Origin of the sequence: Bradyrhizobium semiaridum (assembly GCF_020329505.1) — a bacterium.
Lineage (GTDB): Bacteria > Pseudomonadota > Alphaproteobacteria > Rhizobiales > Xanthobacteraceae > Bradyrhizobium > Bradyrhizobium semiaridum.
Genome location: NZ_JAGKJJ010000007.1, coordinates 224,266 through 327,501 on the forward strand (window position 1 = coordinate 224,266; position 103,236 = coordinate 327,501).

At 66.0% G+C, this 103,236-nt stretch carries 95 protein-coding genes and 1 pseudogene (1 of these 96 only partly in view); 42 read left to right on the forward strand and 54 right to left on the reverse strand.

The window, feature by feature from the left end:
- The 10 genes from J6500_RS11715 to J6500_RS11760 form a co-directional block, all read left to right on the forward strand.
- A protein-coding gene (locus J6500_RS11715) for a class II aldolase/adducin family protein (RefSeq protein WP_376707793.1) crosses the window boundary here: on the forward strand, window positions 1-223 show its final stretch. 317 nt of this gene lie to the left of the window's left edge; 223 of the gene's 540 nt are visible here — the last part of the coding sequence; its start codon lies off the left edge, out of view; the stop codon is at window positions 221-223.
- A 107-nt stretch (window positions 224-330) separates the two neighbouring features.
- Entirely contained in the window at window positions 331-996 is a 666-nt protein-coding gene (locus tag J6500_RS11720) for an HAD family hydrolase (protein ID WP_225712846.1), read from the forward strand.
- Between the two features lie 9 nt (window positions 997-1,005).
- On the forward strand, window positions 1,006-1,959 hold the full coding sequence (locus J6500_RS11725; RefSeq protein ID WP_225712847.1) for a sugar-binding transcriptional regulator: 954 nt from the start codon (window positions 1,006-1,008) through the stop codon (window positions 1,957-1,959).
- A gap of 363 nt (window positions 1,960-2,322) precedes the next feature.
- The gene (locus J6500_RS11730) at window positions 2,323-3,636 is read left to right on the forward strand and encodes an ABC transporter substrate-binding protein (protein ID WP_225712848.1); all 1,314 of its coding nucleotides are present in this window, start codon (window positions 2,323-2,325) and stop codon (window positions 3,634-3,636) included.
- A 219-nt stretch (window positions 3,637-3,855) separates the two neighbouring features.
- Window positions 3,856-4,728: a carbohydrate ABC transporter permease gene (locus J6500_RS11735; RefSeq protein WP_211984440.1), complete on the forward strand. Its 873-nt coding sequence runs from the start codon at window positions 3,856-3,858 to the stop codon at window positions 4,726-4,728.
- Window positions 4,729-4,732: 4 nt separating this feature from the next.
- Window positions 4,733-5,563, forward strand: coding sequence for a carbohydrate ABC transporter permease (locus J6500_RS11740; RefSeq protein WP_225712849.1), 831 nt, complete (start codon window positions 4,733-4,735; stop codon window positions 5,561-5,563).
- A gap of 16 nt (window positions 5,564-5,579) precedes the next feature.
- Window positions 5,580-6,587, forward strand: coding sequence for an ABC transporter ATP-binding protein (locus J6500_RS11745; protein ID WP_225712850.1), 1,008 nt, complete (start codon window positions 5,580-5,582; stop codon window positions 6,585-6,587).
- An 82-nt stretch (window positions 6,588-6,669) separates the two neighbouring features.
- Window positions 6,670-7,443, forward strand: a complete 774-nt coding sequence (locus J6500_RS11750) for an SDR family NAD(P)-dependent oxidoreductase (protein ID WP_225712851.1) — start codon at window positions 6,670-6,672, stop codon at window positions 7,441-7,443.
- A gap of 27 nt (window positions 7,444-7,470) precedes the next feature.
- Window positions 7,471-9,126, forward strand: coding sequence for an FGGY-family carbohydrate kinase (locus tag J6500_RS11755; protein ID WP_225712852.1), 1,656 nt, complete (start codon window positions 7,471-7,473; stop codon window positions 9,124-9,126).
- A gap of 13 nt (window positions 9,127-9,139) precedes the next feature.
- Window positions 9,140-10,078: a carbohydrate kinase family protein gene (locus J6500_RS11760; RefSeq protein WP_225712853.1), complete on the forward strand. Its 939-nt coding sequence runs from the start codon at window positions 9,140-9,142 to the stop codon at window positions 10,076-10,078.
- Window positions 10,079-10,182: 104 nt separating this feature from the next.
- Here J6500_RS11760 and bla read toward each other — a convergent pair whose 3' ends face one another.
- Window positions 10,183-11,082 carry a class A beta-lactamase gene (gene bla / locus J6500_RS11765; RefSeq protein WP_225712854.1) on the reverse strand — a complete coding sequence of 300 codons (900 nt, stop codon included), beginning with the start codon at window positions 11,080-11,082 and terminating at the stop codon, window positions 10,183-10,185.
- A 99-nt stretch (window positions 11,083-11,181) separates the two neighbouring features.
- Here bla and J6500_RS11770 point away from each other — a divergent pair, with 99 nt between their 5' ends.
- Window positions 11,182-12,138: a LysR family transcriptional regulator gene (locus J6500_RS11770; protein ID WP_225712855.1), complete on the forward strand. Its 957-nt coding sequence runs from the start codon at window positions 11,182-11,184 to the stop codon at window positions 12,136-12,138.
- Between the two features lie 550 nt (window positions 12,139-12,688).
- Here the strand turns inward: J6500_RS11770 and J6500_RS11775 are convergent.
- The 31 genes from J6500_RS11775 to J6500_RS11925 form a co-directional block, all read right to left on the reverse strand.
- A complete protein-coding gene (locus J6500_RS11775) occupies window positions 12,689-13,657 on the reverse strand; it encodes an ABC transporter ATP-binding protein (RefSeq protein ID WP_225712856.1) in 969 nt (322 codons plus the stop codon).
- On the reverse strand, window positions 13,654-14,634 hold the full coding sequence (locus J6500_RS11780) for an ABC transporter ATP-binding protein (RefSeq protein WP_225712943.1): 981 nt from the start codon (window positions 14,632-14,634) through the stop codon (window positions 13,654-13,656). Before J6500_RS11780 ends, J6500_RS11775 begins: the two co-directional genes overlap by 4 nt.
- Window positions 14,631-15,551, reverse strand: coding sequence for an ABC transporter permease (locus J6500_RS11785; RefSeq protein WP_225712857.1), 921 nt, complete (start codon window positions 15,549-15,551; stop codon window positions 14,631-14,633). Before J6500_RS11785 ends, J6500_RS11780 begins: the two co-directional genes overlap by 4 nt.
- Entirely contained in the window at window positions 15,517-16,476 is a 960-nt protein-coding gene (locus J6500_RS11790) for an ABC transporter permease (protein ID WP_225712858.1), read from the reverse strand. Before J6500_RS11790 ends, J6500_RS11785 begins: the two co-directional genes overlap by 35 nt.
- Before the next feature lie 237 nt (window positions 16,477-16,713).
- Entirely contained in the window at window positions 16,714-18,504 is a 1,791-nt protein-coding gene (locus J6500_RS11795) for a peptide ABC transporter substrate-binding protein (RefSeq protein WP_225712859.1), read from the reverse strand.
- 256 nt (window positions 18,505-18,760) lie between these two features.
- Window positions 18,761-20,179, reverse strand: a complete 1,419-nt coding sequence (locus tag J6500_RS11800; protein WP_225712860.1) for a M20 family metallopeptidase — start codon at window positions 20,177-20,179, stop codon at window positions 18,761-18,763.
- A 140-nt stretch (window positions 20,180-20,319) separates the two neighbouring features.
- Window positions 20,320-21,411: a mandelate racemase/muconate lactonizing enzyme family protein gene (locus J6500_RS11805; protein ID WP_225712861.1), complete on the reverse strand. Its 1,092-nt coding sequence runs from the start codon at window positions 21,409-21,411 to the stop codon at window positions 20,320-20,322.
- 229 nt (window positions 21,412-21,640) lie between these two features.
- Window positions 21,641-21,868 carry a hypothetical protein gene (locus J6500_RS11810; protein ID WP_225712862.1) on the reverse strand — a complete coding sequence of 76 codons (228 nt, stop codon included), beginning with the start codon at window positions 21,866-21,868 and terminating at the stop codon, window positions 21,641-21,643.
- Between the two features lie 341 nt (window positions 21,869-22,209).
- Window positions 22,210-22,836: an FMN-dependent NADH-azoreductase gene (locus tag J6500_RS11815; protein WP_225712863.1), complete on the reverse strand. Its 627-nt coding sequence runs from the start codon at window positions 22,834-22,836 to the stop codon at window positions 22,210-22,212.
- A 12-nt stretch (window positions 22,837-22,848) separates the two neighbouring features.
- Window positions 22,849-24,423 carry an isochorismatase family protein gene (locus J6500_RS11820; protein ID WP_225712864.1) on the reverse strand — a complete coding sequence of 525 codons (1,575 nt, stop codon included), beginning with the start codon at window positions 24,421-24,423 and terminating at the stop codon, window positions 22,849-22,851.
- A gap of 18 nt (window positions 24,424-24,441) precedes the next feature.
- Entirely contained in the window at window positions 24,442-25,290 is an 849-nt protein-coding gene (locus J6500_RS11825) for an MBL fold metallo-hydrolase (RefSeq protein ID WP_225712865.1), read from the reverse strand.
- Between the two features lie 51 nt (window positions 25,291-25,341).
- Complete coding sequence (locus tag J6500_RS11830) at window positions 25,342-26,232, reverse strand: amidohydrolase family protein (protein ID WP_225712866.1); 891 nt, start codon at window positions 26,230-26,232, stop codon at window positions 25,342-25,344.
- Window positions 26,229-27,347: a VWA domain-containing protein gene (locus tag J6500_RS11835; protein ID WP_225712867.1), complete on the reverse strand. Its 1,119-nt coding sequence runs from the start codon at window positions 27,345-27,347 to the stop codon at window positions 26,229-26,231. Before J6500_RS11835 ends, J6500_RS11830 begins: the two co-directional genes overlap by 4 nt.
- Window positions 27,344-28,225 carry an AAA family ATPase gene (locus J6500_RS11840; protein WP_225712868.1) on the reverse strand — a complete coding sequence of 294 codons (882 nt, stop codon included), beginning with the start codon at window positions 28,223-28,225 and terminating at the stop codon, window positions 27,344-27,346. The genes J6500_RS11835 and J6500_RS11840 overlap by 4 nt, the downstream gene beginning before the upstream one ends.
- 9 nt (window positions 28,226-28,234) lie before the next feature.
- Entirely contained in the window at window positions 28,235-29,257 is a 1,023-nt protein-coding gene (locus tag J6500_RS11845; RefSeq protein ID WP_225712869.1) for a xanthine dehydrogenase family protein molybdopterin-binding subunit, read from the reverse strand.
- 2 nt (window positions 29,258-29,259) lie between these two features.
- Window positions 29,260-30,846, reverse strand: a complete 1,587-nt coding sequence (locus J6500_RS11850) for a xanthine dehydrogenase family protein molybdopterin-binding subunit (protein WP_225712870.1) — start codon at window positions 30,844-30,846, stop codon at window positions 29,260-29,262.
- 12 nt (window positions 30,847-30,858) lie between these two features.
- Window positions 30,859-31,338 (reverse strand): (2Fe-2S)-binding protein, encoded by a 480-nt coding sequence (locus J6500_RS11855; RefSeq protein ID WP_225712871.1) that lies wholly within the window; start codon window positions 31,336-31,338, stop codon window positions 30,859-30,861.
- 6 nt (window positions 31,339-31,344) lie between these two features.
- Entirely contained in the window at window positions 31,345-32,163 is an 819-nt protein-coding gene (locus tag J6500_RS11860; protein ID WP_225712872.1) for an FAD binding domain-containing protein, read from the reverse strand.
- Between the two features lie 14 nt (window positions 32,164-32,177).
- A complete protein-coding gene (locus J6500_RS11865) occupies window positions 32,178-32,621 on the reverse strand; it encodes an SRPBCC family protein (protein ID WP_225712873.1) in 444 nt (147 codons plus the stop codon).
- Between the two features lie 256 nt (window positions 32,622-32,877).
- Window positions 32,878-33,315: an SRPBCC family protein gene (locus tag J6500_RS11870; RefSeq protein WP_028338488.1), complete on the reverse strand. Its 438-nt coding sequence runs from the start codon at window positions 33,313-33,315 to the stop codon at window positions 32,878-32,880.
- A gap of 9 nt (window positions 33,316-33,324) precedes the next feature.
- Window positions 33,325-36,213, reverse strand: a complete 2,889-nt coding sequence (locus J6500_RS11875; RefSeq protein WP_225712874.1) for a flotillin family protein — start codon at window positions 36,211-36,213, stop codon at window positions 33,325-33,327.
- 25 nt (window positions 36,214-36,238) lie between these two features.
- Complete coding sequence (locus J6500_RS11880) at window positions 36,239-37,072, reverse strand: phosphoenolpyruvate hydrolase family protein (protein WP_225712875.1); 834 nt, start codon at window positions 37,070-37,072, stop codon at window positions 36,239-36,241.
- 3 nt (window positions 37,073-37,075) lie between these two features.
- Entirely contained in the window at window positions 37,076-39,286 is a 2,211-nt protein-coding gene (locus J6500_RS11885) for an ABC transporter permease (RefSeq protein WP_225712876.1), read from the reverse strand.
- Window positions 39,279-40,061 (reverse strand): ABC transporter ATP-binding protein, encoded by a 783-nt coding sequence (locus tag J6500_RS11890; RefSeq protein ID WP_225712877.1) that lies wholly within the window; start codon window positions 40,059-40,061, stop codon window positions 39,279-39,281. Before J6500_RS11890 ends, J6500_RS11885 begins: the two co-directional genes overlap by 8 nt.
- Window positions 40,054-41,139 carry a branched-chain amino acid ABC transporter permease gene (locus tag J6500_RS11895; protein ID WP_225712878.1) on the reverse strand — a complete coding sequence of 362 codons (1,086 nt, stop codon included), beginning with the start codon at window positions 41,137-41,139 and terminating at the stop codon, window positions 40,054-40,056. Before J6500_RS11895 ends, J6500_RS11890 begins: the two co-directional genes overlap by 8 nt.
- 3 nt (window positions 41,140-41,142) lie before the next feature.
- Complete coding sequence (locus J6500_RS11900; protein WP_225712879.1) at window positions 41,143-42,153, reverse strand: branched-chain amino acid ABC transporter permease; 1,011 nt, start codon at window positions 42,151-42,153, stop codon at window positions 41,143-41,145.
- A 115-nt stretch (window positions 42,154-42,268) separates the two neighbouring features.
- Window positions 42,269-43,087, reverse strand: coding sequence for an AraC family transcriptional regulator (locus J6500_RS11905; protein ID WP_225712880.1), 819 nt, complete (start codon window positions 43,085-43,087; stop codon window positions 42,269-42,271).
- 138 nt (window positions 43,088-43,225) lie between these two features.
- Window positions 43,226-44,476 carry an ABC transporter substrate-binding protein gene (locus J6500_RS11910; protein ID WP_225712881.1) on the reverse strand — a complete coding sequence of 417 codons (1,251 nt, stop codon included), beginning with the start codon at window positions 44,474-44,476 and terminating at the stop codon, window positions 43,226-43,228.
- A gap of 905 nt (window positions 44,477-45,381) precedes the next feature.
- Complete coding sequence (locus J6500_RS11915; protein ID WP_225712882.1) at window positions 45,382-47,538, reverse strand: TonB-dependent receptor; 2,157 nt, start codon at window positions 47,536-47,538, stop codon at window positions 45,382-45,384.
- 59 nt (window positions 47,539-47,597) lie between these two features.
- Window positions 47,598-47,993: a hypothetical protein gene (locus J6500_RS11920; RefSeq protein ID WP_225712883.1), complete on the reverse strand. Its 396-nt coding sequence runs from the start codon at window positions 47,991-47,993 to the stop codon at window positions 47,598-47,600.
- A 154-nt stretch (window positions 47,994-48,147) separates the two neighbouring features.
- Entirely contained in the window at window positions 48,148-50,652 is a 2,505-nt protein-coding gene (locus J6500_RS11925) for a TonB-dependent receptor (RefSeq protein ID WP_312018212.1), read from the reverse strand.
- A gap of 362 nt (window positions 50,653-51,014) precedes the next feature.
- On the opposite strand from J6500_RS11925, the gene J6500_RS11930 reads away from it, so the two are divergent.
- Window positions 51,015-51,629, forward strand: a complete 615-nt coding sequence (locus J6500_RS11930; RefSeq protein ID WP_225712884.1) for a hypothetical protein — start codon at window positions 51,015-51,017, stop codon at window positions 51,627-51,629.
- Between the two features lie 299 nt (window positions 51,630-51,928).
- Window positions 51,929-52,702 carry an SDR family NAD(P)-dependent oxidoreductase gene (locus J6500_RS11935; protein ID WP_225712885.1) on the forward strand — a complete coding sequence of 258 codons (774 nt, stop codon included), beginning with the start codon at window positions 51,929-51,931 and terminating at the stop codon, window positions 52,700-52,702.
- Window positions 52,703-53,059: 357 nt separating this feature from the next.
- On the opposite strand, the gene J6500_RS11940 is transcribed toward J6500_RS11935, so the two are convergent.
- Window positions 53,060-54,151 carry a TRAP transporter substrate-binding protein gene (locus J6500_RS11940; RefSeq protein ID WP_225712886.1) on the reverse strand — a complete coding sequence of 364 codons (1,092 nt, stop codon included), beginning with the start codon at window positions 54,149-54,151 and terminating at the stop codon, window positions 53,060-53,062.
- Between the two features lie 293 nt (window positions 54,152-54,444).
- Here J6500_RS11940 and J6500_RS11945 point away from each other — a divergent pair, with 293 nt between their 5' ends.
- Window positions 54,445-54,738, forward strand: coding sequence for a hypothetical protein (locus tag J6500_RS11945; RefSeq protein ID WP_225712887.1), 294 nt, complete (start codon window positions 54,445-54,447; stop codon window positions 54,736-54,738).
- A gap of 55 nt (window positions 54,739-54,793) precedes the next feature.
- On the opposite strand, the gene J6500_RS11950 is transcribed toward J6500_RS11945, so the two are convergent.
- The 3 genes from J6500_RS11950 to J6500_RS11960 are packed head-to-tail and all read right to left on the reverse strand — an operon-like array spanning window position 54,794 to window position 57,868.
- The gene (locus J6500_RS11950; RefSeq protein WP_225712888.1) at window positions 54,794-55,468 is read right to left on the reverse strand and encodes an RraA family protein; all 675 of its coding nucleotides are present in this window, start codon (window positions 55,466-55,468) and stop codon (window positions 54,794-54,796) included.
- Between the two features lie 29 nt (window positions 55,469-55,497).
- A complete protein-coding gene (locus J6500_RS11955) occupies window positions 55,498-56,523 on the reverse strand; it encodes an amidohydrolase family protein (RefSeq protein ID WP_225712889.1) in 1,026 nt (341 codons plus the stop codon).
- Window positions 56,524-56,539: 16 nt separating this feature from the next.
- Entirely contained in the window at window positions 56,540-57,868 is a 1,329-nt protein-coding gene (locus J6500_RS11960) for an MFS transporter (protein WP_225712890.1), read from the reverse strand.
- A 249-nt stretch (window positions 57,869-58,117) separates the two neighbouring features.
- Here J6500_RS11960 and J6500_RS11965 point away from each other — a divergent pair, with 249 nt between their 5' ends.
- Window positions 58,118-59,053, forward strand: a complete 936-nt coding sequence (locus J6500_RS11965) for a LysR substrate-binding domain-containing protein (protein WP_225712891.1) — start codon at window positions 58,118-58,120, stop codon at window positions 59,051-59,053.
- Here J6500_RS11965 and J6500_RS11970 read toward each other — a convergent pair whose 3' ends face one another.
- From J6500_RS11970 to J6500_RS11980, 3 genes are all read right to left on the reverse strand, one after another.
- The gene (locus J6500_RS11970; RefSeq protein ID WP_225712892.1) at window positions 59,054-59,764 is read right to left on the reverse strand and encodes a type 1 glutamine amidotransferase; all 711 of its coding nucleotides are present in this window, start codon (window positions 59,762-59,764) and stop codon (window positions 59,054-59,056) included.
- Between the two features lie 68 nt (window positions 59,765-59,832).
- Window positions 59,833-60,777: a hypothetical protein gene (locus J6500_RS11975; RefSeq protein ID WP_225712945.1), complete on the reverse strand. Its 945-nt coding sequence runs from the start codon at window positions 60,775-60,777 to the stop codon at window positions 59,833-59,835.
- 309 nt (window positions 60,778-61,086) lie between these two features.
- Window positions 61,087-61,575, reverse strand: coding sequence for an Lrp/AsnC family transcriptional regulator (locus J6500_RS11980; RefSeq protein ID WP_225712893.1), 489 nt, complete (start codon window positions 61,573-61,575; stop codon window positions 61,087-61,089).
- Between the two features lie 125 nt (window positions 61,576-61,700).
- On the opposite strand from J6500_RS11980, the gene ald reads away from it, so the two are divergent.
- On the forward strand, window positions 61,701-62,816 hold the full coding sequence (gene ald / locus J6500_RS11985; RefSeq protein WP_225712894.1) for an alanine dehydrogenase: 1,116 nt from the start codon (window positions 61,701-61,703) through the stop codon (window positions 62,814-62,816).
- A gap of 306 nt (window positions 62,817-63,122) precedes the next feature.
- Here the strand turns inward: ald and J6500_RS11990 are convergent, their stop codons facing one another.
- The gene (locus J6500_RS11990) at window positions 63,123-63,911 is read right to left on the reverse strand and encodes an IclR family transcriptional regulator (protein WP_225712895.1); all 789 of its coding nucleotides are present in this window, start codon (window positions 63,909-63,911) and stop codon (window positions 63,123-63,125) included.
- A gap of 141 nt (window positions 63,912-64,052) precedes the next feature.
- Between J6500_RS11990 and leuC the strand changes: the two genes are divergently transcribed.
- Genes leuC through J6500_RS12020 form a run of 6 tightly spaced genes read left to right on the forward strand, consistent with a single transcriptional unit; the run spans window position 64,053 to window position 69,969 of the window.
- On the forward strand, window positions 64,053-65,456 hold the full coding sequence (gene leuC / locus J6500_RS11995; RefSeq protein ID WP_225712896.1) for a 3-isopropylmalate dehydratase large subunit: 1,404 nt from the start codon (window positions 64,053-64,055) through the stop codon (window positions 65,454-65,456).
- Between the two features lie 2 nt (window positions 65,457-65,458).
- Window positions 65,459-66,094: a 3-isopropylmalate dehydratase small subunit gene (gene leuD / locus J6500_RS12000; RefSeq protein WP_225712897.1), complete on the forward strand. Its 636-nt coding sequence runs from the start codon at window positions 65,459-65,461 to the stop codon at window positions 66,092-66,094.
- Window positions 66,091-67,224 carry a 3-isopropylmalate dehydrogenase gene (gene leuB / locus J6500_RS12005; protein WP_225712898.1) on the forward strand — a complete coding sequence of 378 codons (1,134 nt, stop codon included), beginning with the start codon at window positions 66,091-66,093 and terminating at the stop codon, window positions 67,222-67,224. The genes leuD and leuB overlap by 4 nt, the downstream gene beginning before the upstream one ends.
- On the forward strand, window positions 67,224-68,270 hold the full coding sequence (locus J6500_RS12010; RefSeq protein WP_225712899.1) for an ABC transporter substrate-binding protein: 1,047 nt from the start codon (window positions 67,224-67,226) through the stop codon (window positions 68,268-68,270). Before leuB ends, J6500_RS12010 begins: the two co-directional genes overlap by 1 nt.
- Complete coding sequence (locus J6500_RS12015) at window positions 68,267-69,100, forward strand: ABC transporter ATP-binding protein (protein WP_225712900.1); 834 nt, start codon at window positions 68,267-68,269, stop codon at window positions 69,098-69,100. The genes J6500_RS12010 and J6500_RS12015 overlap by 4 nt, the downstream gene beginning before the upstream one ends.
- Window positions 69,097-69,969: an ABC transporter permease gene (locus tag J6500_RS12020; protein ID WP_225712901.1), complete on the forward strand. Its 873-nt coding sequence runs from the start codon at window positions 69,097-69,099 to the stop codon at window positions 69,967-69,969. Before J6500_RS12015 ends, J6500_RS12020 begins: the two co-directional genes overlap by 4 nt.
- A gap of 43 nt (window positions 69,970-70,012) precedes the next feature.
- On the opposite strand, the gene J6500_RS12025 is transcribed toward J6500_RS12020, so the two are convergent.
- Window positions 70,013-70,189 carry a hypothetical protein gene (locus J6500_RS12025; protein WP_225712902.1) on the reverse strand — a complete coding sequence of 59 codons (177 nt, stop codon included), beginning with the start codon at window positions 70,187-70,189 and terminating at the stop codon, window positions 70,013-70,015.
- Window positions 70,190-70,457: 268 nt separating this feature from the next.
- Here J6500_RS12025 and J6500_RS12030 point away from each other — a divergent pair, with 268 nt between their 5' ends.
- Window positions 70,458-71,963, forward strand: coding sequence for a CYTH and CHAD domain-containing protein (locus tag J6500_RS12030; RefSeq protein WP_225712903.1), 1,506 nt, complete (start codon window positions 70,458-70,460; stop codon window positions 71,961-71,963).
- 129 nt (window positions 71,964-72,092) lie between these two features.
- Here J6500_RS12030 and garD read toward each other — a convergent pair whose 3' ends face one another.
- The 3 genes and pseudogenes from garD to J6500_RS12045 all read right to left on the reverse strand — a co-directional run.
- Entirely contained in the window at window positions 72,093-73,634 is a 1,542-nt protein-coding gene (gene garD / locus J6500_RS12035; RefSeq protein WP_225712904.1) for a galactarate dehydratase, read from the reverse strand.
- Window positions 73,635-73,858: 224 nt separating this feature from the next.
- The gene (locus J6500_RS12040; protein WP_225712905.1) at window positions 73,859-75,307 is read right to left on the reverse strand and encodes an aldehyde dehydrogenase family protein; all 1,449 of its coding nucleotides are present in this window, start codon (window positions 75,305-75,307) and stop codon (window positions 73,859-73,861) included.
- A 19-nt stretch (window positions 75,308-75,326) separates the two neighbouring features.
- Window positions 75,327-75,761: pseudogene (locus J6500_RS12045) on the reverse strand (enolase C-terminal domain-like protein); the annotation flags it as partial.
- A 144-nt stretch (window positions 75,762-75,905) separates the two neighbouring features.
- Between J6500_RS12045 and J6500_RS12050 the strand changes: the two are divergent.
- From J6500_RS12050 to J6500_RS12085, 8 genes are all read left to right on the forward strand, one after another.
- The gene (locus tag J6500_RS12050; protein WP_225712906.1) at window positions 75,906-76,931 is read left to right on the forward strand and encodes a histone deacetylase family protein; all 1,026 of its coding nucleotides are present in this window, start codon (window positions 75,906-75,908) and stop codon (window positions 76,929-76,931) included.
- A 185-nt stretch (window positions 76,932-77,116) separates the two neighbouring features.
- A complete protein-coding gene (locus J6500_RS12055) occupies window positions 77,117-77,887 on the forward strand; it encodes a FadR/GntR family transcriptional regulator (RefSeq protein WP_225712907.1) in 771 nt (256 codons plus the stop codon).
- A gap of 10 nt (window positions 77,888-77,897) precedes the next feature.
- Complete coding sequence (locus J6500_RS12060) at window positions 77,898-78,827, forward strand: Gfo/Idh/MocA family protein (RefSeq protein WP_225712908.1); 930 nt, start codon at window positions 77,898-77,900, stop codon at window positions 78,825-78,827.
- Window positions 78,828-78,830: 3 nt separating this feature from the next.
- The gene (locus tag J6500_RS12065) at window positions 78,831-79,901 is read left to right on the forward strand and encodes an aldose epimerase family protein (protein ID WP_225712909.1); all 1,071 of its coding nucleotides are present in this window, start codon (window positions 78,831-78,833) and stop codon (window positions 79,899-79,901) included.
- Window positions 79,902-79,936: 35 nt separating this feature from the next.
- Complete coding sequence (locus J6500_RS12070) at window positions 79,937-80,815, forward strand: SMP-30/gluconolactonase/LRE family protein (RefSeq protein ID WP_225712946.1); 879 nt, start codon at window positions 79,937-79,939, stop codon at window positions 80,813-80,815.
- Between the two features lie 75 nt (window positions 80,816-80,890).
- A complete protein-coding gene (locus J6500_RS12075) occupies window positions 80,891-81,628 on the forward strand; it encodes a TetR/AcrR family transcriptional regulator (RefSeq protein ID WP_225712910.1) in 738 nt (245 codons plus the stop codon).
- A gap of 25 nt (window positions 81,629-81,653) precedes the next feature.
- Window positions 81,654-82,523 carry a substrate-binding domain-containing protein gene (locus tag J6500_RS12080; protein ID WP_225712911.1) on the forward strand — a complete coding sequence of 290 codons (870 nt, stop codon included), beginning with the start codon at window positions 81,654-81,656 and terminating at the stop codon, window positions 82,521-82,523.
- A gap of 246 nt (window positions 82,524-82,769) precedes the next feature.
- Window positions 82,770-83,549, forward strand: coding sequence for an SDR family NAD(P)-dependent oxidoreductase (locus J6500_RS12085; protein WP_225712912.1), 780 nt, complete (start codon window positions 82,770-82,772; stop codon window positions 83,547-83,549).
- Between the two features lie 320 nt (window positions 83,550-83,869).
- Here J6500_RS12085 and J6500_RS12090 read toward each other — a convergent pair whose 3' ends face one another.
- Entirely contained in the window at window positions 83,870-84,682 is an 813-nt protein-coding gene (locus J6500_RS12090) for an enoyl-CoA hydratase (protein ID WP_225712913.1), read from the reverse strand.
- A gap of 376 nt (window positions 84,683-85,058) precedes the next feature.
- Between J6500_RS12090 and J6500_RS12095 the strand changes: the two genes are divergently transcribed.
- From J6500_RS12095 to J6500_RS12110, 4 genes are all read left to right on the forward strand, one after another.
- A complete protein-coding gene (locus tag J6500_RS12095) occupies window positions 85,059-85,712 on the forward strand; it encodes a PilZ domain-containing protein (RefSeq protein ID WP_225712914.1) in 654 nt (217 codons plus the stop codon).
- A 348-nt stretch (window positions 85,713-86,060) separates the two neighbouring features.
- Window positions 86,061-86,378, forward strand: a complete 318-nt coding sequence (locus J6500_RS12100; protein WP_225712915.1) for an ArsR/SmtB family transcription factor — start codon at window positions 86,061-86,063, stop codon at window positions 86,376-86,378.
- Window positions 86,375-86,860: an SRPBCC family protein gene (locus J6500_RS12105; RefSeq protein WP_225712916.1), complete on the forward strand. Its 486-nt coding sequence runs from the start codon at window positions 86,375-86,377 to the stop codon at window positions 86,858-86,860. The genes J6500_RS12100 and J6500_RS12105 overlap by 4 nt, the downstream gene beginning before the upstream one ends.
- Before the next feature lie 45 nt (window positions 86,861-86,905).
- On the forward strand, window positions 86,906-87,319 hold the full coding sequence (locus J6500_RS12110; RefSeq protein WP_225712917.1) for an MAPEG family protein: 414 nt from the start codon (window positions 86,906-86,908) through the stop codon (window positions 87,317-87,319).
- Window positions 87,320-87,383: 64 nt separating this feature from the next.
- Here J6500_RS12110 and J6500_RS12115 read toward each other — a convergent pair whose 3' ends face one another.
- Window positions 87,384-88,097, reverse strand: coding sequence for a hypothetical protein (locus J6500_RS12115; protein WP_225712918.1), 714 nt, complete (start codon window positions 88,095-88,097; stop codon window positions 87,384-87,386).
- Between the two features lie 172 nt (window positions 88,098-88,269).
- Here J6500_RS12115 and J6500_RS12120 point away from each other — a divergent pair, with 172 nt between their 5' ends.
- The 4 genes from J6500_RS12120 to J6500_RS12135 all read left to right on the forward strand — a co-directional run bounded on the left by J6500_RS12120 (window position 88,270) and on the right by J6500_RS12135 (window position 93,302).
- A complete protein-coding gene (locus J6500_RS12120) occupies window positions 88,270-88,890 on the forward strand; it encodes a class I SAM-dependent methyltransferase (RefSeq protein WP_225712919.1) in 621 nt (206 codons plus the stop codon).
- 36 nt (window positions 88,891-88,926) lie between these two features.
- Window positions 88,927-89,328 (forward strand): DOPA 4,5-dioxygenase family protein, encoded by a 402-nt coding sequence (locus J6500_RS12125; RefSeq protein ID WP_225712920.1) that lies wholly within the window; start codon window positions 88,927-88,929, stop codon window positions 89,326-89,328.
- A 127-nt stretch (window positions 89,329-89,455) separates the two neighbouring features.
- Complete coding sequence (locus J6500_RS12130) at window positions 89,456-91,837, forward strand: putative bifunctional diguanylate cyclase/phosphodiesterase (RefSeq protein ID WP_225712921.1); 2,382 nt, start codon at window positions 89,456-89,458, stop codon at window positions 91,835-91,837.
- Between the two features lie 469 nt (window positions 91,838-92,306).
- Complete coding sequence (locus J6500_RS12135; RefSeq protein WP_225712922.1) at window positions 92,307-93,302, forward strand: DUF2778 domain-containing protein; 996 nt, start codon at window positions 92,307-92,309, stop codon at window positions 93,300-93,302.
- A gap of 57 nt (window positions 93,303-93,359) precedes the next feature.
- On the opposite strand, the gene J6500_RS12140 is transcribed toward J6500_RS12135, so the two are convergent.
- The 8 genes from J6500_RS12140 to J6500_RS12175 form a co-directional block, all read right to left on the reverse strand.
- Entirely contained in the window at window positions 93,360-94,403 is a 1,044-nt protein-coding gene (locus J6500_RS12140; protein ID WP_225712923.1) for a uroporphyrinogen decarboxylase family protein, read from the reverse strand.
- A gap of 27 nt (window positions 94,404-94,430) precedes the next feature.
- Window positions 94,431-95,300 (reverse strand): fumarylacetoacetate hydrolase family protein, encoded by an 870-nt coding sequence (locus J6500_RS12145; RefSeq protein ID WP_225712924.1) that lies wholly within the window; start codon window positions 95,298-95,300, stop codon window positions 94,431-94,433.
- Window positions 95,297-95,962 (reverse strand): polysaccharide deacetylase family protein, encoded by a 666-nt coding sequence (locus tag J6500_RS12150; RefSeq protein WP_225712925.1) that lies wholly within the window; start codon window positions 95,960-95,962, stop codon window positions 95,297-95,299. The genes J6500_RS12145 and J6500_RS12150 overlap by 4 nt, the downstream gene beginning before the upstream one ends.
- A gap of 13 nt (window positions 95,963-95,975) precedes the next feature.
- The gene (locus J6500_RS12155; protein ID WP_225712926.1) at window positions 95,976-96,776 is read right to left on the reverse strand and encodes an ABC transporter permease; all 801 of its coding nucleotides are present in this window, start codon (window positions 96,774-96,776) and stop codon (window positions 95,976-95,978) included.
- A gap of 7 nt (window positions 96,777-96,783) precedes the next feature.
- A complete protein-coding gene (locus J6500_RS12160) occupies window positions 96,784-97,590 on the reverse strand; it encodes an ABC transporter ATP-binding protein (RefSeq protein WP_225712927.1) in 807 nt (268 codons plus the stop codon).
- Window positions 97,569-98,324 (reverse strand): ABC transporter permease, encoded by a 756-nt coding sequence (locus J6500_RS12165; protein WP_225712928.1) that lies wholly within the window; start codon window positions 98,322-98,324, stop codon window positions 97,569-97,571. Before J6500_RS12165 ends, J6500_RS12160 begins: the two co-directional genes overlap by 22 nt.
- Window position 98,325: 1 nt before the next feature.
- Complete coding sequence (locus J6500_RS12170; RefSeq protein ID WP_225712929.1) at window positions 98,326-99,291, reverse strand: ABC transporter substrate-binding protein; 966 nt, start codon at window positions 99,289-99,291, stop codon at window positions 98,326-98,328.
- A gap of 61 nt (window positions 99,292-99,352) precedes the next feature.
- Window positions 99,353-100,078: a GntR family transcriptional regulator gene (locus J6500_RS12175; protein WP_225712930.1), complete on the reverse strand. Its 726-nt coding sequence runs from the start codon at window positions 100,076-100,078 to the stop codon at window positions 99,353-99,355.
- A 177-nt stretch (window positions 100,079-100,255) separates the two neighbouring features.
- On the opposite strand from J6500_RS12175, the gene J6500_RS12180 reads away from it, so the two are divergent.
- From J6500_RS12180 to J6500_RS12190, 3 genes are read left to right on the forward strand one after another with little or no spacing between them, the layout of a single operon-like run.
- Window positions 100,256-101,305 (forward strand): aromatic ring-hydroxylating dioxygenase subunit alpha, encoded by a 1,050-nt coding sequence (locus tag J6500_RS12180; protein ID WP_225712931.1) that lies wholly within the window; start codon window positions 100,256-100,258, stop codon window positions 101,303-101,305.
- A gap of 3 nt (window positions 101,306-101,308) precedes the next feature.
- Window positions 101,309-102,061 carry a GntR family transcriptional regulator gene (locus J6500_RS12185; protein ID WP_225712932.1) on the forward strand — a complete coding sequence of 251 codons (753 nt, stop codon included), beginning with the start codon at window positions 101,309-101,311 and terminating at the stop codon, window positions 102,059-102,061.
- A gap of 12 nt (window positions 102,062-102,073) precedes the next feature.
- Entirely contained in the window at window positions 102,074-103,054 is a 981-nt protein-coding gene (locus J6500_RS12190; protein WP_225712933.1) for a PDR/VanB family oxidoreductase, read from the forward strand.
- The last annotated feature ends 182 nt before the right edge of the window (window positions 103,055-103,236 follow it).

Genomic DNA, 103,236 nt, shown 5'->3' on the forward strand with positions numbered 1-103,236 from the left:
TAGCGATCTCGACAAGGCGATGTGGCTCGCCGTCGAGCTCGAGACGCTGGCGCGGCAGTACTACCTTTCGCTCGCGCTCGACACCCGCGTCATCCTGACCGATGAGCAGATCGCCGAAACGGCCAAGGGGTTTGCCAGCTACGGCCTGCGGACGGAAAAGCCCGCGGTGCGGATCGCGAAGGCGGCGCCCCGCCGCGCCGCCAGGCGGCGAACCGGCAAATGACGAGCGGTGGGGCGGCTATCCCCGCGCGGTTCCTCGCGGAATCGTCAGGGGGGGCGCAAGAGTCCTGATCTATTGCTCATGCTGTGAGCATATGATCTCATGCCGGGATGGACGTCCGCTTGCCCGAGACCGATCTCGTCATCTTCGACTGCGACGGCGTGCTCGTCGACAGCGAGGAACTGAGCTGCCGCTGCCTGTCCGACGCGCTCGGCCAGGCCGGCGTTGCGATGAGCACGGAGCGGGCGCTTGAACTCTTTCTCGGGCGCAGCTCGGCGGCCGTGATCGAGTATTGCCAACAGGCGGGCCGGCCTCTGCCGGCGACCTTTCTCACCGACCTGGCACTTAAGGTCCGCGAGACCTTCAGTGCGCAGCTCAAGCCGATCGCCGGCGTCGCGGCGGTGCTGGATGAACTGCAACTGCCGCATTGCGTCGCCTCGTCGAGCGACCTCGCGCGCGTCAAATATTCGCTGGAGCTGACCGGCCTTGCGGCGTATTTCGGACCGCGGCTCTACACCTCGCAGATGGTCGCGCGCGGCAAGCCGGCGCCGGATCTGTTCCTGCACGCGGCGGCCCGTATGGCTGTGGCGCCGCGCCGCACGCTGGTGATCGAGGACAGCGTCAGCGGCGTCACGGCGGCGAAGGCGGCAGGCATGAAAGTCTGGGGATTCACCGGCGGCGCCCACTACCGCGCGCAGGATGGCAGTGGTCTGCTTCGGAACGCCGGAGCAGATCGAATCTTTGCTGCGATGACCGATTTCTGGACGGAAGGCTGACGCACGATCATGGCTGCGCCCGACAACGAAAGATCCCGCCTCGACGATGCGGCGCGCGCCGGCTGGCTCTATTTCATCGCGGGCCACACCCAGGACGAGATCGCGAAGATGCTGCAGGTGTCGCGCGCCTCGGCGCAGCGCCTGGTGTCGCTGTGCCTCGCCGAGCGGCTGATCACCTTTCGCCTCGAGCATCCGATCGCAGCCTGCATGGAATTGGCATCCCGCCTGAAGGCGCGGTTCGAACTGGTGCATTGCGAGGTGGTTCCGACCGATCCCGCGGCGCCGCTGTCGACCGCTGGCATAGCCGAGCGCAGCGCCAACTTGCTGGAGACCACGCTGCGCGCGGAAACGCCTGTGATCGTGGCGCTCGGCACCGGCCGCGCGGTGCGCGCCGCGGTCGAGCGCGTCTCGCCGATCGAGCGGCCCGATCATCAGATCGTTTCGCTGGTCGGCAACATCTCCGCCGACGGCTCGGCGAGTTTCTACGACACCGTCGGCCGGCTCGCCGACCGCACCGGCGCGCGGCACTACCCGATGCCGCTGCCGTTCCTGATGTCGAGCGAGGACGAGCGCAACCGCATGGTCCGCATCGACCCGATCGCGCGGGTGCGCGCGGTCGCCGCCAAGGCCGATCTGCGGCTGATCGGCATCGGCCAGATGGACCAGAAGGCCCAGGTCCATGTCGACGGCTTCGTCACTCGCGAGGAGCTGCTGGAGATGATGCGGCTCGGCGCGATCGGCGAAGTGACCGGCTGGGCCTATGACGCCAAGGGACGGTTGATCAAGGGTGGCACCAACAAGCGTCTCACCAGCATCCCGCCGCAGATCCCCGCGGAGTCGACCACGATCGCCGCCGCCGTCGGTGCAGCAAAAGTGCCGGCCATCAGGGCCGCATTGGCGGGACGGGTGGTCAACGGCCTGATCACCGACGAGGCGACCGCGCGCGCCGTGCTCGAACGGTAGGTGTTCAACCTCTCCCCGCTCTTTTGCGGGGAGAGGTCGGATCGCATCGCAGATGCGATCCGGGTGAAGAGCCAGGCACGCTGCGCAACAAATCCCGAAGTGCTCACCGGATAGAGCCCTTCACCCCAACCCTCTCCGCGTAAGAACGGGGCGAGGGAGCGCAATCCCGTTGCGGTAGCGATTCCACCGCAAACCGCTGGACGCGGCGGCGTTTCGCCTCCGCAACTTCCCTCCCTCCCAGCGTGTGCCGGAACCCGCCATCCCGCCGCCGCCGCCGTACCCGCGCTTGACAAAATCCGGCGACGGGATGAACATACGCTCAACACGTGGGCATATGCTCAACGTGGCATATGGGAGGTCACCTTGAAAAACGTCCTTTGCGCCGTTGCGGGCGCGGCTGCGCTTTTGATCTCTGCCCCCTCGATCGCCCAGACCACGCTGACGGTGGCGACCGTCAACAACGGCGACATGATCCGCATGCAGGGGCTCACCAGCGAATTCACCGCGAAGAATCCCGACATCACCGTGAAATGGGTGACGCTCGAGGAGAACGTGCTGCGCCAGCGCGTCACCACCGACATCGCCACCAAGGGCGGTCAGTTCGACGTGCTGACCATCGGCACCTATGAGGTGCCGATCTGGGCCAAGAAGAACTGGCTGGTGCCGCTCGACAAGCTCGGCGCGGACTACGACGTCGGCGACCTCCTGCCGAAGATCAAGGACGCGGTGTCGGTCGACGGCAAGCTCTATGCCGCGCCGTTCTACGGCGAGAGCTCGATGGTGATGTATCGCACCGACCTGTTCGACAAGGCCGGCCTGAAGATGCCTGACAGCCCGACCTGGGATTTCGTCATCGATGCCGCCAAGAAGCTGACCGACAAGTCCGGCGGCGTCTACGGCATCTGCCTGCGCGGCAAGGCTGGCTGGGGCGAGAACATGGCATTCCTGACCGCGATGGCCAATTCGTTCGGCGCGCACTGGTTCGACGAGAAGTGGGAGCCGCAGTTCAACTCGCCGGAATGGAAGAAGACGCTGACGACCTATGTCGACCTGATGAAGCAGGCCGGACCTCCCGGCGCCAGCTCCAACGGCTTCAACGAGAACCTTGCGCTGTTCAACGCCGGGAAATGCGCGATGTGGATCGACGCGACGGTGGCGGCGTCGTTCGTGACCAATCCGAAGGACTCCAAGGTTGCCGACAAAGTCGGCTTCGCGCTGGCGCCGAACACCGGGCTCGGCAAGAACGCCAACTGGCTGTGGGCGTGGAATCTGGCGGTCCCCGCCGGCTCGAAGAAGGTCGATGCTGCCGAGAAGTTCATCGCCTGGGCGACCAGCAAGGAGTACTCGAAGCTGGTGGCGTCGAAGGAGGGCTGGGCCAACGTGCCGCCGGGCACGCGGACCTCGTTGTACCAGAACCCCGAATATCAGAAGGCAGCGCCGTTCGCCAAGATGACGCTGGCCTCGATCGATGCCGCCGATCCGAACAAGCCGACGGTGAAGCCGGTGCCTTATGTCGGCGTGCAGTATGCCGCGATCCCTGAATTCCAGGGCATCGGCACCTCGGTCGGCCAGCAATTCTCGGCAGCGCTCGCCGGCTCCTCCACCGTCGACGCGGCGCTCTCGGCCGCGCAGTCCTCGACCGAACGCGAAATGAAGCGCGCCGGCTACATCAAGTAGCGGCGTTCCGAACGAGGTCACCCTCAAACGAGAAGCCTGGACGCCATCGACGTGCGCCCCGGCCTCAACCGGCCCGCTCATTCCTCCCGAGCCCGGCCACTGGCGACCATCCTGTCCCGCAGCGGGGTGGTCGCTCCTTTCGGTTTTTTGATTGACGCGTTTTCTTCACGCGAACCGGCGTCCACTTCGCTGGAAAACGCTGTTGGAAAGGAGGCGGAGATGGCGACCCAGCAGACCCAACTGCTCGCACGCACGCTGCTCACGCCCGCCGTGGCGCTGCTGTTCATCTGGATGATCGTGCCGCTGGCGCTCACAATCTATTTCGCGACGTTGCACTACAATCTGCTCGATCCCGGCTCCGAATCCTTCGTCGGCCTGGAGAATTTCCGCTACTTCCTGACCGACCCGGCCTTCCTTGCCTCGCTGCAAAATACCCTGGTGCTGGTCGGCTCGGTGCTCGCGATCACGATCCTGCTCGGAGTGCCGCTGGCGCTGCTGCTCGACCAGCAGGTGGTCGGGCTCTCGATCGTCCGCCTGATGGTGATCGCGCCGTTCTTCGTGATGCCGACGGTCAGCGCGCTGGTCTGGAAGAACTTGCTGATGCATCCGGTGTCGGGCCTGTTCGCCTGGATCGCGCATCTGTTCGGACTGCCGGCGATCGACTGGTTCAACGATGCGCCGCTGTTCTCCGTGATCCTGATCATCTCCTGGCAGTGGCTGCCGTTCGCGACGCTGATTCTGCTGACCGCGTTGCAATCGCTCGACGAGGAGCAGAAGGAAGCCGCCGAGATGGACGGTGCGAGCGCGCTCTCGGCCTTCATCTACATCACGCTGCCGCATCTGGCGCGCCCGATCACGGTGGTGATCCTGATCGAGACCATCTTCCTGCTCACGGTGTTCGCGGAGATCTTCGTCACCACCGGCGGCGGCCCGGGCCTGCAGACCACCAACATCGCCTTCCTGATCTATTCGCAGGCGCTGATCCAGTACGATGTCGGTAGCGCCTCGGCGGGCGGGCTGGTCGCGGTGGTGCTCGCCAACATCGTCGCCTTCTTCCTCGTTCGTATCGTCGGTCGGAATCTGGAGGCGTAACGTCATGGCGCGGATGGTCACGACACGGCGCAAGGTGATCTCGACGGTGGCGGCCTGGCTGGTCGGCTTCCTGATCTTCTTCCCGATCCTCTGGATGGTGCTGGCAAGCTTCAAGACCGAGCTCGAGGCGTTCGCGATCCCGCCGTCGTTCCTGTTCTTCCACTGGACGACGGAGAACTACGCCACGGTGCAGGAGCGCAGCGACTACCTGCACCATGCGCTCAACTCGATCGTCATCGCCGGCGGATCGACGCTGATCGCAATGCTGATCGCGGTCCCGGCGGCCTGGTCGATGGCGTTCTCGCCGACCAAGCGCACCAAGGATATCCTGCTCTGGATGCTCTCCACCAAGATGATGCCGCCGGTCGGCGTGCTGGTGCCGATCTATCTGATCTATCGTAATTTCGGCCTGCTCGACACCCGCAGCGGGCTGATCTTCATCCTCTGCCTCGGCAATCTGCCGATCGTGATCTGGATGCTGTTCACCTATTTCAAGGAGATCCCGAAGGACATCCTGGAAGCGGCGCGGATGGACGGCGCCACGATCGGCCGCGAGCTGATCTACGTGCTGACGCCGATGGCGGTACCCGGGCTTGCATCGACTTTGTTGCTCAACCTGATCCTGGCCTGGAACGAGGCGTTCTGGACGCTCAACTTGTCGACGCTCGAGGCCGCGCCGCTCACCGTGTTCATCGCGTCCTATTCCAGCCCGGAAGGTCTGTTCTGGGCGAAATTGTCGGCGGCGTCGACGCTCGCGATCGCGCCCATTCTCGTGCTCGGCTGGTTCAGTCAGCGGCAGCTGGTCCGCGGCCTGACCTTCGGCGCGGTCAAGTAGCAGAAAGGCTTTTGCCATGGGTCAGATTACGCTGCAGGGTGTGCAAAAATCGTTCGGGCCGGTCCACATCATCAAGGGCGCCGACCTCGACATCGCCGACGGCTCTTTCGTCGTGTTCGTCGGCCCCTCCGGCTGCGGCAAGACCACGCTGCTGCGGCTGATCGCGGGGCTGGAAGACGTCACCGGCGGCGCCATCCTGATCGACGGCCGCAATGTGGTCAACGTGCCGCCGGCCAGACGCGGGCTGTCGATGGTGTTCCAGTCCTACGCGCTGTATCCGCATATGAGCGTGCGCGGCAACATCGCGTTCGGCCTCAAGATGGCCGGTGTCGCCAAGGATGAGATCAACCGCAAGGTCGAGGCCGCCGCGGCGACGCTCAACCTGACGCCCTATCTCGACCGCAAGCCGCGCGAGCTGTCCGGCGGTCAGCGCCAGCGCGTCGCGATCGGCCGGGCCATCGTGCGCGAGCCGAAGGCGTTCCTGTTCGACGAGCCGCTGTCGAACCTCGATGCCGCGCTGCGCGTGCAGATGCGGCTCGAGGTGACGCGGCTGCAGAAGCAGCTCGGCACCACCGCGATCTACGTCACCCACGACCAGGTCGAGGCCATGACCATGGCCGACAAGATCGTGGTGCTGAACGGCGGCAAGATCGAGCAATACGGCTCGCCGCTGGAGCTCTACGAAAAGCCCAGCAATTTGTTCGTCGCCGGCTTCATCGGCTCGCCGAAGATGAACTTCATCACCGGCGAGCCCGCAAAACGGCAGGGCGCCGCGACGATCGGCGTGCGGCCCGAGCATCTCAAGGTCGAACGCGACGGGCAGGGCGGCTGGCACGGCACGGTCGCGGTCGCTGAGCATCTTGGCAGCGACACCTTCCTCTATGTCGACGCCGGGCCGCAGGGCATGCTGACCGCGCGCTATGTCGGCGAGCTCGGTCTCAGCCCCGGCGATCGCGTGTCGCTCGTCCCGGAGCAAGCGCGGATCCATCGTTTCGACGACAGCGGAAAGGCGATCCGCGCGTAAGGCGGACGGCCTCGCGGTCGATCCCCCTCCCCGGGCCGGGCGATGCGCCGGCTCACCGGAGCAAAGGCAAAGGAAGAAGAAAATGTATCTCGAGAAATTCAGGTTGGGCGGCAAGACCGCCCTCATCACCGGCGGCGGCCAGGGCATCGGGCTTGCCTGCGCCGAAGCGCTGGCGGAGGCCGGCGCAAAAGTCATTATCGGCGACCGCGATGCCAAGGTCGCGGACGACGCCAAGGCGGCGCTGAAGGCCAAGGGCTTCGACGCCGATGTCGCGCTGATGGATGTGACGGATTCGAAGCGGGTCTCCGACGTCGCCGACGAGCTGGTCGGCAAGTTCGGCAAGGTCGACATCCTCGTCAACAATGCCGGCATCGCGCGCAGCGAGACGCCGGCCGAGACCGTGACCGACGAGCACTGGCTCAACGTCATCGACGTCAATCTGAACGGCACCTTCTGGTGCTGCCGCGCCTTCGGCAATCACATGCTGAAGGCGAAGTCGGGGACCATCGTCAACATCGGCTCGATGTCCGGCTTCATCGTCAACAAGCCGCAGGAGCAATGTTTCTACAACGCCTCCAAGGCCGCGGTGCACCATCTGACCAAGTCGCTTGCCGCCGAATGGGCAACGCGCGGGGTGCGCGTCAATGCGGTGGCGCCGACCTATATCGAGACCCCGCTGAACGCCTTCGTGAAGAACAGCCCGCGGATGTACGACGCCTGGATCGGCGGAACCCCGATGGCGCGGATGGGGCAGGTCGACGAGATCGCCTCCGTCGTGCTGTTCCTCGCTTCCGAGGCGGCGAGCCTGATGACCGGCAGCATCGTTTTGGTCGATGGCGGCTACACTTGCTGGTAGGCTCGGCCCGCAACGAACGGAGTGGGCATGCGGCAAGCGTTCATCGGTGTGGATGTCGGCAGCACGAGCGCTCGTGCGGGGGTGTTCGACGAAGCCGGGAAATTGCTGGGATCGGCGCGGCATCCGATCCGGGTCTGGCATGAGCCCGGCGATATCGTCGAGCAGTCTTCCGACGATATCTGGGCGGCGTGCGTCGCCTCCGTCCGCAACGCGATGCGCGAGGCGGCGATCGCTGCCGAGCATGTCAAGGGCATCGGCTTCGATGCGACATGCTCGCTGGTCGTGCTCGACAGCGCCGGCAGGCCGCTCAGCGTCAGCCCGTCCGGCGATCCCGCCCGCAACGTGGTGGTCTGGATGGATCACCGCGCGATGGACGAAACCGACTTCGTTAATGCGACCGGCGACCGCGTGCTGCGCTATGTCGGCGGCGCCATTTCGCCGGAGATGGAGATCCCGAAGATCCTCTGGCTGAAGCGGCATCTGCCGGCCACCTTCGACGCCGCCGGGCACTTCTTCGATCTCGCCGACTATCTCTCGTTTCGCGCCACCGGATCGCTGGCGCGCTCGACCTGTACCGTGACCTGCAAATGGACTTATGTCGCGGGCGAGGGCGGCTGGAGCGAATCCTTCCTCGAGCGGGTCGCGCTCGAGGCGCTGGCGGCGGATCGCTTCGCGCGGATCGGCAGCGAGATCGTGCCGCCGGGTTCGCCGCTCGGCCGTGGGCTGTCGGACGTAGCCGCGCGCGATCTCGGCCTGATGCCGGGCACCGCGGTCGGCGCCTCACTGATCGATGCGCATGCCGGCGGCGTCGGCGCGATCGGCGGCCGCGACGGCTCCGGCACCGAGGTCGATGTCTGCCAGCGGCTCGCCTACATCATGGGGACGTCGGCCTGCATCATGGCGACCACGGTCGAGCCGTGTTTCGTGCCGGGCGTCTGGGGCCCATACTTCGAGGGCATGGTGCCGGGGTTCTGGCTGAACGAGGGCGGCCAGTCCGCGGCAGGTGCGGCGATCGATCACCTGCTGCGCTCGCATCCGGCGCATGCCGAGATGCAGGCTGCCGCGAAGCGCGACGGTGTCGACGTCATCGAATATCTCGAAAAGCGCATCCTGGCGCGTGCGGGCAACGCCGGTGCTGCGGCGCTGCTCGCGCGCAATGTGCATGTGCTGCCGGAATTCCTCGGCAACCGCTCGCCCTATGCCGATCCGGGATCGCGCGCCGTGATCGCGGGGCTCGATCTCGACACTGACGCATCAGCCATGGAGCGGTTGTTCGTTGCCGGCCTGTGCGGGCTCGCCTACGGCCTCGCCGACGTGATCGACGCGCTGCAAGCGCATGGCGCCAACGGCAGGACCATCGTGATCGGCGGCGGCGCCAGCCACAGCCCGCTGGTGCGCCAGATCATGGCCGACACCACAGGCTACACCGTCGCATTGCCGCAGACCCAGGAGCCGGTGCTGCTGGGCGCCGCGATGCTGGGCGCGGTCGCCAGCGGCGCGCATCGTTCGATCAACGCGGCGATGGCCGGCATGTCGGCGCTCGGGCGGCTGAGCGAGCCGACCCGGCCCGAGCTCGCGGACTTCCATTGCAAGAAGCGCGGCGTGCATAAAATGCTGCGGGAGCTCGATCGCGGCGCGCGCGAGGCGATGAAGCGGGCGCCCGGCGAGGCGCCGTCGAGCTGAGGTGTTTGCAACGATGCTGCTGAGCTGCGGAGATGCGCTGATCGATTTCCTGCCGTCGCGGACGGCTGATGGCCGCGAGGCGCTGACACCCGCGGTCGGCGGCTCCTGCCTCAACATCGCGGTTGGGATGGCGCGGCTCGACGTGCCCACCGGCTTCGTCGGCGGCATCTCGACCGATACGTTCGGCACGATGATCGCCGATCATGCCGCGGCCTCGGCCGTCGATCTCAGCCGCGCCACCCGCAGCGACCGTCAGGCGACGCTCGCCTTCGCCCGCGTCACCGGCACCGAGACGCAATACGCCTTCTACGATTCCGGCACCGCGTCGCGGACCTGGTCCTATCGGCGTGAAACAGTTGCGCTCGACGGCGTCGAATGCATCCACACCGGCTCGACCACGCTGGTCCATGACAAGGGCGCGGCCGAGACGCTGGCCCTCATCGACGATGCGCGTGCGAGCGTGACGATCTCGCTCGACCCGAATTGCCGGCCGAACCTGATCAAGGACAAGGACGCCTATCGCGCGCGCATGCTGACATTCTGCGGCAAGGCCGACATCGTGAAGATGTCCGACGTCGACTTCGCCTATCTGTTCGGCGACGAGCCTTACGCGGCAAGGGCCGAGATGCTGCTGTCGGGCGGTGCATCGCTCGCCGTCATCACCCGCGGCAACAACGGCGCCTGCGCCTGGCATCGCGAGGCTGGGTTGATCGAGGTCGAGGCGCCTGTGGTGCAGGTGGTCGACACCATCGGCGCCGGCGACAGTTTTCAGGCCGCGCTGCTGGCGGCGCTGCACCGGCTGGACCGGATCGCGCGAGCGCGGCTGCGCGACATCACGGCGGCCGAGCTGACACGCGCGTTGACCTTTGCCTGCCGATGCGCCGCCGTTACCTGCACCCGCGCGGGCGCCGATCCGCCGCGCAGCCGCGAACTGCCGCCCGATTCCTGGTAGGCCGTGCGGGATCGGCGAGGCTCGCAAGGGTTCGCACCTCCAGCGACAAAGGTGAAGCCTTTGCGCGGGGATGACGGGGATAAAGAGCGCATGACAAGGCAAACTTAGCCCGTCTTCTCCGCGCTTGCCCCAGCCACGGCACGCGCCACACTCGCGATCGCCGCGTTGCATTCCTGCGCCGGTGCGGTCGCGCCGGTCAGATACACCGTCACCACGAGCGGCTTGCGGCTCGGCGGCCAGAACACGCCGATGTCGTTGTAGGTGCCGCGCTCGCCGGTGCCGGTCTTGTCGCCGACCCGCCAATCCGCAGGCACCCCGGCGCGCAGTCTTGCGTCGCCGGTCTTGTTGGCGATCAGCCAGTCCGCCAGTTGCTGGCGGGACGCTGCCGACAGGGCGTCGCCGAGCACGACGTGCTGCAGGCTCTTCAGCATCGCGGTCGGGCTGGTGGTGTCGCGCGGATCGCCCGGCACGGCCTCGTTCAGGGCCAGTTCCCAGCGATCGAGCCGGCTGACGGTGTCGCCGATCGAGCGGAGGAAGCTGGTCAGGCCCTCGGGCCCGCCGATCTCGCGCAGGATCATGTTGCCGGCGGTGTTGTCGCTGCGCGTGATCGCGGCCTCGCAGATTTCGGCAAGCGTCATGCCGGATGCGACATGCTCCTTGGTGACCGGCGAGTTGGCCAAGATATCCTTGGCCTCGAACCGCACGCGCTGATCGAGGCGGGATTCGCCGCGGTCGACCCGGCGCAGCACCGCCGCCGACGCCAGCGCCTTGAAGGTGCTGCACATCGGAAAGCGCTCGTCGCCGCGCAGGCCAGCGCGCAATCCGGTTTCGGTATCGAGCGTCGCGACACCGAGCCGGCCGCCGGTTCCCTGCTCGATGCGGGAAAACGCCTGCCGTAGCCGCTGCGTCAGCTCGTCGCGCTCTGCGGCGGCGCTGTATCTCGGCAGCGCGAAGGAAACCGCAACGCCCAGCGTGCGTGCGCCAAATGTCCGTCTCGTCAGCATCTTGATTCTCCGTTGACGGCCGCAACCTGCCGGGCGGCGTGACGATCGACAAACAATCATTTATACAGCCAGGCATGAGAAAAACTTGGTCATGACGCCATGCGCCGCCATCTCCCGCTGAACGCGCTGCGCGCCTTCGAGGCCTCGGCGCGGCTGCTGAGCTTCACCCGTGCCGGCATGGAGCTGCGGGTGACGCAGACCGCGATCAGCCATCAGGTCAAGCAGCTCGAGGACACGCTGGGTGCGTCGCTGTTCCGCCGCCTGCCGCGCGGGCTCGTGCTGACCGACGAGGGCCTCGCGCTGCTGCCTGTGCTGACCGACGCGCTGGATCGGATCGGCGCCGCGATCGACCGCATCGAGGCCAAGGGCACGCGCGAGGTCGTCACCGTCGGCTGCGTCGCGACCTTTGCCACCGGCTGGCTGCTGCAGCGGATCGACCGCTTCAAGCGCGCCTATCCCTATATCGACCTGCGCCTGCTCACCAACAACAACCGCGTCGACATCGCCGGCGACGGCCTCGATCTCGCGCTGCGGTTCGGCGACGGCTCCTGGCACGGCACCGAGGCAATCCATCTGTTGTCGACGCCGCTGTCGCCGGTGTGCCGGCCCGACATCGCCGCGCGGCTGCGCCAGCCGTCCGATCTCGCGCGGGAATTCTTGCTGCGCTCCTACCGCGCCGAGGAGTGGCCGCTGTGGTTCGCGGTCGCCGGTGCGCCATGCCCGAAGATCCAGGGGCCGATCTTCGACAGCTCGGTGGCAATGGCCGAGGCCGCTGCGCGGGGCATCGGCGTTGGCCTCGTGCCGGTTGCGATGTTCGGCAACGAGCTGGCGACAGGCCGGCTGACCCGCCCGTTCGCGGCCGAAGTGCCGGCGGGCTCGTACTGGCTGACCTGGCTGAAGTCGAAGGACGTGACATCAGGCATGCGCGCCTTCCGCGACTGGCTGCTGGAGACGCTGCGGGTTGATGCGGGTGAGGCGGAGGCGCCTGCGACGCGGCCGAAGGCGAAAGTCAAAGCGAAGTCCAGGACGAAGGCGGCAAAGCAGCGGCGGCGCTAAACCAACTCGCTCCCCGCCAGCCTGAGACGATGTGAAGCTTTGTCCTTGTCCACCGCTGTCGTCGCCCGCCTGTGCGCAATGCGCACATGACCGGGCGACCCAGTACGCCGCAGCCTATCGGCTCAATAACGACTGTCTCTGGAATACCGGATCGCCCGGTCCCGTCTGCGCCAAGGCTTCGACGAAGCTTGCGATCTCGGGCACGCCGGAGCTTTAGCGGAGGCGGCAAGCCGGACGATGGCACCGAGCCAGTTGAGCGAACCAACCCGTCATCCTGAGGAGCGCGCTCTTGCGCGCGTCTCGAAGGATGAGTCGGCCCCGCTGGTGCGCGTCGACCCTTCGAGGGCCGCTGCAGAAGCGGCCACCTCAGAGTGACGGTGGGGGAGTTGTGTAGCGTCGGCGCGATTTCGGAATATTGGAAGAATACCCCTGAGTTGCCCGACATGTCAACCGGCCTGATCGAGGGCTCCCGCCGCTCGGCTCCTTTGCATGGGGTTGTTTTTCGGTATTTGGCGGCGCCCCCGGCGACGGCTCGCAAGCGAGAGGGGCGCTACGCCAGATGGCACGCCACGAAATGCCCGTTGCTGCCTTCGCGCAGCTCCGGCGCGCTCTGCTTGCAGCGCTCTTCGGCGATCGGGCACCTTGTGTGGAAGTGGCAACCCTTCGGCGGGTTCATCGGGCTCGGCACGTCGCCCTTGAGGCGGATGCGCGGCTTCTTCGCCTTGGGATCTGGTACCGGGACGGCCGAGAGCAGCGCTTTGGTATAGGGATGCTGCGGGTTGCGGTAGAGGTCGCTCGCTTTCGCCAGCTCGACGATACGGCCGAGATACATCACCGCGACGCGGTCGGAGATATGCTCGACCACGGAGAGATCGTGGGCGACGAACAGATAGGTCAGGTTCAACTCGGCCTGCAGATCCTCCAGCAGGTTGATCACCTGCGCCTGGATCGAGACGTCGAGCGCCGACACCGGCTCGTCGCAGACGATCAGCTTCGGCTCCAGCGTCAGCGCGCGTGCGATCGCGATGCGCTGGCGCTGGCCGCCGGAGAATTCGTGCGGGTAGCGGCGCATGTGCTCGGCCTTCAGCCCGACTTTCACCAGAAGGCTCGCGACGCGGTCGTCACGCTCGCTGGCTGAGGCGACGGTGCCGTGGATGATGAAGGGCTCGGCGAGGATCGCGCCGACAGTCATGCGCGGATTGAGCGAGGCGAACGGATCCTGGAACACGAGCTGCATGTTGCGCCGCATGGCGCGCAGATCGCCGCCGCCGAGGCCCATCACGCTCTGGCCGTCGAACACCACGTCGCCGGAGGTCGGCTCGATCAGCCGCAGCACGCAGCGGCCGGTGGTCGACTTGCCGCAGCCGGATTCGCCGACCAGCCCCAGCGTCTCGCCGCGGTTGACGGTGAACGAAACGCCGTCGACGGCGTAGACCTGGCCGATCTCGCGCGACAACAGGCCGCCGAGCACCGGAAAATGCTTCTTCAGATTGCTGACGCGCAGCAGAGGTTCGCTCATTGCGCGTCTCCGAGATGGCAGGCGATGCGATGGCCGGGCGCGATCTCGCGCAGCCGCGGCTCCCGCTCGGCGCAGATGCTCATGGCGTGTTTGCAGCGCGGCGCAAAGCGGCAGCCGGGCGTCGGATTGATCAGGATCGGCACCGAGCCGCCGATCGCTTCAAGTCTCGTCTTGTGCTCGGCGTCGAGATCGATGCGCGGGATCGAGCGGATCAGGCCTTGCGTGTAGGGATGGCGAGGATTGCCGAACAATTCGTCGACCGGCGCCTCCTCGACCACCTTGCCGGCATACATCACGACGACGCGCTGCGCGGTCTCGGCGACCACGCCCATCGCGTGCGTGATCAGCATCACCGCCATGCCGAAGCGTTCCTTCATGTCCTGCAACAGGTCGAGGATCTGCGCCTGGATGGTGACGTCGAGCGCGGTGGTCGGCTCGTCGGCGATCACCAGCTTGGGCCGGCAGGCCAGCGCCATCGCGATCATCACGCGCTGGCGCATGCCGCCGGAAAACTGGTGCGGATAATGATGCACGCGGCCCGCGGCGTTGGGGATCTGCACCAGCTTCAGCATCTCGATGGTGCGTTCCAGCGCCTGCTTCTTGGTCACGGCCTCGTGGCGGCGCAGGCTCTCAGCGATCTGCTCGCCGATCGTCAGCACCGGGTTGAGCGAGGTCATCGGCTCCTGGAAGATGAAGCCGATCTCCTTCGCCCTGATGTCGTCGAGCTCGCTCGAGCTCAGCGGCACGAGGTCGCGGCCCTCGAAGATGATCTCGCCGGCGACGATCTTGCCCGGCGGCATCGCGATCAGCTTCAGGATCGACATCGCGGTGACGGTCTTGCCGCAGCCGGATTCGCCGACCACGCACAGCGTCTCGCCGCGGTTGATCGAGATGTCGACGCCATCGACCGCCTGCAAAATGCCGTCGTCGGTGGTGAAATGGGTTTTCAAGCCCTTGATGTCGAGCAGCGCCATCAGATCACCTTGCGGGCGTCGAGCGCATCGCGCAGCCCGTCGCCGATGAAGTTGATGGCGACGACGGCGATGAAGATCGCGCCGCCGGGAAACAGCGCCCAATGCGGGCCGATGTCGAGAAAATCCTTGGCGTCATAGAGGATGCGTCCCCAGGTCGGGGTATCGGGCGGGAAGCCGAGTCCGAGAAACGACAGCGTGGATTCCGCGATGATCGCCGCCGCGACGTCGATGGTGCCGGCGATGATCACCGGGCCGAGCGCATTGGGCAGGATGTGGCGCACCACCTGCCTGGTCGGACTGGCGCCGAGCGCGCGTGCGGCCTCGACGAACTCCTTTTCGCGCAAGGAGAGGAACTGGGCGCGCACCAGCCGCGCCACCGGCATCCAGCGCAGGCCGCCGATCACGAGCACGATCAGGATGAAGATGCCGCCCTCGGGGCCGAACACCGCCTTCAGCCCGTCGCGAAACAGGTAGATCAGCATCAACAGTAGCGGCAGTTGCGGCAGCGACAGGAACAGGTCGGTCAGCCACATCAGCGCGTAGCCGAGCGGGCCGCGCGACATGCCGGCCAGCGCACCGATCAGCGTTCCCACGAACACCGAGACCAACATCGCGGCAAGCCCGACCGCGAGCGAGATGCGGCCGCCATAGATCATCCGGGCGAGGATGTCCTGGCCGAGATCGTCGGTGCCGAACGGATGCGCCAGCGACGGCCCCTGCAGGCCGGCGACGACGTCCATATCCGAGATCGAGATGCGCCAGACGAACGGCCCGAGCACGACGGCGAGGATCAGGAGCAGCAGCAGCACGGCACTGACCACGGCGGGCTTATGCCGGCGGTAGCGCCGCCAGGTCTCGCGCCAGGGCGAGTAGCCGCGGCGCGGCTCAGCGGAAGGAGATGCGAGGGTCAAGCCAGCCATAGAGGACATCTGCGATCAGGTTGAACAGCACCACGAGACACGCGAAGACGAAGGTCACGGCCATCACGACCGGCGTGTCATTGGCGAGGATTGAAGAGATCAGGAGCGAGCCGATGCCGGGAATCCGGAAGATCTGCTCGGTGACGATGGCGCCGCCGAACACGGCCGGCATTTGCAGCGCGATCAGCGTGACCACCGGGATCATCGCATTGCGCATCACGTGCTTGACGATCACTTTGGCCTGGCCGAGCCCCTTGGCGCGGGCGGTGGTGACGTAGTCGAGCCGGATCACGTCGAGCATCGCTGAGCGCACGAAGCGGGTCATCGACGCCGCCTGGAACAGGCCGAGCACCATCACCGGCATGATCGCCTGCCGGATCATCTCCAGCGCCCAGGCGATGCCGGTCGCCTTGATGTCGGTCGAATAGACGAACGGCAGCCAGTCCAGCTTCACCGAGAAGATCAGGATGAACAGGATGCCGGTGAAGAAGGTCGGCAGCGAGAAGCCGATGAAGGCGAAGGTGTTGGCGATCTGGTCGAAGATCGAATAGGGCCGGGTGGCGGCGTAGACGCCCACGGGAATCGCGATCGCCAGCGCCAGCAGCTGCGCCGAGCCGATCACGTAGAGCGTGGTCGGCAGCCGCTGCAGGATCAGGGTGTCGACATTCATTCGGCTGACAAAGGAGAAGCCCCAGTCGCCCTGCGCCATCGCCGCGAGCCAGTGCAAATAGCGGAGATAGATCGGGTCGTCGAGACCGAACTTGGCGCGCAGCGCGGCCTGCACCTCGGGCGGCACGTTCGGATTGGTGGCGAGCTCGCCGAACGGATCGCCCGGCGCCAGGGCGAGCACGACGAACAGCACGAGCGAGATCCCGAGCAGGCTCGGAATCGCGATCATCAGGCGACGCAGGATGTACTGACTCATGGGATTATCGGACTAACGCTCGTACGCAGCTTCCAAACAGAAGGACTTCACCTTGCCCCGCTCGCGGGGAGAGGTCGGAATTCAAGCATGGCTTGAATTCCGGGTGAGGGGGATTCTCGACGTACTCACCTCGGACCGCATTTGCAGATGGAGCCCCTCGCCCCAACCCTCTCCCCGCAAGAGCGGGGAGAGGGAGAAGTAATTCCCGGGAGAGGCAATTTCCGAGCCGGTCACGGCTCAGCCTTCCCGGTACCAGTCCTGCAGATTGTCGGTCTGGTTGGCCCAGCCGGAGAGTGCGGGCCGCAGCGTGTTGGAGCAGGCTTCCACCGCGGCGCGGTGCATCACGGGGATCACCACCGTGTCCTGCCACATCAAATCGTTGGCCTTGACGTAGAGATCGGCCCGCTTGATCGGATCGGTCTCGGTATCGGCGGCATCGACCGCGGCGTCGAAATCCTTGTTGACCCAGCGCGGGAAGTTGCGGCCCTGCCACTTGTTGTCCTTGGTGGCGACCTCGCGCGAGTGATAGCGGCGCATGTGCAGCGCCGGGTCGGGTTGCGTCATCGGGATCTGGAACATCTCGATGTCGGCGTAGAATTTCGCATAGGTGTCGGGATTGGCGACGTCGGAGGAGAAGAACACCGAGGCCACCACTGATTTCAGCTCGACGTCGATGCCGGCCTTCTGGCAGGCCTGCTTGACGATCGCCTGGGTCTTCTGCCGCGGGCCGTTGATCGAGGTCTGGTAGAGCAGCTTCAGCTTCTTGCCGTCCTTCTCGCGGATGCCGTCGCCGCCGACCTTCCAGCCGGCCTCGTCGAGCAGCGCGCTCGCCTTCTCGATCGAGAACTCCCATTTGGTGTTCTTGGAGACGAACTCCTCGGGGCCGTTCAGATAGTTCGCGGTGGTGCGGCCGGCGCGGCCGTAGATTACTTTCTTGATGGAATCGCGGTCGACCAGCAGCGCCAGCGCCTTGCGCACGCGGGCGTCCGACAGGATCGGGTGCTTGGTCTTCATCGACGAACGCTCGCCGTCGACCTCGGTGTTCGGATCGGTGAAGTTGACCGCGATGAACTCGATGTCGCCGCCGACCGCATAGAGCGTCTTGCCCTTGCCGCCCTTCTCAAGGCGCAGCAGCACCTCGTCCTCGACCTGGATGTTCCAGGCGAAATCATATTCGCCGGTCTGGATCACGGCGCGCGCCGCCGAGACGGCGTCGCCGCCGCCCTTCATCTCGAGCGTGTCGAAATAGGGCCGGTTGGCCATGTGGTAGTCGGGGTTGATCTCGCCGCGCACCAAATCGCCCGGCTTGAACTCGACGAACTTGTAGGGGCCGGTGCCGACCGGCTTCAGATTGTTCGGCGCCTCGCGCGACTTGCTGCCTTTGTATTCCGCGAACAGATGTTTCGGGATGATGCAGCCATAGGCGCCGACAAAGGCATTGGCCCAGAACGGCGTCGGCTGCTTGAATGTGATGCGGATGGTGAGATCATCGACCTTCTCGACGGTCATGTCGGCGTAGGTGCCGCCCGAGACCGCGGCGGTGGCGGGATCGGTGGCGTATTCCCAGTTGAACACGAGGTCATCGGCGGTGACGGGTTTGCCGTCGTGCCATTTCACGCCGGGCTTGAGCTTCCAGACCACCGTCTTGGCGTCCTTGGAAAGCCCGCCGTTCTGGATCGAGGGGATCTCGGCGGCGAGGATCGGGTTGAGATGGCCGTCGGCGTCCCAGCTCGCGAGCGGCTCATAGAACAGGCGGGAGCCGTCCTGGTCCTTGGTGCCGGTGGCGAAATGCGGATTGAGCAAAGTCGGGCCCTGCCACCACAGCAGTTTCAGCGGCCCGCCGCCGCCGCGCTTGGTGGGCTTGTAGGGGTTTGGGCTCTGCGCCATCGCGACGCCGCCGAGACTGAGGATCTGGTTGGCCATCGGCGCGGTGAGGCCGACGGCGATCATCCGTTGCACGAAGGCGCGGCGGTTCATCCGCCCATCCTTCACGTCGTCGATCATGGTTCGCAGATCTTTGTCGAACATAGTCCCCTCGTCCGGCTCACGTGTGGTTGCGGCTGGCCGTGGAACCGGCCACCCGTGCTGGCGGCAGATGGCACACCGAATGATGGCGCAGGTCAACGGCTGGCGGGCCACACCGCCTAGGTCTTTTGGCTATCGCTTGTGCAGAAGCCGCCGCGGCCGCACATGGCTTCGGCATTTGCACGCAAAAGCCTGCCATGTGCAGCTCGCAACTGCGGAAAATTTGTTCGTTAGTCTTTGTTCCTAGAGCAGGATCCAGTCAAACCACCGACATGTCCAACGGCGGTGCAACATGCGCCGGCAGCGGGCTGACATAGGGCGTCCGGGCGGTGCGCCTGGTCAGGTCGGCCTTGGCGGCTTCGATCAGCTCCGGCTCGAGTAGCGCCTTGACGCCGAGGCCGGCCATCGCCTTGGCCGCCTGCACCATCGCCTTGTGGGCGGCCGGGGTCTTGCCCTGCGCCACCACCTGCCAGGTGTGGAACGGGGTGCCGATTGCAACCGTCGGTGCGTGCACCTGCACGGTCGGCACCACCCAGCTGACGTCGCCGACGTCGGTCGAGCCGATCAGCGGATTGCGCTTGGCATCCATCGGCACCAGGAAATCGGCGAGCGGCCGGTCGGTCGGCTCCATGCCGATCGCGTAATAGACCGAGGCGATGTCCTTGTCGGTCAGGGTCGCGCGGATCTTGTTGGCAAAGTCCTTGTCGGCGTCGTCGAAATGCGGCGGGCCGAGCTCTTCCATGATCCGATGCAGCTCCTGCTCCAGCGGCGTGTTGGGCAGGATGTTGGAAACCGCGGAAATGATCTTCATCTCCACCTTGGTCTCGGTCATCAGCGCCGCGCCCTGCGCGATCTTGTGCACGCGCTCGACCAGTTCGTTCATGCCGGGCAGGTCGCGCGCGCGGATCGAGTAGCGCACGCGCGCATGGGCCTGCACCACGTTCGGCGCGATGCCGCCAGTATCGAGCAGCGCGTAGTGCACGCGGGCGTCGCTCGGCATGTGCTCGCGCATGTAGTTGACGCCGACATTCATCAGCTCCACCGCATCGAGCGCGCTGCGGCCGAGATGCGGCGAAGCCGCGGCATGCGACGTGCGCCCGGTGAAAATGAAATCGGCCCGGGTGTTGGCAAGCGACGGCGTCACCGCCACCTCCCAGAAACTGTGCGGGTGCCAGGTAATGGCGATGTCGGCATCCTCGAATGCGCCGCTTCGCACCATGAACGCCTTTGCCGCGCCACCTTCCTCGGCGGGACAGCCGTAATAGCGCACACGGCCGGGCACCTTGTTGGCGGCAAGCCAGTCCTTGACCGCGGTGGCGGCGAGCAGCGCCGAGGAGCCGAGCAGATTGTGGCCGCAGCCATGGCCATGGCCGCCCGCCTCGACCGGGCGATGCTCGGCGACGCCGGCCTCCTGGCTGAGGCCGGGCAGGGCGTCATATTCGCCCATGAAAGCGATCACCGGACCGCCTTCGCCCCATTCGCCGATCACAGCGGTCGGGATGCCGGCGACGTTCTCGGTGATGCGGAAGCCCTGGTGGCGCAGCTCGGCGAGATGTTCAGCGGATGAGCGGGCCTCGGTGTAGCAGACCTCGGGCATCGCCCACACCCGGTCGCTCAATTCGATGAAACGCGGCTTGATCGCGTCGACGCCGCGCCAAACATCACTACGGTTGTCCATTTGCTCCGGTCCCTTGGAAAGGCAATTTGAAGCGCCGGAACCTAGCAGCTCAGCGCGGCCGCGCCTAGCGTTTGCCGGCAGAGCAGCCGCTCCGCCACGTTACGTCTTGGTGTCGCCGCACGCTCGGAAATATTCGTTCGCTATCCCGCGCTGAGCCGCTCCAGTCCCTTCCAGTCGAACGCGATGCCGTGTCCCGGCCGATCCGGCGCGATCGCCATGCCCTGTTCCAGCACCAGTGGATTTGCGATGTAGCGGTCGAGGCCGAAGCCGTGCGCCTCGAGGTAGGAGCGGTTCGGGCACGCCGCCAGCAGATGCACGGTGATATCGTGCGCGCCATGGCTGGTGACGGGGACGTTGAACGCTTCAGCCAGTCGCGCGATCTTCATGAAGCTGGTGACGCCGCCGCAATTGGTGACGTCGGGCTCGGCATAGGACAGCGCGCTGCCCGCGATATAGGGCTTGAACTCCCACAGGCTGCGCAGATTCTCGCCCGCCGCGATCGGCACGCCACCGTCTCTGAGGATGCGGGCGTGGCCATCGACATCGTCGGGAATGGTCGGCTCCTCCAGCCACGTCAGGTCGAACGGCTGCAAGGCGCGTGCGGCGCGGATCGCCTCCTCGACCGTCCATTTCATGTTGGCATCGGCCATCAGCGGAAACTCGTCGCCGAGATGCCCGCGCATCGCCTTCACCCGCGCGACGTCGGAAGCGAGGCTGGGCCGGCCGACCTTCATCTTGATGGCGCGAAAACCCTTGGCGAGATTGTCGTCGGTCTGCTTGAGCAGGCCGTCCAGCGGCAGGTCGAGATCGATGCCGCCGGCGTAGCATGGCACGCGGCGATCGAAACCGCCGAGCAGCCGCCACAGCGGCAGCGCCGCGCGCCGCGCCTTCATATCCCACAGCGCGATGTCGAGCGCCGAGAGCGCCAGCACCGCCGGGCCGCCGCGGCCGCCATAATGCAGCGCCCACCACATTTTGTGCCAGAGCTGCTCGGTGTCGTCGGCCTCCATCTCGAGCGCGATCTCGCCGACCTCGCGCGTCAGGATGTCGGCGATGGCGCCGCCATTGCGGCCGACCGTATAGGTGTAGCCGGTGCCTTCCGCGCCATCGGCATCGCGGGCCCGGACCGTAATCAGCTCGAACGCCTTGATCTCGCCATGCGTGCTGTCGCTCAGCACGACCGGCAGCGGGATCTTGTAGAAGCCGACGGTGAGATCCTTGAGGATGGCCATGTCGGGCCCTCTTGTCGACGGGGATCATGCAACGTGTCGCGCACGATCCCAAAAGTATTCGTCGGCTGCAACCATCAGCGGCCGAATGCCTGCCTTGAGCGGCCGGCTTGCCTCAGCGACGAAGGCTTAGCTGCGCCAGGGCTGGAAGTCCTTTGCCGTATAGAGATTCTGCAGGAAGGTATTGAGGCCGATGCCGCATCGCCCCCTCGGGCAGGCTGCGCGTGCGCGCTCATGATCCCGCGTCTTCCTCAGGCTCTTGCGGTATGGTGCGCTCCGCGCTCTTCAATTCGCGGTCGATGATCGTGCAGACCCTGCGCTGCGCCAGCAGGTCGAGCCGCGCGCGGGTGACGCCATTCCTGATCTTGCCGTTGATTTCGAATGACCAGCTCCAGAGATCCGGTTCGATGTTGGTGAGCGTATATTCGATGTCGCGATGGCGATAAGTCAGCTTCTTCATGTCGTTTCTTTTTGTGAGCCGAGGTTCCATAGCCAGATCGCAACGGCGTCTGTATCCGGTCGACTACTTACGCAATTGGTCTAAGTGCGGTTCGTGTGGCGGAATTCCAAAAAAGCTGTGGTCCAACCACAACTGTCATCACCCGGCTTGATCGGCGATCCAGTATTCCAGAGGGAGTCGTTATTGAGCCGATAGGCCGCGGCGTACTGGATCGCCCGGTCCATGTGCGCAATTGCGCAAAGGCCGGGCGATGACAGCGGTGGGTGAGGACAAAGCTTCGCGCCCTCTCAGGATGACGGAAGTGACAGCGGCTTGCGTTAAGCGAGTGGTGATGCCTGCGATCAAAACCTCGTCGCCATCTCTGCGAGCCGCCGGTGCGCGGCCTCTCGTGCGATGCGGATCGGTTCGGCGGGGCCGGTGGTCGGGCCGATCGGCACGAAGCGCACGTCGGCGATGCCGATGAAGCGGAGCGCCTCACGCAAGTATGGCGTCGCCATGTCGATGCGGCCGCGATTCATGCCGGTGACGAAATCGCTGCCGCTGGCGACGATCACGACCGTCGGCCGGTCCTTGAGCAGCGGCAGGTAGCCCTGCGCCGGGTCGAAGCGGAAGGTCAGCCCGGGCTGGATGATGACGTCCAGCCACTGCTTGAGTTTGTAGGGAATCGAAAAATTCCACATCGGCGTCGAGATCAGCACGCGCTCCCCCAGCGCCAGCCGCAGCGCGAGGCGTTCAGCTACGGCGAACGCATCGCGCTGCGAGTTGCTGAAGGGCTTGCCGCCGATCCGGGAATATTTGGCTTCCAGCAGATAACCTTCGAAATCCGGCAGCGGCTCGCGCCATAGGTTCATCGCATCGATTTCCCAGTCCGGGCGCGCCGTGCGAAAAGCTTCGAGAAAAATCCGCGCCCCTTCGGCCGATTCCGAATCGGCGCGAGGCGAGCAGGCGAGGTGAAGCAGCTTTGGCACCGCCTCCACCCTTCAGCCGAGCGCCTTGATCACGGTGTCGGCGTTGGTCACGACGGAGACGTTCTGCAGCGCGAAATTGATCGCGGCGTTGTGCCAGTCGGCGTTCATGGTCGAGCAGCAATCTTCCGGCACGATCATGAAGTAGCCCTTGTCGGCACCGGTGCGCGCGGTGTGCTCGACCGACATGTTGGTCCAGGCGCCGGTGTTGATGATCATGTCGCGGCCGGTCGCCTTCAAAATGGTTTCGAGCCGCGTACCTTCCCAGGCGCTCATCCGCATCTTCTCGACCACGAAATCGCCTGGCCGCGGTTCGAGCCCGGAGACCGGCGCCGCGCCCCAGCTGCCGCGCACCATCGCCTTGCTGTCGACCAGGCCTTCGAACAACGGAGCATTCAAGGTTACGCCGGGTGCGCCGGGCTCGACGACGAACCAGACATGGATGATGGCGACGCCGCGGGCGCGAGCCGTCTCGGCGAGCCGCCGCACATTCTCGACGACATGCTGCTGGCGGGCGTGCGCGGGCGCGCCGGAATCGGCGAACGCGCCGCCATCCATGATGACGTCGTTCTGCATGTCCTGGATGATCATCGCGCAGCGCTGCGGATCGATCCGCATCTCCCTGCTTGCAAGGTTCGGCGCGGGCGCGGCCGCTGAGCCGGCACCCGTGGCGCCGCGCTTGCCGCTCATATAGGGCTCGTGTCGCGGCCCGACTTTTGTGGGGATCGCATAGACCGAATGGGTCGCGGTGAGGTACAGCGTGCGGAAATCGGCGCCGCCCCAGGCGAGGTTGGCGACGAGCTCTGGCAGGCGAAGCTTCCCGAGCAAATTGCCGTCGGGGGAATAGACCCAGACGCCGCCGGGTGCGGTGACCCAGACATTGCCGCGCTGGTCGCACTTCATGCCGTCGGGCAGGCCGGGCTCGAGTTCGGAGCGGATGCCACTGGCGAAAGTGCGCGGATTGGCGAGCGCGCCGTCGGACTGGACATCGAAGGCGCGGATCAGCGCCTGCACGGTGTCATTGACATAGAGGATGCGCTCGTCCGGCGAGAAGCACAGCCCGTTCGGCTGGTCGAACAGATCGCGATCGACCAGGAGCTGCGGCGCGCCGCCGCCCGGCGGCACGCGGTAGACGCCCTGAAAACCGAGCTGGCGCGGCCGCTCGACGCCGTAGACCGGCATGCGGCCGTACCAGGGATCGGAGAAATAGATCGCGCCGCTCGAATGCACGCAGACGTCGTTCGGGCTGTTGAGCTCCTGGTTGTTGAAATGCGAGGCCAGCACCTCACGCCGCCCGTCCGGCCGCTCGCGGATCAGCGACGACGTCGCGTGCTCGCAGACGATCAAATTGAGATCGGCATCATAGGTCATGCCGTTGCATTTGTTTGACGGACGCCGGACCTCGACCACGCCGCGCCGCGCGTCCCACCGCCGCCGCACGTCGGCCGGCATGTCGGAGAACAGCAGGAAATGTTCGAGCGGATGCCAGATCGGTCCCTCCGTGAAATCGAAACCCGTCCCGACCTGGCCGACCGGCGCGTAGGGATCGATCAGGTCTTCGAATTCACTGCGCAGCGTGACATGGGTCATCGCGTCGATCCTTCGCGGCTACGCCGGGAACCAGTTGCGCTGCGGCAGGCTCTGCACCACAGGTCCGGGCACCTGGTCATGCAGCCGTCCCACCACCATGCCGCCCTCGATCTTTGCCGGGCGATCGTGCACCGGCAGCAGATAGCGCGAACTGGACAGCAGCTTCTTGATCGCGGCCTTCTCCGCCCGCTTGCTGGTGCCGTGGTTGCCGGTGGTGCGCGGTTCGGCGTCGTGGATTTCGTTGAAGGGGTTCACAATCTGGTCGTTGAAATCGTAGATCACGTCACCGCAGATCGTCGCGATGCCGTCGGCGGTGTGGACATGGATGTTCATCGAGCCTTCGGTGTGCGCATTGGCGGCGTCGCAATAGACGCCCGGCATCAGCTCGACCGGGCCGGTGATCTCCAGATCGAGGAAGCGCAGCGCGCTCTTGGTGTGCAGGCGGTCGATCAGATGTTTGATGTCGGGCGCCGGATATTGCGGATGCATCAGGCCGGAGACGGAATATTCCAGCTCCTTGCGGTTGACCACGACGGTCGTGTTCATCGGGAACAGATCGTCCTTGCCGGCATGGTCGATGTGCAGATGGGTGTGGCAGACGAAACGGACGTCGCCCATCCGCACGCCGTGTCGCGCGAGCTGGTTCTCGATCATGTTCTCGTGGAACTGGAGCCCGCGCATTCCGAGCGTCTCCATGATCTGGTTGGAGCGGTAACCGGTGTCGACCAGCACAGGATAGGGCCCGCCGAGAATCAAGAAGCCGAGCGTCAGCACGCGCTTGGTGCGGCCGCAATTGTGTCCCAACACGAGGAAGCTCGATTCCAGCTCGATATCGCCATAGTCCAGGATCTTGATCTCCAACGGCATCGCGTCCCTCCCGATTCATGTTCGTTGTCTGTGTCCGTGTTCGCAGCGCGCCTATGACCCCAGCCGATAGACCCGCGCCGCCGTCGTGCTGAAGATCGCCTCGCGCTGTTCCGGGTTGAACTTGGCGGTTGCCGCCTTGAAGGCGTCGATCAGGTCGCGATAGCTGGTCCACAGCTTTTCGATCGGAAAGTTGGAGCCGAACAGGCAGCGTTCCGCACCGAAGATCGCGACGGTGTCGGTCACGACATCGGCGATATGGGCGGGATCGTTGCGGTGGATGAAGGTGCCGAGCCCGGAGAGTTTCGAGACCACGTTCGGACATTGTGCGAGCCGCGCCATGCCGGCGCGCCATGCCGCGCGGCCCTGTGGCGACAAATCCTCCAGCATACCCGCATGCTGCAGGATGAAGGTGACGCCTGGACAGGCCGCGGCAAGGCCGGCGGCATCAGTCATCTGCGGCGCGAATACCTGAAGATCGAAGCTCCAGCCATAGTCGGCGAGGCGGCCGACATTGCGGCGGATCACCGGATCGGCGCAGAGATCGGCACGTGCGGCGAAGCGATACAGCGGGTTCTCATGCCAATGCAGCTGCATGCGCACGCCGCGCACCAGCGGATAGCGCTTGAGGCGGTCGAGTTGTGGACGGACGTCGTCGACGGAAAAGTCTGCGTAGGCGACGAGCGCATGCGGCCAGCCGTGCTGATCGGCGGTCTGCTGCACCCAGGCCGCCTCGTCCTCGAATTGGCCGTTCGGCCAGTTGGTCTGGACATAGACCGAGCGGGTAACGCCAGTGTCCTTGAGGTCGGCGAGATACTCCTCGATCGGGTAGTCGCGGCGGATCGGTTCATAGGGGCCGAAGATGCGCGGCTGCATCGGGCCGGACAGCCAGGCGAGATCGGCCTGACGCCAGATATGATGATGTCCGTCGACAATGCCGGTCACGCAGCTCTCCTTCGTCCGAGCGACAGCAGATGCGCGACGACAGCCGCGCTCGATCCGCCATCGACGAGATCATCGACGAAGCGCTGGATCGCGATCAGCGCCTCGGTTTGCGGGGTGAAGTTGGGCGAGGTTGCGAGCGGCGTCAGCCAGCTCAGCCGCCACGCCCGCCGCGACAGCTTTGCCACCGCATCGCGCAGCGCCGCCGGATCGCCGCGCTCGAGCCCATCGGAAACGATCACAACCGCCGCGCCGCGGGCATAGCCGCCGAACCGCGGCACGGCGAGAAACGCCTGCAGCGCGTCGCCGATCCGAGTGCCGCCATCCCAGTCGCTGACCAGGAAGGACGCGGCGCTCAGCGCCTGCTCGCGCCGCTTCAGCCGCAGCGCGCCCGTGACGCGGGTCAGGCGCGTGCCGAAGGTAAACACCTCGACATTTCCGGCCGACTGCATCAGCACATGCGCCAGCCTCATGTTCTCTTCGGTCCGCGCCTTCATCGAACCGGAGACGTCGATCAGGAACAGGATTTTGCGCGGGCGCTGACGGCGCCGCAGCCGTCCGAGCCGCAGCACCTCGCCGTCATTGCGCACGCTGTCGCGCAGGATGCGGCGCAGATCGGCGAACGGGCCGGAGCGTGCGCGTCGCCGCCGGTGGCCCCGCCGTTGTGGCAGCCGGCTTGGCGCCTCGCGCGACAATCGGCGCAGCGGATCGCTGATCGCGGTCTGCGCGAAGCGGCGCTCGACCAGCGCCTCCGCGCGCGCGGCGGCAAGGCCGGACTCGTTGGCCTCGTCGGCGAGCGGCGGCTCGTCCTCGCCGCGGCCTTCCTCATGGAGGCGGACGGTCTCCTCGTCCTCGCCATCGGCCTGCTCGATCGCCTCGGCGCCGCGGAAGTGGATGTCGAACAAACGGTCATATGTCGCGCGGCGCTCCGGCGGCGGCGCCAGCGTCGCGAGCCCGGCCCGGCGGATATGCTCGAGGTTGCGCGGCCCGAGCAGTTCGATCGCGGCGAGGAAGCTCGTGGTCTGCTCCGGCGCGACCGAAAAGCCGTTGGCGCGCAGCAGCGCGACGAACGAGACGAAAATTTGCGCGGCGCGCGGCAGCCTGGGATCGTCGCTCACGCGGCGGCCTCCGCGATGATGGCGTCGAGCCGAGGCGAGATGTAATGTAGGTCCTCCTCATCCTTCAGTGCGACGCCGATCGAGCGCTTGAATGCATCGGGCCAGCGCGCGCCGCCCTTGTTGAGCAGCGTTGCGGCCTCGGCCCAGTCGACGGCCTCGGCAATGCCCGGCGCCTTGCTCAGCGGCTCGCGGCGCAGCCGGCCGACGGCGGCGACGACGGCCCGCGCCGTGGCCTCGGCGACGCTGGAGGCGCGCATCATCACAATGCGCGCTTCGCGCTCGGCGCTCGGATAGTCGATCCAGTGATAGACACATCGCCGGCGCAACGCCTCGTGCAGGTCGCGCGTCCGGTTCGACGTCAGCACGACGACCGGATGCTCCGCGGCGCGAATGGTGCCGCGCTCGGGGATCGAGATCTGGAAGTCGGAGAGGAATTCGAGCAGGAACGCCTCGAATTCCTGGTCGGCGCGGTCGATTTCGTCGATCAAGAGCACCGTCGCGTCGGGCGCGCGCAGCGCCGCCAGCATCGGCCGCTCGATCAGGAACGACTCGCCATAGATGTCGATACTCTCCTCGCCGGCCTGGCGGATCGCCAGCATCTGGCGCGGATAGTTCCACTCGTAGAGTGCAGCCGCGGCGTCGATGCCCTCATAGCATTGCAGGCGGATCAGCTTGCGGCCAAGCACCGCGGCGATGGCCTTCGCGGCCTCGGTCTTGCCGACACCCGGCGCGCCCTCGAGCAGCAGCGGCTTGCCGAGCGCGAGCGAGAGATAGGATGCGGTCGCGATACCGTCGTCGGCGAGATAATAGGCCGCGCGCAGCGCCTTCTCCAGCGCCTCCGGGCTATCGATGCCGACGATGTTGCTGCGGACCGGCATGGCAAGACCTCAGCGCCGCGGCTGCGGCCGCGCGCCGCCCTGTGCCTTGATCGCGCGCAACACCTTCTCCGGCGTGATCGGCAAATCGTCGATCCGCACCCCGACCGCGTTGAAGATCGCGTTCGCGACTGCAGGCAGCACCGGGTTGGCGCACATCTCGCCTGGCCCCTTGGCACCGAACGGGCCGTCGGGCGCGGGGCGCTCCAGCACCGCGATGTCGTGCGGGCAGATATCGCCCGGTCCCGGCATCAGGTACTCGACGAAGTCGCGCGGCCCGTGCACCGGCTCCGGATAATAAGGCTCCGGCGTCTCGTACAGCGCGTGGCTGACGCCCATCCAGGCGCCGCCGACCAGTTGCTGCTCCACCAGGCGCGGATTGAGGGCGCGGCCGAGCTCATAGGCCGAATCCATCCTGATCATCGCCACCTCGCCGGTCTCGTCGTCGACTTCGACCTCGGCGACCAGGCAGGCATGCGCGTAACACGTCGCCGGCGACATCTCGCCGGTCTCCGGATCGACGTCGGACAGCGGCACCAGGAAGATGCCGCGGCCGGAAATCGTCTTGCCCTGCTTGAACTGCGCGGCGATCGCGACGTCCTTGGTCGAGATCGAGCGGTGCGGGGCACCCCTGACGTGGATGTTGCCGCGGCCGTCGGTCTCGAGATCGGCGGCATTCACTTCCAGCTCTTCGGCCGCCGCCTCCATCATCACGCCGCGCGCCTCGCGCGCCGCCGCCATCACGGCGTTGCCGACACGGTGGGTGCCGCGCGAGGCGAACGAGCCCATGCAGTGCGGGCCGGTGTCGGAATCGGCCGTGTCGACATAGACGTCCTCGACGGGAACGCCGAGCGTCTCGGCGCAGATCTGCCGCGTGACAGACTTCATGCCCTGGCCGAGATCGATCGAGGACAGCGCCACCGTGAACTTGCCGCTCGGGTTGGAATGCACCAGCGCCTGGCTCGGATCGCCGCCGAGATTCATGCCGATGGGATAGTTGACCGACGCGATGCCGCGTCCGCGATGCCTGGTCATGGTCAGCGCCTCCTGGTGCCGAAGACGGATGAGAAGCGGGTGGCGCCGTGCGACGGCGCCGAGGGCGGCGGTGACGGAGGCTGCGCCGGCGGAGGAGGCGGTGGCGGCGGCTCGCGGGTTGCGGCCGGCGCGCGGTCATACGCCGTGCGCTGCTGGGCCGGTGCGGCCGGCGGCGCATGCGCCTCGCGCGGAGTCGGCGTCACCGCGGCTCTGGCGCCGCCGCCATCCTTGCGCGACGACATGCGCTTGAACTCGTCGCGGATCGGCCACTTGGCCTTCTCGGCGGCGACCTGCACGCATTCGATCAGCGCGGTGTTCTTGGCCTCGCGGCGGTGCGCCTTCATGTCGCCGTCGCGATACGCATTGAGGATGCGGAACTCCATCGGGTCCATGCCGACCAGATGCGCCAGCTTGTCCATCTGGCATTCGATCGCAAAATCCATCGCGGTGACGCCGAAGCCGCGCATCGCGGTTGCCGGGGTGCGGTTGGTGAACACGCAATAGACGTCGCCGTAGACGTTCGGGATGGTGTAGGGGCCGGGCAGATGTGCGGCGCATTTCACGGCCGCGTAGCTCGACAGCCGCGTATAGGCGCCGCTGTCGAAATAGGCACGCACCTTGCGGGCGACGATGCGGCCGTCGCGCATCACGCCGTCCTTGATGTAGATGCGCTCGGCGCCGCGCGGCGGGCCGTATTGCATCTCCTCCTCGCGCCCGAACACGTAACGCACCGGCCGCCCGGTCAGCATCGCGCCGAGGATGCAGAGCGGCTCGGTCAGCGTGTCGACCTTGCCGCCGAAGCCGCCGCCGACGGTGCCGCCGATGAAATGGAAGGTGTTGGAGGGCACGTCGAGGATCTTGGCGCAAGTGTCGACTGAGAAGAACAGTGCCTGCGTCGAGGTGTAGACGATGTAGCGGCCGTTGGTGTCGGGCGCGGCGATCGAGCCGTTGGTCTCAGTCGGCGCGTGCTCGATCGGCGACATCTGGTAGCGCTGCTCCAGCACATGGTCGGCGGTGGCGAGCGCACGGTCGGCATCGCCGAAACGCAGCTGCTGGTGATCGTAGGTCTCGTGGTAGGTGAAGGTGTTCTTCGGATAGACCTCGTTGACCACTGGCGCGCCCGGCTTCAGCGCCTCTTCGACGTCGAACACCGCCGGCAGCGGCTCGTAGTCGATCTTGACCTTCGCGATGGCTTCATAGGCCTCGCGCGGGCTGTCGGCGACGATGGCGACAACGGGCTCGCCCTTGTAGCGCACCTTGTCGACGGCCAGCGACGGCTCGTCGTCCTTGCCGAAATTGATCAGGCTGAGCAGCGTGTTCAGGTTACGCGGCACGTCGGAGGCGCGGATCACGCGCCGCACACCCTGCGATCTCTCGGCCTCGGATGTGTCGATGCGGCGCAGCCGCGCATGCGCATGGGTGCTGCGGACCACCTTCAGATGCAGCATGCCCTGCAGCTTGTGGTCGTCGAAATAGGGCGAGGTGCCGGTGACATGGCCGAGCATGTCCTGGCGCTGCGTGCCCTTGCCGATTTCCTTGAGGTTGTCGTCGCGCTCGTCGGCGAAGAGATCCTTGCGCAGTTCCAGCATGGTACTGTTCCCTTACGCGCGGGCGCGGCCGCCGGATGCGGCAGCCAGCACGGCGTTGATGATCGGCTCGTAGCCGGTGCAGCGGCAGATATTGCCGGAGATCGCCTCGACCACCTCGGCGCGGCTCGGCTGCGGGTTGCGGTCGAGCAATGCCTTCGCGGCCGTCAACATGCCCGGCGTGCAGTAGCCGCATTGCGCGGCGAAATTGTCGGCAAAGGCGCGCTGCAGCGGGTGCAGATTGGGTCCGTCCTTGATGCCGTCGAGCGTCTCGACCGAGCGGCCGGCAACGGTCTCGGCCAGCGTCAAGCAGGACAGATGAATCTCGCCGTCGATCAGCACGCTGCAGGTGCCGCAGCCGCCCTGGCCGCAGCCGAATTTCGGCGTCATGTCGCCGATCAGCTCGCGCAGCGCGACGAGGAGATTGGTGCCGCCGTCGACGAAGATCGCGACGTCGCGGCCGTTATGCTGGAACTGGAGGGCGGTCTTGGCCATGCTGAGCTATTCCTGACCGGACAACAGGCGGCGGAGATGCACGCCGACGATCTCGCGGCGATACCAGGCGCTGGCGAGCGCATTGTCGCTCGGAGCAGTTCCCTCGACGGCAGCCGTCGCTGCGGCGTTGATCGTGGAGGGATCGAGCGATCGCCCTTCCAGCGCGCGCTCGGCGGCGCGGGCGCGGATCGGGGTCGGCGCCATCGAGCCCAGCGCGACGCGCGCGCCGACGATGCGGCCGCCGTTGACCGGCAGATGCGCGGCGAGCGTGATCACCGCGCCGCCCTTGGGCTTGATCCGTGCAATCTTGCGATAGCGGAAGGCATCGGCGCTGCCGGGCTTGGCGAAGGAGATCGCCAGCACCAGCGCGCCGGTCTGCCGGTCGCGCGTCTGCAGGAACTCGTCGAGCGGGATCTCGCGGCCGCCGAGGCCGCCTTGTAGCGACACCACAGCGTCGAGCGCGAGCATCGCCACCGTGAAGTCGCCATAAGGCACCGGCGCGAACAGATTGCCGCCGACCGTGCCCATATTGCGCACCGCCGGGCCGCCGATCGAGCGGGCAGGGGCGTGCAGGAAGCCGAGCTCGCGTTCGGCCAGGATGCGCGCAAAGGTGACGCCAGCGCCGAGCGTGATGCGCGAGCCCGACGCGTCGATCCGCGTCATGGCGTGATCGCTGGCGCGCACGATGGTCGAGATCGAGATATCGCCTTCGTTCAGCGCGCGCATCACCAGCGTGCCGCCGCCGAGATAGCGCGCGCCGCGGTCCGACGACAGCGCCGCCGCCGCGTCATAGGTGCTGGTGAAGGTCTTCACCGTGACTGGCATGATCGGTTCCTCGCTTACGCGGCCTCCTTCAGATGCCGGCGGATCGCTTCGAAGCCGGCCTGGTAGATGTCTTCCGCAACCATGTGCGTGATACGGTCGCTGTCCTCGGGCCGCGTCGTGAAATGCGATTCCCAGTGCCAGAAGGTGCGGTCGCCGTCAGTGATCGGCAGCAGACGGACATGCGCTACGTAATTGAACATCGGCACCGGCGTATCGAGCAGGCAGTAACTGAAGGATTGTTCGAGGTCGGACAGCGCCAGCAGTTGCTCGCGCAGCTCGGAACCGTCTTTCAGCTTGAAGCGCCTGACACAGCCGATCTTGTCGGACGGCTGGGCGCGCTCGATCGCGCTGGTCGCAACCGCCGGATGCCAGCGGTCGTGGCCGTTGAAATCGCGCAGCACGGCCCACGCCGCATCGGTCGGCGCATCCAGGATCGTGCTCTTGACGATATGCGGCACGGTCTACACCCCGAAGAGTCTGGTGCGAACGAGCCGATCGGCACGCTTCACCTCGCCCCGCTTGCGGGGAGAGGTCGGAATTTGCGCGACGCGCAAATTCCGGGTGAGGGGGAGTCTCCGCGAGTCGAACTGCGACCGTCCCCGTGGAAAGCCCCCCTCACCGCGACCCTTTAAGAGCGAGCTTCGCTCGTCTCGACCCCGCAAGCGGGGCGAGGGAGTGCAACGTGCATCGTTCGTGGCAATTGCGGTCACGTATTCATCCTCCAAACGCCCGCTTCAGTGCATCAAAGCCGCCCTGGAACACACCGCCGCCGATGTTGTTGACGAGCTCGGTCTCGCGCTCCGGTGCGCAGTCGAACTCGGCAGTCCACTCCAGAAAGGTCTGGTCGCCGTCGGTGACCGGGGTCAGCCGCAACGTGGCGACGTAGTTCTCGACGCCCATCGGCGATTCCAGGATCGAGTAGGTGCAGAACATGTCGTAGTCGGAGAGGCCGAGCAGCTTCTCGCGGATGCGGTCGCCGTTGCGCAGGCGGAAGTCGCGCACGCATCCAATCTTGTCCGAGGGCTCGCCGCCCTCGATGCGGCTCTCGGCGATCGCGGGGTGCCAGTTCGGCAGGCCGTTGAAGTCGCGCACGCGGGCCCAGACCCGGTCGTTGCGGGCGTTGACGACGGTGGAGACGTAGACTCGTGCCATGGCGTCAGCTCAGTCCTTCTTGCGCGGCGTGCGCTCCGGCCGCGGCTCGCCGCCGCCCTCGGGCGCAGCCGGTTTGGCTTCGCCGCTCTTGCGCGCGGAGTCCTTGATGCCTTGCATGTCGCGGGCCTCGCGGATCAGGCCGGGCATTTTGGCCAGGCTGCCGCCCTCGACGCCGATGTCGGAGAGGATCGAATCGATCAGCGGCGCCTGCACGCGGTAGCGCAGCGCCGAGTCGATCACCTCGTCGGTGGCGCTGCGGCCATTGCCGTTGCCATGGCCGTTGCCGTTGAGACCGTCGACCTGGAGGATGCGGATGCCTTCGATCTTTTCCATCGGCTTGACGCTCTCGCGTACGATGCCCTCGATCCGATCCAGCAGCTTGCGGCGGAACAGCGAGTAGCGCGCCTGGTCGGTCAGCACGTTCTCGGCCTCGTTGAGCAGGCGCTGCGCCTCGGCCTCGACCGCGGAGCGCACCCGCTCGGCCTCGGCGGCGATCCTGGTCTCCTCGGCCTGCTTCTCGGCGAGCAGCACCTCGACCGTCTTGCGGCGCTTGGCGATCTCGCTCTCGCGCGCGGTGACGACGCGCTCGGCGGCTTCGGTGGCGCGCATCCGCGCTTCCTCCGCCGCGGCGCGCGCCGCGGACTCCTCCAGCGACTTCTGATGGATCGCGATCGCCTTCTCCATCAGCGCGGTCTCGACGTCCTTCTCTCTGACAACCTCGAGCTTGCGCAGCTCGCGCTCGCGGCCGATGCGGGCCTCATCCAGCCCGCGATCGGAGGCGATCCGGGCGCGCTCGACCTCCTCGCGGGCGGCGATCTCGGCTTCCTGTAGCGATTGGTTGCGCGCGACCTCGAGCTGCTCGATCGCACGGCGCCGCTCGATCCGCGCCGCCTCCAGCGCCTGCTCGCGGGAGACGTCGGTGGTCTCGACCTCCTTGCGGGCGACGATCTCGGCCTGCCGGACCTGCCGGTCGGCATCGATGCGCTCGGAGCGCTTGGCGGCGAGCGCGATCACGCGCTCCTCGTCAGCGAGCTCGATCGCCTTTTTCTGGTCGATGTTGAGCACCTCGCGGGTGCGCGAGGAGGCGATCCGCTCGCTCTCCAGCGCCAGCTCGACATCGATGCGCTGCCGCTCGATGGCATCGCGGCGCTTCAGCTCGGCGGCCTCGATCGCCTCGGCGCGTGCGATCTCGAGCCCACGGGTCTCGCGCTCGGCCTGGATGCGCCGCGCAGCGACCGACTTCTCCTGCGAAATGCGCGCGGCCTCGATGGCCTCCCGCGAGGCGATGTCGGCTTCCTCGATCGCACGGGTGCGCGCGATCTCGAGCGCGCGAACATGCTCCTCCTGCGCGATCCGCGACGCCTCGGTGGCCTCGCGGGCGCCGATGCCGGCGATCTCGATCGCCTGGTTGCGCTCGATCTCGAGCTTGCGGGTGGTGTGGTCGGCCGCGATGCGCTCGGCGGCCAGCGTCTTCTCGCGCGCGATGCGGGCGGCCTCGACGGCCTTCTGCGCCTCGATCTCGGCCTCCTGGATCGTGCGCACCTGCTGGATCTCCAGCGCGCGGGTGCGCTCGTCGGACGAGATGCGCTCGACATTGACCGTCATGGTCTGGGCAATGCGCGCCTTCTCGGTGGCCTCGCGGGCGGCGATCTCGGCCTCCTCGACCGCGCGGGTGCGCTCGATCTCGCGGCGCCGGATCTCTTCCTCGTTGGCGATGCGGGCGTCCGTGACGGCGCGGTCCTGCTGGATGCGGGCCTTCTCGATCGCCTCGCGAGCGGCGATCTCGGCTTCCTCGACCGTCCGCATCCGTTCGATCTCGCGCTGGCGGACCTCGCGCTCGGAGGCGATGCGCGTGGTGTCGACCGAGCGCTGGTTGGCGATCCGCGCCTTCTCGATCTCCTCGCGGGCCAGCAGCTCGCGTTCTTCCACGGCGCGGGTGCGTTCGATCTCGCGGTGCCGGGTCTCGCGCTCGGAGGCGATCCGCGCCTCGGCGATGGCCTGTTCATTGGCGATGCGGGCTTTTTCGATGGCTTCGCGCGCGGCGATCTGGGCCTGCTCGGCCTCGGTCTCGCGCAGGGCACGTTCACGCGTCACCTCGGTGCGCTGCAGGGCGCGGCGCATCTCGATGTCGCGTTCCTGTTCCAGGCGGGCGGTTTCGCTCTCGCGCTCGATCTCCAGCGCCTGCCGCTCGGCCTCGAGATTGCGGGAGCGGATCTTGATCATCGAGTCCTGTTCGATGTCGTTGCGCAGCTTGCGCTTGGCCTCGATGTCCTCCATCAGACGGGTGAGGCCTTCGGCGTCGAAGCGGTTCGAGGGGTTGAAGAACTCGAGGTCAGTCTGGTCGAGATCGGTGATCGCGACCGATTCCAGCTCGAGGCCGTTCTGCGCCAGCGCCTCCGCGGCATTGGCCTTGACGCGAGCGACATAGTCGCCGCGCTGCTCGTGCATCTGCTCCATCGTCATTTCGGACGCGACCGAGCGGATCGCGGAGATGAACTTGCCGGAGAGCAGGGTGTGGAGCTGTTCGGGCTCCATGGTGCGGCGGCCGAGCGTGGCCGCGGCGATCGAGACGGCTTCGCGGGTCTGCTGGACGCGGACGTAGAAATCGGCCTCGATGTCGACGCGCATCCGATCGCGGGTGATCACGGCGTCCTGCTTGGAGCGCACGATCCCCATCGGCAGCACGTTCATGTTGACAGGCGTGTAATCGTGGATGAACGGCAGCACGAAGGCGCCGCCGTTGATCACCACCCGTTCGCCGAGAAAACCGGTGCGGACGAAGGAGACCTCCTTCGACGAGCGGTGATACAGCCAGTTCACGACGTAAACGATGATGACGATCGCAACGACTGCGACGATGAGCCAGAGGATCAATTCACCGACTAGCATCCCCGACATCTTGTCCTCCCTTGGTCACGGCGCCTCAGCGCGCGCCGATCGCCTTGAATCTACGAACCTGATCCGTCAGAGCCCGCTCGACCGGCAGGCGCTCCATCGAGGAGGCGCCGTAGAAGCCGTGGCAGTTGCGAGTCTTCTTCATGATGAAATCGGCATCGGCCGGATCCGCGATCGGACCGCCATGCGCGAGCACGATGATGTCTGAATTGACGCTGAGTGCGGCCTCGGCCCAGGCCTCGATGCGGGCAGGGCAGTCGGCGAGTTTCAGCGCGGTCTGCGCGCCGATGGTGCCGCCGGTGGTCAGGCCCATGTGGCAGACGACGATGTCGGCGCCGGCGATCGCCATCGCGGCGGCCTCCTGCTCGCTGAACACGTAGGGCGTCGTCAGCATGTCCTTGTCGTGGGCCTTCGCGATCATGTCGATCTCGAGCGCGTAGGACATGCCGGTTTCTTCCAGGTTGGCGCGGAAGATGCCGTCGATCAGGCCGACGGTCGGAAAGTTCTGCACGCCGGCAAAGCCCAGCGCCTTGAGCTGGTCGAGGAACACGTCCATGTCGCGGAACGGATCGGTGCCGTTGACGCCGGCGAGCACCGGCGTCTTGGTCACCACCGGCAGCACCTCGCCGGCCATCTCGACGACGATGGCGTTGGCGTCGCCATAGGGCATCAGGCCGGCCAGCGAGCCGCGCCCGGCCATGCGGTAGCGGCCGGAATTGTAGATCACGATCAGGTCGACGCCGCCGGCCTCCTCGCATTTCGCGGACAGCCCGGTGCCGGCGCCGCCGCCGACGATCGGCTCGCCGCGCGCGACCATGTCGTGAAATCTCTTCAGCAGGGCCGCGCGTTCAAACCTCGCCATGGGTCACCTCGCCACTCTCCGCCGTCCACCGCCGCGCCCGAGCAGGGGACGGAACGCGCTAACCATGGCGGCGGTGAACTCGGGATCGTTGATGTTGCGCTTGACGCGGATGAGCTGGCGGTTGCCGGTCTGGCGCACGGTGCGCTCCAGCGCGCGGAACAGCGCGGCGTCGGCCTCGGGGTCCCAGAACGGCTGGCCGTGGGCGTCGAGCGCGGAGACGCCGCCCTCGGGCAGGAAGAAGCGCACCAGCCCGTCCATCTGGTTCAGCTTCTCGCCGATCCAGCGGCCCATGCGCTCGTTCTCTTCCGGCGTCGTCCGCATCAAGGTGACCTGCGGATTGTGGACGTGGAATTTGCGCTGCCGGTAGCGTTCCGGAATGGTATCGGGCGCACCGAAGTTGACCATGTCGAGCGCGCCGACCGAGCCGACATAGGGCACGCGGCTGCGGATGATGGCGCCGAAGCGATCGTCGCTTGCGGGAAAGACGCCGCCCATGAGGAGGTCGCAGACCTCGGTCGTGGTGAGATCGATGACCCCGGCGAGCTGCCCGGATTCGACCAGCTTCTCCATCGAGCGCCCGCCGACGCCGGTGGCGTGGAACACGAGGCATTCGAAATCCTCGCGCAGGTCGGCGGCGATCCTCTGCACCGCCGGGGTGGTCACGCCGAACATCGTGATGCCGATGGCGGGAAGCGCGGGGCTGCCGTCGCGCTGCTTGCTCGCCTGCTCGTCGAGCCGCGCCTTGACCATGCCGATCAGCGCATTGGCGCCGTTGCCGAGCACCGCGCGCGAGATCGAATTCAGGCCCTGCACGTCGGTCACCGAATACATCATGGTGATGTCGGCGGGGCCGACATAGGGGCCGACGTCGCCGGAAGCGACCGAGGAGATGATCAGCTTCGGCACTCCGACCGGCAGTGCGCGCATGCCGGGCGCGACCAGCGACGCGCCGCCCGATCCGCCGGCCGAGATGATGCCGGCAACATTGCCCTGGCGGCGCAGCCATCGCTCGAAGGCCTCAGCCATCGCCGTCACCGAAGCGCCGCGATCGGCGCCGAACACGCCGGAGCCGCCGCGGCCGTGGTTCAGCGCGATCTCCTGCGCGGTGACGTCGCAGCTCGCCACCTTGCCGCTGGTGGAGACGTCGACCAGCCGCGCGCGCAGGCCGCTGCCGACAATGATGTCGCGGACGTAGCGCAGCTCGGCGCCCTTGGTGTCGAGCGTGCCGACCACCAGCACGACGGGTGGTTCCGATGCCTTCGACGTGACCGGCTCGCGCCGCTGCCGAGTGGCCTCTTCGAGCCGCGTGACGCCGGCGGACTGCGTCCGCGCCGCGGCCTCGATGCGCGCGATCGGCACCGGCTGCGACCAGCGCGTCGGCAGCACGGGGTTGGAAACGTAGATGCGGACCGGTCCCTTGCGTTCCGGCCGCGGCGCCCTTGGCGCTTCGGCCTTCGCGGGAGTCGCCTCGGCGTCGGTTTCGTCGGTGCCGTGGGTGCCGACGCCGAGCAGCCGCTGCTGCAACTCGCGATCGGCGGCGAGGCGGGCCGAATCGATGATGCGGTTGATGCGGCCATTGACCATGATGGCGACGTTGCGCGACACCGCGGTCGCGACGCCGATGTTCTGCTCGATGACAAGGACCGAGATGTCGCCCTCGTCGCCGAGGCGCACCAGCATGTCCTCGACCTGGGCGACGATGACGGGCGCGAGTCCCTCCGTCGGCTCGTCCATGATCAGGAGTTGCGGGTTGGTCAGCAGCGCGCGCGCGATCGCGAGCATCTGCTGCTCGCCGCCGGAGAGCTGGCTACCGCCATTGGCCTTGCGCTCGGCGAGGCGTGGGAAGGTGTCGTAGATCCGTTCGACGGTCCAGGGGCCGCGCCTTAGCCCGGCCGCGAGCTGCAGGTGCTCGTCGACGGTCAGCGAGCGCCACAGGCGCCGGCCCTGCGGCACGTAGCCGACGCCGAGCCGCGCGATCCGTGCCGGGCTCTGCCCTGCGACGTCCTCGCCGCGAATCCGGATCGAGCCGCCGCTGGCGCGAACCAGGCCCATGATCGCCTTGCACAGCGTGGTCTTGCCCATGCCGTTGCGGCCGACCACCGAGAACACGCCGGTATCGAGCCTGAGGTCGACGCCCTGCAGCGCGTGCGAATGGCCATAATAGACGTCGAGGCCCTTGACCTCGAGCGCGGGCGCGGCGCGGCGGTCACTCATGGCCGCCTCCGAGGTAGAGCTCCTGCACTTCGGGATCGGATTCGATCTCGCGCGGCAGACCTTCCTTGAAGACGCGGCCGTTGTGCATCATCGTCACGCTCTCGACGACGCGCAGCGCGACGTCCATGTCGTGCTCGATGATGATGTAGCCGATGTGCGCCGGCAGCGAGGTCAGTATCTCGATCAGCTCGCGCCGCTCGGTTGGCGACAGCCCCGCCGCCGGCTCGTCGAACAGGATGAAGCGCGGCGCGCCGGCCAGCGCCAGGGCGATCTCGAGCTGGCGCTGCTGGCCGTGGGCGAGCTCGGCGACGCGCTGGTCCTTCACGGCGGTGAGATGCACCGCCTGCACCAGGCTTTCGGTGGCGTGCATCAGCGCATCGGTTTGGCCGGGGCGCAGGAACGAGAAGCGGCCGCGCGAGACGCCGCGGCAGGCAAGATAGACGTTGTCGTGCACCGTAAGGCCAGGGAACAGCGCCGAGATCTGATAGGTGCGGCGCAACCCGCGGCGGATCCGTTCATAGGGCGGGAACTGGGTGATGTCCTCGCCGAAGAAGCGGATCGTGCCGGAGGAGGGCGGGAAATCGCCGGTGATGCAGTTGAACAGCGTGGTCTTGCCGGCGCCGTTCGAGCCGAGCACCGCGCGGCGTTCGCCGGGCCGCACGGTGATGGTGACATCGGTCAGCGCCGCAAGCGCGCCGAACAGCCGCGTCACGCCGCGCAGCTCCAGCGCTGCGCCGGCGCCGACCGCGGACAGGCGATGCGCGACGCTATCCATGGTGGCCTCCGCTTCGCCGCGTGGCTGTCGATTTGTTGCGCTGCCGCCAGCGCTCCCACAGCCCGATCACGCCGTCGGACGACCAGAACACGATGGCGAGGAAGCCGAGCCCGATCAGCAGGCGGAAGCGGTTGCCGTCGAGCCCGAACTTGATCAGCACGTCGAGTGCGAAGGTGCGCAACAGCACGAAGATGAAGGCACCGATGAACGGGCCGATCGGCCGGGTGATGCCGCCGACCACAGCGATGATCAGGATGTCGATACAGGCGCCGACGCTGACCGAGCCCGGCGAGATCTGCCGGTAGTTCCAGACCTGCAGCACGCCCCCGAGCCCGGCGATGAAGGCGGCGAAGGCATAGGCCGCGATCCGGTGCGCGTTGGGATTGAAGCCGAGCGCCGCCATGCGGCGGGAATTGTCGCGCACGCCCTGCAGCGCGAGGCCGAACGGCGCGCGCGAGACATACTGGACCGCGAAGTAGCAGATCGCGGCGACGCCGAGCGTCACGTAGTAGAAGGCAATGTCGGCGCGCCAGTCGACGCCCCAGAAGTGCGGCGTCGCGACAGTATTGATGCCGGTGTGGCCGTTGAAGATCGCCCAATTCTGGTTGGTGAAGTAGTAGAACGCGGCGCCGATCGCCAGCGTGATCATGATGGTGTAGATGCCCTCGGTGCGCACCGCGAGCGCGCCGCCGAGCGTGCCGAACAGCGTCGCCAGCGCCAGCGCCATAGGGGTCGCGAGCCACCACGGCCAGCCGAGGCTGATATTGGCGTTGCCGCTGACGCCGAACACCGCGACCATGTAGCCGGCGAAGCCCGCGATGGTCAGCTGCATCAGGCTGACCATGCCGCCATAACCGGCCAGGAACATCAGGCTGAGCGCGATGACGCCGAGGATCAGCGTGGTGGCGAAGATCTCGATCAGGAAGAAGCCGCTGGCGATCAGCGGCATGATCACGAGGATCAGCGCGACGATCCAGGCGGCGGGATTCTGGAAGTCCGGCCAGGCGCGGAGGAAGGCGCGCCGCGTCGCCGAAGCGGCGGGATCGGAGCGGAATTGGGTGCTCTGCAGCAGCGACATCTCTCATCGCCTCGCGAGCAGGCCCTGCGGCCGCAGCGCCAATACCAGCACCATGATCAGGAAGGTGACGACGATGGCGTAGGTCGGGATGTAGACCGAGCCGAGCTGCTCGGCGAGGCCGATGATGACGGCGCCGAGCGCCGCCCCCGGGATCGAGCCCATGCCGCCGACGATCACGACGACCAGCGACGCCAGCAGGAAACGCGTATCCTCGCCCGGCGACAGCGACTGGAAGGTGCCGCCGACCACGCCGGCGATGCCGGCCAATCCAGCGCCGAGCGCGAACACCAGCACGAACACGAGCTGGATCCGCACCCCGGTGGCGGCCAAGATGTCGCGGTCGTCGACGCCGGCACGCACGATCATGCCGATCCGCGTGCGGTTGAGCGCCAGCCACATTGCGATGCCGATTGCGACGGAAGCGGCGAAGATCACCAGCCGCACCAGCGGGTATTGCAGATAGACCGGCTCGCCGGAGGATTTGATCGCCGTCAGCAGCGGCAGCTGGACCGGGCCGATCAGCCAGCTCGGGGTCTGGATCTGGTAGAAATCGCCGCCGAACACCCACAGCATCAGATCCGCGAACACGATCGACAGCCCGATCGTGACCATGGTCTGGCGCAGGTCCTGGCCCTCCATGCGGCGGAATACGGCGAGCTGCAGGATCACGCCGACCAGCGCCACCACCACGAAGGCGACGATGAAGCTCAGGATCCACGATCCCGTCCAGCTGCTGATGGCGTAGCCGATATAGCCGCCGAACAGATAGAGCGAGCCGTGCGCGAGGTTGACGTTGCGCATCAGGCCGAAGATCAGCGTGAAGCCGCTCGCCACCAGGAAATACAGCCCGCCGAGCGTGATGCCGTTCAGCACGGCGTTGAGGAACACCCGCTTGCGGCCGAACGCGGCCTCCAGCCCCGGCGGCCAGATCGCGAACACGAGCCATAGCACGACCGCGATCGCGATGATCGCGATCAGCGCCCAGGCCGGATGGCGTTCGATGAAGGAGGCCATCTCCGTCGCGTTCTCCCAGCCGCGACCGTCTGCCGGGTCGCGTGTCGGGTCATCCTATCGAGGACGCCAGCGGCGGATTTGATCGAGAGTATCTTTTATCGTTCCCGGAACTGCTTTACGGCCGCAGCACCTTGGCGGCGCGGCGATAGTCGGTCGGGGCCATCCCGACATTGGCGGCGAAGAAGCGGGTGAAGCCGCTCTGCGAGGAAAAGCCGAGGTCGAAGCCGATATCGGCGATCGGCGTCTCGGTCGCGACCAGCGCATCCAGCGCCTGCTCCATGATCAGCGTGTTCATGTAGAGGTGCGGGGTGACGCCGGTCTGGGTGCGGAACAGCCGGTAGAAATGCGGTCGCGACAGCCCGGCCTCCCGCGCGATCGCATCGAGCTCAATCTCGGCGCCGGGGCTTTCCGACATCAGCTTGATCGACTTGCGGACCCGGAAGTCGGTCACCGCGGCCGCGGCGCGCGCCTCCTGGGTGGCGCGCCAGCTTTCCGCGTAACAGGAATCGATCAGTTGCCGCAGCTCGCAATCGAGGCTGCGCAGCGACGGCGCGCCGCACACCAGTGCCGCTGTGCGGCGGATCAGCTTGTCGAGCGCCTCGGTGCGCGGAAAGAAGGTGCGGCCGAACCGCACGTTCGGCGCATTGGCCGCCGTCGATGCGAACCAGTCTGCGTTGACATAGAGCACGAAGAAGATCGCGCCGTGGTCGACATCCGACGGCAGGAAATTGTGCGGCTCCCACGGGTTGACCGCGACCACGGTATCGTCCTTGAGCAGCCAGCGCTGCTCGGAGACGTCGATCTGCGCCGGCGTACCGCCGACATGAAATATCAGGTGCCCTTCGCGGTGCGCATGCACGTTGAAGGGACGGTTCAACTGATAGACCGTCGCGCGACCGAATCGGCCGTGGAAGACGGCGAGCGCCCTGCTCATGCCTCCCCTCCCGCGGGATGTTCTTGTCTTTTCGACAAGCGTTCAACATCCGCGTGGGGAAAGCAAGGGCGAGCAGGGCTCCCGCTGCAAGCGCGTCGGTCGGTCACGGCCGGCTCGTTCGCACCTGCAAAAAATACGTCAGTATTTCTTGCACTCCGGAACCGTGCGGCTCGGCAGGCCGATCTTGGCGAACACCGCCGGATCGTAGCCGAGCGTTTGGTTGACGTTCGGGATCACCTTGACGACCTTGGAGAACAGCGCGCCCTTGCCGTCGTCGACCACCTCGGTGACGAAATTGGTGCCGATCGCCTGGCGGTTGGAGTCGAGCTTGATCTTGCCGTTCGGTGCGTCGATCTCGATCTTGGCCAGCGCCTCCTTCAGCTTGGCCTGGTTGTTGGAGAGGTCGCCGTTGACCTGGCGCAGCGCCAGGATCAGCGCCATCGTCGAGTCATAGTAATTGGTCGCGAGCAGCGACGGGCTCGGGAAGCGTTTGTTCTCCGGGAAGGAGTCCTGGTAGGCCTTGACGAATTTCTGCCAGCCGGGGTCCTCCCAGGTGTCGGCCTGGCCGCTCGCCGCGATGGTGCCGATCAGCGCGTTCTTGGCACTGCCCTTCGACGACAGGATGGTCTGGTCGATCATGATCGAGCCGCCCATCAGATGCGCCTTGCCGCCGGCCTGCTGGTACTGGTTGAGGAAGTTGACGGCGTCGGCGCCGCCAAGCCCGAGATAGATCGCATCGACATCGTCGGGCAGCGCGGCGATCACCGAAGCAAAATCCTTGGTGCCGAGCGGTACCCATTGCCGGTTGGTGACCTGGCCGCCGGCACCGCAGAACTCCAGCACGAGGCCAAACACCTGGGTGTAGATGAAGGAGTAGTCCTCGCCGACGGTCGCGATCTTGCGATAGCCCTTGGTCTCATAGGCGTACTTGCCGAGGCCGACCTGCCACTGCGCGCCGTCCATGTTGTAGCGGAAGAAGTTCGGCGCCGGATCGACATAGGTCGTCTCCTGCGCGCCGGAGGCGGCGTTGACGAAGGTCAGCTCGGGCTTGGTCTTGGCAAAGTTCTTCACCGCGATGCCTTCGTCGCCGGACAGCGGCGACAGCAGGATCTGCACCTTGTCCTGCTCGATCAGCTTGCGCACCGCGCGCACCGCGGAATCGGGCGTCGCATCGGTCGAGGCGACGACGAATTCGAGCTCCTTGTCGCCGACCTTCTTGCCGAGCACGTTGAGCGCGGTCTGGAAGCCGCGCATGCCGTCCTCGCCGAGCACCGTGTAGGTGCCCTCGAGCGTCGCGGTGACGCCGACCTTGATCTTCTCCTGGGCGAACGCCGTGCCTGACAGCAACAGGCTGCCGAGCGCAATCAGTCCCATACTGCCTTTCAACATCGCTTCCTCCCTCGCGTTTTTCCCGGTGTTTCCTTGGCCCGCGTGCTTGCGCGTTTTCACCGGCGTCGGCGCAGCGCACGGGCCAGCCAACGTCCGGTTGTTGCGCGCAAGGCTAGCCGAAGCCGGGCAGGGAGCGGATGTCGTCGCTGCCGGACGGCTTGACCGGCAGTCTCATTTTGATTGTTGCGCCGCAATGCGATCAGCGGCCGATTCATCCTTCAAGACTCGCTCCGCTCGCCCCTCAGGATGACGGGGTGGATGTTGGTGTGATTCAACTGTCAAACAGCTTGTTCGGTGGCATCGCCCGGCCTGTGCGCAATAGCTTCGCATTCTCGCGACATGATTTGTCCGAGCTTTGCATTTCGTTTCGCCCTTCTTCGAACAGAGGGCGCAGGGAAAGCCGGGTGCCGATCGCACCCATGGGCCCCGAGCAATGGGCAGAAAAGCTCGGGGGTAGGACCACAGGTGTAACCGGAAGCAACCCGGCTTTCCCTGCGCGATGGGTTACGGCTTATACGTGCTTACCCCGGCGAGACTGGGCTTTGTTGTCACCGCCCTCGCAAGACGCAATTGCATCGAGCGAGAGGACACCTGCCACCAGGGCGTCCGGCCTGCACGATTTCACCGTCCGCCTCGCGTGCTGTCGTCACTGACACGCGCGGCGTCCACCGCATCTCACCGCAACACCGTGACGATGCGCAGCGCCCCTCGATCGGGTGAGACGGCGACATTGAACATCTGAGTTGGGGTGCGCGTCAAGAGAAAATTCGGAAAATAAGAATGACTGCCGGCGCAGAGTTCTCTTGCTCCGGTTTGCCGTGACCACGACCTAAAAGCGCGATGAGATTGGTTGAATCGTCATTGCGCTTTAGCTCTTTGTTTGAGCATGACCGCGGCGGTGCGCGCTAAAACTTCTGCGTGATGCCGGCGTAGAAGCCGTGGCGGGGGCCGTATTGCGGCGCGAACACGCCGATGCCGGAGCCATCGCGGATCTGGTAGACGGAATCGAACAGATTGACGATGTCGAACCGCACCGTGGTGGGCTTGTTCGGCGCGACGATGTTGAAGTCGTGCGAGACGCCGACGTTGACCTGCGTGTAGGGCGGCACGGTGCCGGTATTGGCAAAACCGTCGCGCAGGCCGCTGCCGTAGATCAGCGACGCGCTGAACTTGGTGTTGTGCCATTGATACCAGCCGCCGACCGACGCCGTCAGCGCCTGGGCGTGATCGGTGTAGACGTAGTTGTTCGCGATATAGGCGAGCTCGTCCGGATCGAACAGATACTGGTTCGACACCACATTGGTGGCGACCTGCCGCGCGACGGCGACGTTGCCGTAGAGATGCAAATTGTCGTGGTTGTAGGTCGCGGTCAGCTCGACGCCCTCGTTGATGCCCTTGGCGTAGTTGAAGGCGGTCAGCACATAGGCGGCGCCGAACTGGCCGTCGTCGAGCAGGTCGGTCGCGATCTTGTAATAGGCGTCCATGCCGACCTCGAGACCGGGGATCGCATAGACCTTCTGCGTGACGCCGACGTCGAACACGTGCGAGCGCTCGGGCAGCACGGGGTCGTTGGCGGTGACTGCCGGCTGTGCCGTGGTGTTCTGCACCAGCGCCAGATTGGTCGGCGCGGCCAGCACTTGCTCGGGCGGCGTGAAGTTGCGGGCATAGCCGGCATGGAAGGTGGTGCCGTCGGACGGCTTCCAGGTCAGGCTGATCCGGGGGCTGAGCTGGTTGGCGTCGACATATTGCCACATCTGGTCGAAGCGCAGGCCGGCATTGAGCGTGAGCTGATTCGTGATCTTCCACTCGTCGGCGATGTAGCTGGAGAACATGTACCCGGTGTTGGTGCTGGAATCGAACAAGCTGAGCGGCGCGTCGACCGGGTTGCCGGCGTCGTCGAGCGGCAGCACGGTCGAGCCGTTGTTGACCAGCGAGCGCTCGGCGCTGACCGAGAAGCCGAACTTCAGCGTGTGCGCGAAGCCAAGCTTGTACGACGTGTCCTCCTGGATGCCGTTGATGGTGCTCTGCCGGTAGACGTCGGAGGCGACGCCGTTGAAGACGAGGTCGCCGACCGGATCGGGCGTGAAGTGGAGCTGGCTATAGCGGTTGAAATAGGCGATCTGGTAGTCGAGGCCGTCGGCCGATTTCTGGTAGGCGACGACGTTGAACTGGTTGAATTCCTGCTGTCGTTCGTTGAGCAGCGCGGAATCGAAATTGGAAATGCCGAACGCGGTGAATGCCGGGGGCTGGCCCGGATTGTTCGGGATCTGATAGTTGCCGTTGGAGACGCCGCCGATATAGGTCAGCCGGCTGGTCGGATCGATCGCGGTGGAGACATAGGCAAAGCCCTTCTCCTGATCCGTCCGGTCGTGGATCGCATTGTAGGCCGGCGTCGGATTCTCGATGCCGACATCGCTGCCGAAATACCGCCCCGAGACGTAATACTGGGTCTGTCCGATCGTACCGCCATAGTCGACGCTGGTCGTGAAGGTGCCGTGGCTGCCGCCATAGACGCCGATGCTGCCGGAATTGTTGAAGGCGTCGGCCTTGGTCTGGATGTCGAGCACGCCGGCGGTGCGCAGGCCGTACTGGGCGGGCAGCGCGCCGGTGATCAGCGCCATGCTGCCGACGATCCCGGTGTCGATGATCTGGCCGAAGGCGCCGACGCCGTCCGGCAGCATCACGCCGTTGATGCGGTATTGCAGGTTGGCGTGCTCGTTGCGCACGTGGAGTTCGCCGCTGGCGGCGGAGTCCTGCGAGACGCCGGGTGCTTGCAGCAGCGCCTTGTCCAAGGTGGCGTTGGTGCCCTGCGGAAGCGACTCCAGCAATTGCCGGCTCATCTGGTAGGAATTGGCGCCGTCCGCCGCCAGCAGATTGCCGCGGGCCTGGTCGAGCCGCGCGTTCTGGCCCGCGACGGCCTCGGCCTGGGTTTGTTCGGCAGAACCGGGCGTTGTCGGCGCCGCCGCGGTTCGCCGCGCGCGGCGTGCGCTGCCCCCAGCCGCAACGTGCCGCTGCGGCTTTTGCGGCACGGATGGCGCATTGTGGTGCTGCGGCGCCGCCACGGTAACGTCCGGAAGGATGCTCGTCGGCGCAGGCGCGGTTTGCGCGAGGGCCGCATTGTTCAGTCCGCAGAAGAGAAGCGATGCCGCACCGATGGAGGCGCGCGCGGCTGGAATAGGATTCGGCCGATGTCGACCACCGGCGCAATGCGTTCGGCGTGCCGATAGACGAGATCGACAGCCTCCGGCAGCTGCAATTGCGGCAGTGCCGGCGCAGGCGCCGCGATGTTGACCATGGCGACGACGGCGCAGATCGCGCACAAATCTGCCGCCTGATCGGAATCCTGATCGGGTTGCGGCTGGCCGCGCGATGCGTTCTCGAAATGCGCGGAGGCGATCGTCGCCGCCTGCGCCGGCGCAATGGCATGAAAATGGCCGAACGACAGCACGAACTGGATCGACAGCGCCAGCAGCGCCAGCCGAGCCCCATGCCTGATGTTCGAGCGAAACCACTTCATGACGACGCCATTGCGCGTCGAGGCGTGTGAGGCCGACGGCCCCGACGTGCGACGCGATGCCGCACAGTTTCGAAAACCCGTCAGCGTGTCAATCCGCATTGCCGGGCCATGCGATCAATTTCCGCTCGGCTTGGGCGATCCCGCCACATCGCCCTTAGAACTTCGCCCTGATGCCGGCATAGGCGGACAGCGGCATGCCGGGGACGAAGGTGCGGGGATCGGTCAGCTGCGCCATCAGATTGGGCACGCCGCGCGTGGTGCTGGCGAAGCCGCCGGTCTCCAGGAAGGTGCCGCCGAGATAGTACTTCTGGTTGAAGACGTTGTTGATCAGGCCGAACACCTCGATATCAGGCGTGATCTTGTAGGAGGTGTGCAGGTTGACCACCGCATAGGCCGGCACCTTCGGGCTCTGGTTGGTGGCATCGCCGATCAGCCACTGGCTGCCGACGACATTGAGGTCGGCGCCGACCTTCCACGCATCGGTGGCGAGATACTCGACACCGGCCTTGAAGCGATGCGCCGGAATGCCGGGGATATGGTCGCCCGGCTTGACGTTGATGAACCGGACGTCGTCGTTGGCCGGGTCGGTCAGCGCGTTCGGATTGTCGGGCGACGGCAAGGTCAGCACGCTTTGATAGGTCGCATCGATGAAGGTGTAATTGGCATAGGCGTTCCAGCGATCGACGCGATAGTCGAGCTTGGCCTCGATGCCGCGCCGCAAGGTCTGGCCGGCGTTCTGGAAGTAGCCGAAATTGCCGGTGCCGAGCGGGCTCGTCACCCGGATGATGTCGTCGTCGGACAGCGTGCGGAATACACCGAGGCCCCAGGTCAGCATGCCGGTTTTGGCATCGCGGCCCCAGTTGCCGCGGAAGCCGGCCTCGACGGTGTGCGATACCACCTGCTTGAGCGGCGGATCGGCCACCAGGAAGGCATCGATCACACAGGGGCGCGCGGGATCGGAGCAGCCGAGCTCCAGCGGCGTCGGCGCGCGGTTGGCTTCCGAGTAGCCGGCATAGAAGGTGAGGTTCGGGGTGACCTTGTAGGTGCCGCCGATCACCGGGTTGAAGCGCTGGAAGCGGTTGTTGCTGTTGAGCAGCGGGTTGGTGCCGGTCTGGTCCTGCAAGTCGATCTGCGCAAGGTTGAGGCGACCGCCCGCGGTCATCGCGAGGCGGTTGGTGACGTCGAACGTATCGGTGAGATAGACGCCGGTGTAGGTGTTGGTGGCGTGCAGGTCGACCGGGGCGAGGCCGGCGTCGGGCTGGTTGATGAAGATGCCGGTGCCGGTCACGAACAGATTGTTCTGATCGATGGTGCCGAGTTCGCTGGTGGCGTTGAACTTGGTGTAACCATGGTCGACGCTGACGCCCATCACGACATGGTTGTCGTGGCCGAAGATCTTGTCCGTGTTGGTCACCTGCGCGGTGCCGCCATAGGTGTTGCTCGCGACCCAGTTGCGGTCGACCTCGCCGAGGAACACGGTGCCGAGCGTGTTCGGCACCGGCGTCGTGCCGAAGATCGGCAAATTATCGCCGGCGCCGTCGATGCACAGATTGGCACCGCGGTTGCAGGACTCGGCGTCGGTGCCGTTGCCGTCGGCATGGTACTGCCAGAAGCCGCGGTAATAGACGTTGCCCTGGAACGACCACGTATCGGAAAATTGGTGGTTCAGCGTCGCGTTGAGGAAGGCGAGCTGCAGGCCGGTGGACTGCGGCCAGGTGTAGACGCTGGACCAGCGCTGATTGAGCATCTGGATCGGCGTGGCCGCGACATTGCCGAGCTTATTGTCGGCGCCGGTGAAGTTGACGTGAAGCTCGGTCGTGTCGTTGCGCGCGCCGACGTCGACATACATGCGGTTGATGTGCGAGGAGTTCGCATAGTCGCGCCAGCCGCGATCATAGGCGGATTCGAACGCCGCATAGGCGGCGACGTTGTCCTTCTGGCCGCCGGCCTGCACGCTGCTCTGCACCCGCCCGTAGGAGCCGCCGAACAATTCGCCCTCGACGCCCTGATAGGTGAAGCCGTTCTTCATCTGGATGCTGAGCGCGCCGCCGATCGCGTTGAGGCCGAACACCGGATTGTTGGGGAACAGCGCCACCTGGTCGATGGCCTTTTCCGGCAGGAAGTCCCAGTTGACGACGTCGCCCCAGGATTCGTTGATGCGCACGCCGTTCTGGTAGACCGCGATCCCCTGCGGCGTGCCCTGGACCGGCGAGGCGTTGAAGCCGCGGTAGTTGAGATCGCGCTGGAACGGATTGCCCGTCTGGTCGCCGAGCGTCACGCCCGGCAGCTTGCGGTTCACGGAATCGAGGAAGTTGGTCGAGTAGTTGCGGCTGAAATCCGCCGAGGTCAGCACCTCGGTGTTGGACGGCACCTTGTCGCGATCGATCAGGCTGGAATCGCGATCGGGCTCCCCGGGCGTTCCCGCGCGGCCTGCGGGACCAGCGGCCGGCTGAGCCGGCGCGTTGGCGCTTCGCGTGCTCCGCGCGGTGCGCACCGCCGGCCGTCGCGCCGGTTTCGGGCTGCGCGTACCCGAAAGCGGCGAGGGTGCGATCACGGTGACCGCCGGCAGTTCGGTTGGCTCGGGCGCGGCGGCCTGGGCCGATACGCGCGACGGCAGCACCGACAGCGCCGTGACCAGCGCGGGGGCAATCACGGACACCCGTCGTCCCGACCGGAATTCACCACCCCAACGCATCCGTCCCCCAGACACTCTTGCCCTTGTGCGGGCTTCTCGCGCGGCCCCCAGACGCCCGACGGCGCCGGCCTCCCTGGGTTTCAGACTGTCAAATTGTGATCGGGGAGTCATGCAGTTAAGTTCCCGATCCGGTTCGGGAAAAATTCCCGATGCTTGCCGCTGTTCACGGGCGCGAACGCAATGGGGCCCGGACAGCATCGAAGGTGCGATTGCCCTCATGGATCGCAAAGCGCGAGCGCCCTCCAGCGTGCCGCGCGACGGCGCCGCGCTGGCATTCCCGATGGCCCCGGCATATAATTTTCGGGGGCCAGGTGACGGTTACAGGAATGTCGATCTTCATAAGTCGAGCCGGCTTTGTATTGCTGGCGATGGCGCTCTGCCTGAGTGCGCAGGCGGCATCCGCCCAGTCGGACCCCGTGCGCTACTGGACGTCGAACTCGCTGTTCGGCTTCGGCGGCAGCTTGGCCGATGCCCAGAAGGCGAACACCTACGGCAACTTTCCGAGCTTCGACGCCGCGAGCGGCCAAGGCGGCAGCGCCTATCTGACCGGCAATCGTCCGGACGGCTGGTTCATGGCCAGCGAGGGCGGCCGCTTCGGCTGGAGCGGGCTCGGCCAGGCGGGCGCGTTCGGCTCGTACGCCTATCAGGGCGCGCAGGTCGGCTACAACTTCAAGAGCGGCGACGGATCATCGCCCGTGACGCTCTTCGCGGGCTTCGACAGCCTGAAATACAATCCGCCCGGCGCCGGCGGTCCGTTGGCGCCGTTCAGCTCCGGCACCAATGCCGGCTATGCGGTGCGTGGCGGCATCGAGTACCGGCCGACCTCGAACCTCAGCCTGTCGATCGGCGCCAGCTTCGCCCAGCCGCAGGCGGAGCGCATGGACAGCGACATCAACTCGCAACTGCTGCCTGGACAGTCTCCGCTGCTGTTCGGCCGCTAGCGCAGGATGAAGTTAGGTTGAATCGATTTGACCGCGGGTTCGCTCCACCTCTCCCCAACGGGGAGAGGTGGATTTGCGCCAGCAAATCGGGTGAGGGGCTACAGCTCCAACGAGAGACCGTAACCCCTCACCCGGCGCTGCGCGCCGACCTCTCCCAAGGGAGAGGTGAACTGCCGCTCCAACCGAATCTAATCCCATCGCGCTATAGTTAGTTAGCGCGTCAGCACAAGACTGCAGAACCTTCATCCTGATTCAAACAGGCGGGCAGGCTCGCGCTCGAGAACACAGGATCGAACAACATGGACATGCAGGGCAAGATCGCGCTGGTCACCGCCGCAGCGTCGGGCGCCGGCCACGCCGGCGCGCGTATCCTGGCGCGCGAGGGCGCCGCGGTCGCGGTGGTCGACCAGAACGAGATCGGCGTCAAGGCGGTGGCGGACGAGATCCGCAGCGGCGGCGGCCGCGCGCTGGCGCTGACCGGCGATCTCCGCGACGATGATTTCGCGCGCGACATCGTCGGCGCGACGGTGAAGGAATTCGGCGCGCTCGACTGCGTGTGGAATCATCTCGGCATTCCCGGGCCGTCGGTCATCGACGATCTCGACGGCTGGGACCTCAGCATCGATCTCAATCTGCGCTCGCAGCTGATCACCACCAACGCCGCGCTCAAGCACATGGCCGCGCGCGGCAAGGGCAGCATCCTGTTCACGGCATCGACCTCGGGACTGACCGGCTCGCCCTGGAGCCCGACCTATTCGGCGGCCAAGGCCGGCGTGATCGGCCTGTCGCGGGCGCTCGCCAAGCGCCACGCCAAGGACGGCGTCCGCGTCAACGCGATCTGTCCCGGCGCGATCGACACGCCGATGCTGCGGGTGTTCGTCAACCGGCCGGACCAGCCTGGTCACAACGAGGCCGATCCAGAGGAACTGATTAAGGCCGCGGTGACCCGCAACCCGATGGGCCGTGCCGCGCGCCCCGAGGAGATTGCCGAGGTCGCGGTGTTCCTGCTGTCCGACAAGGCCTCGTTCGTCACCGGCATCGCGATGCCGGTCGACGGCGGCACGCTGGCCTAGAGCATGATCCGGAAAGTGCGGAGGGGCGCGTGAGCGGGCCCTGAATCGAAAAGGACCGTCACGACGTGACGGTCCTTTTCTGCCGGTTGAAATAGGCCCTTTAAACTCAATCGTGAAATATGCTTTGTAAGTTATGGCACTGCCGGCGGAGATCGTATTACGACCGTCGTGCCTTAACAGAAATCCGGATCAGTACGGTGTTCCGTGCACGGAACCAGGCCGATGGCCCATTCGGGCTACGGCTCTCGAGTCTCATAGCCTGCATGGAGCGAAGCGCCATCCTGGATTCTTGATTTCGCGGAGAGACCGTTCCCGGATTTCGCTGCGCTCCATCCGGGCTATTGGTCAACGTCAGGTTCAGCCTGTCTTGCGCATCTTGCTGAGCAAATAGTTGTCGTAATAGTTCTCCGCGATCTGCGTGTAGAACAGCACTTCCTTCATGTAGGCATCGTGGCTCTCGCGGGTCTTCTTGAACAGCGGGCTCTTCTCGGAGATCTCGTTGAGATGGTCCTGCGTGGCCTGGTAGCAGGCTTCCATGACCGGCTGCGGGAAGGCGCGCAGCTCGGCGCCGCCGGCGACCAGCCGCTTCAGCGCGGCCGGATTGACGCTGTCGTATTTCTCCAGCATCCAGGCGCCCGCGGCCGAGCCGGCTTGGTTCAGGATCGCCTGGTACTGCTTGGGCAGCGCATTCCATTTCTCGTCATTGACGACCATGTGCAGCATCGCGCCGCCTTCCCACCAGCCGGGGAAGTAGTAGTACTTCGCCACCTTGTAGAAGCCGAGCTTCTCGTCGTCATACGGGCCGACGAATTCCGCGGCATCGATCGATCCCTTCTCGAGCGCGCCGTAGACGTCGCCGCCCGCGATCTGCTGCGGCACGATGCCGAGCCGCGCCAGCACGTGGCCGCCCATGCCGGCGATGCGGAATTTGAGGCCCTTGAGGTCGTCGGCCGTCTTGATTTCCTTGCGGAACCAGCCGCCCATCTGGGTGCCGGAATTGCCCGCCAGGATCGCATGCGCCTTGAACGGTTTCAGCGCCTCGTTGCAGAGGTCAGCGCCGCCGCCGAACGCCCACCAGGATTCCTGGTGGCGATGGTTCATGCCGAACGGCACGCCGGTGGCGTAGGCCAGCGCCGGCTCCTTGCCGATGTAGAAGTAGAGCGGCGTCTGCGCGATCTCGACGGTCGCCGAGCTGACGGCGTCGAGCGCCTGCAGGCCGGGCACGATCTCGCCGGCGGCGAAGGTCTGGATCTGAAACTTGTTGTCGGTGGCTTCCGCGACGTATTTCGCAAAGGTCTGCGTGGTGCCGAAGATGGTGTCGAGCGACTTCGGGAAGCTCGACGTCAAACGCCATTTGATCTCGGGCATGCTCTGCGCGATCGCGGGGGCGGCAACCAGCGTGGTCGCGCCGGCGAGGGCGCCGCCTTGGAGGAACGTACGGCGTTTCATGATGGGCTCACTCCTTTGAACGGCGGGTCGGCCGGGGGTTAGGCGCCTTCCGGGCGCATTGGCCGGTATCAATACTGGCTTCAGGGCGTGCGTGGAAGGTGGCTTGCCGCCGTCGGCGAAGCCCTCGGCCGGCCGCCCCGGCCCCGCCGATCGCGCGGCCGGGGCTTGTCAAGCCGCCGAAGGACGCGCAGTTTGTATTCACGCTGCCGGAACGGCGAAGCGCTCGATTGCGCCCGCATCAGACCATGATCAGGAACGGATTATATCTGGCCGAGACGAGATTTTTGGATGGCGTGGAGGCCTACAACCGGCACGTCATGATGCTGCGCGACGGCACGATGCGCGGCGGCGGCGGATTCTACTACACCGTCGGCAGCTACACCTGCGCCGGCGGCAAGTGGAAAGGTGAAATGACCAGCCGGGAGCATTCACCGATCTCCGGCACCTATCCCTGGGCGCGCAAGACCATCAGCATCGGCTTCACCGGGACCTACACGGACGAGACCGCCGAGTTTGAAGCCACCGCGCTGGCCGGCAAGCAGTCCTTCCGCTTCAGGTCCAATTACAGGCTGCTGCACGCGGATTGAAATCGCATGCGTTCGTCATGCCTGGAGCAAGCCCGGGCATGACGAGTTTGGAGCGTCAGTCCTTGATCTCGCAGCCGAGCCGCTGCAGCATCTCATCGACCCAGCGGCGATCCGCCGTGCCGGCGAGGATCTGCTGGATCGCCTTGTCCTCGCTCGCCTTCTTGGCCTCGGTCAGCTTGCAGATTTCGGCGGCCTCGGCATAGGGCACGCACAGCACGCCGTCGTCATCGGCGACGATGAGATCACCGGGCTCGACGATCATGCCGTCGATCGAGATCGCGCAGTTGATCTCGCCGGGACCGTCCTTGTAGGGGCCGCGATGGGCGACGCCGGCCGCAAACACCGGAAACGATCCGGCGCGGATCGCGCCGGCATCGCGGATCGAGCCGTCAATGACAAAACCCGCGACGCCCTTCTTCTCGGCCAGCGTCGACATGATCTCGCCGATGATGGCGTTGACCAGGATGCCGCCGGCATCGACGACGATGACGTCGCCCGGCTGCGCCAGGTCGATCGCCTTGTGCACCATCAGATTGTCGCCGGGCCGCGTCTTGACGGTCAGCGCCGGGCCGCCGAGCCAGCCGCCGGCATGCATCGGCCGCAGCCGGTTGGTGCCCGCGATCCGCGACATCACATCGCTGACATTGGCGACGGGAAGCGGACGGAAGCGCTCGACCAGATCGGGCGAGACCTTCCGTTTCGCCTTGTGAATAGCAAATCCTATGGCCATCGGTTTTCTCCGGGGTCTGTTCGGCGCGATCAGTTCGCGCGGCGGTCGAGGTGGGCGTTGAGGCGGGGATAGACGCGGCGGGCGTTGCCCTCGAAGATCTTGGCCTTGTCCGCCGCGCTCAGCGGCAATGCATCGATATAGCGGCGGGTGTCGTCGAAATGGTGCCCGGTCTCGGGATCGATGCCTCTGACAGCGCCGACCATCTCGGATGCGAACAGGATGTTCTCGACCGGGATCACGCTGGTCAGCAGCTCGATGCCGGGCAGGTGATAGACGCAGGTGTCGAAGTACACGTTCTTGAGCAGATGCTCCGACAGCGGCGGCAGCTTCATGTCCTGCGCGAGGCCGCGGTAGCGGCCCCAGTGATAGGGCACCGCGCCGCCGCCATGCGGAATGATGAAGCGCAGCGTCGGGAAGCGCTTGAACAGGTCGGAGGTCAGGAATTGCATGAAGGCGGTGGTGTCGCCGTTGAGGTAATGCGCGCCGGTGCCGTGGAAGCAGGGATTGCAGGACGAGGAGACATGCACCATCGCCGGGACGTCGAGCTCGACCATCTTCTCATACAGCGGAAACCACCACTCGTCGGTCAGCGGCGGATCGCACCAGTAGCCGCCGGCCGGATCGGGGTTGAGGTTGCAGCCGACGAAGCCGAGCTGGGTGACGCAGCGCTCCAGCTCGGCGATGCAGTTCTTCGGCTGCACGCCGGGGCTCTGCGGCAACTGGCAGACCGGCACGAAATTGTTCGGAAACAGCGTGCAGACCCGATGCACCAGGTCGTTGCAGATCGTGGTCCATTCGACGCTGGTGGCCTCCTTGCCGACGTGGTGCGCCATGCCGGCGGCGCGCGGCGAGAAGATGGTGACGTCGGTGCCGCGCTCCTTCTGCAGCTTGAGCTGCGCGCCCTGCACGCTGTCGCGGATCTCGTCGTCGCTGATACCGAGATTGGTGGTGAGCGGGCGGCGGCTCTTGTCGGCGAGGCCGGCGAGCTGCTTGTCGCGGAAGGCGTGCAGCTTGGGCGGCTCGGTGGTGTAGTGGCCGTGGCAGTCGATGATCATGGTCTTGCTCTTTCTTCTAATGCGTGGCGGATGACGGGATCGCGTGGGCCAGATCGGCCTCGCGCGGCTTGACGCGCATGGAGGCGGCAATGGCTGACGCGACGACCAGGAAGCCGGCGATCCCGACCAGCGCCCAGGAGAAGCTGCCGGTGGAATCCTTGATCAGGCCGATGCACCACGGGCCGATCAGCCCGCCGAACTGCGCCAGCGTGTTGACGACGGCTATCGAGGCCGCGCCGGCGGCGCCGGTCAGCAGCGAGGCGTTGATGCTCCAGAACAGCGGATTGCCGGCGTTCAGGCTGAAGCCGACGACGCACAGGAACACGAAAGCCAGCACCGGACTGTGGACATAGGCGCTGCCCAGCATCGCGATCGCGGCCAGCAGATAAACTCCGGCAAGATGAAACTTGCGGTCACCGGTCTTATCAGAGCTGCGGCTGACCACGATCGTGCCGACGACGCCGAGCAGCGGCGGGATCGCCGACAGAAAGCCGACCTGGATGTTGCTGAGCTCGCCCATGCCCTTGATGATCTGCGGCAGCCACAGCAAGAGGCCGTAGATGCCGACCAGCGCGCAGCCGAACAGCAGCGCCAGCAGCCAGACCCTGATATCGAGGATGCAGTCGATCAACCTGTGCTGCCCCTGTTGCTCGATCTCGGCCCGTTCGGCGGCGAGCTCGCCTTCCAGCCAGTTGGCCTGCTCCTTGGTGAGCCAGCTCGCCTTGGCCGGACGGTCGGTGAGATAATAGAGCGTGAACAGGCCGAGCAGAATGGTCGGCACGCCCTCCGCGAGGAACATCCACTGCCAGCCATGCAGCCCGCCGGCGCCGTCGAACCAGGTCATGATGCTGGTCGAGATCGGTCCGCCAAGCACGGCCGAGAACGAGCCGGCGATGATGTAGCCGGCGACCGCACGGGCGCGGTAGCGCGAGGGGAACCAGTAGGTCAGATACAGCACGACGCCGGGCATGAAGCCGGCCTCCGCGACGCCGAGGCCGAACCGCATCACATAGAGGCTGAGCGGATCCCACACGAAGGCGGTGAGCGCGGCGACGAGGCCCCAGGTGATCAGGATGCGCGCCAGCCAGATCCGCGCGCCGAGCCAATGCAGCATCAGGTTGCTCGGCACCTCCAGCACCATGTAGCCGAGGAAGAAGATGCTGGCGGCAAAGCCGAAGATCGCGGGGCTGAGGCCGAGATCCTTGTTCATGGTCAGCCCGGCATAACCGAGATTGATGCGGTCGAGATAATTGAAGAACATCATCACGAACAGGATCGGGATCAGCCGCCAGTAGACGCGGCGGATGGTCTGGCGTTCCAGATCGCTGACAGCAGGTTGGATCATTGTTTCCTCGCTTATTGTTATTGATGGCCGATCGCCTCGGCGGATGCGGTCGGTTCAACCTCCGCCGCGAATTCGCATGGCTGACCGGCTGCTCGCGCTGCGCTCCCGCGCCGGATCGTGATGCATATTGCGGCCGTCTCCGCTTGGAGGCCCCTTGGAGCATCGGCATTATCGCGCCAAGATCGGGAAACGGTCCGGTGAGGTCAAATACCTGTTTGACCGCTCACTTATAGGGAAACGGAATAAGCGATGGACTACAGGCAGCTTCGCTACTTCATCGCGGTCGCCGAGGAGCTCAGCTTCAGCCGCGCCGCCAAGCGGCTGCATGTCAGCCAGCCGCCGCTGAGCACGCAGATCAAGGCGATGGAGGAGGAGCTCGGCACCCAGCTGCTGTCGCGGACGCGGCGCGCCGTTGCGCTGACCCAGGCCGGCCAGCTGCTGCTGGAACACGCGCGGCGCGCCGTCGGCGAGCTCGATCTCGCCTCGGAGACCGTGCGCCGGGCCGCGCGCGGCGAGGCCGGCGTGGTCCGCGTCGGCTTCACCGACTCGGTGCCGATGCTCGACATGTTCGCCGAGCTGTTCCGCAGCTTCCGCGCCAGCTATCCGCGGGTCAAGATCGAGCTCAGGCACATGTCGACCGCCAAGCAGCTGCAGGCGATCGCCGATGCCGAGCTCGATGTCGCCATCATGCGGCCGCCGCTGGATTTTCGGCCTGCGGCCGATCTGCAGGTGCATGTGGTGTGGCGCGACCGGCTGATGGTGTTCCTGCCGGTTGATCATCCGCTGGCCGGCGCACCGGGCAAATTGAAGATGGCCGATCTTGCCGACTACGAATTCGTCGGCATGGTCGAGACCGGCTGCGGCGTCGGCGATCAGGCCGCGATGCTGTGCCGGCGTGCCGGCTTTGCGCCGCGCATCGCGCAGGAGGCGCATGAGCTGCGCACCGTGCTCAGCCTCGTCGCGGCGGGGATCGGGATTTCGATCCTGCCATCCTGCTATCAGCAGGCCGGCGTCATGAACGTCGTCGCGAAGACGCTGGATACGGTGGATGCGGAAAGCCGGATGCTGGTCGCGATGCGCTCCAGTGCCTCGCTGCTGCCGCGCCGCTTCGTCGAATGCGCGCTCCAGGCGGCATCGCGCAGCGCGCCGCCGCTCGCCGCCGAAGTTGCCGTTGCCGGCCGCTGATTAGCCGCGCTGATTGGTGAGAAAATGCGTGATCGCGCCGCCCAATCTGGCGTGATCGAGCGGCGCGGCGAGCGAGGCCTTGGCGGTCGCGACCACCGCGTCGGGCGCGCGGCCGCGGTGCAGGTCGCACAGCGCATCGGCATAGTCGGCGGTGAATTCCGGGTGCGGCTGCACCGACAGCGTGGTGCCGCCATCGTACAGCAGCCCGGCATGCGGCGTGAAATCCGACGACATGATGGTGCGCGCCGAGGCGGGCGGGACGATCACCTGATCCTGATGCGAGCAGGCGACCGCGATCTGCTCGCCCGCGAGCAGCCCGTTATCTTCAGCCAGCCGGTAGACGTGGCGTCCCACGCCCCAGCCCTTGTCGGACTTGCGCACCGTGCCGCCGAGCGCCTGCGCGATCAGCTGATGGCCGAAGCAGACGCCGACCGTCGGAATGTGCTTGTCGTGCGCCGTGCGCACGAAATCCTCGAGCGGGGCGATCCAGTCGAAGCCGTCATAGACGCCCGCCGGCGAGCCCGTGATCAGGATCGCGTCGAGGCCAGCGGGATCCGGAAGCGGCTCGCCATCGGGGATGCTGACGACGTCGCAGGCGACCTGTGGATCGGCGGCGGCGACCATCCGCGCGAACATTTGTGGATATGTGCCGTGGGCCGCGCGGAGTTGCGCGTTGACGAGGCCGGTCTCGATGATGGTGATGCGGGGCATGGCTGGTATCGGCGAGGGTAAGCTCGTGTGTGCTTACCCCGAAAATGCGGCCACGCTCAAGCCGCCGGTCAGTTCCGTGACGTCACGGTCGGCGCGATCGTTGCGGTGTGCTGCACCGGGCTTCCGATCGCCGGCGTCGTGCTGACGATCGCCGGCTCGGTACGATAGCGCGGCAGCTGGTCCTCCAGTGAATAGCCGACGCAGAGCGCAAGGCTCGACCACACCGCCATGCTGAAATACAGCGACATCCAGGCGATCTCCTCGCGCCACTCGGCGATGTCATGCGTCACGATCCAGCGCCTGCTGACGTCGCGCAGCCCCTCGAGCGGGTGCAGCAGCGTGCCGCCGGCGGCGAGATTGGCGCGCCAGCGGTTCAGATACATCGGGACGTCGATGGTCATCAGGAAGGCGAGGAAGGCGGCGATGCCGCCGATCGCGGCGATGAAGGCCCAGCGCACCGGGCCGTGAAACTCCGGCAGCAGCCGGCACAGCGCGATCCCGACCAGGAAGAACACCATGGCCCAGATCGAATTCTCGATCGCATTGCAGAGATAATGGGTGGTCAACACCGCGTACCAGGAAAACGCTTCCGCGATCACGATCAGCGGCACGATGATCCAGGCGATGGTCACGGTGGTCTCGGCGCCGGTCATGGTGCCGAGCTGATGCAGCACGATCGCCCATTGCGCCGCGAAGCAGATTTCGGCGACGGTGGCGACGCTGCGGCCGACCGCGACGCTCGACAGCCAGGTGTCGACCAGGCAGATGCGCTGCACGTCGGCGCGCGGCAGCACCGAACGGAATGCGCAGCCGAACACATAGCCGGCGGACAACAGCAACATCAGGCCGATGCCGGACGTGTTGCTCAGGCTGCCGCTGCTCTGCTCATGGTACTGACGGTACAGCGCGAACCAGATCGCAATGTTGGCGCCGCTGACCAGGGTCAGCAGGCTCCACCACCGCACCACGGGATTCGACCAGGCCAGCGAAACCGGCCGCGCCTGACGCTTCATGCTCAATTCATCGCTCCGCGTGTTACCGAATTGACATTGGTGTGTAGCAATTCTGTCATAAATGTCCGGGAATCACGACTAAAAAATGCGTGTGGAGCGGGGCTGTGACGGCCCCGATTGTGACAGCGCGAGGGGCGTGCCCGACGTCCCCCCTCGTCATTCCGGGGCGCGCCATCCGCGCAAAGCGCGGCCCCGATGGAGCGAGCCCGGAATCCATCGGGCTGCGCGATTGGTGGATGAATGGATTCCGGGCCTGCGTGCTGCGCACGCATCCCGGGACGACGAGGGAGAAGGACGCGCTGCCTCGCCTCACCCGCGCAGCGCAGTCTCCGGGATGGTGCGGCGGACCACCTCGCGCATCGCGAAGCTGGAATGGATGCGCGCGACGCCGGGCATCCGCGACAGATGCTGCTTGTGGATGCGCTCGAAGTCGGCGATGTCGCGGGCGATGACTTGCAGGTGATAATCGTCGCTGCCGGACATCAGGTGGCACGACACGACGTCGGGACAGCGCGCGATCGCAGCCTCGAACGCGGCCAGATAATCCTCGCTCTGCTTCTCCAGCGTGATCGTGACGACCACTGTTGTCACGAGGCCGAGCGCTGATGGCTCAAGGTCGACGCGATAGCCGCGGATGACACCGGTCTCCTCGAGATGCCGGATCCGCCGCGCGCAGGCGGTCGGCGACAGCCCGACCTTCTCCGCAAGCTCGATCTGGCTGGCGCGGGCGTCCGAGACCAATTCCGACAGGATTCTGAGATCGATACGGTCGAGGCCGTCCACGCAGTTTTCCTTCAATGAGCGGGCCGCAGACGAAGACTATGAGCGTATTCGGATGTGCACAAGCCGGATTTCGCTGAGAAACGCCACCTGACGGGGAATAGCCTTGGAAGCGGCGGAGACCAGTTTTCAAGGAGCGGACCATGCGCATCGGCGTGCCCAAGGAGATCAAGATCGAAGAGTATCGTGTCGGGCTGACGCCGGCGTCAGTCCGGGAATATTCAGCGCACGGACACGAGGTCGTGGTGCAGCACGGCGCCGGCGACGGCATCGGCGCCAGCGACGACGCCTACAGGCAGGCCGGCGCCCGCGTGGCCGACACGGCCGAAGAGGTGTTCTCCGTCGCCGACATGATCGTGAAGGTGAAGGAGCCGCAGCCGTCGGAATGGGCGCGGCTGCGCGAAGGCCAGATCCTCTTTACGTATCTGCATCTCGCGCCCGACGTGCCGCAGACCAAGGGGCTGCTCGCGTCCGGCTGCACCGCCGTCGCCTACGAGACCGTGACCGACGGGCATGGCGGGCTGCCGCTGCTGGCGCCGATGAGCGAGGTTGCCGGCCGTCTTGCGATCGAGGCTGCGGGCGCGGCGCTGCGCAAATCTGCCGACGGCATGGGCAAGCTGCTCGGCGGCGTGCCCGGCGTGCCGCCGGCCCGGGTTGCGATCATCGGCGGCGGCGTGGTCGGCACCCATGCGGCGCGGATGGCGGCCGGGCTCGGCAGCGACGTCATCATCCTCGACCGCTCGCTGCCGCGCCTGCGCCTGCTCGACGATCTGTTCGCAGGCCGCGTCCGCACCCGCTTCGCCACGCTGGAGGCGATCGAGCAGGAGATCATCGCCGCCGACGTCGTGATCGGCGCGGTGCTGGTGCCCGGCGCCGCCGCGCCGAAACTTGTCTCGCGCGCGCAGCTTTCCAGCATGAAGCTCCGCGCGGTGCTGGTCGACGTCGCGATCGACCAGGGCGGCTGCTTCGAGACCTCGAAGCCGACCACGCATCAGGCGCCGACCTACCTCGTCGACGACATCGTGCATTACTGCGTCGCCAACATGCCGGGCGCGGTGCCGGTGACATCGAGCCACGCGCTGAACCACGCGACGCTGCCGTTCGGTCTCGCGCTGGCATCGAAGGGGCTGCGCGCGCTGGTCGAGGACCCGCATCTGCGCGCCGGCCTCAACATCCACCGCGGCCGCATCACCAACCGCGCCGTCGCCGAGAGCCAGAACCTCGCCGTCGTGATGCCGGAGGAAGCGCTGGCGTCGTGAGGATTCGATCGTGCGGGTGCAACCTCCCCTTGAAAAGGGGAGGTTGCTTTGCTCGTCAGAGCAAAGCGGGTGGGGATCCGCTCTCTCCACGTCGAGCGTCGCCTGTGCTTGACCCCCCATCCCGACCTTCCCCCTTTCAGGGGGAAGGTGAAGACAGACCGTTAATCCGGATGCGTTGCGCTCCATCCGGCCTACGCACTGTCGTCCCTGCCTGGTGCGCAATTACGCACGGGCGGCGGGACGACACTCAGGATGTTGCGGCATCCGTCACCGTCATCAGCGCGACGCGTTTAGCGTCCTGAGATGTCATTTCTCGGAATATCCTCGCCCGGCTTCATCTGTCAGTTTTTCCAGCCGACGCTGCATGACTTCAATGATGAGCTCGCGCTTTGCCGCGATTCGTTCGATCGGTCCGCCGATGCCGATAGCGAGCGGAGCGCGTCTCTTTGGCAGCGGAACAAGCATGCCTATCGTGTTTGCGCCCGGCGTCGTGCGGCCGCCTGACTCGGAAAACCCGCGTCGGCGGATGCGCTCGACCTCTTCGAGAAAGACCGATTCTCGAACGCGCACCGATTGATTCGGCTCTTCAGCATTATTGCGACGGATAATGCCGCGCACGGTTGCGTTTGGCATTTGGCTCAGCAGCACGTGTCCGAGGGCGGTACGAACCATCGGTCGTATTTGACCGGCTTGAGCAGTGTACTGAAGCCGCGAGGTGCTGGGTACAACGTGTAGATACTGCATCCCCGCGGCGCCCGCCTGATGTCCAAGCATAACGGTTTCGCCGCCAGTCGCCCTCCAGAGCTCCTCCATCAGGTCTGTGAGCTTTGTATCGCGGAACGGTGAACGACGGATCCAATCACCAAGCAGGTTTACCCGATAGCTGGGTATGAAACGCCGGGTCAGTCGATCGTATTCAAGGTAGTTCAATTCAACGAGGCTGCTCAGCAACACCGAAGTGCTCGATTGGGGCATCTTCAGCGCGGCAGAAATTTCAGTCACGGACGCAGCGCGCTTTGTTTCCCGAAAGAATTCCAGAACCGCAAAAGTCCGCATGGCCGATTTGACGATGATCGTCTTGTTCGAGTTCGGCATGCCTGTCTCCGCGTGGCAATTGCCGCACCTCTATCACATATGTGATGTTAGGGCGAAAAGGCTTCACTTCAGGGCAACTTTGGCACAGATTGGTGTCCATAAGATCAAATCGCATGGAAACGCAGAGCGCAGGGAGGGCGGATGCCCGGACGAAGCCTGTTCGAGAAGATCTGGGACCAGCATGTCATTGCCCGGTTGAACGAGGACACTGACCTCCTTCATATCGACCGCCATCTGCTGCACGATCTCGGCGGCTCGCGCGGCCTGCTCGATCTCAAGAGCCGCGGCCTCAAGGTCCACAATCCCGAGCTGACCTTTGCGACGCCGGATCATGCGATCTCGACCGCGCCCGGGCGCGCTGGAACCAGCAAGATCGGGCTGGAATTGCTGGCCGCGCTCCGGGTCGAGACCTCGGCGAGCGGCATCACGATGTTCGATGTCGATCAGCCCGGCCAGGGCATCGTCCACGTCGTCGGGCCGGAACTCGGCCTGAGCCTGCCGGGCGCGACGATCGTCTGCGGCGACAGCCATACCTGCACCCATGGCGGCCTCGGCGCGCTCGCCTTCGGCATCGGATCGAGCGAACTCACCCACGTGCTGGCGACGCAGGCGCTGATCCAGCGCCGGCCGAAGACGCTGCGCGCGCGCTTCGAGGGCAAGCTGCCGCTCGGCGTCACCGCCAAGGACATGATCCTCGCTTTGATCGGGCAGATCGGCGCGGCCGGCGGCACCGGCTATGCCGTCGAATATGCCGGCAGCGCGATCCGCGAGCTGCCGATCGAAGGACGGCTCACGATCTGCAACCTCTCGATCGAGCTCGGCGCCAAGATGGGCATGGTCGCGCCCGACGAAAAGACTTTTGAATTTCTGCGCGGCCGGCCCTATGCGCCGACAGGCGAGATGTGGGATCTGGCGGTCAAGGCCTGGCGCGAGTTGCCGAGCGATCCCGACGCGGTGTTCGACCGCGAGGTCGTGATCGATGTCACAAAAATCATTCCGCAGGTGACCTGGGGCATCAGCCCTGAGCATGTCATCGGCGTCGACGGCAGGATCCCCGATCCGAAGACGGTCGACGATCCGGCACGCCGTGCCGCGATCGAAACCGCGCTGGACTATATGGGCCTGCAAGGCGGCGCGCCGATCGCGGGCACGCCGGTCGACTGGGTGTTCATCGGCTCCTGCACCAACAGCCGGCTCAGCGATCTGCGCGCGGCGGCCGAAGTCGCGCGCGGCCGCAAGGTCGCGCCCGGCGTCCGCGCCTGGGTGGTGCCGGGCTCGGAGAACGTCAAGCGCGATGCCGTCGCCGAAGGGCTCGACAAGATCTTCGTCGAGGCCGGTTTCGAATGGCGCGAGCCGGGCTGCTCGATGTGCCTCGCCGCCAACGGCGAGGTGGTGGCGCCCGGGCAGCGCTCGGTGTCGACTTCGAACCGCAATTTCGTCGGTCGCCAGGGACCGCGGGCGCGGACGCATCTGGCGAGCCCGGCGAGTGCCGCGGCGTCAGCCATCGCGGGTGCGATCGCCGATGTCAGGATGATGGGACGCTGACCATGCCAAAACCGTTCGACAAGCTCACCGCAACCGCCGCGCCGATCATGCGCAGCAACATCGATACCGACGTGATCATCCGTATCGAGCGGCTGGTCGGCAATTCGATCCGCGGCACGCTCGGCAAATGGGCGTTCGGCTCGCTGCGTTATCTGCCCGACGGCTCGGAGAATCCCGATTTCATCCTGAACCGCGAGCCGTATCGGGAGGCGGAGATCCTCGTCACCGGGCCGAATTTCGGCTGCGGCTCGTCGCGCGAGGGTGCGGTGTGGTCGCTGCAGGAGCGCGGCATCCGCGCCATCATCGGCTCCGGCTTCGGCGACATCTTCTTCGCCAACTGTTTTCAGAACGGAATCCTGCCCATCGTCGTCGACAAGGCGGTGGTCGATTCACTGGCCGCCGACATCGAGGCGACGCAGGGCGCGGGCAAGGTCTCGATCGATCTCGAGGCGCAGACCGTCGTCTCGCCGTCCGGCAAGCAGTATTCCTTCGAGATCGACCCGCGGCGGCGTGAAGGGCTCTTGAAGGGTCTCGATGAGGTCGCGCTGACATTGCAGCGCGACGACGACATCCACGCCTTCCAGGATGCCGACCGTACGGCGCGGCCCTGGATTCATTCGACAAGGATATCCGCATGAGCACGCAGTCCAACATGATCAAGGTCGCCGTGGTCGGCGGCGAGGGCATCGGCCCCGAAGTCACGGCGCAGTCGCGCCGCGTGCTCGAATGGTTCGCCGCCAACCGCGGCGTCCCGATGACGCTGCGCGACGCGGAGTATGGGCTGATCCCGTATCTCAAGACCGGCAAGGTGCTCCCTGAGGACACCGCTGACGCAATGGACGAGGCCGATGCGATCCTGTGGGGCGCGACCGGCGGGCCGGAGACCACGGAAGTGCCGGCCGCCGCGCGCAAGGCCGGCAGCCTGCTTGGCCTGCGCAGCAAATACGATCTCTACGCCAATCTGCGTCCGATCGTGGCGAGCCCGTCGCTGTCCGCGTCGGCGCCGCTGAAGGCCGAAGTGCTTGACGGCGTCGACTTCGTCATCATCCGCGAGCTGACCAGCGGCATCTATTTCGGCGAGCCGCGCGGCATCGAGACGCTGCCGGACGGCCAGCGCCGCGGCTTCAACACCGAGCAATACACCACCAATCAGATCCGCCGCGTGGCGCGGTCGGCGTTCGAGCTGGCGCGCACCCGCCGCAACAAGGTCTGCTCGGTCGACAAGGCCAACGTGCTGGAGACCAGCGTGGTGTGGCGCGAGGAAGTGATCGCGCTGCACAAGGAAGAGTTCTCCGACGTCGAGCTGACCCATCTCTATGTCGACAACGCCGCGATGCAGATCGTGCGCGAGCCGCGGCAGTTCGACGTGATGGTAACAGGCAATATCTTCGGCGACATCCTGTCCGACTGTGCGGCGATGGCCTCGGGCTCGCTCGGCATGCTGCCGTCGGCCTCGCTCGGTCCGGTCGACCGTTACGGACGGCGCAAGGCGCTGTATGAGCCGGTGCACGGCAGCGCGCCCGACATCGCCGGCAAGGGCATCGCCAACCCGCTTGGCTCGATCCTCAGCGTCGCGATGCTGCTGCGCCTGACGCTGAACCGGCCGGAGGATGCGGACCTCCTGGAAAAAGCGGTGCAGACCGCGCTCGCCTCCGGTGCACGGACGGCGGATATCGCCGAGGCCGGCGCGAAGCGGATCTCGACCGTCGAGATGGGCGACGCGGTGCTGCGCGCGCTGGACAAGGTTGCCGCGAAGGAGCACGCGTGATGGCCAACATCTCCAGACGCTCGGTTCTGACGGTAATCGCCGCCGGCGGCGCGGCGCTTGCAACCCGGCGTGCTGGAGCCGAGCCGATGAGCGGCCGCGCGGTCTATCCGGTCGCCGTGCCGGTCTATCAGACGCAGTTCGTCGCCGACCGCATCGGCTACTTCAAGGAGGCCGGGCTCGACTGCAAGCTGGTGCAGGGCGGCAGCGGTGTGAAAACCCGCGAGATCATCGCCTCGTCGCAGGGCGACATCGGCATCGGCGACGTCACCCATCCGATGCAGCTGACCAATCACGGCCGTGCCGCGCGGGTGCTGTTGCCGGTCGACACCCGGTCGAACTCGGTGATGTTCATCATCCGCAAGGACCTGAAGGACCAAGGCATCAATACGCTGGAGGCGTTCACGCAGTGGAAGCGGCCTGACGGCCGCAAGCCGATCGTCTCGGTGTCCTCGCTCGGCGGCACCAACCATGTCTGGGCGTCCTACTACATGGAAACCATGGGGCTCGACGACAAGGTGACCTGGATCGGCACCGGCAATGTCGACACCATGTTGGGCTCGCTGAAGTCGAAACAGGTCGACATCCTGGTCTCGTCGCTGTCGCTGCTGACCGACGCGCAGCAACATGGCTGGGGCGAACTGCTGTTCGATGGCACTGACGAGGCGATCTGGAACAAGCATATCGGCGGCAAGGTGCCGGTGACCGGGCATTTCACGCTGCAGGCCACGATCGACAAGGACCCGGCCAAGATGCAGGCCTATGTCACCGCGCTGTGGCGCGCGGCGCAATGGATCAAGGTGCACAAGCCGGAAGAGGTCTATGACGCCATCGAGCCCTATGTCGGCAGCACCTCGCGCGACTCCAACTTGCTGGAAATCGGCTCGATCCAGAAGGTCGCGGACTACGACGGCACGGTGGATGCGGCGAGCTTCGCGCGCGGCGAAAAGGTCTGGTTCCGCGAGATGACCGGCATCAAGCCGCTCAAGATCGCCGATGTGTTCAACGCCGCCCTGATCGACGCAGCGCGCAAGGCCTATCCGGGTTGAGCGCGCTGGAGACCAGCGAAGCGTTGGCCTCGCACTCGCCGGCGGACCGCCGCGTCGAGGTCAAGGGGCTGAGCAAATCGTTCCAGCTTGCCAGGACCACGATCGAGGCGGTGCGCGACGTCTCCTTCGACGTCCGCCGCGGCGAGTTCGTCGCGCTGCTCGGACCGTCGGGCTCCGGCAAGAGCACCGTGCTCAACATGATCGCCTCGCTGATCCGGCCGAGCGGCGGCGAGATCCTGATCGACGGCAAGCGCGTCGTCCCCGGCAAGGCGACGCCTGATGTCGGCTACGTCTTTCAGCGGGACACGCTGTTTCCCTGGCGCACCGTCGGCGACAATATCGGCTACGGGCTGGAGCTTGCGGGCGTGCCGGCGCAGCAGCGCAAGGAGCGCATCGCCGAATGCGTCGCGCAGGCCGGGCTGAAGGGCTTCGAAAACGCCTATCCCTCGGCGCTATCCGGCGGCATGCGCCAGCGCGCGGCGCTGATGCGGACGCTGATCGTGGAGCCGCAGATCCTTCTGATGGACGAGCCGTTCGGCGCGCTCGACACCCACACCAAGATCGACATGCACGAGGTGCTGCTCAGGATCTGGGAGCGCGAGCAGCAGACCGTGCTGTTCGTCACCCACGATCTCGGTGAGGCGCTGACGCTGGCCGACCGGATCATCCTGTTCTCGGCGCGGCCGGGCCGCATCAAGGACATGTTCACGGTCGACTTCGCGCGCCCGCGCGACGCGGTGAAGGTGCGGGAGACGCCGCGCTATGCCGAGCTGTTCCAGCACATCTGGCACTCGCTCGGCGAGGAATTCGTCAAGGGCCGCAGCGCATGAAGACATACAGCACGCTGAACACGATCGGCTGGCAGGTCCTGATCTGCGCCATCGTGCTGTCGGTCTGGCAATGGGGCCACGATCTGCACACCACGCTGCCGTGGCTGGTGCCGGACCTGCTCGACCCGTACTTCATCTCGAAGCCGTCGATGATCTGGAGCAACTTCCTGATCCAGAGCTGCCTGACCTCGAAGCTCGGCGTCGTCAACGGCTGGTTCAACGGCGACTTCGCCAAATGCCTGGCGCGCAACGAGAACAACCTCTGGGCGGCGACCGCGATCACGCTGAAGAACACCTTCTTCGGCTTCGTCACCGGCGTAGTCTCCGGCTTCATCGCCGGGCTGATCCTCGGCCGCTCCGATCGCCTCAGCGCGATCTTTCAGCCGTTCATCACTGCGGTGAATTCGATCCCGCGAATCGCGCTGGCGCCGATCATCGTGCTGGCGTTCGGGATCGGCGACATGTCGAAGATCGTGACGTCCTGGATCGTCGTGGTGTTCCTGGTGTTCTTCAACACCTTCGAAGGCGCGCGCTCGATCGACGAAGGTTTCACCAATGCCGCGCGCCTGCTCGGCGCCAGCGAGTGGCAGATCACCCGCACGGTGGTGATCCCTTCGACCATGGCCTGGGTGTTCGCGTCGCTGACCCCTGCGATCTCATTCGCGCTGATCGGCGTGATCGTCGGCGAGTTCATCGGCGCCGAGCGCGGTATCGGCCGGCTCATCATCGAATCGGAGGCGCGCGGCGAAGCCTCCGGCATGATGGTCGCGGTGGTCGTGCTGATGCTGGTCGGCGTGGTGCTGTCGGCGATCATCTGGCGGCTGCAGGCCTATCTGTTGCGCTGGCAGCGGCAGCGCAGCGCCGAATAAAATGCGGCCCGGGACGGATGCCGTCCGCGGGCCGCCTGCGAGATCATGCTGCGTTTTCCGACGGCGAGGTTTCGCCGTCGAGCCAGTCCTGCTCCCTGGCGAGCGCGCGCCAGGCCGCCTCCATCCGCTTGTAGCGATTGTAGGTCGGTTCCTCGGATGCGCGCTCCGCAAGCTGCGCGCAGTTCTCCGCATTGTCGAGAAATTGCTGCGACTGTTTCATGCAACGTCCTCCTGTTGATGAGGACGTGGTTCATCAATTCAGGCTATTCAACGCGCGGAACATGATCATTTCGCCACGGTGGTGAACGGCTGTTCAGCGAGTTCCGTGGTCGTTGTTCCGCGCATCGATGTGAGCATCCGCAACATGCCGGGCACGGGAACGGTTTGTCGCAGCCGACGTCGCGGCGGACTTTTGTTTTGCGGCATCCTTCGGCGTGGCGCCCTGCACGCGTCTCGGGCGTTATCAGCCGAGAGCGATGGAGGAACAAATGGCTGTCGAGACGGAACTCAAATTCCGTGTTCCCGCACGCAAGCTGAAGGCGCTAATGAAGCCACGGATTGCCGGCAGCAAGGGCGGCGAACCGTCCGAAAGCAATCTCGTCTCGACCTATTTTGACACCGCCCGCCACAAGTTGAAGCGGCACGGTCTCACGCTTCGCGTCCGGCAAGACGGCGGCAAGCACATCCAGACCGTCAAGTCGGCGCGCAGCCCGCGGTTTGGCCGCGGTGAATGGGAGACCGAGATCAAGGACGACAAGCCCGATCCCGGCAAGGCCAGCGGCACGCCACTCGACGCATTTGCTTCGAAGAAGCTGTGCAACAGGCTGAAGCCCATCTTCGAAACGTCGGTGCGGCGGATCACGGTGCCGCTGCAGATGAAGCGGAGCAGGATCGAGCTCGCCATCGATCGCGGGCGCACCACGGCCGGGCATCGTTCGCATCTGATTCAGGAGATCGAGCTCGAGCTGAAGCGCGGACGTCCGCTCGACCTATTCCGGGTCGCAAGGGCGCTGGAGCGGAAGTCGGGAGCCGAGCTCGACCTGCGCTCGAAGGCCGACCACGGCTACGAACTTGCCGGCGGCGAAGAGCATCGCGTCGTGACGGCCGAGAGCATCGTGCTCGATCCCGGAATGACGGCCGGCGAGGCATTTCGCGTGGTCGCGCGCGCGGCGTTCCGTCATTTCTCGTCAAACGCCGACGCCGTCCGAGAAGGCGAAGCGGAGGGCATTCACCAGATGCGGGTCGGTCTGCGGCGGTTGCGCGCGGCGATCTCGCTGTTCTCGAAGATCCTGGTCGGGCCGGCCACGGATGAGATCAAAGCGCAATTGAAATGGTTGACCAGCGAGCTGGCGGCGGCGCGGGAGCTCGACGTGTTCGTCAAGGAGGATATCGAGCCGGCGTCGCACGATGCCCTGCTGCGGCGCGGCGGCAAGGCGATCACGGAGGAATTTTCCGTCCGCCGCGAACGGGCGTTCGCCCGTGCCAGGAAGGCGGTCAGCTCGCCCCGCTATCGCTCGCTGCTGATCGACACGTTGCAATGGATCGAGGCGAAGCAAACGGTCGTGGCGGAGGACGAGGGCGGTCCGATCGACAAGTTCGCCGCCGCGCTGCTGCATCGCCGCATCAGGAAGCTGCGCAAGGACGGCCGGCGTCTCGCTGAGCTGTCGGTGCAGGAACGGCACAAGGTGCGTATCAGGGCCAAGAAGATCAGGTACGGGATCGACTTCTTCGAAAGCCTGTTTTCGGACAAGCGCGAGCAGAAGCAGCTGGCGCGGCTGTCGAAGCACCTGAAGCGGATCCAGAACGCGCTCGGCTCGCTGAACGATTTCGTTGCGCATCGCAAGCTGGCGGTCGATGCCGCGCTCAAGGCGCCGCACCGGAAAGAACGTGCGAGTGCGTTCGCGTCCGGTGTCGTGCTGGGACGCGAGGAGCAGTCAGTCAAACCGCTGATCAAGATCGCCGCAAAGGAAGTGCGTGGATTGGACAGTTTTTGAGGGGCGCCGTAAACCTCGCCCCGTCATTCCGGCGCGAAGCCGAGCCCGGAATCCATTCATCCACCTGCCTGGCGGCCCGATGGATTCCGGGCTCGATGCTACACGTAGCCCCGGAATGACGAGAGGGGCCTACGTCACCGGCGCCGGGTTGAACAGCGTGAGATCGTTGTGGATGCCCCAGCGGTCCGACCACGGCTTCGTGCGGCCACTAGCGACGTCGAGGATCAGGCGGAACAGGTCCCAGCCGGTTTCCTCGATGGTCTTCTCGCCGGTCGCGATGCAGCCGGCGTCGAAATCGATCAGATCCTTCCAGCGCCGCGCCAGCTCGCTGCGGGTCGCGACCTTGATGACGGGCGCGGCGGCGAGGCCGTAGGGCGTGCCGCGGCCGGTGGTGAACACCTGCAGCGTCATCCCGGAGGCGAGCTGCAGCGTGCCGCAGATGAAATCGCTCGCCGGCGTCGCCGCGAACAGCATGCCCTTCTGCCGCGCCTTCTCGCCGGGCGACAGCACGCCCGCGATCGGGCCCGAGCCCGACTTGACGATCGAGCCCAGCGATTTCTCGACGATGTTGGCGAGCCCGCCCTTCTTGTTGCCCGGCGTGGTGTTGGCGCTGCGATCGGCACCGCCGCGGGCGAGATAGGCGTCGTACCACGCCATCTCGCGGATCAGCGCACGGCCGACGTCCTCGCTCGCGGCGCGGCGCGTGAGAAGCTGGATCGCGTCGCGCACCTCGGTCACTTCCGAGAACATCACGGTTGCGCCCGCGCGCACCAGGAGGTCGGCAGCGAAGCCGACGGCGGGATTCGCGGTGACGCCGGAGAACGCGTCGCTGCCGCCGCATTGCAGGCCGATCACGAGATCGGCGGCAGGACAGGTCTCGCGCTTGCGGGCGTTGAGAACCTTCAGCCGCGCCTCGGCCTGGGTCATGATGGCCTCGACGATCGCGCCGAAGCCGTCGAACGCCTCGTCCTGCATCCGCACGATGGCGTCACCGGCGCCTTCAGGCACCAGTCGCTCGGGTGCCAGCTTTTCGCAGCCGAGCCCGACGACGAGGATTTCGCCGCCGAAATTCGGGTTGAGCGCGAGGTTCTGCAAGGTGCGGATCGGCACCACCGCGTCGGGCGCTGATATCGCGACGCCGCAGCCATAGGCATGGGTCAGCGGCACCACGTCGTCGACATTGGAATATTTCGGCAGCAGCTCGGCACGGATGCGCTTGACCGCATACTCCATCGTGCCCTTGACGCATTGCACGGAGGACGAGATGCCGAGGATGTTCTTGGTGCCGACCGAGCCGTCTGCGTTGCGAAAACCTTCGAAGGTGAAGCCTTCCAGCGGCGGCAGCGCCGGCGGCACCGCAGTTGCGATCTCGAGCTGGTCGAGCGGCGGCGCCTCGGGCATGCGGATGCGCGCCTCGTCGACCCATTCACCGGCCAGGATCGGCGCCAGCGCCGTCCCGATCACCTCACCATACCGGATGATCGGCGCGCCCTCGGCGATGTCTTCAAGTGCAGCCTTGTGGCCCTGCGGCACGAAGGCGCGCAGCGTCAGGCCGCAGGCGAAGCGCGAGCCGGCAGGCAGCCCGAAATCATTCACCACGATCGCGACGTTGTCGCGCGCGTTGAGCTTGATGTAGCGGGGCTGCTCCTCGGCACCGATCGACTGGTCCATGTATGTCGCTCCTCAAGAGCAATGTGAGTTTGGTGCGAGATGGAGCGGCACAAGTTCACCTCTCCCCATCGGGAAGAGGTCGGCGCGAAGCGCCGGGTGAGGGACCGCGGGTCCCACGAGAGAGCGTAACCCCTCACCCGGAACGCATCCGACGATGCGTTCCGGCCTCTCCCACAAGGGGAGAGGCGGGCACCTTTCTCTGCGGCTTGAGCTGTGCCACGAACTCAACCCGGGAACGTATAAGCCGTCTTTACCGTCGTATAGAACTCCCGCGCATAGGCGCCCTGTTCGCGGGCGCCGTAGCTCGAGCCTTTGCGGCCGCCGAACGGCACGTGGTAGTCGACGCCGGCGGTCGGCAGGTTGACCATCACCATGCCGGCTTCGCTGTTGCGCTTGTAGTGCGAGGCGTATTTCAGGCTCGTGGTGCAGATACCGGAGGCGAGGCCGAACTCGGTGTCGTTGGAGATCGCGAGCGCCTCCTCGTAATCCTTGGCGCGGATCACGCAGGCGACCGGACCGAAGATTTCCTCGCGCGCGATGCGCATGGAATTGTTGGCCTCGGTGAACAGCGCCGGCTGCAGATAGAAGCCGGGCGTCTCGCGGTTGAGCAGCTCGCCGCCCCAGTGCAGGCGGGCGCCCTCGTCCTGGCCGATCTTGATGTAACGGAGATCCTGGTCGAGCTGGCTTTGGTCGACCACGGGGCCGACATGCACGCCGCTCTTCAAGGCATCGTCTACCGAAAGGCCTTTCATCCGCTCGGTCATCGCGGCGACGAAGCGGTCATGAATGCCTGCGGTGACGATGAGGCGCGAGGAGGCCGTGCAGCGCTGGCCGGTGGAGAAATAGGCGCCGTTGACGGCGACCTCGACCGCGACCTTGAGGTCGGCGTCGTCGAGCACCACGAGCGGGTTCTTGCCGCCCATCTCGAGCTGGAACTTCTTCATCGGGTTCGACAGCACGCAGGCCTGCGCGATCTTGCGGCCGGTCTGCACCGAGCCGGTGAAGGAGATCGCGGCGACATCAGGGTGCTCGAGCAGGGTTTGGCCGACCACGGAGCCCGAGCCGATCACGAGGTTGAACACGCCAGATGGAATGCCGGAGCGCGCGATGATCTCGGACAGCGCATGCGCCGAGCCCGGCACCAGCTCGGCCGGCTTGAACACCACGGTGTTGCCGTAGCAGAGTGCCGGCGCGATCTTCCAGGCCGGGATCGCGATCGGGAAATTCCACGGCGTGATCATGCCGACGACGCCGACCGGCTCGCGGGTGATCTCGACGTCGAGGCCGGGCCGCACCGATGCGCCCTTCTCACCCGTCAGCCGCAGCGCTTCGCCGGCGAAGAACGCAAAGATCTGGCCGGCACGCGCAACCTCGCCGATGCCCTCGGGCAGCGTCTTGCCTTCCTCGCGGGCGAGCAGGCGGCCGAGCTCTTCCTTGCGGGCGAGGATTTCGACCGAAACCTTGTTCAGCGCGTCGAAGCGCTCCTGCGGTGTCGAGCGCGACCAGGCAGGGAAGGCGGCCTTGGCGGCGGCGATCGCCTTCTCGGTCTGTGCCTTGTCGGCCTTGGCGTATTCGCCGACCACGTCCTTGGTGTTGGAGGGATTGATGTCCCGCGTGATGCCCGATCCGTCGACCCATTCGCCGGCGATGAAGTTCTTCTGGTGAGCGGTCATGTTTCTCTCCACTTTTCTCTTAGCGCACGAGGCAAGGACGCTTGTCGTCGAAGGTCCAGCCCGGAATCAGGAACTGCATGGCGAGCGCATCGTCGCGAGCGCCGAGCCCATGCTGCCTGTATAGCGCGTTCGCGGCCTCAATGGCAGCGCGATCGATCTCGATGCCGAGGCCCGGACGATCCGGGACGGCGACCTTGCCGCCCTTGATCTGCAGCGGCTCCTTGGTCAAGGCCTGGCCGTCCTGCCAGATCCAGGGAGTGTCGATCGCGGTCACCTTGCCGGGCGCGGCGGCACCGACATGGGTGAACATCGCCAGCGAAATGTCGACCGTGACGCGGGCGTTCGGAAAGCGCTTGGCTTTCGCGGTGACAGCCTCGATCTCCTCCTCGCCGCATAGCGCGCCGCCCTTGAGCTTGAAATCGGCGAAGCCGTAATGCGTCAGGAGGGCCTCGGCTGCTCCTCCCTTCGTCTCTTTTCATTTCCGCCTTCAGCCTATTCCGCCGCGAGATGCCGGCGATGCGTCCAAGCCGAAGCCGGTATCGATTGATACCGAATTTGGATTGATTATGCTGGGAACCTCAGCAATCAGGAGTATCCCGTGAAGGCCGTCTACAGCGATCTGCACCGCAGCCATGATCCGCAATTCTTCCTGGTCCGCGGTGTGGTCCAGCGCACCACCGAACAGCCCGAGCGTGCCGACCGTCTGCTGGCGGGCCTGAAGGCGGGCAAGCACACGCTGATCGAGCCGACCAGATTCGGGCAGGGGCCGCGGGCGCGCGTGCACAGTCCGGAATATCTGACCTTCCTCGCCGAAGCCTGGGACGCCTGGACCGCGCTCGGCGATGCCGGCCCGGAGATGATCGCGAACATCCACCCGGTGCGTAACGCCGGCACCTATCCGACGCATATCGTCGGCAAGCTCGGCTGGCACACGGCCGATACCGCCGCGCCGATCGGTCCCGGCACCTGGGCCGGCGCCTGCGCCTCGAGCGATGTCGCCGTCACCGCCGCGCAGATGGTGCTCGACGGCGAGGACGCCGTGTATGCGCTGTGCCGTCCGCCCGGCCATCACGCCTATCGCGATCTCGCCGGCGGCTTCTGCTTCCTCAACAACAGCGCGATCGCGGCCGAGCATCTGCGGCAGAAGCACGAGCGAGTCGTAATCCTCGACGTCGACGTGCATCACGGCAACGGCACGCAGGGTATCTTCTATGAGCGGCCCGACGTCTTCACGGTCTCGATTCACGCCGATCCGTCGTTCTTCTATCCGTTCGTCTGGGGCTATGCGCATGAGCGCGGCGCGGGCCCGGGCCTCGGCGCCAACCTCAACATTCCGCTCGCCAAAGGCACCGGCGACGACGGCTACATGAAGGCGCTCGCGGCGGCCGAGAGGGCGATCCGTGCCTTCGCGCCGACCGCGCTCGTGGTCGCGCTCGGCCTCGATGCGTCGGAGAAGGATCCGCTCGCGGGCCTCGCGGTCACCACTGACGGCTTCCGCCGCATCGGCGAGGCGCTGGCGCGGATCGGTCTGCCGACCGTGCTGGTGCAGGAGGGCGGCTACCTCTCCGACATCCTCGGTGCGAATCTGACGGCCGTGCTCGGCGGGTTCGAGGCCGCTCGGTAGCTCCGCAGCGTCACGGCGAGCGAAGCGAAGCAGTCCATCGCGTCGCTCGAGGTGGCATGGATTACTTCACTCCCGCAATGACGCGCGAGGCGATACATCGCGACAAAAGTAAGATTATATGACTAGGAATTCCCGCTGACTTGTGGTCATCCTAGCGGATGAGCCGATCAAGGGCAGCCGATCCGATGACGTCCGATCTGGTGATCATTCCGGCACGGCGGGCGCATTCCAACCACGCCGAGGTCGCGCGCAGCATCGGCATCGACATCATCGCCGGCCGCTTCGCCGAGGGCACGCGATTGCCCGGCGATGCCGAGCTGACGTCGAGCTTCGGCGTCTCGCGGCCGGTGCTGCGCGAAAGCATCAAGACGCTGGTGGCGAAGGGACTGCTCACCACCAAGGCGCGGGTCGGCACCGTGGTGCGCGGGCGCGGCTTCTGGAACATGTTCGACGCCGACGTGCTGGCCTGGCATCTCGATGTGGGTATCGACAAGCAGTTCCTCGGCGACCTCGCCGAGATCCGCCTTGCGATCGAGCCGCGCGCGGCGGCGCTCGCCGCGTCCCGCCGCAGCGAGGCCGACATCGCCGAGCTGCGCCGCTGCATCGAGACGATGCGGCGCGAGCCGTCGGATTCCGACGCCTTCACCGATGGCGATCTCGCGCTCCACATCGCGGTTGCCAATGCCTCGGGCAACCCGTTCATGCGTTCGGCTGACGGCGTGATCGAGGCCGCGCTGCGCGCCTCGTTCGTGGTCAGTGCGCCGGTCGATCCGGCCGACCGCGAGATGGTGCTGAGCTGGCACCAGGACATTGTCGATGCGATCGCCGATGGCCGCGCGGTCGATGCTGCCGCGGCGATGACCGCGGCCATCTTCCACGGCATCCGCCGCCACGGGGCGACGGTCGTCGATCCCGCTTTGTACGGCTCCGCAGCCGCCGCCAAATCCGACAGATGAAGGGCACGTTGTGAGCGAAGAACTGCGCATCGCCATTGTCGGCTTCGGCACGATCGCGCAGCGGCAGCACGTGCCGGCGATCGCGAAGACGTCAAGCGCCGCGCTCGTCGCCGTCGCGGATCCCGTCAACTCGCCGGCCGACCTGCCGCATTTCCGCGATCTGGAGCAGCTGCTGCGCGAGGGTCCCGAGATCGATGCGGTCGCGCTCTGCACGCCGCCGCAAATGCGCCGCGCCCAGGCGGCGACCGCGCTCGCCGCGCGCAAGCATGTTCTCCTGGAAAAGCCGCCGGGCGCTACCGTCGGCGAGCTCACGCCGCTGATCGCCGCCGCGCGCGAGGCCGACAGGACGCTGTTCGCGACCTGGCATTCGCGTCATGCGCCCGCGGTCGAGCCCGCGCGCAACCTGCTCGCCGGCCGCAAGGTCACCAAGGTGACGATCATCTGGAAGGAAGACGTGCGCGTCTGGCATCCCGGCCAGGCCTGGATTTTCGAGGCCGGTGGCTTCGGCGTGTTCGATCCCGGCATCAACGCGCTGTCGGTCCTGACGCGCATTCTGCGAGAGCCGGTGTTCGCTAGAAAGGCGGAGCTGCTGTTTCCGTCCAATCGCGACGCGCCGATTGCGGCGGAGCTCGAACTGTCCGATGCGAACGGCCTGCCTGTTCATGCCGAGTTCGATTTCCGCCAGAGCGGTCCGCCGAGCTGGGAGATCCTCTGCGAGACCGAAGCAGGACCGGTGGCGCTGCTCAAGGGCGGACGGCAATTGCAGGACGGCGGCCGGCTGATCGTCGACGCCGACAAGGAGGAATATCCCGCGCTCTATCGCCGCTTCATTGCGCTGACGGCCGAGCGCAAATCCGATGTCGATCTCGCGCCCTTGCAGCTGGTCGCCGACAGCTTCATGCTGGGGCGGCGGCGCATCGTCGAGCCGTTTGAAGACTGACGCATGACAGCAGCCGGCATCGATCGCACGCCGTTCGGCAAAATGCCAGATGGGACGATGGTCGAGCGGGTGATGCTGCGCGGTGCGGGCGGCTTCGAGGCCGCCATCCTGCCGTTCGGCGCCACCTTGCAGGCGCTGCTGACGCCCGATCGCGACGGCCATTGCGACGACATCGTGCTCGGCCATGACGATTTCGCCGGCTATCTCGCGCAGCGCAAGTTCTTCGGCGCGACGATCGGACGCTATGCCAACCGGATCGCCGGCGCGCGCTTCGTCCTCGACGGCGCAGAGGTCGCGCTCGATGCCAACAATGGCCCCAATGCGCTGCATGGCGGCGTGCAGGGTTTTGACCGCAAGCTCTGGCAGATCGCCGAACTCACCGACAGTCCGGGGCCGACGCTGGTGCTGGAGCGCGAGAGCCCGCATGGCGAGGAGGGCTATCCCGGCAATCTGTCGACGCGCGTGACCTATCGGGTGCGCAGCGCCAGCGAACTCTCGGTGACCTATGAGGCAACCACCGATCGCCCGACCTTCCTCAATCTGACCAACCACAGCTTCTTCAATCTCGACGGCGCCCGCGCCGGCACGCAGATCCTCGATCACCGCCTGACCATCGCCGCGGATCATTTTCTCGCGGTCGACGCCACGGCGATCCCCCTGCCGGAGCCGCCGCGCGCCGTCGACGGAACGCCGTTCGACTTCCGCAAGCCTGTGGCGGTCGGTGCGCGCATCAGGATGAACGACGAACAGCTTCGGCTCGGCCGCGGCTACGACCATAACTATTGCCTCGCGTCGGGCACAGGGCTGCGCTTCGCCGCGCGCCTCGAGTCGCCGCGCAGCGGCCGCGTGCTCGAGCTGTTCACCGACCAGCCGGGCCTGCAGTTCTATTCCGGCAACTTCCTCGACGGCTCCACGGCCGGCAAGGGCGATCGGCTGTATCGGCAATCGGACGCGCTCTGCCTCGAGCCGCATGCCTGGCCGGATACGCCGAACCGGCCCGACTTCCCGCCGGCGCGGCTCAATCCCGGGCAGATCTACCGGCGCACCATCGTCTATCGCTTCTCGACTGTGTGAGTGTTGCAATGACCGATCGCGTCTCCGATGCCTCGATCGAGCAGGTGCCGACATCGGTGCTGTCGGCCGAGCGCTGCCATCTCGGCGAAGGGCCGACATATGATGCGGCCACCGACACCGCGTGGTGGTTCGATATCCGTGAGCGCCGGTTGTTCGAGCATCGCTTTGCGGAGGGGCGCACGATCGTCCACGAACTGCCGAGGATGGCGAGCGCGCTGGCGCGGATCGATAGCGCGCGGCAGCTGATCCTCGCCGATGACGGACTTTATGTCCGGCAGGTTGCCGATGGCGGCTTGGAGCTGTTTGCCGCGCTGGAAGCCGACAATGCAGCGACGCGCTCCAATGATGCCCGCGTGCATCCATCCGGCACGTTCTGGCTCGGCACGATGGGCCGCGGCGCGGAGCAGGGGGCCGGCGCGATCTACGCGCTGCACCGCGGCCGCATCACGCGGCTTTATCCCGATATCACCATCCCGAACGCGATCTGCTTCTCGCCCGCGGGCGACACCGGCTATTTCGCCGATACCGCGACCAATCTGCTGTATCGCGTGCCGCTCGATCCTTCGACCGGATTGCCCGTCGGCGAGCCCGCCGTCCTGATCCGGCATGAAGGCGTGGGCGGGATCGACGGCGCGGTCGTCGATGCCGATGGCATGATCTGGAACGCGCGCTGGGGCGGCGGCTGCGTCGACATCTACGATCCCGCGGGCCGCCGCCTGCGTTCGCTGCGCGTGCCGGCGAAGCAGTCGAGCTGCCCGGCGTTTGTCGGCCGCGATCTCTCGCGCGTGCTGGTGACCTCCGCCTGGCAGGACATGGACGAGGCGCAGCGCGCCGCCGATCCTGAACACGGCAAGACGTTTCTGCTCGACGCCGCCGCGCGCGGCCGCGCTGAGCCCGACGTCAAGCTGTCCTGACGGCCTCGCGCCATCGCGCGTCGCGCATGGCCCGCATCGTTGACGCGACCTGATTTCTTGTACGATAGTACAAATATGGTCCGCAAAGCCGCCAAGGTCGAATTGAAGACCGAATTGAAGGCCGTCAGCACACGCAAGCCGAACATGCGGGAAGCGATCCTCGCCGCGGCGGAGGAATTGTTTTCGACCTACGGCTTCAACGCGGTCTCGGTGCGCGACATCGCGCAGGCCGCCGGTGCCAATCCCGGCAGCGTGACCTATCACTTCAAGACCAAGGACGGCCTGCTGCTGGAAATTTACCGGCGCCACTGCGGCCCGATGAACCGGCGGCGCTCGGAACTGTTGGCAGCGGCGCGGCGCGTGCGCGACCTGCAGGACCGGCTGGAGGCGATCGTGCGCGCCTATGTGCTGCCGGCCTTCACCTCGGGCAGCGACCTCGCCGGCGGCGGCACCCGCTTCACGCGGCTGCGCGCCATCATGTCGGCCGAGGGCAACGAGGTGGTGCGCAAGATTATCGCGCAGACCTTCGACGACACCAGCCACGCCTTCGTCGATGCGATCCATGAAAGCCTGCCGCACATCCCGCGCACCGACCTCGTCTGGCGCAGCCACTTCCTGCTCGGCGCGCTCTACTACACGCTGGTGACGCCGGAGCGCGTCTCGCGCCTGTCGCGCGGCAGCGCCGACGGCACCGATGCCGGCCACGCGATCGAGGAGCTGGTGCGCTCGACCGTCGCCTCGCTGCAAGCTGCGCCGCTCGACCAGGCGCCGGCGCGGCGCAAGACCCTCGTTCCAGCCAAGGGCGAACGCTGAGCTGGTTTTCCGGAGTTTCGCTGCGATGGACAAGCTTCGACTGCGCGCTGTGCTCGGCAATCATCCGCATGTGGCGACGGTGAAGACAGGCGAGCTGCGCTCCGAGCTGTTCGATCTCGATTTCACTGAGTACACGCCGACCAACGCCGCGTTCAAGCCGATGGTGCGCGAGCTGGCGTTCGACGTCTGCGAGATGGCCATCGTGACCTATCTGATGGCGAAGGCGCACGGCAAGCCGCTGGTGCTGCTGCCGGCCGCGATGGTCGGCCGGTTCCAGCACGGCTACGCGCTCTATCACGCCGACCGCGACCCGCTTGCCCCTCAGGATCTCGAGGGCAAGCGGGTCGGCATCCGCTCGTTCACCACCACGACGGGGGCATGGATGCGCGGCATCCTCGCCAATGACCATGGCGTGAACCTCGACAGGATCGATTGGGTCACGTTCGAGGACCCGCATGTCACCGAATATGTCGACCGCACCGAGCGCGCGCCGAAGGACAAGACCATCATCCAGATGCTGAAGGATGGCGAGCTCGACGCAGTGCTCGGCGAGACGTCGAGCGATCCCGCGCTGAAGCCGCTATTCGCCGATCCGGTCAGCGCAGCTGCGCGCTGGTACCAGCGGCACGGTGTCGTGCCGGTCAATCACCTCGTGGTCGTGACCGGGCAGCTCGCGGCATCGCGGCCGGACGTGGTGCGCGGGCTCTATGATCTCCTCAAGCGCGGCAAGGCGGAGGCGGCACCGGCGGGTACGCCGGACTTGCTGCCGTTCGGCGTCGAGGCGAACCGCAAGCCGCTCGAACTGATGATCGACTATTGCGTCCAGCAGGCGTTGATTCCGCATCGTATCGCGGTCGACGCGCTGTTCGACGACACAACACGGGACTTGAACTGATGACAGCATCCAGCCATCCAATGGGTTCCGGCCTTCACCGGGGACGACACCGAATGCTTGGATACGTTCACATTCTCTCAGGTCGAGACCGACATCGTCCGGCGAGGTAACGTTCTTCGAGGCTGGCATCGCCGCGGTGAATCCGTCGCGTTCCCCAGCGTGGGGTTATAGGCTATTGCTTGGCTGCATCCCCGCGTCCGTCAGGTTTTGGCGGAACGCGCCAACCGAAATCCTGGAGGCACTTCCATGAAATTCTCCGGTAAGGTCGTCGCCATCACGGGCGCAGCGCGCGGCATCGGCAGGGCCTGCGCCGAGCGCTTCCTGTCCGATGGTGCCGAGGTCGTGATCTCGGATGTCGACGGCGCCTCGCTGGCCAAGACGGCCGGCGAGCTCGGACATGCCAACCAGCTGCGCACGGTCGAGGCCGATGTCAGCAAGCGGGCCGACGTTGATCGCATCGTCGCCGTGGCGGTGAAGGAGTTCGGCCGGCTCGACGTCATGGTCAACAATGCCGGCGTCGCGCGCAACCGCGATTTCCTCGACATCAGCGAGGCCGAATTCGACGACGTGATGGGCATCAACCTGAAGGGCGCGTTCTTCGGCGTCCAGGCCGCGGCGCGCCAGATGATCGCGCAGGGCGGCGGCGGCGTGGTGGTCAACATGTCCTCGGTCAACGCGCTGCTGGCGATCCCCTCGCTGGCGACCTATGCGATGTCCAAGGGCGCGATGAAGCAGCTTACCTCGGTCGCCGCGGTGGCGCTGGCGCCGCACGGCATCCGCGTGGTTGCGGTGGGGCCCGGCACGATCCTGACCGAGATGGTGGCGACCGCGATCTTCTCCTCGGAGGAGGCGCGGCGCAGCGTGCTGTCGCGCACGCCCGCCGGCCGCTGCGGCCAACCCGGCGAGGTCGCCTCCGTGGTCGCCTTCCTCGCCAGCGAGGATGCGTCCTACATCACCGGCCAGACCATCTATCCCGACGGGGGCCGCCTGATCCTGAACTACACTGTGCCGGTCAGCGAGAAGTAGGCCAGTCGCAAGGCGCGCTGCCAAAACGCGAAAAACAACCCCATGCAAAGGAGCCGGCAGGCGGTCGCCGGTGTCCAAATAGGGCATGTTCGACAAGGAACTTGACACGCCGGGTAACTCAGGGATATATTTCCAATAATCCGAAATCACGCGGTGGCGGCTGCAATCTGCAGGCCTTGTGTAGCCCGGATGAAGCGAAGCGCAATCCGGGTTTCTTGTTCTGTGGCTTGACTGGTCCCGGATTTCGCTACGCTCCATCCGGGCCACAGGATCTGCGGGCGGGAGGTGTGCCGCCACCGGCAGCCCGCCGTCTCGAATCCCTACCGGCCCTTGAACTGCGGCTTGCGCTTCTCCATGAAGGCGCGGCGGCCTTCGCGGAAATCCTCGCTGTCCATGCAGTCGGTGCCGATCTGCTTGATCGCGGCCATGTCGCGGTCGGCGGGATCCTTCAGCACCTGCGCGATGGTGATCTTGGCGGCCTTGATCGCGAGCGGCGCGTTGCCCGAGATGGTGCGCGCGATCTCCATGGTCGCGTCCCAGAGTTCGGCATCCGGCAGCACGCGATCGACCAGGCCGATGCGCAGCGCCTCCGCGGCATCGATCCGCATGCCCGTATACATGATCAGCCGCGCCCAGGACGGGCCGACCAGCGAGACCAGGTGGCGCAGCCCGTCATAGCCGTAGGCGATGCCGAGCTTGGCGGCGGGAATGCCGAACTGGCCGCTCGTGCCTGCGATGCGGATATCGGCGAGCATCGCGACCTGCATGCCGCCGCCGAGGCAGAAGCCGCGGATGCAGGCGATCGTCGGCTTCGGATAATTGGCGAGCAGCGCGCGCTGGGCCTCGCTGCGCCGGGAATATTCCTCCGACGCCTCGGCATTGTGCCTCGTCTTCTCGAACTGGCTGATATCGGCGCCCGAGACGAAGGCCTTGTCGCCGGCGCCGACCAGGATCACGACGCGGACGTCCGGATCGTCGCGCAGGGCGGTCAGCGCCTCGCCGAGGCCTTCCCACATCTCCAGCGACATCGCGTTGCGTTTGTCGGGATTGTTGAACGTGATGACGCCGACGCCGTCGGTCACGCTTTGCAGGATCTTGCCGGCGGCGAGCGATTTTTCGGAGATGTTGGGCATATCAGGTTTCCAGATCTGGTTCAGGCAAAGCTCTAGCATTCGACCGGGGGTCGCGGCAGGCAGTTTACAGCGCGCCACGATTGCATCGTTGCGCGATATTTCGTCCGGTAGTTGTGCGGCCTGCAAAATAAACCGATCAGAAAGGGTTGCTTCATAAGGTGCGCCGCCCATTCGCTGGCCGGTTCAGCCTTTGTTAGTCTTTCGAAGGTACGACCGTACGTACCTGCGCGCGAGGACAATCCGTAACGCGCTGGGACGCGTCGCGCAGCCTGTGGCTGCACGCGTCGGTAACGGACGTCCGCTCCACCAGACCGCCGAAGCAGCCGGTCTCTCCCGACCTCCGTGCACTCACATCGCGTCAGGCGAAGGTCCCCTCGTGTCGGTCGAAAAGTTCCTCAAGCAGCGCGCGGTCAAGATCACGGTCAACGGCAGCTACACGCTGCCGAACTGGTACGACGCGCAGGGCCGCCTGCGCAGCTTCGCCTGCCGCACCACGCGCGTGTCCCCGTTCCGTATGATCGTCGACGTTCCCGTAGTTGGCAAGGTCGGTGACCGGCTGACCTCGTATTTCGAGGAATTCGGCAAGTTCGAGGGCTGCATCACCGAGACCATGAGCGGCAGCTTCCTGTTCGAGCTCGAGATGACGCATGCGATGCGCGAGAAGTTCGCCGACAAGCTGATCTGGATCGAGAAGAAGCAGAGGGATCCGAGCATCCGCGACACGCGCAACAGCCCGCGCTTCATTCCCGCGGCGCCGCACGCCATGCTGACGCTGGCGGACGGCACCATGCAAAGCTGCTTCATCATCGACATGTCGCTATCGGGAGCCGCGGTATCCGCCGAGGTGCAGCCGCCGATCGGCATGCCGCTGGCGATCGGCGCCTGCGTCGGGCGCGTGGTCCGGCACCTGCCGAACGGATTCGCCGTCAAGTTCGTGGAGACCTACAAGCAGACCGATCTGCTCCGGCTGATCTCGCGCAAGACCAGGGAGCTTCAGGCGGTGTCCGCCGAGGCGGACAACGTGGCGTGAGACGATGCCGGGACACGAGCGGCGATCATCTTCATCCGGTCGGCTAGACTAGCGCCGGAAGAAAATAAGACACGTAATCTTTGTCGACGTCCGGTTCGCCGCAACACCGGCCGCCTTTATGGGTTCGAGACCACGCAAATCCATCACTGGCGTACTCTGGAACGGAAGCACCGCGATCCAAGGTCTGTCGGCGGCTCTGTCCCGGCAGCGAAACTGGCCGCCGGCCACTCGCGATGTTTGACGTAATAATTAGCCTGTGCTAATCATTAGCTATGACTAATTATTCTCGGCGGTGCTTGTGTTGCAGACGAAGTGCAAGGTTCCGCTGGCTCGGAAGGTCGGCGAGCCATGCCGAAGGATAGCGTGCAACTAGCCGCTCTTGGCGACGCGACTCGCAGACGGATATTCGAACTGGTGGGGGCGCGACCTCGCACTGTCGTTGAAATCACCCGAGAGCTGACAGTCTCCCAGTCAGCCGTCTCCCAGCATCTCAAGGTGCTGCGCGAATCTCGGTTGGTTCGTGCCGAGCCGAAGGGTGCCAGCAACATTTATCACATCGACCCAGCGGGGCTCGGCCAGATGCGCGCTTGGCTTGACCGGTTCTGGAGCAACACACTGGCAGCTTACAAAGTGGCCGTTGAAAAATCAGTGGAGGACCAGCAATGAGCACACATGTATCAGCCGCGCCGATCAGACAATCTATCGTGGTTGAGGCGCCTATCGAGCGTGCGTTCAAGGTCTTCACCGAAGACTTCGGCAGCTTCAAACCGCGCGAGCACAATCTGCTCGCTGTCCCCATCGCGGAAACCGTGTTCGAGCTCCGGGTCGGCGGTCACGTCTATGATCGGGGTGTCGATGGCAGCGAGTGCCGATGGGCGCGTGTGTTGGCCTTTGAGCCGCCAAATCGCGTGGTGCTCAGCTGGGACATCAGCCCGCGCTGGCAGATCGAGACCGACCCAGACAAGACCAGCGAATGGGAAGTGCGGTTCATCGCCGAGACGCCAAGCCGGACACGGCTGGAGCTCGAACACCGTCACCTCGAACGTCATGGCCAAGGTTGGGAAGGCGTGCGTGATGGAGTTGAGGGTGATCAGGGTTGGCCGCTCTATCTGAAGCGGTTCGCCGAGCGGATCGCGCGCGAGGCATGATGCTCACGTGTCCCTTGCGACACAATCGTGATTGCGGAGGTCTGTATGGAAGCCTACTCGCTTAGCGTTGTCGGAGTGCTTTTCCTTTGCCTCCTGTCAATTATGTTGGCCGTCTATTCAGGATCGTCAAAAGGCAGGGCCGGAGCGCTCTCCGGGCCTGTCCTGCCGCTGGATGACAACAACTTGCTGTACCGGATAGATCGCGTCCACATGAACACTGTGGAGGCACTGACCTCTTTTGTCGTCCCGGCAATGCTGGCCATGATGGTAGGGGTTAGACCTGTCACGCTTGCAACGCTCGTATGGGCTTATGTCGCAATTCGCCTCATTCACGTTGCAGTTTATCTGCGGGGTGGCAAAGCGGCCAAAGGTGGTAGCATCAGAACGGTCCTCTATGTCTCGGGGGCACTTGTCACTGTCGTAGTCATTGCCGTGACTGCCCTGGCGGCCATCCACTAGAGTACACCGGATTCGGCTTTTGGTCCTTGCCGGCCGGTTTGCTCAAAACCCCGCCGCCGGCCGTCTAACCCTGTGCATCGAGGTCTTCCGGATCGAGCGCCGACCGGACCCGCGCGACGCTCTCGTCGGCCGCCGCCGAAGCGTAGGCTGCGAGCGCGACTTCCCTGGCGAGGCTGGTGCATTCGGCCCATAGCAGGAAGAACACCAGCGGCGGCCGTTCGCGCGCCGCCAGCATCTGCGCGCAGCGTTCCGCGGCGCCGTCGAGCGCCCACCACTGCCGCGCCACCACCATGACCTTGCGGAAATTGCGCAGCGTGCCGGAGAATTTCTGCGGATCGGCGCCCGAGATGCTGCAGCAATGGTTCAGCCAGTTCAGGCCGGCGTAGATCGCGATGCCGTAGTCCTCGATCGGCTTTCCCGTAAAGTCGACCACCGTCTTGTCGTGCGGCTGCTGTCGCAGGAAGGCATCGATCATCTCGGCCTGGCGGGCCGGATCCGCGAGCAGCGCGGTATCCTGCCGCGGCACCATCGGGACATAGCGCAGCGCTTCGAGCCTGGTGTGCTCCCAGATCGCGCGGATGTCGCCCAGGAGATCAGTGGGCTTGCGCTTGCAGGCCGGATAGACCAGCACGTTGTTGTCGGCGAGATCGAGATAGCGTGGCACGACCTTGTCGAGCGCGGCGAGAATTGCCAACGGGTCGGTGAGGCCGCGCAAGTCGACGGCGGCGTCCTCCGCGGGTGCAGACTTGTTGACGCGTGTCCAGCCGAAATTGGCCATAACGGGCGCCCCGATCTCAACCTGTCGGTCAGGCTAGATGGAAAATGCGGCGAGTCAAATGCGGCATTTGCGGCGCGGCGGCCGGTTGACGCGGCAAGCCGCTGGGCCTAGCTCATGGCTAATCGCTGCCGCAGCCCGGGTTGCCCGTTCGCTGCCTCCGGACCGCATCGCCATGACCGCCTCGGAACGTCACTCGCACTGGCAGACCGTCTATTTGACCAAGGGCGAGCAGCAGGTGAGCTGGTCGCAGGCCGATCCGCAGCCCTCGCTGCGCCTGATCGAGTCCGTTGCGGCCGGTCGCGATGCGCCGATCATCGACGTCGGCGGCGGCGCATCGCGTCTGGTCGACGCGCTGCTGGCGCACGGCTATCGCGCCCTGACGGTGTTCGATCTCTCCGAGGCTGCGCTCGCGCGCGCACGGCAGCGGGTCGGCGCGGCGGGCGAGGGGGTGCGCTGGATCGAAGGTGACGCGACCATCTGGCAGCCGCCCCAGGCGTTCGACGTCTGGCACGACCGGGCGGCGTTTCACTTCCTGGTCGCGGAGGCGGACCGCGCGGCATATCTCGAGCGGCTGCATCGCGGCGTCAGGAGCGGCGGGCACGCCATCATCGGCACCTTCGCGCTCGACGGTCCGGAGAAATGCAGCGGCCTGCCGGTGCAGCGCTATGATCCCGCGACGCTCGGTGCGGCCATCGGCCCGGCCTTCGCGCTGATCGCCCAGGTGCCGCATCGCCACGTCACGCCCTGGGGCGCCACGCAGTCGTTCCAGTTCAGCGTGCTGCGGCGGTTGTAAGAGAGAGGAAACCTTATGACTGATCATGCGAATGGTATGCCACGGACGATCGGCGAGATCGCGAGCTACCACGCCCATGTCTATTACGACCCGGCGACCAGCCGGGGCGAGGCGGAGCGGCTGCGGCACTGGATCGGCGAGCGCTTCCTGGTCACGCTCGGGCGCTGGCACGACGTCAAGGTCGGTCCGCACGATCAGGCGATGTATCAGGTGGCGTTCGCGCGCGAGCTATTTCCGACCCTGGTGCCGTGGCTGATGTTGAACCATGGCAGCCTGAGCGTCCTGGTCCATCCCAACACCGTCAATCCGCGCCGCGACCATCTCGCCGATCCGCTCTGGATCGGCACGCCGCTCGCCGTTCATGGCGACAAATTGCCGGAAGAGGCGGAGATGGAACAGGCGCCGGCGCCGAACACGGCCCCGACGCTGCGCCCGTGAGCGGTGCGGTCGATAAAATTTGAGCCAGTTCCAGTACAACCAAGTCGTTTCAAACTCATCGCGTTTTGCAACGTGGGGTTAAGCCGCCGTTCCTACTCTCGCCGAACAGGATTGCGGTGGGCGCGGGATGTTCTTTTCGTTTCGAAGCTGGTCACTGTGGCGGGTGGTTGGACCGCTGATCGCCATCGTTCTGCTGCAGGCCAGCCTGTCGGCCGGCAGCCTGCAGGTGATGTCCGCGGTGCGGGCCTATGTGGCTGGCGAGAGCCTGTGGTCGAAGGGCCAGAAGGACGCCATTTACTATCTGCATTCCTATGTCAGCACCGGCACGCCGGCCTATCTGCAGAAATTCGACGCCGCGATCGCGGTGCCGCTGGCGGACCGCACGGCGCGGCTCGCGCTTGAAGCGCCCGGCAACAACGACGACGTCGCGCGTGATGGTTTCGCCAAGGCGGGCAATCATGACGACGACATCGGCGGACTGATCTGGCTGTTCAAGTATTTCCGCAAGATGCATCACGTCGCCGGCGCCGTTGCGGCATGGCGCAATTCCGACGTGCTGCTCGATCGGCTGATCGAGATCCGCAACGAAGCTGCGAACGAGATGGCGCTGCATGATCCGTCCGTGGGCACGATCAGGCGCTGGGCCGAGCGGATCGGTGCGGTGGACGCCGCGCTCAGCACGCTCGCCGTCGACTTTTCCGAACATCTGGGGCGCGCCTCACGTCAGGTCTCCGCGCTGCTGCTGCTCGTCAACGCGGTGATCGCGGCGTGCCTCGCCGGCATCGTCCTGTTCCATACGCGGCGGATGCTGCAGCGGCGCTGGCTGGCCGAGACCGCGCTTGCGGTCGAGAAGGAGCGGGCGCAGCTCACTTTGGCTTCGATCGGCGACGCCGTGATCGTGACGACGCCGGACGATCGCGTCGGCTACATGAACGCAGCCGCCGAACGGCTGATCGCGGCAGGGCAGGAGGCCGGCGACCGGCCGCTGTCCTCGCTGTTCAGCATCGCCGAGCAGCCGGTGCAGGGATCGTTCGGCGCCGCCGAGGCCGAGGGCGAGCGACGGCCGCAGCAGCGGCTGCTGGTGCGGCCGGATCAGTCCAGCGTGCCGGTCTCGGTGGTCGAGACCCCGATCGTGCATGACGGCCACTGGGCCGGCCGCGTCATGGTTATCCATGACATGACGGCCGAACGCCGCCTGGTCGAGGAACTGGCCTGGGCGGCCTCGCATGACGCGCTCACCGGGCTCGCCAACCGGCGGCAGTTCGAATTCGAGCTGCACACGTCGATGTCGGGCGCCGCGGATGCGGGCGCCGATCTGATGCTGATCGACCTCGACCAGTTCAAGATCGTCAACGACACCTGCGGCCACATGGCGGGCGACCGGCTGCTCAAGCAGGTCGCCCGGCTGCTGGCGTCCGAGGTCGGCGAGCGCGGCCTGGTCGGGCGGCTCGGCGGCGACGAGTTCGGCATCCTGCTGCGCGACGACGGTTCGGGCGCGCAAGAGGCCGCTTCCGAAGTCGCGGAGCGGATCAGGGCGGTGGTCGAGCAGTCGAGCTTCGTCCATGAAGGCTCGAGCTTCCGGATCAGCACCAGCATCGGTCTCGTCAGGCTCGGCGACTGCGCCGGCGTGCAGGACGCGCTGCGCCTTGCCGACGTCGCCTGCTTCCTCGCCAAGGACAAGGGACGCAATCGCGTGCAGGAGCACTGCCCGGCGGATACCGACATGACGGTGCGCGTCGCCGAGATGAGCTGGGTCAACCGCATTCGCAAGGGCCTCGATGAGGGCCGGTTCTGCCTCTACGAGCAGGAGATCCGCCCGGTGGCCGGCACGCTGAAGGGCGGCGAGCGGCGCGAGCTGCTGCTGCGCCTGCGCGACGAAAGCGGCGTGATGGTGCCGCCCGGCAGCTTCCTGCCCGCGGCCGAGCGCTACGGCCTGATGCCGCTGATCGACCGTTGGGTGGTTCGCCGCGCCTTCGAGGTTATCGCCGAGCGCAGGCACAGTCCGCGCAAGGTAGCGGGCTATGCCATCAATCTTTCCGGCGCCACCATCGGCGACGGCGATTTCGTCGACTTCGTCGCCAAGCTGTTCGCCCGGCACGACGTGCCGCCGACCGTGGTGTGTTTCGAGATCACCGAGACCAGCGCGATCTCCAATCTCGATGAGGCGCAGACATTCATCGCGCGGCTGCGCGAGATCGGCTGCAGCTTCTCGCTCGACGATTTCGGCACCGGCATGTCGTCGATCGCGTACCTCAAGCACCTGCCGGTCGATTTCATCAAGATCGACGGCTCGTTCGTGAAGGAGATCCTGAACAGCAAGGTCGATCGCGCGATGGTCGAGATGATCACCAAGACCGCGAAGATCATGCAGAAGCAGGTGGTGGCCGAGTTCGTCGAAAGCCTCGCCATCCTCGACGAATTGCGCGAGATCGGGGTCGATTACGTCCAGGGCTACGCCATCGGCAAGCCGGTGCCGGTGCTCACCCTGCGGGAAGAAAAGATCGCCTGAGACGGTGTGAATCTTCAGCGACCAAAAGTTGAGTGTGAGATGGATTCCCGCGGCGTCGTCCCGGCGAAGGCCCGGACCCATAGCCACCGAGGTTCTTGTTTGCGCAACGCTGGGGCCACAGCTGGTTTCAACAACCTGTCCTTGTGGTAATGGGTCCCGGCCTTCGCCGGGACGACGCGTGCTGAGACCAGCCTCCGGCGGCCGGATTTGTCCCGAATCGGGACCATTTGCTGGCCTTTAGTCCCGTTTTCAGGCCCAAGGCGATGATTCGCGGGCGCAGTCCCTGCAAAAAACGCTTAAAAAACCTGCCGTTGGCCCCACGGTCTCGATTATGCCTTACTCTCAATTCTTGATATGATGAGAAATCGGTGAATCCCTGATTGGCCGGCAACAGGCCCCAGAGCACCGAACTTGGGGACGGATGGGTCAACGAACGACGAAAGCTGCCGGGCGGGGGTCAAGCCGCGGCATGTCAATGGTGGGCAGCACGGCATTCGCCGTCGGCGCGCTTGCCCTGTCGTCTGGCCTCGCCGCCTGGATGGCCGGCGTCGATCCCACCGCGTGGCTGCATGGACCCGCGCTCGCCAATACGACCGCTTCGCTGAACTTCGACGATCGCTTCGGTTCACGGTCCACCTTGAACTCGGCGTCGCTGTATTATCCGTCGCGCCGCGGCATTCGTTCCGATCGCGGCGATTTCAAAGCCGAGTTCGACAAGATCGAGGACGCGCTCGCGGGCCAGCTGCGTGAGAGCCAGACCGACCTGCCAAGCCGATCGGCGATGGCGTATGCGCCTCCCGCGTCGGTGTCGCCGGCGCCGGTTTCGGCCGGCGTGCCGATGCCGCGATCGCGGCCGGCGGAAGCCAATCTGGCCGCGCGCACCGATACGCCGCCCGCGCCGGCAGCCACGCCGCAGCAGCAGGCCGACAACCGCACCTTCCTGCAGAAGCTCGCCGACATGATGCCGGCTAAGCTGCAGCTGGCCTCACTCGATCCCAATGACGGCCTGTCCGGTCCGAGCCCCAACCTCGGCGCGCTCGGCTATGACAGCACCACGGCGGTCTACGACATCACCGCGCGCGTCGTGTACATGCCCGACGGCACCAAGTTCGAGGCGCATTCGGGGCTCGGCAATCTGCTCGACGATCCCGCGCATGTGAAGATCCGCAATGCCGGCGCGACGCCGCCCGGCATCTACGAAATGAAGCCGCGCGAAAAACTGTTCCACGGCGTGCCCGCGCTGCGCATGAACCCGGTCGACGGCAGCGACACCTTCGGCCGCGTCGGCCTGCTCGTGCACAGCTACATGCTCGGCCCGAACGGCGATTCCAACGGCTGCATCTCGGTCAAGCAGTACGACAAGTTCCTGGCGGCCTATCGCAACGGCACCGTCAAGCGCATCGCCGTCGTGATCAGCATCAAGGACATCCAGTCGGCTTCGACCCGCGCTGCGTCGAATTCGTAAGCCGGCCGCAGTCGTCGTACTGCAGCTATCCTTCCATCACAACTTGTCGCACCCGCCCTAGGCAATTTCCTTGCGGACCAGCGCGGCGGCGTCGCACATCGCCTTCAGCTTTCCGAACGCGACTTGGCGCGGCATGTATTTCATGCCGCAGTCGGGCGCGACCACCAGCCGTTCGGCCGGGACGTGCTTGAGGCCGTTGCGGATGCGATCGGCGACGACCGAGACCTGTTCGATCGCGGGATCGCCGAGGTCGAGCACGCCGAGCATGATTGTCTTGGACGAGAGGTCCTTGAGCACGCCGAGATCGAGCTTCGGCTGCGCCGCCTCGATCGAGATCTGGTCGGCTGTGGTGTCATCGAGCTCGCCGAGGAAGGAATAGCCGGCCGGCTTGGCCGAGCCTGGCACCACGGCGGCGTAGCCGAAGCAGAGATGCACCACGGTCGGCACGGTGATGCCTTCCAGTGCGCGGTTGATCGCCTTCACCGCGTAGCGCTTGGCCAGTTCCGGATTGTTGCGCACCCAGGGCTCGTCGAGCTGGATCACGTCGGCGCCGGCCTTCTCGAGGTCGCGCGCCTCGGCGTTGACCGCCGCGGCAAAGGCCATCGCGAGCTCCTCGTCGTCCTTGTAGAACTCGTTCTTGGCCTGCTGGCTCATCGTGAACGGGCCGGGCAAAGTGATCTTGGCGGCGCGATCGGTGTTGTTGCGCAGAAACTGCATGTCGGGCAGCTCCACCGGAGCGGTGCGCTTCACCGGGCCGACCACGCGCGGCACCGGCGTCTTGGTGTTGCCGGTGCGCGCGGTGATGATGGCGGGATTGTCGGCATCGATGCCGTCGAGGGCGGTGGCGAAGCGGTTGGAGTAGCTTTCGCGGCGGATCTCGCCATCGGTCACGATGTCGATGCCGGCGCGCTCCATGTCCCTGATCGCGACGACGGTCGCGTCGTCCTGGGCTTCCTGCAGGTGCTCGGCCGGCAGCCGCCACATCGCGTGCATGCGGGTGCGCGGCACCGACTTCGACAGCATCGCGCGATCAACCAGCCATTCCGGCTGCGGATAGCTGCCGACCACGGTGGTCGGCAGCAAATGCTTGGGCAGGTTCATGGCGTCCTCCTTCTTGCTTGCGATCGGTCAGGCGGCGCGCGTCGCCGTCACCGACACCTCGTCCTTCACCGGGTTGCGCAGCACGCCGATGCCGGAGATCTCGACCTCGACGACGTCGCCGTCCTTCATCCATAGCGGCGGGGTGCGATAAGCGCCGACACCGCCGGTGGTGCCGGTGACGATGACGTCGCCGGGGACCAGCTCGGTGAAGGTCGAGCAATAGGCGATCAGCGCCGGCACGTCGAACACGAGGTCGGAGATCGGCGCAGCCTGCACCTCGACGCCGTTGAGGCGGGTGGCGATGTGCTGCTTCGAAATGTCGGGGAGCTCGTCGGTCGTCACCATCCACGGGCCGAAGCCGCCGGTGCCGGCGAAGTTCTTGCCCGGCGCGAACTGCGAGGTGTGGCGCTGCCAGTCGCGGATGCTGCCGTCATTGTAGCAGGCATAGCCGGCGACATGGCCGAGCGCGGCCTCGCGCGCGATGCGGCGGCCGGCCTTGCCGATGATGACGGCCATCTCGCCCTCATAGTCGAAGCGCTCGGACTCCGGCGGCCGGATCATCGGCTGGCCGCTGCCGACCTGGCTGTTGGCGAAGCGGGTGAAGATCATCGGATGCGGCGGCGTCGGATGGCCGCTCTCGGCAAGATGCGTCGCGTAGTTGACGCCGATGCAGAAGATCTTGTCGGGATCGGGCACGGTCGGCAGCAGCTCGACAGCTGTGAGCGCATGATCGGGGCGCTCGCCTTGCAGCCGCTTCAGCTCGTCGAGCGAGCCCTTGGCGAGCAGCGCCTTCAGCGTCGGGTACGCCGCGAGCCGCTTGCCGGCGTCGATGACGCCGGCATCGGTCACGATGCCATAGCCCGCGGTGCCTGCCACCTTGAAACTTGCGATCTTCATGCTTTGTCACTCTCTTCGATGGAGGAAACGTAGTCGTGGATGGGAAGTGCGATCTCGCCGTTGCGGAGCGGAACGCATTGCGGCGGGAAATCCTGACGGAAGCGGGCGCCGCTGGTCGTGACGCAGTCGAGGAAGCGCTCCAGATGGGTCATCGCGCCGGTCGGCAGATCGTGCAGCACCAGCAGCGTCCATGGCTGCGCGAGGCACTGGTCGAGCGCGCGGTCGGCCCAGCCGTTGACGTCCTCCCAGTCGCGCGGGATCGCATTCCAGAGCACGCAGCTGTGTTTGTTCTGCGCGAGATAATCGACCACCGACGGCTTCAGCAGCCGCGCGTCGAGATTGCCGCCGCCGCCGAATGGCCGGAACCAGCGGCAGGGATGGGCGAGGTCGCCGATCGCGGCCTGCGTCCGGCCGATCTCGCGTTCGGCGGTGTCTCGACCGGGCTGCTCGCCGAGTGGGATGCTGTGCGTATAGGTGTGGTTGCCGATCCAGTGGCCTTCGTCGCGGGCGCGGACGGCAATGCGGCGGCGCGCGGGATCGTCGAGCTTCTCGCCGATCACGAAGAACGTGGTCCTGATGCTGCGCTCGCCGAGGATATCGAGCACCCGGGGTGTCACCGCGGGCTCCGGACCGTTGTCGAATGTCAGGGTCAGGTTGAACACGGCAGCGATTCCCTTACGTCGCCGGCTGCATCGCGCCGGACCCGATCTCGTCGGCGGCGTTCTGGCCGGCGCGCATTCCGGTCTGCCAGATCGCAGCCTTGCGCTCGATCCAGCGGATCGCGGTGTTGAAGGCGATCGCCATGAACAGCACCAGCAGCACGCCGGCGAAGACGTGCGGGCTGTCGAGGATGGTGCGATAGCGCGAGATCAGATAGCCGATGCCGGCCGAGGAGATCAGCATCTCCGAGACCACCACGCCGACGATGACCAGCGCGCCGCCGACCCGCAGGCCCGACAGCACAGTCGGGATCGCGGCGGGAATGATCACCCGGACCAGCCGCTGGTTCAGCGTCGCGCCCATGCTGCGGGCGGCGAGCAAGAGCTGCGGATCGATGGTCTGAATCCCTGCGGCGGTCGCCAGCATGGTCGGCAGGAAGCCGTAGATCGAGGCAAACGCGATCTTGGATTCCGAGCCGATGCCGAGCCACACCGTGAAGACGGGATAGAGTATCACCAGCGGCACGGCATAGAGGCTCGAAACCATCGGCATGATCAGGAGGCGCGGGCGCGGCAGGCTGCCGACGATCGCGCCGAGCAGGATGCCGCCGCCGCAGGCGAACGCCATCGACACCGCGACCTCGTACAGCGTCACCGCGAGCGCGTGCCCGTATTCGGCGGCCTCGTTCCAGCCGGCCAGCAGCGTCGAGGACAGCGACGGCAGGAACAGTTCGGGGATCAGGCCGGCACGCGGCAACAGCTCCCACAGCACGATCAGGCCGACGACGATGAGATGGCGGAGGGTCTTGGCGCGCATGATTGCCTCACGCCGATTTGCGGATGTGACGCCAGATGCGGTCGCGCAGCGCGCCGAACGCATCGCCGCTGAGCATCTCGTAGGTGCGCGGCCGCGGCAGCGGGACCTGCAGATGATCGACGATGCGGCCGGGCCGCGGCGACATCACGATCACCTCGTCGGCGAGGTAGACGGCCTCAGTCAGGCTGTGGGTGACGAACACGACGGTCTTGCCGGTCGTGGCCCAGATCCGCAGCAGCTCGTCGCCCATGGTCATGCGGGTCTGCTCGTCGAGCGCGGCGAACGGCTCGTCCATCAACAGCACCGGCGGATCCTGCACCAGGCCGCGCGCGATCGAGACGCGCTGCTTCATGCCGCCCGAGAGCTCGTGCGGATGCCGCCTGCCGAAGCCGTCGAGGCCGACGAGCTTGAGCATGTCCTGCGCCTTGTCCCGGCGCTCCGCCTTGGCGACGCCGCGCAGCGCCAGCGGAAACTCGACATTGTCTTCCGCCGTCAGCCACGGAAACAGGCTCGGCTCCTGGAACACGACGCCCACCCTGTCAGGGTCTGGCTGCGGGATCGGCGCGCCGTTGATGGTGATGGTGCCCGAGGTCTGCGCGCGCAGCCCGGCCATCATCATCAACAGCGTGGACTTGCCGCAGCCGCTCGGGCCGACCAGCACGACGAAGCGTCCCGGCTTGATGTCGAGCGAGACATCCTCCAGCGCGACGACGTCCTGGGACCTGGTGCGGAACACCTGGCCGACATTCCTGACCTCGATCGCGCCGGCACGCGGCGGCGGCTTTAGCGGGGTCACGTTCGCCAATGGCTGCATCGTGTTTCCACCCATCTGATCAGTTCGTTGAAGGTCATGGCGATCGCGGCGACCATGACGACGCCGGCGAGCAACTGCTTCATCTGGAAATTCTCGCCCCAGGTCGCGATCTGGTGGCCGATGCCGTCGCGCGAGGCGTACATCTCGGCGAGGATCACGCCGGTGAGATTGAAGATCATCGAGATGCGCAACGCCTCCAGCAGCACCGGCAGCATGCTCGGCAGGTAGACGCGGAACGCGGTCTGCGCGCGCGTCGCGCCGTAGGAGCGGGCCACCGTGAGATGCTCGACCTTGACCGACTCCACCGCCGTGGTGGTCGACATGATCACGATGAAGATCGTGGAGAAGAAGCCGAAGCCGACCTTCTGGGCGAAGCCGACGCCGAACACCAGGATGAACATCGGCAGGAAGATCGACTTCGGGATGCTGAAGGCGAAGAACAGCAGCGGCTTCGCCACGTCGGCAAAGTAGCGGTTCTCCGCGAGCAAAAATCCGATCAACGCGCCGAACGGCACCGCGAGCGCGAACGCCGCCAGCACCTCGCTCGCCGTCACCATCAGGTCGTTCTGCACGCTGGCGCGCTGCAGCAGGTCGGCGAGCGTTGCCAGCGTGTCGGAGGCCGGCGGCAGCAGCCGCGAATTGACGAGGCCGGTTCGCGACAGCACCTCCCACAGCGCGAAGATCGCGATCACGATCGCGACACGCGCAAGCTTGATGGTGAGCGTGGCCTGCATGTTACGGCTTGGTCGGAACCGGCTTGAACCTGGTCGAGATCACGTCCTCGACCGGCACGATGTCTTTCAGGCCGCCGAGCTTCGCCAGGTCGAGCGAGAGCTGCACCGCCGCCGGCACATTGGCCGCGCCCATGTCGCCGCTGGTCTCGAGCTTCATGATGGTGTTGTCGTATTCCAGCGCGGCGATCTCGGCCGGCATCTCGTAGAGATCGGCGATCAGCTTCACCGTGACGTCGCGGTTGGCGTGCATGAACTGCACGGCGCCGTACAGCGCGTTGACCGCCTTCTGCACCACCTCGGGCTTGGACTCCGCGAACTTGTCGAGCACGATCCAGCCGCCGGTCAAATTCGGCGGCACCGCGACCGCATAATCGAGGATCGCCTTGGCTTCACCCGATTTGGCGATCTGGAAGCTGAGCGGCGAGTAGACCACGGCGGCATCGACATTGCCGGCGAGCAGGTTCGGCACCAGGCCGCCGCCGCCGACCGGCACGCGGGTGAAGTCGATCGTCTTGTCTTGCGCGGTCCACAGCGCGAGCAGATCGGAGCCGGAGCCCGCCGCGGTGATGGCGACCTTCTTGCCGTTGAGGTCCTTGACCTCGAGCGCCGACTTGGCCGGCACCATCAGCTGCCAGCCGAAATTGCCCATCGCAGCATTGGCGACGATTCGCGACATCACGCCCTTCTTGCGGCCGGCCGACACCAGCGACGGCGGATCGAGGATGATGTCGGCGGCACCCGCCGCCATGCCCTCGAAGGTCTCGGCACCGCTGCGGTAGATCGTCAGCTCGGCCTTGATGCCTTCCTTCTCGAACAGCTTCTGCCGCACGGCGGTCTCGGCGATCGTCGTCGGCCAATAGGTCTTGGTCGGCAGCCCGACGCGGATCGTGTCCGCCGCGAAAGCGGGACCGGCCAGCATGGTGGCTACGATCAAGGTTGCCAGCGCGTGGCGGCGCGTGATGCTCATCGTGGTGCTTCTCCCGGATATCGATTGTTGTTGTTTGCCGGCGCCTTTTCGCGCCGGAGGATCAGGTTGCGGAATTGACCTCCGCGATGCACGGAGCGGCGAGCTCGACGAATTCCATGGTGGTGCTGAAATGCTTCGACAACGCGCCGACGGCGGCATCGGCATCGCGTGCCAATACGGCCGCGACGATCGCAGCGTGCTCGGCTTCGACGTCGCGCGACCTGCCGACCTCGCGGCGGATCGACAGCCGCCGGTAGCGCTCGCTCTGCTCGTGCAGCACGTCGCGGAAGCCGAGCAGCCATTGCGAGCCGCAGGCGTTGACCAGCGCGCGATGGAAGACGCGGTGGCGCGCCACCCATTCCTCGTAATGCACGGTGGGATCATCGGGATAGCGATGCGGGACGGCCCTGAGCGCATCCCACGCGGCCTCGACCGCCGACAGCCAGGCCTGGTCGCCGCGCTCGATCGAGCGCCGCAGGGCAAGCCCCTCGATGTCGATCCGCGTCTGCGTGACGTCGGCGAGGTCGGCGAGCGACACCGGGCAGACCCGGAAGCCGCGCTGGTCGGAGGCCTGCACCAGCCCGTCGGCCACCAGCCGCGACAGCGCCTCGCGGACCGCGGCGAGGCTGACCGAGAACTGTTTTGCAAGACCCGCGATATGCAGCTTTTGGCCCGGCAGCAGCCGCGTCGACAGGATGTCGGCCCGCAGCCGCTCCTGGACCGCCGATGTCAGGCTACGCGGACCGTTGCCGGCCAGGCCCTCGCGAAAACTCAGCTCGATGTTCATGGGGCGTCAGATTGGCGACGGGGCTCGATGACGTCAATCGAAAATCGATTTTGTATTCTTAGAATTTACTGTATACTGAATTCGGCGGATATAGCCGGTCTTCGCCCTTATTTGCCATTCTACCGGCTTTAATGTATACAGGAAGTATTCTTTAGCGGCTTGGTCAGGAGCGCGCGCATGTCAAAACCGTTTCCGATGAACGCCTGGTACGCGGCCGGCTGGGACGCCGAGATCAAGCATGCGCTGTTGCCGCGGACGATCTGCGGCAAGCATGTCGTGATGTACCGGAAGGCCGACGGCGCCGTGGTGGCGCTGGAGGATGCCTGCTGGCATCGCCTGGTGCCGCTTTCCAAGGGCCGGCTCGAGGGCGACACCGTGGTCTGCGGCTATCACGGCCTGAAATACAACGCGCAGGGCCGCTGCACCTTCATGCCTTCGCAGGAGACCATCAATCCATCGGCCTGCGTGCGCGCCTATCCGGTGGTCGAGCGCCACCGCTTCATCTGGCTGTGGGTGGGCGATCCCGCGCTCGCCGATCCCGCGCTGGTGCCGGACATGCACTGGAACGACGATCCCGCCTGGGCCGGCGACGGCAAGACCATTCATGTGAAGTGCGACTACCGCCTCGTGGTCGACAACCTGATGGATCTGACCCACGAGACCTTCGTGCACGGCTCCAGCATCGGCAATGACGCGGTCGCCGAAGCCCCGTTCGACGTCACCCATGGCGAGAAGACCGTGACGGTGACGCGCTGGATGAAGGGTATCGAGGCGCCGCCGTTCTGGGCGAAGCAGTTGCAGAAGCCGGGCCCGGTCGATCGCTGGCAGATCATCCGCTTCGAGGCGCCGTGCACCGTCAACATCGACGTCGGCGTGGCGCCGGCGGGGACCGGCGCGCCGGAAGGCGACCGCTCGCAGGGCGTCAACGGCTATGTGCTCAACACCATCACGCCGGAGACCGACAAGACCTGTCACTATTTCTGGGCCTTCGTCCGCAACCACCGCCTCACCGAGCAGCGCCTGACCACCGAGATCCGTGACGGCGTCGCCGGTATCTTCCACGAGGACGAGATCATCCTGGAAGCGCAGCAGCGGGCGATGGACGAGAATCCGGACCGCGTGTTCTACAACCTCAACATCGACGCCGGTGCGATGTGGGCGCGGCGCGTGATCGACCGCATGGTGGCGAAGGAGACTCCGCCGCAGCATTTGCAGGCGGCGGAGTAGGCCATGGCGGACCGCGAGACCGACCGCGCCGTATCGCAGACCGTGCGCGCGCAGCTCGCACTGCGCGACTTGATCCTGTCGGGGGGCTTGCGCCCGGGCGAGCGCATCTCGGAACTGCAAGCGGTGGAGACCACGGGCGTCTCGCGCACGCCGGTACGGATGGCGCTGGTGCGGCTGGAGGAGGAAGGGCTGCTGGAGGCGATCCCGTCCGGCGGCTTCATGGTGAAGGCGTTCTCCGAACGTGACATCCTCGATTCGATCGAGCTGCGCGGCACGCTGGAAGGGCTCGCCGTCCGTTTCGCCGCCGAGCGCGGTGTCTCCGCGCGCGATCTCGAGCCGCTCAAGGAATGTCTCAATGAGATCGACGGTCTGGTGCGGCAGGATCCGATCTCGGTCGAGGCGTTCTCGTCCTATGTCGCGCTCAATGCGCGCTTCCACGCACTCTTGACCGAGCTGTCGCGCAGCCCGCCGCTGATCCGGCAGATCGACCGCGCCTCCGCGCTGCCGTTCGCCTCGCCGAGCGGCTTCGTGATGGCGCAATCGGCCTTGCCGGAGGCGCGGCAGATCCTGCTGATCGCGCAGGATCATCATCGCGTCGTGGTCGACGCCATCGAGAACCGCGAAGGTGCGCGTGCCGAGGCGATTATGCGCGAGCACGCCCGGCTTGCCGCGCGCAATCTGCGGCTGGCGTTGCGCAACCGCACCCATCTCGATCTGCTGCCGGCGCTGGCGCTGATCAGGTCGGCGGCGGACTGAACGGAGGGTTCAATGCGTTTCATCGAGACCTGGATCCAGGCAACCGTCGCCGCGACGCGCGACCTCACGCCCGGCATCCGCGAATTCCTGCTGCGGCCGGACGGCGCCCCCGCGTCGCGCTATCCGGTCGGCAGCCATATCCAGGTCGGCGTCACGATCGACGGCCGGCCCGCGACGCGGTTCTATTCGCTGGTCGGAGAAGCCGGCGCGGAGGGCTACCGGATCGCGGTGCGCCGCGCGCCGGATTCTCGCGGCGGCTCACGCTACATGTGGTCGCTAGCGCCGGGCGCGCGCCTCGCCATCACCCTTCCGGCCTCACTGGTCGAACTCGACTGGATCCGGCGGCATTTCTGCCTGATCGCCGGCGGCATCGGCATCACGCCGATCCTCGGCGCCGCGCAGGCTCTGGCGCGCCGCAACGCCGACGTTACGCTGCATTACGCGGTGCGTTCGCGCGGCGATGCCGCCTATCTTAACGAACTCCAGGTCCTGCTCGGCGATCGCTTGATCGTTCACGCTGCCGACGAGGGCCGGCGGCTCGATCTCGGCGCGGCCTTCGCGACGCTGCCGCAGCAGGCGATGACGCTGTTCTGCGGTCCGATGCGGATGCTGGACGCAGCGCGGCACGCCTGGCAGGCCGCGGGCCGGCCGATCACTGATTTGCGCTACGAGACGTTCGGGTCGAGCGGATCGTTGCCGACCGAGTCGTTCCGGGTCCGGCTGAAGCAGGAGAATGTCGAGCTCGTGATCCCGCACGATCGCTCGATGCTGGACGTGCTCAACGCCGCCGGCCACGAGGTGATGAGCGACTGCCGCCGCGGCGAATGCGGTGTTTGCGCACTGGACGTCATCGAGGTGGACGGCGAGATCGACCATCGTGACGTCTTCTTCAGCGACCAGCAGCGCTGCGACAGTCACAAGATCTGCGCCTGCGTCTCGCGCGCCCGCGGCACCATCACGGTGGATACGTTGCACCGGGCGGACGCGACCTGAGAGTGCGCTAAAGCGCGATGGGTCTACTGCCAAACGAGCTGCAGACTCCGCTTCACCTCGCCCCGCTTGCGGCGAGAGGTCGGAACGCATCGTCAGATGCGTTCCGAGTGAGGGCAGGGCAATCGCGTATGAAAACTCTGGTGGCGCCAGCATCGGCGGACGGCTCCCTCTCCCGCTTGCGG

What these genes read in the sequence shown, in the direction of transcription:
- J6500_RS11905 (WP_225712880.1), bottom strand. Translation starts at nt 43,087, where the DNA reads ATGAGCAGGGCGCTCGCCGTCTTCCACGGCCGATTCGGTCGCGCGACG.
- J6500_RS11735 (WP_211984440.1), top strand. Translation starts at nt 3,856, where the DNA reads ATGGCGACCCAGCAGACCCAACTGCTCGCACGCACGCTGCTCACGCCC.
- J6500_RS11750 (WP_225712851.1), top strand. Translation starts at nt 6,670, where the DNA reads ATGTATCTCGAGAAATTCAGGTTGGGCGGCAAGACCGCCCTCATCACC.
- J6500_RS11900 (WP_225712879.1), bottom strand. Translation starts at nt 42,153, where the DNA reads ATGGCCTCCTTCATCGAACGCCATCCGGCCTGGGCGCTGATCGCGATC.
- J6500_RS12135 (WP_225712922.1), top strand. Translation starts at nt 92,307, where the DNA reads ATGTCAATGGTGGGCAGCACGGCATTCGCCGTCGGCGCGCTTGCCCTG.
- J6500_RS12140 (WP_225712923.1), bottom strand. Translation starts at nt 94,403, where the DNA reads ATGAACCTGCCCAAGCATTTGCTGCCGACCACCGTGGTCGGCAGCTAT.
- J6500_RS11875 (WP_225712874.1), bottom strand. Translation starts at nt 36,213, where the DNA reads ATGTCGGGGATGCTAGTCGGTGAATTGATCCTCTGGCTCATCGTCGCA.
- J6500_RS11870 (WP_028338488.1), bottom strand. Translation starts at nt 33,315, where the DNA reads ATGGCACGAGTCTACGTCTCCACCGTCGTCAACGCCCGCAACGACCGG.
- J6500_RS12105 (WP_225712916.1), top strand. Translation starts at nt 86,375, where the DNA reads ATGAGCACACATGTATCAGCCGCGCCGATCAGACAATCTATCGTGGTT.
- J6500_RS12145 (WP_225712924.1), bottom strand. Translation starts at nt 95,300, where the DNA reads ATGAAGATCGCAAGTTTCAAGGTGGCAGGCACCGCGGGCTATGGCATC.
- J6500_RS11880 (WP_225712875.1), bottom strand. Translation starts at nt 37,072, where the DNA reads ATGGCGAGGTTTGAACGCGCGGCCCTGCTGAAGAGATTTCACGACATG.
- J6500_RS11725 (WP_225712847.1), top strand. Translation starts at nt 1,006, where the DNA reads ATGGCTGCGCCCGACAACGAAAGATCCCGCCTCGACGATGCGGCGCGC.
- J6500_RS11965 (WP_225712891.1), top strand. Translation starts at nt 58,118, where the DNA reads ATGGACTACAGGCAGCTTCGCTACTTCATCGCGGTCGCCGAGGAGCTC.
- J6500_RS12160 (WP_225712927.1), bottom strand. Translation starts at nt 97,590, where the DNA reads ATGCAGCCATTGGCGAACGTGACCCCGCTAAAGCCGCCGCCGCGTGCC.
- J6500_RS11855 (WP_225712871.1), bottom strand. Translation starts at nt 31,338, where the DNA reads ATGGCCAAGACCGCCCTCCAGTTCCAGCATAACGGCCGCGACGTCGCG.
- J6500_RS12170 (WP_225712929.1), bottom strand. Translation starts at nt 99,291, where the DNA reads ATGAGCATCACGCGCCGCCACGCGCTGGCAACCTTGATCGTAGCCACC.
- J6500_RS11845 (WP_225712869.1), bottom strand. Translation starts at nt 29,257, where the DNA reads ATGACCAGGCATCGCGGACGCGGCATCGCGTCGGTCAACTATCCCATC.
- J6500_RS12020 (WP_225712901.1), top strand. Translation starts at nt 69,097, where the DNA reads ATGAAGACATACAGCACGCTGAACACGATCGGCTGGCAGGTCCTGATC.
- J6500_RS11885 (WP_225712876.1), bottom strand. Translation starts at nt 39,286, where the DNA reads ATGAGTGACCGCCGCGCCGCGCCCGCGCTCGAGGTCAAGGGCCTCGAC.
- J6500_RS11860 (WP_225712872.1), bottom strand. Translation starts at nt 32,163, where the DNA reads ATGCCAGTCACGGTGAAGACCTTCACCAGCACCTATGACGCGGCGGCG.
- J6500_RS12040 (WP_225712905.1), bottom strand. Translation starts at nt 75,307, where the DNA reads ATGACCGCTCACCAGAAGAACTTCATCGCCGGCGAATGGGTCGACGGA.
- J6500_RS11970 (WP_225712892.1), bottom strand. Translation starts at nt 59,764, where the DNA reads ATGCCCCGCATCACCATCATCGAGACCGGCCTCGTCAACGCGCAACTC.
- J6500_RS11950 (WP_225712888.1), bottom strand. Translation starts at nt 55,468, where the DNA reads ATGGCCATAGGATTTGCTATTCACAAGGCGAAACGGAAGGTCTCGCCC.
- J6500_RS11800 (WP_225712860.1), bottom strand. Translation starts at nt 20,179, where the DNA reads ATGGACAACCGTAGTGATGTTTGGCGCGGCGTCGACGCGATCAAGCCG.
- J6500_RS12100 (WP_225712915.1), top strand. Translation starts at nt 86,061, where the DNA reads ATGCCGAAGGATAGCGTGCAACTAGCCGCTCTTGGCGACGCGACTCGC.
- J6500_RS12125 (WP_225712920.1), top strand. Translation starts at nt 88,927, where the DNA reads ATGCCACGGACGATCGGCGAGATCGCGAGCTACCACGCCCATGTCTAT.
- J6500_RS11935 (WP_225712885.1), top strand. Translation starts at nt 51,929, where the DNA reads ATGGACATGCAGGGCAAGATCGCGCTGGTCACCGCCGCAGCGTCGGGC.
- garD (WP_225712904.1), bottom strand. Translation starts at nt 73,634, where the DNA reads ATGGACCAGTCGATCGGTGCCGAGGAGCAGCCCCGCTACATCAAGCTC.
- J6500_RS11890 (WP_225712877.1), bottom strand. Translation starts at nt 40,061, where the DNA reads ATGGATAGCGTCGCGCATCGCCTGTCCGCGGTCGGCGCCGGCGCAGCG.
- leuC (WP_225712896.1), top strand. Translation starts at nt 64,053, where the DNA reads ATGCCCGGACGAAGCCTGTTCGAGAAGATCTGGGACCAGCATGTCATT.
- J6500_RS11775 (WP_225712856.1), bottom strand. Translation starts at nt 13,657, where the DNA reads ATGAGCGAACCTCTGCTGCGCGTCAGCAATCTGAAGAAGCATTTTCCG.
- J6500_RS11760 (WP_225712853.1), top strand. Translation starts at nt 9,140, where the DNA reads ATGCTGCTGAGCTGCGGAGATGCGCTGATCGATTTCCTGCCGTCGCGG.
- J6500_RS12090 (WP_225712913.1), bottom strand. Translation starts at nt 84,682, where the DNA reads ATGCCCAACATCTCCGAAAAATCGCTCGCCGCCGGCAAGATCCTGCAA.
- J6500_RS12110 (WP_225712917.1), top strand. Translation starts at nt 86,906, where the DNA reads ATGGAAGCCTACTCGCTTAGCGTTGTCGGAGTGCTTTTCCTTTGCCTC.
- J6500_RS11785 (WP_225712857.1), bottom strand. Translation starts at nt 15,551, where the DNA reads ATGGCTGGCTTGACCCTCGCATCTCCTTCCGCTGAGCCGCGCCGCGGC.
- J6500_RS12180 (WP_225712931.1), top strand. Translation starts at nt 100,256, where the DNA reads ATGTCAAAACCGTTTCCGATGAACGCCTGGTACGCGGCCGGCTGGGAC.
- J6500_RS12025 (WP_225712902.1), bottom strand. Translation starts at nt 70,189, where the DNA reads ATGAAACAGTCGCAGCAATTTCTCGACAATGCGGAGAACTGCGCGCAG.
- J6500_RS12175 (WP_225712930.1), bottom strand. Translation starts at nt 100,078, where the DNA reads ATGAACATCGAGCTGAGTTTTCGCGAGGGCCTGGCCGGCAACGGTCCG.
- J6500_RS11840 (WP_225712868.1), bottom strand. Translation starts at nt 28,225, where the DNA reads ATGCCGGTCCGCAGCAACATCGTCGGCATCGATAGCCCGGAGGCGCTG.
- J6500_RS12190 (WP_225712933.1), top strand. Translation starts at nt 102,074, where the DNA reads ATGCGTTTCATCGAGACCTGGATCCAGGCAACCGTCGCCGCGACGCGC.
- J6500_RS11805 (WP_225712861.1), bottom strand. Translation starts at nt 21,411, where the DNA reads ATGGCCATCCTCAAGGATCTCACCGTCGGCTTCTACAAGATCCCGCTG.
- J6500_RS12165 (WP_225712928.1), bottom strand. Translation starts at nt 98,324, where the DNA reads ATGCAGGCCACGCTCACCATCAAGCTTGCGCGTGTCGCGATCGTGATC.
- ald (WP_225712894.1), top strand. Translation starts at nt 61,701, where the DNA reads ATGCGCATCGGCGTGCCCAAGGAGATCAAGATCGAAGAGTATCGTGTC.
- J6500_RS11820 (WP_225712864.1), bottom strand. Translation starts at nt 24,423, where the DNA reads ATGACCCATGTCACGCTGCGCAGTGAATTCGAAGACCTGATCGATCCC.
- J6500_RS11770 (WP_225712855.1), top strand. Translation starts at nt 11,182, where the DNA reads ATGCGCCGCCATCTCCCGCTGAACGCGCTGCGCGCCTTCGAGGCCTCG.
- J6500_RS12055 (WP_225712907.1), top strand. Translation starts at nt 77,117, where the DNA reads ATGACGTCCGATCTGGTGATCATTCCGGCACGGCGGGCGCATTCCAAC.
- J6500_RS11755 (WP_225712852.1), top strand. Translation starts at nt 7,471, where the DNA reads ATGCGGCAAGCGTTCATCGGTGTGGATGTCGGCAGCACGAGCGCTCGT.
- J6500_RS12085 (WP_225712912.1), top strand. Translation starts at nt 82,770, where the DNA reads ATGAAATTCTCCGGTAAGGTCGTCGCCATCACGGGCGCAGCGCGCGGC.
- J6500_RS12030 (WP_225712903.1), top strand. Translation starts at nt 70,458, where the DNA reads ATGGCTGTCGAGACGGAACTCAAATTCCGTGTTCCCGCACGCAAGCTG.
- J6500_RS12075 (WP_225712910.1), top strand. Translation starts at nt 80,891, where the DNA reads ATGGTCCGCAAAGCCGCCAAGGTCGAATTGAAGACCGAATTGAAGGCC.
- J6500_RS12115 (WP_225712918.1), bottom strand. Translation starts at nt 88,097, where the DNA reads ATGGCCAATTTCGGCTGGACACGCGTCAACAAGTCTGCACCCGCGGAG.
- bla (WP_225712854.1), bottom strand. Translation starts at nt 11,082, where the DNA reads ATGCTGACGAGACGGACATTTGGCGCACGCACGCTGGGCGTTGCGGTT.
- J6500_RS11930 (WP_225712884.1), top strand. Translation starts at nt 51,015, where the DNA reads ATGTCGATCTTCATAAGTCGAGCCGGCTTTGTATTGCTGGCGATGGCG.
- leuD (WP_225712897.1), top strand. Translation starts at nt 65,459, where the DNA reads ATGCCAAAACCGTTCGACAAGCTCACCGCAACCGCCGCGCCGATCATG.
- J6500_RS11955 (WP_225712889.1), bottom strand. Translation starts at nt 56,523, where the DNA reads ATGATCATCGACTGCCACGGCCACTACACCACCGAGCCGCCCAAGCTG.
- J6500_RS12130 (WP_225712921.1), top strand. Translation starts at nt 89,456, where the DNA reads ATGTTCTTTTCGTTTCGAAGCTGGTCACTGTGGCGGGTGGTTGGACCG.
- J6500_RS12010 (WP_225712899.1), top strand. Translation starts at nt 67,224, where the DNA reads ATGGCCAACATCTCCAGACGCTCGGTTCTGACGGTAATCGCCGCCGGC.
- J6500_RS11910 (WP_225712881.1), bottom strand. Translation starts at nt 44,476, where the DNA reads ATGTTGAAAGGCAGTATGGGACTGATTGCGCTCGGCAGCCTGTTGCTG.
- J6500_RS11825 (WP_225712865.1), bottom strand. Translation starts at nt 25,290, where the DNA reads ATGCCGTTGGAGATCAAGATCCTGGACTATGGCGATATCGAGCTGGAA.
- J6500_RS11960 (WP_225712890.1), bottom strand. Translation starts at nt 57,868, where the DNA reads ATGATCCAACCTGCTGTCAGCGATCTGGAACGCCAGACCATCCGCCGC.
- leuB (WP_225712898.1), top strand. Translation starts at nt 66,091, where the DNA reads ATGAGCACGCAGTCCAACATGATCAAGGTCGCCGTGGTCGGCGGCGAG.
- J6500_RS11745 (WP_225712850.1), top strand. Translation starts at nt 5,580, where the DNA reads ATGGGTCAGATTACGCTGCAGGGTGTGCAAAAATCGTTCGGGCCGGTC.
- J6500_RS11720 (WP_225712846.1), top strand. Translation starts at nt 331, where the DNA reads ATGGACGTCCGCTTGCCCGAGACCGATCTCGTCATCTTCGACTGCGAC.
- J6500_RS12155 (WP_225712926.1), bottom strand. Translation starts at nt 96,776, where the DNA reads ATGCGCGCCAAGACCCTCCGCCATCTCATCGTCGTCGGCCTGATCGTG.
- J6500_RS11810 (WP_225712862.1), bottom strand. Translation starts at nt 21,868, where the DNA reads ATGAAGAAGCTGACTTATCGCCATCGCGACATCGAATATACGCTCACC.
- J6500_RS11940 (WP_225712886.1), bottom strand. Translation starts at nt 54,151, where the DNA reads ATGAAACGCCGTACGTTCCTCCAAGGCGGCGCCCTCGCCGGCGCGACC.
- J6500_RS12065 (WP_225712909.1), top strand. Translation starts at nt 78,831, where the DNA reads ATGACAGCAGCCGGCATCGATCGCACGCCGTTCGGCAAAATGCCAGAT.
- J6500_RS12185 (WP_225712932.1), top strand. Translation starts at nt 101,309, where the DNA reads ATGGCGGACCGCGAGACCGACCGCGCCGTATCGCAGACCGTGCGCGCG.
- J6500_RS11920 (WP_225712883.1), bottom strand. Translation starts at nt 47,993, where the DNA reads ATGAAGTGGTTTCGCTCGAACATCAGGCATGGGGCTCGGCTGGCGCTG.
- J6500_RS11790 (WP_225712858.1), bottom strand. Translation starts at nt 16,476, where the DNA reads ATGAGTCAGTACATCCTGCGTCGCCTGATGATCGCGATTCCGAGCCTG.
- J6500_RS11795 (WP_225712859.1), bottom strand. Translation starts at nt 18,504, where the DNA reads ATGTTCGACAAAGATCTGCGAACCATGATCGACGACGTGAAGGATGGG.
- J6500_RS11850 (WP_225712870.1), bottom strand. Translation starts at nt 30,846, where the DNA reads ATGCTGGAACTGCGCAAGGATCTCTTCGCCGACGAGCGCGACGACAAC.
- J6500_RS11895 (WP_225712878.1), bottom strand. Translation starts at nt 41,139, where the DNA reads ATGTCGCTGCTGCAGAGCACCCAATTCCGCTCCGATCCCGCCGCTTCG.
- J6500_RS11740 (WP_225712849.1), top strand. Translation starts at nt 4,733, where the DNA reads ATGGCGCGGATGGTCACGACACGGCGCAAGGTGATCTCGACGGTGGCG.
- J6500_RS11990 (WP_225712895.1), bottom strand. Translation starts at nt 63,911, where the DNA reads ATGCCGAACTCGAACAAGACGATCATCGTCAAATCGGCCATGCGGACT.
- J6500_RS12120 (WP_225712919.1), top strand. Translation starts at nt 88,270, where the DNA reads ATGACCGCCTCGGAACGTCACTCGCACTGGCAGACCGTCTATTTGACC.
- J6500_RS11975 (WP_225712945.1), bottom strand. Translation starts at nt 60,777, where the DNA reads ATGAAGCGTCAGGCGCGGCCGGTTTCGCTGGCCTGGTCGAATCCCGTG.
- J6500_RS12080 (WP_225712911.1), top strand. Translation starts at nt 81,654, where the DNA reads ATGGACAAGCTTCGACTGCGCGCTGTGCTCGGCAATCATCCGCATGTG.